The sequence below is a fragment of the Burkholderia sp. MSMB1498 genome, assembly GCF_001526245.1.
Classification (GTDB): domain Bacteria; phylum Pseudomonadota; class Gammaproteobacteria; order Burkholderiales; family Burkholderiaceae; genus Burkholderia; species Burkholderia savannae.
In genome coordinates this window covers 1-115,343 of the sequence record NZ_LOYJ01000033.1, presented here as the reverse complement: position 1 = coordinate 115,343, position 115,343 = coordinate 1, and the positions used below count along the sequence as shown (strand labels likewise).

Below are 115,343 nucleotides of genomic sequence, written 5' to 3'. Positions count from 1 at the left end.
TTATCGCGGACCTGCGCAGCCGACGCTCGACGTCCTTCGCGAGCTGCAACTGCTGCATCCGCAGTCGATTCCGTTCGAGAACCTCAATCCGTACACGGGCGCGCGCGTCGCGCTCGACCTCGAATCGGTCGTCGACAAGCTGATCGAGCGGCGTCGCGGCGGGTACTGCTTCGAGCAGAACAAGCTCTTCTACACGGTGCTCGTGCAGCTCGGCTTTCGCGTGACGCCGCTGATCGCGCGCGTGCGCTGGCAGCGTCCGCCCGACGTGTCGACGCCGCAGACGCACATGCTGCTGCGCGTCGATCTGGACGGCGCGACGTGGTTCGCCGATGTCGGCTTCGGCTCGACGACGCTGACGGCGCCGCTGCGCTTCGATCCGAACGTCGCGCAATCCACGCCGCACGGGACGTTTCGCGTCGTCGACGCGCCTGTCGCGGGCGAGCTCGAAATCGAGTGCGAGACGCCGGCCGGCTGGCAGCCGCTGTATCGCTTTTCGCTGAAGCCGGTCGAGTGGGTCGATTACGAGGTCGCGAACTGGTACACGTCGCGTCATCCCGATTCGTTCTTCACGCACGACCTCGTCGTGTGCCGAATCCTGCCCGATGCGCGCGCGCTGCTTTTCAACGATGCGGTGACGCTGCGGACGACGGACGGCGCGGCGCAAACGACCCGGCTGCCGGATGTCGACGCATGGGCGGCGTGCGTGCGCGAGCGCTTCGGCCTCGACCTGAGCGGATTCGATGTGGCGGCGCTCTACGCGCGGGCGGTCGCGCGCGCCGCCGACGAGCGCGAGAGCGACGAGACGACTTGAATCGGCGTTGCCGGCCGGACGCAGGTAAGTTGGGGCGCGATGCTATTTGCCGAAGGCGCGGACCGACTCAGTGAATGGGCTCGCGTGTGCTGCGAATGCCGATGAAGGCCGCTGCGCCGTTTGGCGTCACGAAGCGCATGAGGCCGCCGACGCAAAGCGACGCACGGCACTCGCGCGACGACGAACGTATCCATGTTCGCCCGCGCGCATCGGCGCAAGCGATCGAAGGTTAGAGGCAAAACAGAGACAATCGAGGAGAAATCCGATGCGCGAAGTGCGTTGGGCGTCGCTCGAGCACGACGGGATCGAGCATCTGGCGTTCGAGCGACACGCATTCGGCAGCATCGCGGAGAGCGTGGTCGTCGGGCGCGACGAAGGGCGTGCGTATGGTGTCGCCTATCGCGTCGTCTGCGACGAGGGCTGGCGGGCGAAACACGTGATCGTGACGGTGATGGGCGGCGGCGCGCTCGAGCTGCGCGGCGACGGGGAGGGCCGCTGGCGCAACGGGGCGGACGAGCCGCTCGCGATGCTTGACGGGAGCATCGACGTCGACATCGCCGCGACGCCGTATACGAACACGCTGCCGATCCGCCGTCTGAGGCTCGCGCGCGACGAGCGGCGGCCGATCGATGTCGTCTATATTTCGATCCCCGATCTGACGGTCGGCCGCATGCGACAGGCGTACCGATGCATCGAGCCGGATCGTGTCTATCGCTACGAAAGCGTCGCGAGCGGCTTCACCGCGCAACTGGAAATCGATCGCGACGGGCTCGTGCTCGACTACGAAGCGCTTTTCAGGCGCTTGCCGGCCGACGCGCGCTGATTCGCCCGCTGCTGGCCGCCGGATTTCGCGGCGGCGGCCGCATGCCGCTTCGGCTCGTGCGCGGTCGCGAACCGGCCGATTCGCGCGGCGATCAGCGCCGCGTCGCGAATCACCGTCCAGTGCGATGCGGCGATTTCGTCGCGGCGATGCGCGCCGAGCCAGCGATCGAGATGGCGGGTGAGGGCGGGCGTCACATACCGGTCGTAACGCGGCACGATGATCTGCACCGGCGCCTGCGCGTAGCGCTCGCGCGGCCGACGGGCGCGCTCGATGAAATTCGCGCGGTAGAGCTTGAGGCCGTTCAGGCCGTTGCGCAGTTGATCCGGATCGGCGTCGACGGCGATGCGCTCGGTCTTGCGCAGCCACAGCGGCCACAGCTTCGCGCCGCCCAGCCGCCACACGAGCTCGGGCACGAGCGGCAGATGAAAGAACGCGATGTACCACGACTTCAGCGTCTGCTTCAGATTGAGCGGCGCGCGAAACACGTGGTCGAGGCACGGCCCCGAGATCGACGTGTACGACGCGAGCCGGCCGTTGATCGCGGGATCGGTCGCCGCTTCCCAGCATTGAATCGATCCCCAGTCGTGGCCGACGAGGTGAAACGGGCGATCGCCGCACGTCACGTCGGCGACGGCGAGCAGATCCTGCGCGAGCAGGCTCAGCTTGTAGTCGGCGCGGCGCTTCGGCGCATCCGATGCGCCCGCGCCGCGCACGTCGTACGCGATCACGCGAAAGCGCTTGTCGAGATGCTCGCGCACGCGTTCCCACACGCGCGCCGAATCCGGATAACCGTGCACGAGAATCACGGGCGGAGCGTTGCGCGGCCCGCTCAGGTAGACGGCAAGGCGCACGTCGCCCGAGCGGACCGTCAGCGTGTCGCGAACGGACGCCATCGCTCGTTCGCTTACGCGTGCTGATGCGCGGGCGACGAGTGCAGCGGCACGCGGCGCGGCGCGACCTGGTCGGCGTAGCGCTCGTTCGCGGCGTCGATGTTCGCGAGCAGCGCGTCGAGGTCTTGCAGGTACACGCGATTGTCGTGGTCCCACGGATGGAAGCCCGGCCGGAAGTAGTCGAGCCATTCGAGCGCGATGCTCGCGAACACGCCGTTCTTCGGGCTGTACAGATACTTGACGAGCCGCCACATTCCCTTGAGCTTGCCGTGGCGCATCCGGTGCGCGAACATCAGGCGCACGTGGAAATCGAACACGACGGTCCAGAAGATCAGCGTCGTCAGCAGCATCGTGCCCGTGCGCAGCAGGTAGGTCTTCACGCCGGGCTTCATCACGGCCGTCCACACGTCGTACGAAACCGCCTTGTGCTCGGTTTCTTCCATCGCGTGCCACATCCACATCTGCTTGTAGCCTTCGACCGAGCCGTCGATCCGGTGTTCGTGGCCCGACAGCAGCTGGTTCGCGAGAATCGCCGTGTAGTGTTCGAGCGCGATCGTGATCGCGAGCTGCATCGAATGCGGCAGCACTTTCTTGCCCCAGCCGAGGAGCGCCCACAGGCGCTTGTCGAGCTTGTGCGCGGGCAGGCCGGCCGATTGCAGCAGATCGTTGTACTCGATGTGCTCGCGCGTGTGCATCGCTTCCTGGCCGATGAAGCCCGCGACCTGCTTCTTCAGCTCGGGGTCGTGGATCTGGTCGCGGTAGTTGCGCACCGAATCCATGAAGAAGCGCTCGCCCGCCGGAAACAGCAGCGACAGCGCGTTCATGAAGTGCGTGACGGGCGCGCCCTGGACGTGCCAGTCGTAGACGCGCTCGGGGGGCAGCGCGAAGCGGATGTCGCGCCGGACCGGCATCATATGCGGTGTCGTCATGATTGCTCTCCTCCCTGGTTGCCAGCGGTGTTGTAGGTTGCCTGCGCGGGCGCCGGCGTTGCACGGCCCGCACGGCGGCGCGCTCGCGCGCTCTGAAGCTTGGTCGCGAGCACGACGAGCGGCTGGTACGCGGCGGGCAGCGTGCGCGCGAGCCAGTCGGCGCCGCGCGCGTCGCGGCCGATCAGCACGCGGCGCTTGTTCTTGCGCACGCCCTGCAAGATCACGCGCGCCGCTTCGTCGGCCGTCGTGATGAAGAACTTCTCGAAATCCTCCTTGCCCTGCTGCTCGCTCTCGACCATGAAGCCGACCATGTTCTGCGCGAGCCGCGCCGATTGCGCGATGTTCGTGCGGATGCCGCCCGGATGCACGCAGGTGGCCGACACGCCGCTCTTCATCAAGTCGAGCTCCTGGCGCAGCGATTCGGTGAAGCCGCGTACAGCGTATTTCGTCGCGTTGTAGCCGCTCATGCCGGGCTGCGCGAAGATCCCGAAAATGCTCGACGTGTTGACGATGTGCCCGTCGCCCGACGCCTTCAGATACGGCAGGAACGCCTTCGTCCCATGCACGACGCCCCAGAAGTTGATGTTCACGATCCACTCGAGATCGCTGTATTCCATGCCGTCGATCGTGCTCGACAGCGCGACGCCCGCATTGTTGAAGACGAGGTTCACGCGGCCGTGCGCGGCGGCCGTCTCGTCGGCCCATGCGTGCATCGCGGCGCGGTCGCCGACATCGAGCACGCAGGTCGTCACGCGCACCGACGGCGCGAGCGCGCGGACGATCCGCTCGGTCTCGGCGAGGCCGGCCGCGTTCCTGTCCGCGAGCGCGACGTGGCATTGCTGTTGCGCGAGCTGCACCGCGAGCGAGCGGCCCATGCCGGAGCCCGCGCCCGTGATCGCAGCGACTTTGTTGGAGAAGGATTTCATGTCGTAGGCTCGTGTGGGTTCGGGGCTCAGGCGGTCGTCTCGGCGGCTGTCTGCGCGACAGCCGGGTTCGGCAGCGCGGGGGCCGGCTGCCCGTTCTGGCGCGGGTTCGCGTAGTACGCGTGATAGTCGGCCATCGAGAAGAACGCCGTTTCCTGCCGGAAGCGCCACGTGAAGGTCGGCCAGAGCGTCGTGTTCTTGCCGGTGCGGGGGTCGAGATACCAGCTGCTGCAGCCGCCCGTCGACCAGACCGTGCCCTTCAGCTTGTTCTGGATGCGGTTGTTGTATTCGAGCTCGACGAGCGGACGCACTTCGATCGCCTCGGCGCGCTCGGTGCGCATCGCCTTCAGCGCGCCGAGCACGTACTCGATCTGCGATTCGATCATGTACACCATCGAGTTGTGGCCGAGGCCGGTGTTCGGGCCCATCAGGATGAACCAGTTCGGATAGCCGGGGACCGTCGCGCCGAGATACGCGTGCAGGCCGTCGCGCCATGCGTCGACGACGTCGACGCCGCCGCGGCCGACGATCGTGCCGCGCGGGAACGGATTGTTGATCTGGAAGCCCGTGCCGTAGATCAGGCAGTCGACTTCATGGCGCTTGCCGTCCGTCGTGACGACCGCGTTTTCCTCGATGCGCTCGATGCCCGTCGTGATCACGTCGACGTTCTTGCGCGTGAGCGCCGGATAGTAGTCGTTCGACATCAGGATTCGCTTGCAGCCGATCGTGTAGTCGGGCGTCACCGCGGCGCGCAGTTCCGGCTCGGAGATTTGCCGGCTGATGTGGCGCAGCGCGAGCTTCTGCACGAGCTTCATCGTCGACGGATGCACGGCGAAGCCGAGCACGCGCGATTCGAGCATCCAATAGATGCCGCCGCGCATCAGCTTCTGCGTGAACGGCAGATTGCGGAAGAGCCACTGCTCGAAGCCGCTGACCGAGCGGTCCGGCTTCGGCATGATCCACGGCGGGGTGCGCTGGAAGAGCGCGAGATTCGCGACGCGCGGGGCGATCTGCGGGACGAACTGAATCGCGCTCGCGCCCGTGCCGATCACGGCGACGCGCTTGCCTTCGAGCGGATAGTCGTGCTTCCAGTGCTGCGAGTGGAACGCTTCGCCCTTGAACGTCTCGATGCCGGGGATGTTCGGGTACGCCGCGCGCGACAGCCCGCCCATGCCCGACACGAGCACGCGCGCGCATACGCGCTTGCCGTTCTCGAACGTCAGGCGCCAGCGATGCGCGGTTTCGTCGTAGGTCGCGTTGACGAGTTCATGATTGAAACGCAGGTGCGAGCCGACGTTGAAGCGCTGCACGCAGTCTTCCATGTACGCGCGGATTTCCGGCTGCGGCGCGAACATCCGCGTCCAGCGCGGATTCGGCGCGAACGAGAACGAATAGACATGCGATTGGACGTCGCACGCGCAGCCGGGGTAGTGGTTGTCGCGCCAGGTACCGCCGACCGAGCTGGCTTTTTCGAACACCGCGAAGTCCTGGTTGCCGGTCTGCCGGAGGCGAATCGCCATGCCGAGCCCGGAAAAGCCGGTGCCGATGATGGCGATATCGATGGTTTCTTCGTGATTTGTGCTGTCGAGTGGACCGAAGGACATATTGCGCGCGTTCATCCAAGCGTCTCCATTTGGGCTCATTTTTTACTGTTACATTGATGGATGTAACAATAGTTCGTGAAAACCGAAACCGCAAGCCGGGTAGACATAGCCCTCTAAGCGCGGGATTCAACGGATGCCGAAGCCCGCCGGATGGGCTTGTGCGAGAAAAAGCGCGGCGCCGCGCGGAATTCTGATGTTGCGTTGCAGAATTGCTCGCAGTCCCTAATAAATTAAGGATTGCGACGCGAATTCGATTAGTTCGTTTTGCGTCGCAACACGCCGAACGCAATGGTCAATTGCGCGACCGCATAAAAAACCAGATGAAATAATCGACGCCGCTGAACGCGCCGAGAAAACGATCGATGCCGATCAGCGCATCGGATGCGACGAACACCAGCGCGCCCGCCGCGATCTGCGGGCCGGGCGTGCGTGCGCTAAGCGCGAGGCTCGCCATCGCGCCGAGCACGGCGACGTAGACGGCCACGGGCGCCGCGAGCGCGGCGAGATGGGGAAGGAACGCGGCATAGAGCGCGGCGGCGGCGATCCACAGCGCGACGAGCGCGATCGCGCGCGGCCCGCGCGGCGTGGCGCGCCACGGCGCGAACAGCGCGCAGTAGGCGAGATGGGCGAGCAGGAATGCGCCGAGGCCGGCGATAAACGACGGCGGCCATTGGGGATGCGCGAGCAGCACGTCGCCGAGCACCGACGCGGCGAGCGCGGCGCCGAGCCACGCGCGCTCGCGCGCAGGCGAATGCCGCAACGCCGCGGCGAACAGCAGGACGCCGAGCGCTGCCTTGGCGGCGGGCTGGCCGGGATAGGGAGCATGGCCGAGCGACAGCCCGTACAGCAATGCGGCAAGCGCGGCGGCGAGCCAGAAGCCGCGCGTGCGCGCGGGCAGGTTGGACAACATGGTCGGACGGTCTCCTCGCACGCAGCGTGTCGTCGGGTGCGCGGTGCGGCGTCTCGGGCGACGCTCGACGTCCGCGCGGCCGTCCATTATCGGCAAGAAGGCGTTATCGGGGACGGACGAATCCTTCTAACCGGGCTGCGGGCGAGGCGTCGCGCCTACTTCGCCGCGAGCGCGGCGGCGGCGTCGCGCTCGGTCCAGACGTTGTCGCCGACGGTCAGCTTCTGCGGAATCAGCTTCGCGGCGTGAAACGCGTCGGCGACGCCCTGTTGCGACGCGACGATCTTCTCGTCGAGCGGCGTCGTGCCGTACGGCACGCGCTTCACCCAGGTTTCGACGAGCGCCCGATCGAGCCCGATCTTCGGCGCGATCAATGAGGCGGTCTCGGCGGGATGCGCGTTGACCCACCGGCCGGTTTCGCGCAGTTGCTGCAATACCGCGCCGACCACGTCCGGGTGACGGGTCGCGAATTCGCGCGTCGCCTCGTAGAAGTTATAAGCGGCGGGCAGGCCCGTGTAATCGGCGAGCGTGCGCGCCTTCAGCGCCTGCTGCGCGGCTGCGTAGTAAGGGTCCCAGACGACCCACGCGTCGACGGTGCCGCTTTCGAACGCGGCGCGCGCATCGGCGGGCGGCAGATAGATCGGGCGGATTTCGTCGTAGCGCACGCCGGCCTTCTGCAGCGCCTTGAGCAGCAGGTAGTTCGCGCTCGAGCCTTTCTGCAGCGCGATTTTCTTGCCCCTGAGGTCGGCCACGGTCTTCAGCGGCGAATCGGCCTTCACGACGATCGCCTCGTTGTGCGGCGACGGCGGCTCCGCGCCGACGTAGACGAAGCGCACGCCGCTCGCCTGCGCGAACACGGCGGGCGGCGCGCCCGTGTAGCCGATGTCGATGCTGTCCGCGTTCAGCGCCTCGAGCAACTGCGGGCCGGCCGGGAACTCGAACCATTTGACCGCATAGCCGAGCGGCTTCACGCGCGCCTCGAGCGAGCCCTGCGCCTTGACGACCGCGAGCAGCCCCGCCTTCTGGTAGCCGACGCGCAACACTTTGCCGCCCGCGTCGTCCTGCGCGAACGCGGCGACGGCGACGAGCGACGCGAGCGCGGCGGCTACGGTTCGGGGAATCCAGCGGGCAGGGCGAATCATCGGCAATCTCCACGACGTTGAAAAGAAGCGAGCGGCGCGCACGCCGCTCGGGTCGGGAAATCGTCGCACGGGCAGCCGCCCGCGCGAACCAAGCATTGCCGATATCAATATGACGCGTGCGCGCCTAACGTTTCTTGGGCGTGTCCTTCGCCGCCGCTCGCTCGAGCTTGGATTCGCGGTCGCGCGCGGCCTGCGAGCTCAGCTTCTTGTCGAGGATCGTCGCGACGCGGCCGCCCAGGTACGCGCTCGACGCCGCTTCGAGCGCCCGGTTCATCTCGCCCTCGACGAACACCGACGACAGCGGGCGCAGCCGCCAGATCGCGTCGACGAGCGCCGGCACGTCGGTCGGCGGCGGCAGCGAGCCTTCGTCGTAGCGGTCGAGGCGACGCACGACGAGCTCGACGAGCACGCGCGCGATCGCATCGAAATACGGCCGCGTGATGCTGATCGCGTCGAGCAGTTCGCGCGCGGGAATGCCTTCGCGCACCATCGCGGCCGCGGCTTCGAGAAGCGCCGGACTTTTCGAGACGAACGACATGCCGCGCCGCTCGAGCAGGCCGAGCTCGGCGACGCGCCCGAGCGACGCGGGCGTCTGCGGGCCGAACATCTGGATCAGCTGCGCGAGCGAGAAGGATTGCGGGCGCTCGTTGGACCAGCGGCCGCCGATCGCGTTTTCGAGCCCGAGGATCGAGCGAAGGTCGTGGCCGTCGTCGATCGCCTTGATGAGATCCTGGATGTTCGACAGCGTGTAGCCGCGCGCGAGCAGGTGATTGATGACCTTCAGGCGGGCGACGTGCGTATCGTCGTAGATGCCGACGCGGCCGCGCTTGCGCGGCGGCGCGAGCAGGCCGCGATCCTGATAGGCGCGCACGTTGCGCACCGTCGTGTCCGACACGCGCGCGAGCTCGTCGACCGTGTATTCGTTCAACGTCGACGCGTCCGGAGCGGCGTCGGCGGGGGTGGTTGAGTTCGATTTCGGCATGCGACGATTTTAGCGCGACCGCGCGCTTCAGTGCGAGGCGTCGTCGTCGGAGGGCGGCTTGCGCGCGCCGTCTCCGAGCACGCGTTGCATCAGTGCGGTGTCGATCCATCGGCCGTGCTTGAAGCCCACGCCGCGCAGCGTGCCGACGGGCTCGAAGCCAAGCGCGCGATGCAGCGACGTCGAGCCGCCGCGTCCGCCGTCCGCGATGACCGCGATCATCTGCCGCCAGGGGCCGGCTTCGCAGCGCTCGATCAGCGCGGCGAGCAGCACGCGGCCGATGCCGCAGCCGCGGCACGCGTCGTTCACGTAGATCGAATCCTCGATCGCATAGCGATACGCGCTGCGCGGCCGGTACGGCGTCGCGTACGCGTAGCCCGCGACCATGCCGTCGAGCTCCGCGACGAGATACGGCAGGCCGTGTCGCCGCACCGCTTCGCGCCGCGCGCGCAGATCGTCGACGGACGGCGGCGTCTCCTCGAACGACGCGACGCCCGTCAGCACGTGATGCGCGTAGATCGCCTGGATCGCTGCGAGGTCCTGCTCGGTGGCGTCGCGAACGATCGCGGCGGAAAGGGCGGGAGCGCCGGATGTCTTCATTGCAAAACGGGGCGGGAATGGCGGAATCGTTACTATGCTCGCATTCAAAAATGTCCGCAAAGCGAGCGCTTCGATCGCAGCGCGCCGGAATTGCGGACGATGCGTGCGATGTATGACGATGCGCATCGCGATGATCGCGGCCGCCGAGAAACGCATTCGATCGGCGATCCTCGACGGTTGCGTCCGAAGCCGCCGGCGATCTTATAATCCGCAGCCGTTCCGAGGCGCATAGCGTAGCGACGAAAGTGACGAAAGCGGACGCCGTCGCTCGATACGAGTGCGTAATGAAAAAATGCTCGCGACGATTTGGGCGAGCCGAATAATCAAGACACGATGAACAAGCGAAATACGAGGCCCGCCGATTTCCAGAAGAAGACCGACGCGCGCCGCACGTCCGGCGCGCGAGAAGCGAAGTCCGTTTCGCGATCGGTTGAATCGAAACATAGCGTGCGGCACGCGCATGAAGATGTCGCAACCGCAGAGGTTGCGACGAATGTGGTGCCGGAGCTGCGGGCGCAACCCGCGCGATCGTTGGAGTCGCAACCGAGGCCCGCGATTGCAACCGCTGCGCCCACGAAAACCACGGCACCCGCGGCAACCGAGGCGGCTGCGCCGGCTTCCGCGCCGATCGACTCGACCGATTCCACCCGCTCGACCGACATGCGTGGCTCGACGGAAGAGGCCGCTCCGGCCGCTCCGGCCGCATCGCCCGAGCTTTCGTCCACGCCCGGCCGACCGGCCGCACGGGCCGGCGTGCGGATGCCCCGCCTGTATCGCGCGATCACGTGGCTGCAAGGCACTTATCAGAAGCTCGACACGGGGCAAAGGCTCTACCTGAATTGCGCGCTCGCGGTGCTGCTGTACTTCGTGACGTTTCCGCTGCATCGCTGGTGGAACTTCGTCGGCTTGCTGATGCTCGCAATCGTCTTCTGGTTCGCGGGGATGGTCTACGACGCGCTGACGCTCTACAAGCGGATCTACGCGACGCACATCGGCAAGGGCCTGCTGCTGCTCGCGTTCACGGGCCTCACGAATCTGTCGATCGCGCTCGCGAATCTGCGGATCAACGGCATCGCCGGCGTCGATCCGTCGAAGTTTCCTCATACGGAAATCTTCGTCGCGATTCTGTCGATCCCGTTCATCGGGCTGTTGATCCTGATGACGCTGTATGCGGCGTCCGTGCTGTTTCTGCCGGTCTACGGCTTCTTTTTCTTCGCGATGGACGCGAAGGCCAAGGCGTTCTTTTCCGCCGGCCTGATTAAACAGGACGAAAGCGCGTATCCGGTGATCACCGGGATTCTCAGATTCGTCGGCTTTTTCGTCTTTGTCGGCGTCGTGATCTTTTTCGCGAAGCAGAAGCTCGTCGACTACGACCGCTTCATGACGCAGACCGCCGAGCAGTCGATCTATCAGCTCGAAATGTACGAGAAGGCGCCGTGCGACGTGCCGGCCGGCGCGCGGGTCGCGTTCCTCGACGACGACAACATCGTGTACGCGCTGCGCGTCGGCGCCGAGCTGAAATTCTTCCCGCAGCCGTGCAAGAAGGGCGCGAAGTGATCGATCGGGCCGACGCGCGCGCCGTCGGCTCGAATCACGCGCGCTTCCTGAACGGCACGTCCTCGACGAACCACGCGAGCGCGAACGCGATCGCGATCACCGCCGCCGCCCACAGATACACGGAATGCAGCGAGCTCGCGAACGCGTGCAGATACGCGCCGCGCACGGCGTCGGGCAACTGGCGGACCGCCGACGGCCCGAGCGACGGCGGCAGCTCCGTGTCGGGCGGCAGCGCGGCCGCGAGCCGCGCATGCAGCCCGTTCGAGAACAATGCGCCGAACGCGGCGACGCCGAGCGAGCCGCCGATCGAGCGAAACAGCGTCGCGCCGGACGTCGCGACGCCGAGGTGCCGGAACTCGACGGTGTTCTGCACCGCGAGCACGATGACGGGCATCACCATCCCGAGCCCGCCGCCGAGGAGCGCCATGTACAGATACATCGCGCGCAGCGGCGTGTCGAGCGACAGCGTCGCGAGAAGCAGCATCGCCGCGCCCGCGACGAAGGTGCCCGCGATCGGGAACAGGCGGTACTTGCCGAGCTTCGTGATGAGGCGCCCGCTCGCGATCGACGTCACGAGCATGCCGCCCATCAGCGGCAGCAGTTGCATGCCGGCTTCCGACGGCGTGGACCCTTTGACGACCTGCAGATAGAGCGGCAGGAACGTGACCGAGCCGAACAGCGAGAGGCCGACGACGAAGCCGATCAGGCTGCACAGCACGAAAGTCCGATGGCGGAACAGCTCGAGCGGCATGATCGGCTCGGCGGCGAGACGTTCCTCGTAGACGAAGCCCGCGGTCGCGACGATGCCGAACGCGAGCGTGAACCACAACTGCGGCGACGACCACGGCAGGATCGTGCCGCCCTGGCTCGTGAACAGCACGACGCAGGTGAGCGCGGTCGCGAGGAACGCGGCGCCCGCGTAATCGATCCGGTGCCGCACGTGCGCGGTGTGCGGCCTGAACGCCGCGCCGATCACCGCGAACGCGAGTGCGCCGAGCGGCAGGTTGATGTAGAAGATCCAGCGCCACGACAGGTGCTGGACGAGAAATCCGCCGAGCAACGGCCCGATCACCGTCGCGATGCCGTACACGCCGCCGAACATCCCCTGATAGCGGCCGCGTTCGTCGGGCGGAATCAGGTCGGCGATCGCGGCCATCGTGACGACCATCAGCCCGCCGCCGCCGAGCCCTTGCAGCGCGCGCAGCAGGATCAGCTGCGTCATGTCCTGCGCGAGTCCGCAAAGCGCCGAGCCGACGACGAACAGCACGATGGCCGCTTGCAGCACGATCTTGCGCCCGTACAGGTCGCCGAGCTTGCCGTAGAGCGGCAGCACGACGGTCGACGACAGCAGGTAAGCCGTGACGACCCACGACAGCTTCTCGAGGCCGCCGAGCTCGCCGACGATCGTCGGCAGCGCGGTCGACACGATCGTCTGATCGAGCGCCGACAGCAGCAGCACGAGCAGCAGCGCGGCGACCGTGAGCCGCACGGATGCGCGCTGGCCCCCGGCATCGGCGTGGTCGGGCGGCGCGGAGGAGTCGGTATGCATGGGGAGTCGCATTGTCGTTGGGAGCGAGTCGGAATGTAGAAATAATCGATTGACTAGTCAATATCTGCTTCGTCACAAAGATTTCCATCGGTTACGAGTCGTAACGGCTGCGTTCGGGCGGGGCGGCATGTCGCCGCACCCCGCGAGGCGTCTCAAGTTTTCGGAAGCCGGGCCGTAATACCGGCGACTGTCCCCCAAACCGGCGGCTACCATTTGCGACTCTCCCTGGTCATGAACGCTTTTTTCTCCCGTTTTTCGATTCGCACCCGGATCTTCTCGACGCTCGGGCTCGTCGCCGCGCTGCTCACGATCACGGGCGTGATCGGTTTCTTCAGCATGCAGAACTCGAACGCCGCGCTCGACGACGCTTATACGCGCCAGCTCGCGGCGAAGACGGCGCTCGCGTCGGCGAGCCTCAATCTCGCGATCGCGCGCACGACGCTCGACCGCGTGATCCTGCATCCGGAGGCGCCCGACGCCGCGAACACGATCGCGAAGGCGGAGCAATACCTGGCCGCGTCGGACCGCGGCTGGGGCGATTATGACGCGCTGCCCCGCAGCGACGACGAAAAGGCGCTCGCCGCGCAGGCGAACGCGGCGCGCCGCGCGCTCGTCGACGAGGCGATCAAGCCGATGATCGACGCGCTGAAGGCGGGCCGCCACGACGACGCCGATCGCCTGATGATGACGGCCGCGCCGCCGCTGTCGGTCGCGTGGACGAAGGCGACGACCGCGCTCGCCGACGCGCGCGCCGCGTACGGCAAGGCGGCGTACGACGACGCGGAGCAGATGTACGGCTGGCTGCGGCTGACGCTCGGCGGCCTGATCGTGTTCGGTCTCGTCGCGTGTCTCGGCTGCGCGATCGGCCTGCACTTCGCGATCACGCAGCCGCTCGTGCGGATTCTCGGGCACCTGCGCCGCCTGTCGGACGGCGATCTGACGAGCGAGCTGCACTGGACGTCGCACGACGAAATGGCCGAGCTCGTGAGCGGCTTGACGACGATGCAGCGCAGCCTGTCGGACACGGTGCGCAAGGTGACGGACGGCTCCGAATCGATCGCGACCGCGACGCGCCAGATCGCGGCCGGCAACACTGACCTGTCGCAGCGCACCGAGGAGCAGGCGGCCGCGCTGCAGCAGACGGCGGCGAGCATGGAGCAGCTGACCGTGACGGTGAAGCAGAACGCCGACAACGCGCGCGAGGCGCAGAACTGCGCGGACAGCGCGACCAACATCGCGACGAAGGGCGCGACCGTCGTCGGCGAAGTGGTCGGCACGATGGCCGAGATCGACCAGAGCTCGCAGAAGGTGGCCGACATCATCGGCACGATCGAAGGGATCGCGTTCCAGACCAACATCCTCGCGCTCAATGCGGCCGTCGAGGCGGCGCGCGCGGGCGAGCAGGGCCGCGGCTTCGCGGTCGTCGCGGGCGAAGTGCGCACGCTCGCGCAGCGCTCGGCGTCGGCGGCGAAGGAGATCAAGGCGCTGATCGGCGAATCGGTCGAGCGGGTCGCGACGGGCTCGCGTCTCGTCGGCTCGGCGGGCGACACGATGCAGGAGATCCAGCGCGCGATCGCGCGCGTGACGGGCATCATGACCGAGATCTCGGCCGCGTCGAACGAGCAGCGCGACGGCATCGAGCAGGTGAACCGCGCGGTGTCGCAGATGGATCAGGTGTCGCAGCAGAATGCGGCGCTCGTCGAGCAGGCGGCGGCGGCCGCCGCGTCGCTCGAAGAGCAGGCCGACGGGCTGCGCCGCACGGTCGGCGTGTTTCGCGTCGTCGTCTGACGTTTTAGTGTCGGCCCGCGTCGGCCCGCGTCGGCCGATCCGCGGGCCCATGCGGCCCGCATGGGCGGCCGATCCACGCGCGTCGCTCAGCCGAAGCGATTCGGCCGCGTCCGGCGCGAATGCGGCGTCGACGCCGTCAAGCGGACGGCGCGGACGGCGCGATCCGTTGCGCCGCGCGCTGCGCCGCGACGACGATCAGCTTCATCGTCGCGCGCGTCGCGCCGACGAACAGCTTGCGCGCCGCTCGCGCGTCGAACGCGTCGAAGTCGACTTCGGTCAGGATCACGCACGGCGCCGCCTGCCCCTTGAAGCGATAGATCGAATCGAGCAGCACGTCGCCTTCCCGATATTCCGGATTCCCGAACAGGTCGTACTTGCCGGTGAAGCTTTTCACGCGGTGCGGGCCGAGCTGGTCGAGCGCCGTGAACGCCGAGCCCTCCCGCCCCCTGAACGAGAGCACCGCGATGTCCTGCTTGCGAAAGCCTAGCGCGAGCGCCTGCGTGATCGCGCGCTTCGTCGCGTCGATGCACGCTTGCGCGGCCGATTCCGCGTCCGTCGCGTCGTACGCGGAGATCGCGATCTCCGATCCGCCGAACGGGCTGCCCGACGTGAGTTCGGCGGCGAGCGGCTCGACGCCGCCGACGACGTCGCGCACGTAATCGAGAATATCGCGCGGGCTGCGGTAGTTCGTCGTTTCCTTGAGCGTCACCCAGCCGGGCAGCGGCACGCTGTCGCGCATGTAGAGATTCTGCAGCGGGTCCTCGAGCCACCACCATGCGCCGCCCGGCGCGACGAGCCGCTCGAGCGCGTCCGCCCACGGCGGCTGGAAGTCCTGGCCTTCGTCGACGATCAGCGTATCGAACTGCCAGCGCTCGGCGATCGGCGTCTGCGCGAAGCGCGTCTCGAGTTGCCCGAATGCGTCGCGCGCGCCGAAATCGGGGACGTGGCCGCCGTCGCGCGCGACCCAGTCGCAGAGCTGGTGATAGTTCGCGATCTTCGCGCCCCCGGGTGCGATTCGTGCGACGTGATCCGCGAGCGGCCGGTTGAAGCACACGTACAGCACGCGCTTGCCCGCCGCGATCGCGTCGCGCATCGCCTGCACGGCGAGCTGCGTCTTGCCGGAGCCGGCGGTCGCGATCACGCGCAGCCGGAACGGCGCGAACTCGAGCCGGCGCGCCCAGGCCGCGAGGCCGCCCGACAGCCGCGTGACGAGCGTGTCCGCCTGGCCGACGAGCGCGCTCGTGTCCGGCGTCAGAGACAGCTCGTCGGCGAGGAAATGGTGGATTTTCGCCGCGCTCGGAAAGGGCGGCTCGTCGGCGGGCAGCGCGTCGACGATGCGCGCGGCGAGTTCGTGCTTGCGCGTCGCGTCGACGATTCGCGCGGGCGCGACGCCCGCGATCGCCGGATTCCTCACCGTGTAGTCCGGGCAATACAGCAGTTCCTCGACGCCGTACGCGCCCGCGCCGAGCGCGGCGGTGAGCCGCCGATGCAGGTTTTCGAGCGTGCGTGCGAGCTGGATCGACACGTTGCGTTCGGTCTGCAGATAGACCTTGACGAGCCCTTTCGGCGTCTCGCGCAGGAAGCCCGCCTTCTGCTCGATCACGAGCACGCGCCCGGCCGGGCTCACGATCACGAAGTCCGCTTCGCCGAATACCGAGAAATTCTGGTCGGCGCGCGTCCAGTGCACGCCGTGGTAGACGGTGTATGCGTCGGGCAGCGTCCGCTCCAGCGTCGCGAGCGTTTCGCGCTCGCGTTGCGCCGCGCCCGTGGCGGCGAGATTCTTCCAGTCTTCGGGAATGATGCGGGCCATGTCGGGTCCTGGCAGTGCGTGCGATGGGCAAGGATCGCCGGCTATTGTACGCAGGCGCGTGCGCAGCGGGCGCACGGCGGTTCGGTTCGCAGTATGCGCGGCGGGTCGGGCCCGCGACGGGCGGGCGAGCGCGTTCGACATGAATCGGCTTGCATGCGCGACGCGCGCATGTGCCGATGCGCGTTCGTCGGGCGCGCGTTCGCGGCGGCGCGCCCGGGTGCCGGCGATGAAGTCGGCGCGCAGGCGTCACGCACACGCTCGCGGCGGGGCGCGCAGCGGCACACGCGGCGGATCGAATTCGATGCGGCGACGGCCGCATGTCGACGGACGAATAATCGTGTCGATCGAAGCGGGTATGTCATGTGCGCGACATATCGTCGATGTGGGCGTTTCGACGCGCGGGCGCTGCCGGCGCGGCGCGGGGCGCGCGCGCCGATCGACGCGACCAGCCGCAAGCGGGACGGGAATCGAACGACGTGGAACGGCGACGCAAGCCGTGCGGGCGCGAATGCGAAGTGAGGTGCGATGAGTTGGCGACGAACGTCGCGATTTCACGGAAAGGGGCGCAATCTCAAAATTCGTCGCGGCGACGGCCGCCGCGGCATGCCCGACATCCGCGGGCCGGCGCGCATGCCGCGCGCTTTCGTCGTCACGCGCGCGACAGACGCTTCGCGAGATCGGCGCTCAGGATCGCCATGCGGGCGGGCTTCTCGTAGCAGACGACGTCGTAGACGCGGATCACTTCGCTGATTTCGGTCTCGCTCGCGCGGCCCGTCAGCAGATCGCCCGTCAGCACGAAGATCGGCGCGCCCGGATTGTCGGACGCGCGCACGGCCTGGATCGCGTCGGCGGCGCTGCGGCCGTCGAACATCCACTCGGTGACGACGGCGTCGAACGCCTGGCCCTGCAGCGCGTCGACGAACGTGCCGACACTGCCGAAGCGGGCCGTCACGAAGCCTTGCTCGTCGAGATAGCGGCAGACTTCGTCGGCGCTCACGCTGTCGGCGTCGATCACGGCGACGAGCAGCCTGTCGCTTTCCGCGCGGCGCGGATAGATTTCGATCTTGTGAACGTCGTACGCGTTCTGGTAGAGCACGCCCGTGTGGCGCAGCACGCGCCAGCGGCCTTGCTGCTCGTACGCGACGAACTCGGGGCGCGCGCCGGAGTCGAGCAGGCCGCCGATCCATGCAGTGCACGGAATCTCGGCGATGCCCGCATACAGCACCGCGTCGCGCGCGCATGCGCCGACCATGCCGGGGTCGAGCGCCTGCGCGCCGAACAGCTGCGCGGCGGGCTCGCCGTAGGCTTCGGCGACTTTCTTGATTTGCGCGAGCGTCCAGGGACTGCTGCCGCGCAGTTTGCGATGCCCTTGCGAGAAACTCAGGTCGAGAATGCGACAGAGCTCGGTCGTCTGCTGACGCTTGCCGATGCCGTGTCGGGTCATCAGCTCGCGCACGCGCTCGGCGACCGCAAGGGAATCCGTGGTGATTGCTTCGTTGGCCATACTGCGGGAACGGATCGGTTCGAATAATTCAGAACGGAGCGCCGGATGGCGCACGGTACGGCATCGTTCGATGCCGTCGGATGAGGCGAGCCGACCGGCCACGCGTAGAAAGATAACTTTACCGCAAAACAAAGTTCGTCCTGCGCACTAGTGTGCGTTTTTCTGTGAAAGGTGTTTCCTCAAGTTACTGTGACGGGTTTTCGCCGATGGCGCTTTCGTCAGAACTACCGACATGACCACGACCTATCCGCTTTACAACACGCTCGCTCGCGCCGACGAGCCGTTTCCGTCGCAAGCCGACGTCGCGATCGCGGGCGCCGGCATCATGGGCTGCGCGGCCGCCTATTATCTCGGTTTGCGCGGGATAAAGGCGGTCGTGTTCGACAAATCCCGCATTGCGGGACAGCAGTCGACGCGCGCGTGGGGCTTCGTGCGCCAGCAGGGCCGCGAAGCCGCCGAAGTGCCGCTGATGATGGCCGGCATGCGCCTATGGGAAGGCCTCGAGCGCGAACTCGACGCCGATCTCGAATGGCGGCAGGGCGGCTGTCTCTATATCGCCGGCAACGACGACGATTGGGCGTCGTTCCAGCAATGGACGGACATCGCGCGCACGCACGGGCTCGACACGCGCACGCTCGCGCGCGCCGAGATCGACTCGCGCGTGAGCGGCCTCGCCGCGCCCGCGCTCGGCGGCCTCTACACGGCGAGCGACGGCCAGGCGGAGCCGCGCCGCGTCGCCGCCGCGTTCGCCGCGCGGGCGGCCGAAGCCGGCGCGCGCTTCTTCGAAGGCTGCGGCGTGACCGCGATCGATACGTCGGGCGGCTCGGTGACGGGCGTCGTCACCGAGCGCGGCGTCGTGAAGGCGCGGCGCGTGATCTGCGCAGCGGGCGCGACGAGCTTTCACCTGCTGGACGGCGTCGGCATCCGGCTGCCGCAGCAGGCGGTGCGCGGCACCTGCATGCGTACGAACGCGCTGCCCGCCGTGTCCGTGTCGACGATCTGGGGGCACGGCCTCGGCATCCGGCAGCGCGCGAACGGCGCGATCAATCTCGCGGACGACATGCAGGTCGACGTCGACGTGACGCTCGGCCATCTGCGCGGGCTGAGCCTGTTCCTGCCCGAGCTGTGGGCGCAGCGCGAGAAATTCCGCTTCCATCTGAACGGCGCGGCGTGGCGCGATCTGACGACGCGCGTCGCGGGCCGCGCATCGGCGATCGAGCCGCGCGATCCGAATCCGCAGCCGAATCCGGCTCATGCGCCGCGCGCGCTCGCGAAGCTGAAGGCGATCTTTCCGGCGCTGCGCGACGCGCAGATCGTCGAGGCGTGGGCCGGCCTGATCGACGTGCTGCCCGACGGCATTCCGGTGATCGACGCGCCGCGCACGCCGGACGGGCTCGCGGTCGCGACCGGGTTCTGCGGGCACGGCTTCGCGATGGGGCCGATCGTCGGCCGCCTGCTCGCCGAGTGGGTCGACACCGGCGCGACGTCGCTCGATCTGTCCGCGTTTCGCGCGGCGCGCTTCGTCGACGGCACGATGCGGCGGCCGACGAGCATGCTGTAGCGTCGGCGAGAGGAGCGCGCGCGACGGCCATCATGATAACGGCGGCGTCGCCGTCGGCGCGGCGCACGTCAAAGATCGTCAAACCTTGGGCGTTCGCACGCGGCGCACGCCGCGCGACGACGGTTTGCGCCGCGCGCGGCGGCGTTTCGCGGCGTAAAATCGCGACGCCCCGTTCTGGAGAAGATACTTGCCGTCGCCATCCGATCATCGCAAGTCGCTGCGCTTTCGGCTGCGCCGCGCGCGCGCGCCGTGGACGGCGCCGCGTGCGCGCACGCTGTTCACGCGGCCCGCCGCGTCGCCGCTGCGCACGCTGACGTTTCGCCTCGCGCTCGTCGTCGGCCTGTGCACGCTCGCGTTCCTCGTGCTGTATCTCGATCGCGACGGCCTGCGCGACTCGACGAAGAGCGTGCCGATGAGCATCGCGGATCTCGTCTATTTCACGATGGTCACGGTCGCGACGGTCGGCTACGGCGACATCGTGCCCGTCACCGCGCGCGCGCGGCTCATCGACGCGTTCTTCATCGTGCCGATCCGCATCGGCATCTGGTTCATTTTTCTCGGCACGGCTTATCAATTCGTGATTCAACGGGTCATCGAGGAGTTCCGCATGAAGCGCCTGCAAAAAAATCTGCGCGATCACATCGTGATTTGCGGCTACGGGCTGAGCGGCTCGATCGCCGTGCGCGAGCTGCTCGAAAGCGGTGTCGATCCGGCGACGCTGATCGTCATCGATTCGCAGGAGCAGGCGCTCGAGGCGGCCGCCGCGCTCGGCGTGACGGGGCTTTGCGGCGACCCCGCGCACGAGGACCTGCTGCAGCAGGCGCAGGTGCGCAGCGCGAAGGCGGTCATCATCTCGGTCACCGACGATCCGACCGCGATCCTGCTCACGCTGTCCGTGCGCAGCATCGCGCCCGATACGAAGATCGTCGTGCGGATTCAGGAGAACCTGTATCAGCGGCAATTGCGGCAGGCGGGCGCCGACGTGATCGTGTCGTCGACGAAGATCGGCGCGCTGTTGCTCGCCGATGCGGTCGCGAGCCGCTACATCGTGCCGTTCGTCAACGACATGCTGTCGACACGCGGCCGCGCGACGCTCGTCGAGCGGCCGGCCGCCGCGCACGAGATCGGCTGCATGTCGAACGAGGTGACGGGCGCGCTCGTCGTCGGGCTCGACCGCGCGGGCAAGATCCTGTCGTTCTACGAAGATTCGCCGTGCCGGATCGAGGCGGGCGATACGCTCGTCGTGATCCAGTCGACGCGCGCGATGGAGCGCGCGGGCATCGCCCCGACGGACTGAGCCCGGCGCTGCGGCACGCCGCGCCGCGCGCCCGGCGAACCGCCGATCAGCTCGCCGGCGCGGGCGCGAGCGGGCCGGGCGCCGGGCCCGGCCGCACCGCGATCGATTCGCGCACGAGCGCGGCGAGCTTGTCCGCGTCGTGCTCGGGAATCCAGTGCGTCGCGTGCGGCAGCACCTCGAGCCGATACGGCCCGCTCACGAAATCGCGCGCGAGCTCGGCGCCGCGCCGCGACAGCGCCGCATCCCGCGCGCCCCAGATATGCATGACGGGCACGGGCACCTTGCGGGTCAGGTAGCCGGGCGGCGTCAGCGCCATTGCGCGATACCAGTTGAGCGACGTCGTCAGCGCGCCCGTATCGACGATGTCGGCATAGACGGTGTCCACTTCGTCGCGCGTCATCCCGGTGCTCGCCAGCATTTTTCCGAACAGCCCGCGACAGCGCGTGACGAACAGTTCCGGCAGCTTCGGCAACTGGAACAGGCCCATGTAGTACGAGCGGAACAACTGGTCGCTGCTGAGCATCGAGCGCATGAACGCGCCCGAGTGCGGCACCGACACGGTCGTGAGCGTGCGCACGGCGGCCGGATGCCGGCCCGCCAGCGCCCACGCGACGGCCGCGCCCCAGTCGTGCCCGACGACGTGAACCGGGCCGCCGCCGAGCCGCTCGATCAGCGCGACCACGTCGCCGACGAGATGCTGCATCCGGTATGCGCCGACCCGGCGCGGGCGGGCGCCCGGCGAATAGCCGCGCTGGTTCGGCGCGACGGTGCGGTAGCCGTCGGCGTTGAGCGCGGCGGCGACGCGCGCCCAGCATTTCGCCGTCTGCGGCCAGCCGTGCAGCAGCACGATGATCTCGCCGTCGATCGGGCCCGTATCGACGACGTCGAAAGTCAATTCGTCGTGACTGAACGAAGTCACGCGGCGTGCATCATCCAAGGTCGGATCTCCTGAATTTTGACTTCGGTATCTTGTCTTCCACACGCGAGCGGCGCTCGCGACGCGCTCGAAGCGTCGGCCGTCGGCCGTCGGCCGTCAGCCGCCAGCCGGCGTGCTCGCGTGCGGCTGCCGTCATCGTGCGCCCGGCGGTCGGCGCAGGTGTGCGTCGCCGACGCACGAGTTGCAGAAAGTCTAGACGGCGATTGCCGGTTTGCCTATTCGATATTCGTGATGTGATTCATTGACGATCCGGAATTCGCTTGCGGGGGGCGCGTGGCGGCGTGCGCAACGCACGCGAGCGACGACGTCGCCGCAATTGGGGAAAGACCTCGAGCGCGAAGGGCGGGCGACGGGATTGAAGCCGTGTAGCATCTGAGCCGAACCGGATTCCACTACGATCATCCCATTCAGGACAGGAGAGCGGCATGAGCGAAGCAGACCGCGAGCGGGGCAAGGCGCGCCGCACGCAGGTGATGGGCGACGCGTTCGTCGAGCGCGCGATGAGCGATCTGGACGGCTTTTCGCGGCCGTTGCAGGAATGGCTGAACGAGCACGCGTGGGGCAGCACGTGGCAGCGCGGCGGCATCGACCTGAAGACGCGCAGCCTTTGCACGTGCGCGATGCTCGCGGCGCTCGGCCGCGGGCACGAGCTCAAGGGGCATATTCGCGGTGCGTTGAACAATGGCGCGAGCCTCGTCGAGATTCGCGAGGTGCTGCTGCACAGCGCGCTGTACGCGGGCGCGCCGGCGGCCGTCGAGGCGTTTCGCAACGCGCGCGAGGTGATCGACGCGCTCGGGCTCGACGTGCCCGACGATGGCGTGTGATGGCGTCGGGCGGTGTGTTGGCCGCGTGCGAGCCGGGTCCGAGGCCGGGCGGTGCGGCGAGGCGGCGCCGGCCGGGCGCGATCGCTGCGGTCGAGGCCGAACGCGCGCCGATCGACGTTCGTCGTCAATGCTGATGTTTCGGGGTTGGGCGTTCGGCGATTTGTCGATTCGGAGATGCGTGATTCCGGGTTTGGAGTTTGGAGCTCGGAGATTCAGGGGCTAGGGGGGCGAGGCGCCGAGGCGAATCGCCGAATCATTGAACCGACGCCGACGCATCGACGAAGCCGGGAACGCCGACGTCGACGACACGAAACGCGAAGTCGGATAGCAGCACCGAAACGCACATGGGAACTCGAAGTGCGCGAAGCCCCGAAGCCCCGAAGCCCCGAAGCCCCGAAGCCCCGAAGCCCCGAAGCCCCGAAGAACCGAAGAACCGAAGAACCGAAGAACCGAAGAACCGAAGAACCGAAGAAGCAAAGCCTCCGACTCCGAAGCCCCTTCGAGAGGACAAACGATGACGACAGCGGTTTTCGACGCGGTGCAGACGGCGCGCCTCACGCCGTTCGCCGAGCTGGTCGACGCATTGCGCACCGCGGCGCTCGACGCGGCCGACGGCCGGATCGCGAGCCCCGCGCGGCTCGTCGTGCCGCTCAACGAAGGCGGCGCGATGCTGTCGATGCCCGCGTCGGCGAGCGATCTCGCGATCCACAAGCTCGTGACCGTGTGTCCGCGCAATCGCGGCGGCGATTTGCCGACGATCCAGGGGCAGGTGAGCGTCTTCGAGCCGACGACGGGCGAGCCGCTCTTCGCGCTCGACGGCCCGACCGTCACGGGCCGCCGCACGGCCGCGGTCACGCTGCTCGCGATCCGCACGTTCCTGCGCGCCGCGCCGCGCGACGTGCTGCTCATCGGCACCGGCACGCAGGCCGCGCACCACGTCGACGCGCTCGCCGCGCTGTTTCCCGGCTTGCGCGTGCGCGTGAAGGCGCGAACGGCCGCGCAGGCCGCGGCGTTCTGCGCGCGTCTGCGAGCGGTGTTGCCGACGCTCGAGCCGTTCGAGCCGTCCGAGCCGCTCGACGGCGATACGTTGCCCGACACGCTCGACGCAGTCATCACGTCGACGACGAGCGCCACGCCCGTCTACGACGAGGCGGCGCGAGCGGGGAGGCTCGTCGTCGGCGTCGGCGCGTTCACGCCCGACGCGGCCGAGGTCGGCGCGCGGACGATCGCGGGCAGCGCGCTCTACGTCGACGATCCGGCGGGCGCGCGCCACGAAGCGGGCGACCTGATCGTCGCGGGCGTCGACTGGACGCGTGTGCGCTCGCTTGCCGACGCGCTGCGCGCAAAGGAGCAAACGTACGCGACCGCGTCCGCGACCGCATCAGCTTCGAAATCGACACCGACACCGACACCGACACCGACACCGAGCGAGCCGTTGCAAGGCACCCCGGTCTTCTTCAAGAGCGTCGGCTGCGCGGCCTGGGATCTCGCCGCGTGCCGCGTCGCGCTCATTTCACGCACTCGAGCGTGTACTTGAGCGCAGGCGCGATCAGGCGGCGCCACACGTCCCACGTGTGCGCGCCGTCGACGATCCGCAGCGCGGCCGGATTCTGCGCGCGCCGCAGGCTCGTGTAGAGCACGCTCGACTCGGCCTGGATCGACAGATCGTCGTCGCCGGCGGCGATGAACATCCGCAGCCGCAGCGGCTGCGCGAAGTAGCTGCGCCACAGCGCCGGGTAGTTGAGCTCGTGCCAGACCTTCGGGTCGAACTGCTTGTCGCCGAACACGCCGACGTAACGCGCGGCCGAGCCCGTGGGCGGCTCGTTCGCGTAGACGGCCGGGCTCAGCAGCATCGCGCCGCAGAAGCGCTCCGGCTCGAGGAACGCGAAACGCAGCGCGCCGAAGCCGCCCATCGACACGCCGCCGATCGCGCGTCCCGCGCGCTGGTTCGACACCGCGTAATGCGCTTCGACGTCGGGCATCAGATCGTCGAGAAACGCGCTCTGCATCTTTTCCTTGCGGTCGACGTACCAGTCGGTGCCGCCTTGCGGCATCACGATCACGACGGGCGGAATGTCCCGGCGCTCGATCAGCGCGTCGGCGGTGAGTTGCAGGCGGCCCTGCGTGATCCAGTCGTTCGCGTTGCCGGCGTTGCCGTGCAGCAGATACAGCACCGGATAGCGCGCGCCTTCCGGGTTGTAGCCCGAGGGCAGGTAGACGGTGTAGGACCAGTCGCGGTGCAGCGCTTGCGAGCGGAACGTGCGGGTGACGATGCTGCTGGCGGGCGCCGCGTGCGCGGCGAGATGGAGCGCGGCGGCGAGCAGCGCGGCGAGAGGCAAGACGAATCGGCGCATGACGGCGTAATGGGAATGGGCGCCGATATGCTAGCAGCAGCGAATGACGGCCGTATGCGGATTTTCAGCGCCGCGGGCGGCGCAGCGGCAGCCGGGGCGGCCGCTGCGGGAGCCGCCATTGCCTGACGAACTCGGACGCCCGCGCGACGAGCGGCGCGTACAGCTTCGCGACGACGTACAGCAGGCCGACCGCGGCGGCGTCGGCGACGAGGCCGAGCGGCACGTTCAGATAACCGTCCGTCGCCGCGTACAGCAGCGAATCGACGAGCAGCGAGATGCCCGTGCCCGCGACGAAGCAGAGCAGGCCTTGGCGGCCGATCGTGCCGATCCACGGCATCGCCTGCGCGATCCGATGCATCCAGCCGAGGTGGACGAGCTTCGCGGCGAGCCACGCGATCGCGATGAAATTCGCGAGCCGCAGCACGCCGAGATTCTGCTTGATCGACGGATCGGCCGGGAACGGCTCGATGCGCAGCCGGTAGTACGCGCCGGCCGCGACCACCACGATCGCGGCTGCGGTCGCGAACCAGCCTACGGGCCGCCGCGCGAGCACCGGGTAGATCGGCTGGCAGCGCGCGACGATGCCGAGCAGGAACAGGAACTGCCATGCGAACGGATTGAAGTCCCAGGGCACGCCGTCGACGGTCGGCAGATAGCCGGCGATCTTGCGCGCCGCGAGCCACAGCGCGGCGCTGGCGGCGACGAGCAGCCACCACCAGCGGCTGCGCGCGACGGGCAGCGCGAGCGGCACGAGCAGCGCGAAGAACGCGTACATCGGCAACACCGACGCGAGATACGGCTGGCGCCGTAGCAGCAGGATGTCGCGCAGCGCGGCGAGCGGCGCGTGCATCAGCCCGTCGAGATCGTTGGTCGGCATGTTCGGCGCGTCGATCGCGAACGCGTTGAGCATCGCGGTGATGAAAAGCATCAGGCCGGCCGTGAACAGGAACGCGCGATAGATTTCGAACGCGCGCTTGATGAAACGCTGGCGCGCGGCGGACTCGGTGTGGCGCGCGGCGAGCGAGTTGTACGCGATCGCGGTCGCGAAGCCGCCGAGGAACACGAACACTTCGGCCGCGTCGCAGAGCGCGTAGGCGTGCAGCGTGACGCGCGACAGCATGCTGCCGCCGATATGGTCGACGACGATGATGAGCAGCACGAGACCGCGAAAAAAGTCGAGCTCGGCGTAACGTTGGGCTGGCGCGGCGTTCATGCGGCGTCGCGGGCGCGCGGCGACGCGCGGCGGACGCGGTGCGTGGCTCGAACGGCGAAAACGGGGGCGGACAAATGGCGCATGGTGGGGGGCGGCACGCTACATGATCGGATTCAGACAACGATGCTCGCGCATTGTGCCATCGATGGCGAGGGTTACGGGTTTACGCGAAGTTACGGACGAGTCTGACGAATTCCCGACACGGCAGTTGGCAATACGCAACGAAATGTAAAAAAGTGATGCACCAACATGGACGTTGCATTTTTTGCATGACAGTATTTCCCCCAGTGCAGCAATCCCGAGGCGTCGGCCGTACGAGGCGGGATGCGCCCGAGATGCCCCCCGAAATGAAACGCCCCGAAAGGGGGCGCCGAAACGTCACATGCGTCGTGGCGGCTTCGCATGTGCGAGGCCGCCGAACACAAGGTCTGGAGATATCGATAATGAAAAAGCAAGCCATTTCCGCCGCCGCACTGCTCGCGTTCGCCGCGCCGGCCTTCGCTCAAAGCAGTGTCACGCTGTACGGCGTGATCGACGAGGGCTTCAACTACACGAGCAACGTGAACGTCAACGGCATCGGCAAGAGCAACTACCAGCTCGCGAGCGGCTTCGCGCAAGGCAGCCGCTGGGGTCTGCGCGGCTCGGAAGACCTGGGCGGCGGCCTGAAGGCGATCTTCACGCTGGAAAACGGCTTCGACCTGAATAGCGGCAAGCTCGGCCAGGGCAGCCGGATGTTCGGCCGCCAGGCGTTCGTCGGCCTGTCGCACACGCAATTCGGCTCGCTGACGCTCGGCCGTCAGTACGATTCGGTCGTCGACTACCTCGCGCCGCTGACCGCGAACGGCAACTGGGGCGGCACGCTGTTCTCGCACCCGTTCGACAACGACAACACGGACAACTCCTTCCGTGTGAACAACACGATCAAGTACGCGAGCCCGGACTGGAACGGCCTGCAAGTCGGCGGCACGTACAGCTTCAGCAACGCGACCGGCTTCTCGAACAACCGTCAGTACAGCATCGGCGCCGCTTATACGCTGGGCGGCCTGCAACTCGCCGCCGCATATCTGCAGGCGAACAACCCGGGCAAGACGGCGGGCGGCGCGATCGCGGACAACGACGCGAACTTCACGGCCGATCGCCTGCGTATCTTCGGCGGCGGCGTCAACTACACGTTCGGCCCGGCGACGGTCGGCTTCGTGTACACGAAGGCGGACATCAAGAATCCGGTCTCGACGGTGTATCTGCCGTCGTCGACGTTCACGGGCCTCGGCCTGACCGCGACGAAGTTCCAGAACTTCGAAATCAACGGCAAGTACCAGCTGACGCCGGCGCTCTTCATCGGCGCGCAGTACGTGTATACGGACGGCAAGTTCGACGCGGCCGCGGGCACCGCGAAGCCGAAGTACCACACCGTCGGCCTGATGGCGGACTACAACCTGTCGAAGCGCACCGACGTCTATCTGCAGGGCGCATGGCAGAAGGTCGCGGGCGACAAGACGGGCACCATCGCGGACGGCGGCTATGTCGTCGGCACGGACGGCCCGTCGGCGTCGGCGAACCAGTTCGCGGTCCGCGCGGCGATCCGCCACAAGTTCTGATCGCACCGGCCGAGCGGGCGGCGCGCGATCGATCGACGTGCCGCCGCCGGCCGGTTCAAATTGGAGTTTTGCATTCAGCCGGCTCGTTCGGGCCGGCTGAACGGCTTTATCGATCAGGCGGGGACGGCTGCATCGCCTGATGCGTGGGTTTTGCTTTTGCGTGCGCGGCCGGCGCGAAACGGCCCGATGTGTGCCGTCGCGGGGGCGTTTCAATCGATGTTTCGCGACATCGCCGACGCTCGGGGCCGCCGAGCCTCACTTCGTTTTCCTCCATTTCCTCCTGATTGACGGCAGGCGCGTGCGCCATGCGGGACGCGCGTCGGCGGGCTGTCGCCTCGCCGTGTATCCGGCTGTTCGCTGACGCTCGAAGCGGCGTGCGACGACCGTAATACGACCCGCCCGTCGGGGCCTGCCTTGTCCATCTCGAGCGACTGCCGATCCAGTGCAGGCCGATTCGAGAATCGAGTGATTTGGCCGACGCGTCAGGTTTGCGTTTGCTGCGCGACGCAGATCAATCGCAGCGCGTATGCGCCGTTCATGTCCGCCTGCGAATTCGGATCGTGCGTATCGGAATTGAAATGCTCGCGTCGACTCGCTGCGCACAGCGGTCGATCTGTTGGTTCGACTCGAACGAGCGGCCGCCGACCGACGCACCGCGGCCGAACCGCCTATCCGCCTATCCACCTATCCACCTATCCGCCGCCGAGCTCAAGCCGCGCACGACTCGTTCTTGCCCGGATCATGCGCGAGAAATGCGATGAAGTCGCGCGTGTACTTGGGCAATTCGTCGAAGCTGCGCGCGCAGATCGTCAGCCGGCGGTGCGCCCACGGATCGGTGAGCTCGATCAGGCGGATCTGCATCGTCTGCTGCGCGCGCAGCGCCGCGTGGCGCGACACGATGCCGATCCCGACGCCGCGCGCGATCAGCCGGCAGATCGCGTCGAAGCTCTTCAACTGGACGCGGTAGTCGATCCGTTTGCCAAGCGCCTTCGCCTGCTCGGAGAGGTGGACCTGCAGCGCGCTGCCGTCCGTCATGCCGATGAAGTCCGCGTCGACGAGCTCGGCGAACGCGACCCGCTCGCGCGCGGCGAGCGGGTGGTCGACCGCCGCGACGGCGATCAGCCAGTCCTCGCGAAACGGCATCTGCTCGAGCCCGTCGAGCCCGACCGAATCGGCGACGATCCCGAAATCCGCGGTCTTGCCGCGGATCGCATGAACGATCTCCTGGCTCGACCGCTCCTCGACGCTCACCGACAGCTTCGGGTGACGCGGCAGGTATTCGGCGAGCGCGTCGGGCAGATATTCGCTGAGCGCGGCGGTGTTGCTGAGGAGGCGGATGTGGCCGCGCAGCCCGGCGCCGAACTGTTGCAGTTCGCCGCGCATATGGTCGATCTGTTGCAGGACGACGCGCGCATGGTGCTCGAGCGCGCGGCCGGCTTCGGTCGCGCGCGTACCGCGCTTCGCGCGCTGCAAAAGCGGCACGCCGAGCTCTTCCTCCATGCCGCGAATGCGCTCGCTCGCGGATTGCAGCGTCATGTGCGCGCGCTCGGCGCCGCCCGTGATGCTGCCGGCCTCGCAGACGTGCAGGAAAAGTCGCAGATCGGTCAAGTCGAATCGCATGGAGCTTGCTTGCGTTGTCGTTGTAATGGCCGATACGGTAACAGGATTGCGGGGCGCCGCGTTCAGGCGGTGCCTGAGGCCCGCTTCGCCGGTTCCGCATTTTCGTGCGACGAATTGCCGCGCATCATGTCCACTCGTTCGTCGGCCCGGAGGCGCGCATGGGTAGCAACCCGTCTTGGCTGTTGGCGTTCAAGATCGCATTGCACATCTTCTTTCTCTGTTGCGGCATCGCTTTCGCGTTTTCGACGCTGAGCGTGCAGTACCTGTGATGCGCGTGACCGAGGCTGGCGCGGCGCGCGAATTCATCATGCGGCGCGCCGGGCCGCGGTTGTGCGAGCCGTCGAGCGGCGTGCCTGAAAACGCGATCGATCGGCGGAAATGGGCTTGGATCGCCTGTTTTTGCGCGCTGAACATGTATTTTTCGCTCGGCGTCAAAAGAGGGTTCGTGTCGCCGCGCCGGCGAATTATTTCGTTCGCCGTGAGACTCGATCGATTCAATTCCAGCATCGGCAATGCTCGCTGCGATTTTGTCATCATTCTTGCATCCGGTTACACGCGCTTCCGGTGATTTTTGAGATGCTCGAAAAATTCCATGACCGGAGTTGTCTCGAGCATGAGCAAGAGCGAGATCGACCGCAGTGTCGCGTGGCTGTCCGGCGTGGCGGCAGCGCTCGTGGTCGCGGGCTGCGCGACCACGTCGCCCGTCGCGCCCACCGATACGCTCGCCGGCGCGGCCGCGTCGTCGGCGAGCGCCGCGCAGGCGGCGTCCGCGCCGCAGCCCGGCGATGCGGCGCAGCATCAGGACGCGGCCGCCGCGCCGGCGCCCGTCGTGACACGCTACGTCGTGAAGCGCGGCGATACGCTATCCGCGATCGCGCAAGCGAATGGGTGCACCGTGCGCGATCTGCAAACCTGGAATCGCCTGGGGCGCCGGACCCGGATCGCCATTGGACAAACGCTGCGGATCGCGCCGCCCGGCGCGGAAAACGCGGCCGCTTCGCAGGCGGCGAGCGGTGCCGATGCCGCGCGTGCGCCCGGCAATGCCGCCGACGCCGCTCGCGCAGCCGATGCGGCGAGCAGCGCGGGCGCGGCGCCCGCCGGCGGCGCGACCTCGGCCGGCGCGCCGCAGCCTGCTTCGGCGCCCGAAAGCGCCGCGGATCGCGCGGCGGACCGTCGCGTGGTCCAGGAAACGAAGCGCCACGCGAAGTCGATCGCGCTCGCGTGGCCGGCGAAGGGCGCGATCGTCGAAACCTTCCAGCCCGGCCGCAATCGCGGCATCCGGATTGCCGGACATGCGGGCGACCCCGTGCGCGCGGCGGCGTCCGGCCGCGTGATGTACGCGGGCACGGGCTTGAACGGCTACGGCACGCTGATCCTCGTCCAGCACAACGCGGATTTCCTGACCGCATATGCGCACAACCGCAAGGTGCTCGTGAAGACGGGCGACGTTGTTCAGCAGGGCGAACAGATCGCCGAAATGGGCACGGGCGACGGCGCGCGCGCGGGGATGCTGTTTGAAGTCCGGCGCGACGGCAAGCCGGTCAATCCGATGCAGTATCTGCCGGGCCGGCAGCAGGGATAGCGGCCGGGCACGCCGGGGGCAAGCGAACGGAAGTGGGGCGGCGAGCGGGCCGCGAGCGCGCGTCGCCGTACGCGTGGGCGAGCACGGGACGGCCACAATTTCACACGGATTCGTGCGACGAGAACTGATACGCTCGTGGGCCGCGAGATCGCGGGCGCGAGTGCCGTGCGGCCCGATCCGCTTCTGTTCAATCTTCTCGCTATCCGCTTATGAACCATTCTCCGTTGCGCCGTTCGCTGCTCGCCGCGGCCGTCTCCGTGCCGCTCGTCGGCGCATGCGCGCCGCTGCGCGGCGATTCGAACGGCGTTACCGCCGCCGAGCGGCAATTGCGCGAACTCGAGTCGACGTTCGACGGTCGCCTCGGCTTCGTCGCGCTCGATACCGCGACGGGTACGCGCATCGCGTATCGCGCCGACGAGCGCTTCCCGTTTTGCAGCACGTTCAAGACGATGCTGTCGGCCGCGATCCTCGCGCGCAGCGCGGGCGACGCCGAGTTGCTGCAGCGCCGGGTCCGTTATACGAAGCGCGACCTCGTCAACTATTCGCCGATCACCGAGAAGCATGTCGGCAAAGGCATGACCATCGCCGAGCTGTGCGCGGCGACGCTCCAGTACAGCGACAACACCGCGGCGAACCTGTTGATCGCGCTGCTCGGCGGTCCGCAGGCCGTCACCGCGTACGCGCGCTCGATCGGCGACACGACGTTCCGCCTCGATCGCCGCGAGACCGAGCTGAACACGGCGATTCCCGGCGACGAGCGCGACACGACGACGCCCGCCGCGATGGCCGCGAGCGTGCGTCGGCTGCTCGTCGGCGACGCGCTCGGCGCCGCGCAGCGCGCGCAGCTCGATGCGTGGATGCTCGGCAACAAGACGGGCGACGCGCGGATTCGCGCGGGCGTGCCGGCCGACTGGCGCGTCGCCGACAAGACCGGCACGGGCGACTACGGAACGGGCAACGACATCGGCGTCGCATATCCGCCGAACCGCGCGCCGATCGTGTTCGTCGTCTACACGACGATGCGCGAGAAGAACGCGCAGGCGCGCAGCGACGTGATCGCTTCGGCGGCGCGCATCGCCGCGCGGGCGTTTGCCTGACGGCGTCGCGGAGCAAGCCGTTTCGGCATGCTCGACGTGAACCGCCCGGCGGCCTGCGCGGCGCATGCGGCTGGGTGGTTGCGCCGGGCGGCGCGGGGCCGATGCGCCGGCGAATGTGCGGGGTGCGGGCGAATTCGGCGCTCGATGCATGGATCGGCGCGGCGTTGATGGCCGCGCGCCGTGGCGCTGCAGCGATGCAGTCCGCCGGACTGCGCGCGTCATGAGGCCGCCCGGTAGAGGCGTGGTAGATGCTGCGCGTGTGCTGCGGGCGGCGCGTGTCGGCATCGGCGCATGTCGAATGCGGGCGCGCCGCGCACCGGCCGCCGGTTCGCCGTCGACATCGAATCGACAATACGAAGCGCGAAGCGCGTTCGCCGCTTCGGGCGGACAGCGCGGCATGCTTGTCGCCCGTCTCGCGCTTCATGACGCTGACGCCGATAATCGTCTGTCATAACGGCGCGATGTCGACGCGATTTCCGCATGATTTCGACGTGAGTTCGGCGCGAACGATATGCGAGTCGGCGACGCGCGAATCGCTCCGATGAGGCTCGCCGCAATGGCCGCCTCGGCGGGCTCGGCGCGCACCGAGCCGTTTCGCCGGACGCGTCGCGCAACGGCATGCGGCGTCCATGCTCGCGCAACAGCCGCATTTCGCTTATCGTGACGGCTCGCCCGCAGGCATCGCTCGTCGAATCGCCCGCGCGTCTCCGAATCGCCGAGTTACTTCAGTCCAGCCGTCGACCGCCATGCGCCGCCTCCCGCCCTTGAATGCCCTGCAGATCTTCGCGACGGTCGCGCGCCATCGCAGCTTCACGCGTACAGCCGAAGCGCTGTGCGTGACGCAAGGGGCGATCAGCCGCCAGATCCAGTCGCTCGAAGCGCATTACGGCTTCCCGCTCTTCATGCGCCACGCGCGCGGCCTCACGTTGACGGCGGAGGGCGAGCAACTGCTGCCCGTCGTCGTCGAGAGCTTCGCGCGGATCGAGGACATTTCGTTGAGGCTCACGCGGCAGCGCACCGATCTCGCGCTGAAGGTGCCGACTTGCGTGATGCGCTGGGTGCTGCCGCGCATCATGCGCTTTCAGCGCGAGCATCCGGATTTGCACGTGCAGATGACGACGACATGGCGGCACGACGTCGATTTCAAGAGCGAGCCGTTCGACGCGGCGATCGTCTATGGGATGTCGCCCGGCCCGGACGTGACGGCCGTGCCGCTCTTCGACGAGCGGCTCACGCCCGTATGCTCGCCGGAGCTGCTGAAGGACAAGCCGCTCGCGGGCGTCGACGATCTCGCGGGCCACACGCTGCTGCATCCGACGCGCGATCATCGAGACTGGCGCCGCTGGCTGGACTATGCGGGCGTGACCGGCGTGGACCCGGACCGCGGGCCGAGCTTCGATTCGCTCGATCTCGCGACGAGCGCCGCGACGCAAGGCTTCGGCGTCGCGCTGGGCGACCTCACGCTGAGCGAAGAGGATCTCGCCGCGCGGCGGCTCGCGATGCCGCTCGACATCGTGCAGAAGACGGGCGCGCGCTACTACTTCGTCTATCCGGACAGCGTCGCGCAACAGCAGAAGATCCAGCGTTTCAGCGCGTGGCTTGACGCGAATCGCGACTGACGAGACAGGGTGTCGGGTTCGATGGCGGTCGTGTCGTTTGACCGATGGAGAACGTCGTGCGCCGAGTGCTGAACACCGAACACCGAACACCGAACACCGCATGCTGCCGCGTGCCGCAATCCGTGCAACGGCGAACACTCGTTTCGCGCGGGCCGCTACAGATACGACACGACGGCGACGATGCGCGACGTTTCGCCGGGCCGCCCCGCGGGCAGCGGAATCGCGCGCGACTGCTCGGTGAACTTCACCGTGCGCAGCGCGGCGCCGCTTTGAGGATCGACGAACGTGACGTCGCCTTTGGCCGGACGTGGGCAGGCGGGCTGCAGTTGTGCTTGCGCGCCGGCGCCGCTCGTGATCGAGAACGAGCACGGCGGCTCGACGATCATGCCGCTGAAGCGGATGATCCCGGTCTGCTGGGCGTGGGCTGCGGAGGAAAGCGCAAACATCGACACGGCCAACAGGCTGGACGCAATGAGCGATGAACGTTGCATAGAGTGCTCCACGCGAATGGGCGCTGCGCAACGTTCCGAACGGCGTGCTGCGGATACGCTGCGAAGCTAATTGCGTAAACGGCAGTGCATGCGAAAACTTGATGCGGACGGATTAGAAGGTTGCGTCGACAACGAACGGCTCGGCATCGCTCGAACGACGCCGACGCTTTCAAGATAGAAGCGTCGCGCCGCGAATGCAAGGCGGCGTGCGGGCGGGCGCGGGGGGCGTCGGTGCATCGGTGATGCGAGGGCCGCGATGGCGCGTCGGCGCGCTGCGTCGAACGGACGCATGCGGACGCGTCGTTAGCGGTGCGACGTATTGGGTGCGCGTTCGTGACGGAGACGGTTTCGCGCGATGCCGGTCGATCGGATCACGGATCACGGATCACGGATCACGGACCACGGACCACGGACCACGGACCACGGACCACGGCTGCCGCATCGGGCGTGACGGCGGCACGTTGCGCCGAGCGTCGTGTGCCGCGCCGCACGAGTCACGAACGCATCAAGCGAGCATCGTCAACGTGCCGAACAACGCGAGATCCTCGTGCCTGGCGGAGTGCGGGCGACGGCGAATCACCTGAAGCAGACAATCGGCGAAGCAATGCGCGGCGTGCCGCCCGCGCACGAGCGCCGCCGAGGGTCGGCGCAACCCGCTCGCCCGTCAACCCGCTCGCCGATAGCCTTGCGTCGCGCGCAGCAACGTTCGCGTGTACTCGGAACCGACGCGCGCCGCGCGCACGTCCTCGATTTCCAGTTGCTCGACGAGCGCGCCGTCGCGCATCACCGCGACGCGGCTGCACAGGAACCCGACGACCGCGAGATTGTGGCTGACGAGCATCATCGTCAGCCCGCGTTCGCGATGCAGCCGCTTCAGCAGATTCAGGATCTCCGCCTGCACCGATACGTCGAGCGCCGACGTCGGCTCGTCGAGCAGCAGCACGCGCGGCTCGACGATCAGCGCGCGCGCGATCGCGACGCGCTGCCGCTGGCCGCCCGACAATTGATGCGGATAGCGAAAGCGGAACGCGGGGCCGAGCCCGACCTCGGCGAGCGCGCGCGCGATCCGCTCGTCCGCATCCGGCATCCGGTGGATCGCGAGCGGTTCGCGCAGCGTTTCGTCGACGGTGAAGCGCGGATGCAGCGATGCGTAGGGGTCCTGAAACACCATCTGCACGTCGCGGCGGAATGCGCGGTCGAGCTTGCCCTCGATCGGGCGCGCGTCGATCGACAGCGCGCCGCCCGCGAGCGGCACGAGGCCCGTCAGCGCGCGCAGCAGCGTCGATTTGCCGGAGCCGGATTCGCCGACGAGCCCGAACGCCTCGCCCGCGGCGACGGCGAGATTCGCGCCGCGCACCGCGTCCACGTGGCCGGTGCGGGTTGGAAAGCGGATCGACGCGTCGCGGATGTCGATCATCGGTGCGCCGCTCATCGTGCCGCCTCCGCAAGCCACGCGGGATCGCGCTCGAGCACCGGCAACTCGTCGGGCGGATTCGCGAGCGGCGGCGTCGCGGCGAGCAGGCCGCGCGTATATGGATGCGACGCGCGGGCGAGATCGCGCGCCGCGCACGTCTCGACGACGCGCCCCGCGTACATCACCGCGACGCGATCGCAGAACGACGTGACGAGCTGCAGGTCGTGGCTGATGAACACGAGGCCCGTGCGATGGCGCGCGATCATGTCGTCGAGCACCGCGAGCACCTGCATCGACACCGCGACGTCGAGCGCGGACGTCGGCTCGTCGGCGACGAGCAGGCGCGGGCCCGTCGACACCATCATCGCGATCATCACGCGCTGGCCCATCCCGCCCGACAGCTCGTGCGGATACGCGTCGGCGACGCGCGCCGGATCGCGAATCTCGACCGACGCGAGCGCGCCGACGATCCGCTCGCGCAGCGCGCGGCCGCGCAGGCCGGGCTCGCGCAGCCGGAACGCCTCGGCCATTTGCTTGCCGACCGTCATCACGGGGTTCAGCGAATATTTAGGATCTTGAAGGATCATGCCCATCGCGCCGCCGCACAGCCTGCGCCGCTCGCGGGCGTTGAGCGCGAGCAGGTCGCGGCCGTCGAAGCGCAGCGCCTTCGCGCGCCATTGCGCGGCGGCGGGCAGCAGGCCGAGCAGCGCGCGGCCCGTCAGCGACTTGCCGGAGCCGGATTCGCCGACGACGCCGAGCCGCTCGCCCGGCGCGAGCGAAAGCGACAGGTCGCGCACGGCTTCGACGAGCGTGCCGTCGTGCGTGCGAAAGCCGATCTGCAGACCTTCGATTTCGCAGAGCGGCGGTGTGTTCGGAGAACCGGGGCGAGCGGACATGTCAGGCTCCATGGCGCGGATCGAAGACGTCGCGCAGACCGTCGCCGAGCAGGTTGAACGCGATGCTGACGATGAGGATCGCCGCACCCGGCAGTGTCGCGACCCACCAGGCGTCGAGCAGCACGTTGCGGCCCGACGCGACCATGAAGCCCCATTCCGGGCTCGGCGGCTGCGCGCCCAGCCCGAGAAAGCCCAAGCCCGCGACGGTCAGGATGATGCCGGCCATGTCGAGCGTTGCGCGCACGATCACCGACGACAGGCAAAGGGGCGCCACGTAGCGCAGCACGATGCGCAGATCGGATGCGCCTTGCAGGCGCGCCGCGTGGATGAAGTCCGCGTTCGCGATGCGCAGCGTCTCCGCGCGCGCGAGCCGCGCGTACGCGGGCCACGCGGTGATCGAGATCGCGACGACCGCGTTGACGACGCTCGGCCCGAGCGCGGCCGCGAACGCGAGCGCGAGCACGATCTTCGGGAACGCGAGCGCGATGTCGGTGATCCGCATCAGCGCGCTGTCGACGAAGCCGCCGCAGTAGCCGGCGGTCGTGCCGATCGCGAGCCCGATCGGCACGACGATCGCGACGACGAGGATCGCGATGCCGAGCGTGACGCGCGAGCCGGCGACGAGGCGCGAGAGGATGTCGCGGCCGAGCTGATCGGTGCCGAGCCAGTGCGACGGCGAGCCGGGCGGCAGCAGCCGGTCGGCGAGCACCTGGCGTAGCGGATCGTGCGGCGCGACGAGCGGCGCGACGATCGCGATCGCGACGAGCGCGGCGAGGATCGCGAGCCCGAAGAGGTTCAGCGGATTGCCGGCAAAGCGGCGCCAACGGCGGTAGGCGAGGCCGAGCGTCGCCTGCCGGCGCGACGCCGGCGCGTCGGACAGGAGCCACGCGCGCAGCGTCGGCGCGGCGGGATTCGGCGTGGAGCGGTGGGGTGAAGCGTTCATGTGTGCGTGTTCGTGGCGGAAACGGTCGGATGCGCGCGGCGGGTCAGCGGGCGCGCGGGTCGAACACGCGGTAGAGCGCGTCCGTCAGCAGATTGATCGTGATGAACATGATCCCGATCACGAGCGTGCAGCCGAGCACCGCGTTCATGTCGGCGTTCAGCAGCGCGCCCGTCAGAGACGAGCCGATGCCGGGCCACGCGAACACGATCTCGGTGAGCACGGAGCCTTCGAGCAGGTTGCTGTACGTGAGCGCGATCACGGTCAGAAGCGGCACCGCGATGTTGCCGAACGCGTGCCGCCAGATCACGCGGCGCTCGGCGAGCCCCTTCGCGCGCGCGGTGACGATGTATTCCTGGCTCAGTTGATCGAGCATGAACGAGCGCGTCATCCGGCTCAGGTAGGCGACCGAGTAGTAGCCGAGGATCGCCGCGGGCAGCGCGATGTGCGACAGCGCGTTGCCGAACACGTCCCATTCGCCGGCGAGCGCCGAATCGATCAGCAGGCTGCCCGTGCGCGTGTCGACCATGCCGTCGTAGACGGGATCGAGCCGTCCCGGCCCCGCGACCCAGTGCAGCCGCGCGTAGAACAGCAGCAGCCCCATCAGCCCGAGCCAGAACACCGGCACCGAGCTGCCGATCAGCCCGACGAAGCGCGCGACATGATCGATCGGCCGGTTGTGCCTGACGGCCGCCGCGACGCCGAGCGGCACGCCGAGCGCGACGCCGATCAGCGTCGCGAGCGTCGCGAGCTCGAGCGTCGCGGGAAACACGCGCTTGATGTCGTCGAGCACCGGGTTCGAGGTCAGCAGCGACATGCCGAGATTGCCGTGCAGCACCTCGCGCACGTAGATCATGAACTGCGCGGCAAGCGGCTTGTCGAGCCCGAGCGCGATGCGCTCGGCCGCGTAGGCTTGCGCCGACGCGCGGTCGCCGAGCACGGCGAGCACCGGATCGATCGGCACCTTGCGGCCGATCACGAACGTGAGCGCGAGGAGCCCGGCGAACGTCACGGCGAGCGTGAGCGCCCAGCGCAGGACGCGCAGCGCCCAGCGCACGCCGGGCCGCCGCGCGGGCAGCGTGCGGAGCGCTTCGAGGGAGGAGGCGGGTGTCGACATGTCGTGGTTCCGGTGCGGCGTCACTGCTTCTTCAGATTACGATACGACACGAGGTCGCTGATCGGGCCGACTTCGAGGCCGCTCACGCCGGGCCGCGTCGCGACCTGCGCGACTTTCTCGAACAGGATCACGAACGGCGATTTCGCGAGCACCTCCTTCTGCATCGCCTGATACGACTGCGCGCGCTTCGCTGCGGACGGTTCCGCGAGCGCCGCGTCGGTTTGCGCGGTGAGCCGCGGGATGTTCCAGCCGTTGCGCCACGCGAGCATCTTGTAGCTGGACTGATCGGAATCGTCCGGGTTCCATGCGAAGCCTTGCGCGTTGCTGTGCGGATCGATGTAATCCGCAGACCAATCGCCGATGTAGATATCGTGCTGGCGCGCGCGGTACTTCGCGAGCGTCTGCTTGTTGTCGCCCGGAATCAACTGCACCTTGACGCCCGCCTGCGCGAAGTTCGCCTGAACGGCCTGCGCGATTTCGGTGTACGGATAGTCGTTGCGCACGTCCATCGTCACAGTGAAGCCGTTCGGCACGCCTGCCTTCGCGAGCAGCGCCTTCGCCTGCGCGACGTCGAGCCGGTACGGATTCGCGTTCAGCGTGCCGAGAAAGCCCTCCGGCATGAACGTCTGATGGACTTTGTACGTCGTCTTCACGACGTGGCTCTGGATTGCGCTGTAGTCGACGAGCCATTTCAGCGCTTCCTGCACGTCGGGTTTCGCGAGCGTCGGGTTCTTCGTGTTCAGGCCGAGGTACAGCAGCGTCGCTTGCGGCGACGGCGTCACCTTCGCCTTGCCGCTCTTCGCGACGGCCGCGAGATCGTCCGGGCTCAGGTCGCGTGCCGCGTCGACGTCGCCGCTTTCGAGCAGGAGCCGCTGGCTCGCCGCCTCCGGCACGTGCCGCAGCACGATCCGCTTCATCGCGAGCGGCAGCCGGTAGCCGTCGTAGCGCTGCAGCACGATGCTGTCGCCCGCCGTCCACTTGACGAGCCGGTACGCGCCCGAGCCGGCCTCGCGGGTCTTCAGCCAGCCGTTGCCGAAGTCGCTGCCCTGCTGGTGCGCGAGCAGCAGCTTCTTGTCGACGATCGACGCGGGCCACGAGCCGAGCACGTTCAGCACGAAGGTCGGCGCGTACTTGCGGTCGGTCGTCACGGACACCGTCACGTCGTCGAGCTTCTGCACGTTCGCGAGCGCGTTCGCCTTCGTGAGGCCGATGCCCGCGAGCACCGCGGCCGGCCCCTTGTCGAGCAGCACCGCGCGCCGGATCGACCAGGCGACGTCGTCGGCCGTCACCGGATTGCCCGAGTGGAACTTGAGGCCGGCGCGCAGCTTGAACGTGAACGTGAGGCCGTCCGGGCTCACGGTCCACGACTGGGCGGCGTCGCCGTTGAACTTCGACGGATCGGCGAGATCGACCCGCACGAGCCGGTCGTATGTGTTCGCGACGTATTCCTGCGGCACCAGCTCGTAGATTTCGCCCGGGTCGAGCGAGATGAATTCGTCGAGCAGCGTGGCCATCACGAACATGTCCTTCGGGGGCGCAGCGCGCGCGTCGAGCGCCGGGACGGCGGCGAACGCGCAGGCAGCGGCGAGCGCCACGGCGAGCTTGGGCATCGAGAGTTTCATACGCGCTCCATGGGGCAGGGATTCGAGGTGAGGGCGGCGGCTCCGGCGCGGGGGCGGGCCGCGTCGCGCGCCGCATGCGCTTCGCATGTATCGCATGTATCGCATGTATCGCGGGCGGGCGTCACATCAACCGCCACGGCGCGCTCGCGTCGTCATGGATCAGCGGCAGCGCGCGCGAGCCCGGCAGCTCGTCATGCCACCACTCGCTCGCGATGTGCGTGAAGCCCGCCGCGTGCATCACGCCGAGCAGCAGCAGCCGGTTGCGTTGCACGGGCTCGGGCAGGCCGTCGTGAAAGTGGTTCGACGCGGCGACCATCTCGTCGAAGCCCGTGCCCATGTCGAGCGCGGCGCCGTTCGCGTCGACGAGCGTCAGGTCGAGCGCGGCGCCGCGGCTGTGGTTCGAGCCGCGGCCGCGATCGGCGACGAAGTTCGGATCGGGCAGGAAGTCCCACAGCACCTGCTGCGCGCGCGGCGGCCGGTACGCGTCGAAGATTCGCAGCCGCAGGCCGATCTGCGCGGCGACCGCGACCGCGCGGCGCAGCGCGGCTTCGGCCGGCTCGAGCAGCAGGCAGTGCGAGCGCCGGTAGATCGGCTTGCCGGTGAGGTTGCGGCAGGTCGCGTAGACGAGATCGATGTCGACGCCGTGCGTGTCCGGCGTGATCTCGACGAGGCGATGGGCGGAGGTCTTCACGGGCGGCGTCTCCGGCGGCTTCAAGATTCGAATTGATCGAGCGCGCGCTGCAGTTCGCGGTTGCGCGCGACGCGCGCGTCGATTGCATCGCCGAGCCGGTCGACGACCGCGCTGATCAGCAGGTTGAACAGGCACGTGAGCGGCGCGAGCGAATCCCAGAACTGGCCGACGTCGGTTTTCACCTGAAGCAGATCGCACGGCAGCTCGCGCGCCCACGGGCAGTAGACGTCGGTGACGAGCGCGAAGCGCACGCCGCGCGCGGCGGCGGCCTCGCAATAGCGCCGCGCGATCCGCGAATACGCGCGCGTGTCGGTGACGATGCAGTACCGATCGGCGAATTCGGAGTTCAGCGAATCGACGTACGAGCCCGACATGCCGTCCGAATAGAACACGCGCGGGCGCAGGTATTCGAGATAGCTGTGGAAGGCGTTGCTGATCCCGCGCGTCGACTGGATGCCGAGGATGAACACCGCGTCGGCCCGCGCGACGCGATCGGCGACCTGCGCGAACGCCGGCGTGCGCGCGAGCCGGTACGCATGGCGGATCGCGTCGAGCTCGCGCGCGAGCGCGTCGTCGAGCGGGGCGTGCGCGCCGTCCGGCGCCGCGCGCGCGCTTGCCGGCGCGAACGCGCCCGTCACGCGGCGGTATTCGTCGAGGCGGTCGGTGATCATCCACGAGCGCTCGGCCGTGCCGCGCAGCTCGCGCTTCAGGTCGTCGAGGTTGCGGTAGCCGACGCTGCGCAGGAAGCGTCCGACCGAGATGCCGCTCGTGCCGGCCTGGCGGGCGATCTGGTCCGCGGTTTCGAGGCCGAGCCGCTCGAGGTTCGCGAGCATGTAGCTCGCGATGCGTTTCGCCGTGGGCGTGAGCTCGGCAAAACGTGCTTCGACGGTCTGGACGAAGGCGGGGGGCATGGATGCGCTGTTAATTAGCTGTCGAAATTGATAGACATGACATTTATCTAACAAAAACAAAATAACGCGCGCCACATCAAAAAATCTATCGAATCCGTATATTCATAGTGCTCTATTATCGGCGACCCGAATCCGACGCGATGAATCGCCATGCGAAGTATTGCGCAGATGATTTTGTTCGTGTCTCATTTCTATTGCATTACTGAACATTACATTGAAATTAAAATCATCGCCCGTTTAATCGTTTTTCCGTGAAGGAATAAGCGGAGCGGCGATGCCGGTTCGGCGCGGTGAACAATTGGCCATGGGCGCGCGCCGCGCCGGATTGGGCCGCTGCGGCGACAAGGCCGGTCGTCGCATGGCCCGGCATGCGTGCGAAGAGAGCGAGGCGGCGCAATTGCGCCGCCAATAAATAAAAAGGAGAAAACCGATGATCCATATTGGCAGGAAGAATAAATTGAAAATCGAGGAGAAACCGAATGGCCCGGCGTAAAAATTCGAAAACGATGAAGCGCGCCGGGTCGAAGCTGCTGGTCCCGGTGGTCGTCGCGGCCGCCGCGGCCGTTGCCCGCCCAGGTTGGGCGCAGGCCGAGCCATACGAGGACCCGGGCCGGCGCGGCGATCCGGCGAGCTGGCGCACGCCGGAATTCACGAAGGAATGGGGGCTCGGCGCGATGCACGCAGAGTACGCGTACGCGGCCGGCTACACCGGCGCGAACGTCTCGATCGGCGTGCTGGACTCCGGCTATTACGCGCAGCATCCGGAGCTGCCCGGCAGCCGGTTCGTTCCCGTGACGGCGGCGGGCGTCTCCGGCGTGCTGAACCCGAGCAACAACAGCCACGGCACGCTCGTGAGCGGCGTCGTCGGCGGGGCGCGCGACGGCGTCGGCATGCAAGGCGTCGCGCCGGACGCGACGGTGTACGTCGGCAACACGAACGCGACGGACGGCTTCCGGTTCGGCGTGTCCGATCCGAAGTTCCCCGCGTCGGACGCGAAGTACTTCGCCGACGTCTACGACGCGCTCGCCGCGAAGGGCGTGCGCATCATCAGCAACAGCTGGGGCTCGCAGCCGGTCGACGAGAATTACGGCACGCTCGCGAACGTCACCGACGCATACAAGCTGCACGAGGCGGTGCGCACCGCCACCGGCCAGGGAACGTGGCTCGACGCGGCGGCGAAGGTGTCGCGCGACGGCGTGATCAACAACTTCAGCTCGGGCAACACCGGCTACGGGAACGCGAGCCTGCGCGGCGCGTATGCGTACTTCCATCCGGAGCTCGAAGGGCGCTGGATGACGACGACGGGCTACGACGAGTTGAGCGGCCAGGTCTACAACCAGTGCGGGATAGCGAAATGGTGGTGCGTGATGGCGCCGACGGGCGTGCCGTCGACGACGTACACGGGCGGCGCGGCGGCGCCGACGGGCGCGACCTATGCGAACTTCAACGGCACGTCGGCGGCCGCGCCGCACGCGTCGGCGGCGCTCGCGCTGATCATGGAGCGGTTTCCGTACATGACGGGCGAGCAGGCGCTGTCCGTGCTGTTTACGACCGCGCAGAACATGGAGCCGGACCCGAGCCGGCCGGACTACACGAACAACGGGCTGTTCTCGACCGTGCATCCGGCGAAGCCGGGCGCGTCGAACGTGCCGAACGGGTTCGGCGGCTGGGGGCTGGTCGACTTGAAGAAGGCGATGAACGGGCCGGGCCAGTTGCTCGGCACGTTCAATGCGGCGCTGCCGTCGGGCGTCGCGGACGTGTGGTCGAACGACATCTCCGACGTCGCGCTCGCCGCGCGCAAGCTGGAGGACGACGCCGAACATCGGGCATGGCTCGACACGCTGAAGACGAAGGGGTGGGAGCGCGGGCTGCCCGCCGGCGCGAGCGATGGCGAGAGGATCGACTACGCGCTCGGGGTCGCGCGCGAGGCGGCGTATCGGGCGCGTGAGTATCAGGGCAGCCTCGTGAAGTCGGGCGGCGGCACGCTGACGCTCGCGGGCGCGAACACCTATCGCGGGCTCACGACCGTCGACGGCGGCGAATTGAGGATCGACGGATCGATCGCGGCGGGCGCCGTCGTCAATCCGGCGGGCCGGCTCACGGTGAACGGCCGCGCGGCCGACATCGCGGTCAACGGCGGCGTCGCGACGATCGCGGGGACGAGCGCGAACCTGTCGGTGGATCGGCAGGGGCAGGCGGCCGTGACGGGCACGACGGCGGACGTGCGCGTCGCGAGCGGCTTTGCGTCGCTCGGCGGCACGAGCGGCAATGTCTCGGTGGGCGCGCTCGGCGTCGCGGCGATCACGGGCCGCACCGCCGACGTGTCGGTCGACGGCGGCCGGGCGTCGCTCGACGGCGCGAGCGGCGACGTGTCGGTCGGCAACGGCGGGATCGTGAACGGCAACGGCACGGTGCGCACGCTCACGGCCGCGGCCAACGGCACTGTCGCGCCCGGCCATTCGGTCGGTGTGCTGACGGTGTCGGGCGACGCGCGCTTCGCGCCGGGCTCGACCTATGCGGTCGAGGTGGCGCCGGGCGGCGCGAGCGACCGGATCGTCGCGGGCGGCCGCGCGCGGATCGACGGCGGCGCGGTGACGCTCGCGCTCGAGAACGCGCCGCCCGCGCTCACGCCGGAGCAGTCGCGCTCGGTGCTCGGGCGTCGCTTCGAGATCCTGAACGCGGCGGGCGGCGTCGAAGGCCGGTTCGACGCGCCGGGCCGCTATCTGTTCGTCGATCCGGTGCTGGCTTATGGGCCGACGAGCGTAAGCCTCACGATCGATCGCAATGCGACGCCGTTCGCGAGCGTCGCGCGCACCGCCAACGAGCGCAGCGTCGCCGCCGCGCTCGAGACGGTGAATCCGGGCAGCGCCGTCTACAACAGCGTGCTGCTCGCGGCGTCGGCGCAAGCGCCGCAGGCGACGTTCGCGCAACTGACGGGCGAGATCTACCCGGCCGCCTATGCGGCGCTCATCAACGAGAGCCGACAGGTGCGCGACGCGGCGCTCGACCGGCTGTGGACGGTGCGGGGCGCGCCGGCTCGCCCGGGTGCGTGGGCGCGCCTGCTCGGCTCGTGGGGCAGCGCGAGCGGCAGCGGCGACGTCAACGGCTATACGAGCTCGACGGGCGGCTTCCTCGCCGGCGCGGACGCGGCGCTGCGCGACGGCGTGCGCGCGGGCGGCTTCGCCGGCTACGGTCACACCGGCGTGAACCTGAGGAATCAGCCGTCGTCCGCGTCGTTCGACAGCTTCCACGTCGGCGCGTATGCGGGCTGGCAGCCGGGCGCATTCGGCGTGCGCGTCGGCGCGGCGCACGCGTGGCACCGCGGCGGCGTCGACCGCGCCGTGCAATACGGCGCGGCGGCCGAGAGCGAGACGACGACGCTCAACGCCGAGTCGACGCAAGTGTTCGGCGAAGCCGGCTACCGATTCGCGCTCGGCGCCGCCGCGACGATCGAGCCTTTCTTCGGCCTCGCGTACGTGCATCTGAAGAATCAGGGGACGACCGAAACCGGCGGCGCGGCGGCGCTGCGCGTTCTGGAAGGCAATCACGACGTGACGTTCTCGACGCTCGGCGTGCGCGGCGAGACGCGCGTCGGCCTGACGCCGCGGCTGCAACTGACGCTGCAAGGCAGTGCCGGATGGCAGCACGCGCTGACGGGCGGCCAGCCGGTCGGCTCGCTCGCGTTTGCGACGGGAAGCAGCGCGTTCTCCGTGTCGAGCGTGCCGGTCGCGAAGGATGCGGCGGTGCTGAACCTCGGCGCGGGGCTCGAGCTCGGCAAGAACGGGCTGCTGCGCATCGGTTACGCCGGGTCGCTCGCGAGCCGTCAATCGGAGCATGCGGTGCAAGGCAGCCTGCACTGGAAGTTCTGACGCGCGCGGCGCGGGGGACGGCCGGCCCGTGTTCCGCGCGTCGTGCATCAGGCATCAGGCATCAGGCATCAGGCATCAGGTGGCGCGTGCGCGGCAGCTTCGGCGGCGCGCGCGTCGCATCGAGCCGTCATCGACATTCACGGAGACACGATGGACATTTCAACTCCGCCGCGCGCGCCGCACGCGTGGCAGGACATCACGATCGTCGACGATCTGCTGCCGCCGCGCGAGCACGCGGAGATCTACCGGTTTCTGTCGACGGGCGAGTGGCGTCACGGCTGGCGCTCGCACGGCGGCGCGGATGCGCAGCCTTTCTGGAACAGGCATTTCGCGGGTGCGACGGACCCCGCGCAGCCGCATGTCGGGCCGGGTGCCGCCGACGACCTGGCGCGCGCCGCGCCGCCGCTGCACGCGTGCTGGCGGCGGCTCGCGCAGACGCACCTGAAGCAGCACGCGCTGCAGAGCTGCTACGCGAACGGTCTGCCGTACGGCGCCGACGGTTCGGTGCATGCGGATTCGCTCGCCGCAGGCGCGTGCACGGCGGTCTATTATCCGCACGAGCATTGGAACCCCGATTGGGGCGGCGAGACGGTCCTCTTCAACAAGGACCGCAGCGACATCCTGAGCGCCGTGTATCCGAAGCCGAACCGGCTGCTGATCTTTCCGGGCTTCGTCTATCACGTCGCGCGGGGCGTGTCGCGCGCATGTCCGACGATGCGCATCACGCTGATGTTCAAGACGCAGTGGCTGCCGCCGCGCACGTGACGCGCGCGCGCGGGTTTCGCGGCGCGGCGGCGAACGCATGCGCCGCCGCGAGCGGGCCGCGGTTTCCCGGCAGGACTGACACGCGGGGCGATGCGATGCCGGATGTCGAGACCGGCGACGATCGCGACGTCGTGACGTCGTGACGGAGCGCGGCAACGCGGGCATACGGGCATACGGCCGCACGGGCATGCGCGCGCGCCGACGTCGCTACTTCTTCAGCGTCTGATACGACACGAGATCGTTGATCGGCCCGATCTCCGGCCCGGTGACGCCCGGCCGCGTCGCGACCTGCACGACCTTCTCGAACATGATCACGAACGGCGAATTCGCGAGCACCGCCTTCTGCAGCGCCTGATATTCCTGCGCGCGCTTCGCGGTCGACGGCTCGGCGAGCGCGGCGTCGGTCTTCGCGGTCAGCTCCGGCACGTCCCAGCCGTTGCGCCATGCGAGCAGCTTGTGCGTTGCGTTGTCCGAATTGTCGGGATTCCAGGCGAAGCCGCGCGCGTTGCTGTTCGGGTCCATGTAATCCGGCGACCATTCGCCGATGAAGATGTCGTGCTGGCGCGCGCGGTACTTGCCGATCGCCTGCTTCGCGTCGCCCGGGATCAGCTTCACCTTGATTCCGCCCTGCGCGAAATTCGCCTGCAGCGCCTGCGCGATCTCGACGTACGGGTAATCGTTCGGCATGTCCATCGACACCGCGAAGCCGTTCGGCAGCCCGGCCTTCGCGAGCAGCGCCTTCGCCTTCGCGACGTTCTGCCTGTACGGATTCGCGTTCAGCGCGCCGAGGAAGCCGTCCGGCAGGAAGGTCTGATGCACCTTGTACGTCGTCCTGACGATGCCGCGCTGGATGCCGTCGTAATCGACGAGCCACTTCATCGCCTCCTGCACCTCGGGCTTCGCGAGATTCGGATTCCTCGTGTTCAGGCTCAGATACAGCAGCGCGGACACGGGCCATGACGCAACCTTGATCTTGCCCGCCTTCGACAGCGCGTCGAGGCTGTCGGGGCTCAGGTTGCGCGCGGCGTCGACGTCGCCGTTCTCGAGCAGCAGGCGCTGCGCGGACGCTTCGGGCACGTGCCGCAGCACGATGCGCTTCATCGGATAAGGCGTGCGATAGCCGTCGAAGCGTTGCAGCACGAGGCTCTCGTTCGGCGTCCACTTGACGAGCCGGTACGGGCCCGAGCCCGCGTCCGCGTTCTTCAGCCACGCATTGCCGAAGTCGCCGTTCTTCTCGTGCGCGAGCAGCAGCTTCTTGTCGACGATCGACGCCGGATCGGCGCTCAGCACGTTCAGCACGAAGCTCGGCGCGTACTTGCGCTCGGTCTGGATCGATACGGTCATGTCGTCGATCTTCTTCACCTTCTGCGCGACGTTGTCCTTCGTGAGGCCGAGGTCCGCGAGCACGCCGGCCGGGCCCTTGTCGAGCAGCACCGTGCGCTGCAGCGACCACGCGACGTCGTCGGCCGTCACCGGATTGCCCGAGTGGAACTTCAGGCCGGCGCGCAGCTTGAACGTGTAGGTGGTGCCGTCGGCGCCGACGCTCCACGACTGCGCGATCTTGCCTTCGAACTTCGACGGATCGCGCAGATCGACGCGCACGAGCCGTTCATATGCATTCGCGACGTATTCGGACGGCACGAGCTCGTAGATCTCGCTCGGATCGAGCGTCGTGAACTCGCCGAGCTGCGTCGCGATCACGAAGATGCCGGGCGGGGTGGCGGCGTGCGCGCAGAACGCGGGGGCCAGCGCGACGAGCGCGGCGCTCGCCGCGAGCTTGGACAGCAAGTGCTTCATCGAGACTCCGTCGGTAAGGGTGTCGAGCCCGATTCTCTCATTGTCGGGCGTGTTTCAGAAACCTCGGCGGCCGGGATGCCGCGGAGCGGCAACCGCCGCCGCGCGGCCGTCCGAATATTACAAACTTAAAGGGAATCAGATTAATTCATCGGTTCAGGTTAACAAGTCATTTAATTTTTTTTATTATTTGTATTTAACTTGCATGGCGGGATGTCGATTTAAATAAAGTCGAATCGATATTCCGTGGCATTCATTTTTTTGTTAAGACGATCGAAGAGGTGAACATGACGAACCTGTCCCGACGCAAGATGCTCGCCAATACGGCCGGCGCGCTCGCCGCAGCCGGCATCGCGGTTTCCGCGAAGGCCGCTTCGTTCGGCAATCCGGACAGCCCGCCCGAGGGCGCGGTGAATGCGCGCAATTCGCAGAGCCTGACCGATCCCGGGCCGAAAAATCCGGCGCTGATGAAGGAATTTCCGTCTATTCAGAATCCGCCGGCCACCGATATCAACGGAATGCCGATTTTCTGGGCGTCATTCAATAATTCGCACAAGCGAATTCAGAACGGCGGCTGGGCGCGCGAAGTCACGCAGGACGATTTCGCGATTTCCGAAACGATCTCCGGCGTCAACATGCGGCTCACGCGCGGCGGCATTCGCGAGATGCACTGGCACCAGCAGGCCGAATGGGCGTTCATGCTCGACGGCCGCTGCCGGATCACCGTGCTCGACGAGGAAGGGCGACCGTCCGTGCAGGACGTGAAGGCGGGCGACCTCTGGTATTTCCCGCCCGGGCTGCCGCACTCGCTGCAGGGGCTCGGCGTAGACGGCGCCGAATTCCTGCTCGCGTTCGACAACGGGCGCGCGTCCGAATTCAACACGCTGCTGGTGACGGACTGGATCGCCCACACGCCGCCCGACGTGCTCGCGCTGAACTTCGGCGTGCCCGCCGGTGCGTTCTCGAACATTCCGCTCGACGACCTGTGGATCTTCCAGGGCGACGATCCGGGGCCGCTTGCCGACGCGCAGCGGGCGTCGGCTTCGTCGCGCGGCGCGCCGAGGCATCCGTTCATCTTCTCGATGGGCGACATGAAGCCGAACGTGCAGACGCGCGGCGGCGAGGTGCGGATCGTCGACAGCGCGAACTTCGACGTGTCGAGGACGATCGCCGCCGCGCTCGTCACGGTGAAGCCGGGCGGCATGCGCGAGTTGCACTGGCATCCGAACGCGGACGAGTGGCAGTACTACATCCGGGGCGAGGCGCGGATGACGGTGTTCGACACGGGCCCGAAGGCGCAGACGGCCGATTTCCGCGCGGGCGACGTCGGCTATGTGAAGAAGAGCCTCGGCCACTACGTGCAGAACACGGGCGCGACCGATCTCGTGTTCCTCGAGATCTTCAAGGCCGACCGCTACGCGGAAGTGTCGTTGTCCGACTGGCTCGCGCACACGCCGCCGAAGCTCGTCGAGGCGCATCTGAACGTCGCGCCCGACGTGATCGCGCGCTTTCCGCGCAACCGGCCGGACGTGGTGCCGGCGTAAGCGCGGCGCCGGCCGCGCCGCGCGGTCGTGGGGCGGGCGGGTCTCGTGGCCCGCCGCGCCGCGCATTCCGAACGCTTCCAAGCGCTTCGGAATGCTTCAGAACGCTTCAGAACGCTTCAGAACTCGAACGGACAAACACCATGCTTTTCTCCACCACGATGAGCAAATCCGCAGGCGAATTCGCGCTGGCCGGCGAGGCGAGCTCGCGCACCGTCCGCGCGGCGCGCGACGCGCTCGAAGGGCGCCGCAAGGGCGTCGCGGCCGCGCTGCCGTTCGTCGGCCCGGCCGTGATCGCGTCGATTGGCTATATGGACCCCGGCAACTTCGCGACGAACATCCAGGCGGGCGCCGCATACGGCTACGAACTGCTGTGGGTCGTGCTGGCCGCGAACGTGATCGCGATGCTGTTCCAGGCGATGTCGGCGAAGCTCGGCATCGTGACGGGCCGCAACCTCGCCGAGCTGTGCCGCGAGCAGTTTCCGCAGCCCGTCGTCTGGGGCATGTGGGCGGCGTCGGAAATCGCCGCGATGGCGACCGACCTCGCCGAATTCCTCGGCGGCGCGCTCGCGTTCGGCCTGCTGTTCCATCTGCCGCTCGTCGTCGGCATGGGCGCGACGGCTGTTCTGACCTGCGCGATCCTCACGCTCGAGAAGCGCGGCTTCAGGCCGCTCGAGGCCGCGATCGCGGCGCTGGTCGGCGTGATCGGCGCGAGCTATCTCGGCGAGCTGCTGATCGCGCCGCAGGACTGGCACGCGGCCGCCTACCATCTCGTCACGCCGCAATTGCGGGACGGCGCGGCGCTCACGCTCGCGGTCGGCATCATCGGCGCGACGATCATGCCGCACACGCTCTATCTGCACTCGAGCCTCACGCAGCGGCGCACGACGCCGCGCGACGATCGCGAGCGCCGGCTGCTGCTGCGTTTCTCGAACCGCGAGGTGGCGCTCGCGCTCGGCGCGGCCGGCTTCGTGAACATCGCGATGGTGATGATGGCGTCGTCGGCGTTCCACGAGACGATGCCGGGCATGGCCGATATCGGCGACGCGTATCACACGCTGATTCCGCTGCTCGGGCCGGCGGCGGGCGCGCTCTTTCTCGTCGCGCTCTTCGCGTCCGGCGTGTCGAGCTCGGTCGTCGGCACGCTCGCGGGGCAGGTCGTGATGCAGGGCTTCCTGCGACGCCAGGTGCCGATCTGGGTGCGGCGCGTCGTGACGATCGCGCCCGCGTTCGCGATCGTCGCGCTCGGTTGCGACGTCACGCGCGCGATGGTGATGAGCCAGGTCGTGCTGAGCCTCGTGCTGCCGCTGCCGATGGTTGCGCTGCTGCTGCTGTCGAGCCGGCGCGCGGTGCTCGGCGACTACGCGCTGCGCATGCCGATGCGGGTCGCGGCGAGCGTGGCGGCCGCGACGATCGTCGCGCTGAACGTGTATCTGATCTGGGCGGCGTGCCATTGACGCGGCATCGCGTGTCGATCGGGGCAATCGGCGCGGGCGCGATGTCCGATGTCGGCTCCCGATTGCTTCTCGCAGTAGTCCCAATGATCAAAGCATCGTTATCGATGAATTCTTGTTTATCGACTAATCATGGATAAAACGCGTCGTATGCGCGATCGGCTCTGATTCTATGGCATCATCGATCGCCGATGTCCGATCGACGCCGAATCGATGAAATCGGCCGAAAAGCGGCCGAAACTGCGGCTTCGGCAATGCATCGATTTCACTCTATTTATTTATAAGATGGCCCAATGACAAAATTCAAAAAGCGGATTCTGCTATGCGCATTATTCGGCGTGCTGAGTTCCGTGGTCGCACAGGCGGCGACGATCGGCGGTGAAGCGGACGAATACTCGCCCGCGACCGTATGGACGCCCCCGAAGGGAGACGATTTCTCGGGCTGGCGAACCTGCAACGGCAATCAGGCCTGCCTGATCGGCTATCTGAAGAAATCGGGCGCGAGCCGGCAGGCGATCGCATTTCTCGAGGCCGACAACGACGGCGGATATCTGAGTTCGTTCAAGGAAATGGGGCGTGTCGATTTGGGCGTGGTCACCTATCCGGGGCGGGCGAACACGAACGAAGCGTACGTGCTGCTGAACGGCGTGCCGCCGCTCGTCACGACCGAGTTGATCGACTCGGTCGATATCAGTCGTGCGCGGAGCTACAGCGCACTCAAGAAGAAGTATCGCGCGCTCGAGATGTGGGGCGCCGGCGCGCGCTTCGTCTCGGCGGCCGATACGCGCGGGCACGGGCAGCGTTTCGTGTTCGCCTACGAGCTCGTGGACGGCTGTCACGCGTGCGGCACCCAGCATGTCGCCCATGTCGCGTTCGATTTCGATCGGGCAGGCCGGTTCAAGGGCACGAAGCTGATCAAGCTGACTCGCGACGCTCGTTGAGCAACGCGCGAGCGTCGCCGTGATCGGCAGGCGCCGATTCGATCGGCACCGCGTCCGGGCGGCGCATCGCCGCCGTCACGTCAGCCGGTGGCTCTCCCCGGCGCGCATTTCGTCCGGCAGCGGCAGGCCGGCCAATTCGAGCAGCGAGCGCTCGATCTGCCGCGTCAGCGCATCGAGCGCGAGATGGTTCGGCCCGTCGCCGAACGGATCGGCGATCTCGCCTGCGATCGCGTCGAGCGCGATCAGCGTGTACGACACGAATACCGAGACGAACGGCGTCGCGATGCCGATCGAATCGACGAGCCCGAACGGCAGCATCACGCAGTACGCGTAGACGGTCCGGTGCAGCAGCACGTGATACGGAAACGGGATCGGCGTGGACGCGATTCGCTCGCAGCCCGCGAGTTTCGCGCCGAGCTCGTTGAGTTGCGCGTCAAGCATCCACAGCTGCGTGTCGGTCAGCGCGCCGCGACGATGCCGGTCGGCGAGCCGGCCGCGCAGCGCGTGCAGGATCGCGTTCGGGCGGAACTGCGCGGCGAGCGTCGGCGCGATCCAGTCGGCGGGCAGGCGGCGGCGCAGGTCGTCCGCCGGATCGGTGCCGCGCAACTGATGCTTGAGCGCGTATACGAAGCCCACGGCGGCGCGCGCGAACGCGGCGCCGTCGGCCGTCGCGTCGTAGCCGATCGCCTGCGACGTCAGCGCGCGCGCCGCCGTCAGCACGCCGCCCCACAGCTTGCGCGCCTCCCAGTAGCGGTCGTAGCTCGCGTTGTTGCGGAACGCGGCGAAGATCGCGAGCGCGAGGCCGGCGAGCGTGAACGGCGTCGGATTGAGCGGCACCTTCTCGCCGAGAATGCGCCCGTCCGTCAGCAGCGCGACGACGCTCACGGCGCTCATCAGCGCGAGCTGCGGCAGTATCGATGGGAGCACCGAACCGTTCCAGACGAACAGCATCCGGAACCAGTGCTCGCGCGGCCTGACGATCATGCGGAGCCCGCGTTACGCCGCCCGCGGCGCGTCGGCCGTGCACCGGTGCATCAGCACCGGAATCGACTTCGACGTCGGCGTGTTGCAGACGTCCCCGACGCTGTCGAGCGGCACGAGCGGATTCGTCTCCGGGTAGTACGCGCCGAGACAGCCGCGCGGAATGTCGTACGCGACGAGCAGGAAGCCTTCGACGCGCCGCTCGATGCCGTCGTCCCACACCGTCTCGAGATCGACGCGCTCGCCCGCCTCGAAGCCGAGCATCGCGAGATCGTCGGGGTTCGCGAACACCACGCGCCGCTGCCCGAACACGCCGCGATAGCGGTCGTCGAGCGCGTAGATCGTCGTGTTGTACTGATCGTGCGAGCGCGTCGTCATCAGCGTCATCAGCCGCTTGCCGTGGCGCGCGCGGGCGCGCTGGATCGGCGTGTCGGCGGGCAGCGCGTGGGCGATGAAGTTCGCGCGGCCGCTCGGCGTGAGCCATTCGCGCTCGCGCGACGCGATCCGCAGATGGAAGCCGCCCGGCCGCGCGATCCGCGCGTTGTAGCCGTCGAAGCCTTCGATGCTCGCCTCGATCGCGTCGCGGATCTTCGCGTAGTCGTTCATGTAGCCGAGCCAGTCGATCTTGTCGCCGCCGAAGAGCGCGTGCCCGAGCCGCGCGACGATCGCGATCTCCGACAGCAGGTTCGGCGACGCCGGTTGATTCATCCCGTACGACACGTGGACCATGGACATCGAATCCTCGACGCTCACGCCCTGCGCGACGCCGTTCTGCCGATCGATCTCGGTGCGGCCGAGCGTCGGCAGGATCAGCGCTTCGCGGCCGTGCACGAGGTGACTGCGGTTGAGTTTCGTCGTGACGTGGACGGTCAGGCCGCAATTGCGCAGGCCTTGCCAGGTGCGCGGCGTGTCGGGCGTGGCCATCGCGAAATTGCCGCCGAGGCCGATGAACACGTTGACGCGGCCGTCGAGCATCGCCTCGATCGTCTCGACGACGTCGTAGCCGTGGCCGCGCGGCGGCGCGAAATCGAACGTGCGGCCGAGCCGGTCGAGAAACGCGTCGGACGGCTTCTCCTCGATGCCGACCGTGCGGTTGCCCTGCACGTTCGAGTGCCCGCGCACGGGGCAAAGGCCCGCGCCCGGACGGCCGATGTTGCCGCGCATCAGCATCAGGTTCGACAGCATGTGCACGGTCGCGACCGAGTGCTTGTGCTGCGTGATGCCCATGCCCCACGTCGCGATCACGCGCTCGCCGCGCACGTAGATTTGCGCGAGCGCGTCGATCTGCTCGCGCGGCACGCCGCTTTGCGCGACGAGCGCGGCCCAGTTTTCCGCGCGCAGATCGGCCGCGAACGCGTCGAAGCCCGCCGTGTGCGCGGCGATGAACGCGACGTCGAGCACGCGCGCGTCGCCGTGCTCGCGGGCCGCGTCGTCGAGCTCGAGCACGCGCTTGGCGACGCCCTTGAGCAGCGCGAAGTCGCCGCCGACCTGCGGCTGCACGAACGTCGACGCGATCGGCGTGCTCGACAGCGTCAGCATCTCGGCCGGATGCTGCGGGCTCGCGAAGCGCTCGAGCCCGCGCTCCTTCAGCGGGTTGACCGATACGATCGTCGCGCCGCGCTTCGCGCACGCGCGCAGCTCGCCCATCATCCGAGGGTGGTTCGTCGCCGGATTCTGGCCGAAGATCAGCAGCGTGTCGGCCAGCTCGAAATCGTCGAGCGTGACGGTGCCCTTGCCGACGCCGACCGTGGCCGGCAGCCCGCGGCTCGTCGCCTCGTGGCACATGTTCGAGCAGTCGGGGAAGTTGTTCGTGCCGTAGTAGCGCACGAGCAGCTGGTACAGGAACGCGGCCTCGTTGCTCGCGCGTCCCGACGTGTAGAACGCCGCGCGGTTCGGATCGTCGAGCGCGCGCAGGCGTTTCGCGATCAGCTCGAACGCGGCGTCCCATGCGATCGGCACGTAGCGGTCGCTGGCGGCGTCGTAGACCATCGGATCGGTGAGGCGGCCGTGCTGCTCGAGTTCGTAATCGGATTGATCGAGGAGCGACGTGACCGTGTGCTCGGCGAAGAACGCGGGCGTCACGCGCTTCGCGGTCGCCTCCGCGGCCACCGCCTTCACGCCGTTCTCGCAGAACTCGAACGTCGACGCATGCTCGCGGTCGGGCCATGCGCAGCCGGGGCAGTCGAAGCCGTCCGGCTGGTTCTGACGCAGCAGCGCGCGGTAGTTGCCGCCCGGCACCTTTTCCTTGAACAGGTTGATCGCGACGTACTTGAGCGCGCCCCAGCCGCCCGCCGGGTGGGCGTACGGCGCGATGCGCGCGTCTGGTTCCTTGATTTTCATGTCTTCGAGAGTCCGAGCGCCGGTTGGGGACGGCGACGGAACGAAGCGTACGCGCACGGCGGCGCGGCCCGGGAGCACACCTCCCCGGAAAGAAAAAGAATACAGTTCGCAATTCTGGTGCGTTGCGTCAATAAACTGTACTCTTTCATATCGACAAATGAATGAACGGGGCGAGCGGTGAAGCGCTACGAACAACTGGCGGACGACATCGACGCGATGATCCGGCGCGGCGTCTACCGGCCGGGCGAGCGGATTGCGTCGGTGCGGCAGGCGAGCCGCCAGCACCGGCTGAGCGTCACGACCGTCGTGCGCGCGTATCTGGTGCTCGAGAGCCGCGGCGCGATCGAAAGCCGGCCGCAGTCCGGCTACTTCGTGCGTGCGCGGCAGGAGGCGCCGGAGCTGGAGCTGCATGCGTCGGCGCCCGTCGCGGTGCCGTCGGCCGTCGACGTGAGCCGGCTCGTGCTGTCGACGTTGCGCTCGATCGCGCGCGACGACGCGGTGCCGCTCGGCTCGCCGTACCCGGACGCGACGCCGTTTCCCGCGCAGCGCATCGCGCGGCACGCGCACGCGATCGCGCGGCGGCGTACGCGCTGGGGCGTGATCGACGATTTGCCGCCCGGCAATCCGGAGCTGATCCGGCAGATCGCGCGCCGCTACCTGGAAGGCGGCGTCGCGGTCGATCCGGACGAGATCGTCGTGACGATCGGCGCGACCGAGGCGATCAATCTGTGCCTGCAGGCGGTCGCGAAGCCGGGCGACACGATCGCGGTCGAATCGCCGACGTTCTACGCGATGCTGCACGCGATCGAGCGGCTCGGGATGCGCGCGATCGAGGTCGCGACGCATCCGGGCGAGGGCATCGACCTCGACGCGCTCGCGCGGATTCTCGCGCGCGAGCGCGTCGCCGCGTGCATGGTGATGCCGAATTTCCAGAATCCGCTCGGCTTCCTGATGCCGGACGAGCGCAAGCGCGCGCTCGTCGAGCTGCTCGCGCGGCACGACGTGCCGGCGATCGAGAACGATGTCTATCACGAGCTGTATTACGGCGCCGCGCGGCCGAGCACGCTGAAGGCGTTCGATTCGCGCGGGCTCGTGCTGCATTGCGCGTCGTTCTCGAAGAGCCTGTCGCCTGCGTACCGGATCGGCTGGGCGATGCCGGGGCGCTACCGCGATCGCGTCGAGAAGCTCAAGTTCCTGAACACGCTCGCGACGCCCGCGATCGACCAGCTCGCGATCGCCGAATATCTGAAGCACGATGGCTACGATCATCATCTGCGGCGGATTCGCAAGCTCTATGCGCAGCAGGCGAGCATGATGGCGGCGATGGTGCGGCGCTTCTTTCCGGACGGCACGCGGCTGTCGCAGCCGCGCGGCGGCTACGTGCTGTGGGTCGAGCTGCCGCACGACGTCGATGCGATGGAGCTGTACCGGCTCGCGCTCGCGCAGAAGATCACGCTCGGGCCGGGGCACATGTTCTCGACGACGCTCGCGTACCGGCATTGCATCCGGTTGAACTACAGCTATCCGTGGTCGCCGCAGATCGAGGCGGCCGTGAAGACGCTCGGCAGGCTGGCCGCGGTGTGTGCGAAGCGATGACGGCCGAGGCGGCGATGACGGATGCGATGGGCGACGAACGCGACGTGCGCGACGAACGCGGTGAACTCGTTGAATGCGTTGAATGCGTTGAATGCGGTGAATACGGCGAGAGCGGTAAGCGGGGCGAACGTCCGGCAGGCGATGAACGCTCGACGTCGCCGAACGGCGACGACGGCCTTGATCCGGCGATCGTCGCGGTGCTGCTGCAATTGCGCGAAGCGGCCGACGACGCGCGCGGCGCGCCGTGGTCGCTCGCGAAGCTCGGCAAGCGCGCACGCGTGCCGATGAGCGTGCTGCGACGCACGTTGACGCAGCTCGATGCGTCAGGCCTCACCGAGACGACAATGCGCGACGACGGCACGGGGCGCGCGGCGCTGACCGCGCAGGGGCGCGAGTTGTGCGATGCGCTTTTCGGCGGCGGCACGGCGGCGCGCGGCGACGGCTGACGCGGCCGTGGGTGGCTCGCATGAGCGCAGGAGGGCGCGCGGCCGTCACGAAGCGCCGACGCACGCGCGATGCGGTTCGCGCGATGAAACGAGACCGGCGAAGCGGGGCCGGCGATATAAGGCCAGTGATACAAGGCCGGCGATACAAGGCCAGTGATACAAGGCCAGTGATACAAGCCCGGCGATACAAAAGAGAGCGGGGCGGCCGACAGCCCGCCCCGCCGTCACGCTGCCGCGGCTACGCGGCTCACCACCGCACGGTGATCCCCGCCATCAACGAATGATCGTAGATCTGATCGTTGAGCCCGCGCCGATAGCCGACGTCGAGATCGAGCCAGTCGCGCGGCGTGTAGATCGCGCCCGCGATCACGTACGCCGGATTCGCGCTGGCGCCGCGTTCGGAATTGCGCGAGATGCCGATGTCGATGCCGAGCCGCAGCTTGTCCGTCGCGCGATAGATGATCGCGCCGGACGCCTGCCAGATCGACGTGAGGTTGTCCTGCCGATTCGACTGGTACATGAGGCCCGCGTTGGCGAGCAACTGCACGCGCGCGATGTCGTACTGCGCGAGCAGCGTCGCGCCGGCGTTGACGCGGCCGTTGCCGAGTCCGCGCGCGTCGTGGCCGGCCGGCATCGTGAAGCGAGGTTTCACCGCGATGCTGAACGGCCCATGTTCGAGCACGCGCCACTTCGCGCCGATCTCGACGTCGCCGAAGCCGGAGCCCTGCTCGTCGGAGCGCGTCTGCACGTGCGTGTACGGCGCCTGCACGTACAGGTCGACGCGCTCGCCGAAGCCGCGCGTGAGCGTCGTGTTCCATAGCTGCTGGCGGCCGATGTCGGGCTGCTTCGACGTGCGCTCGACGTTCAGTTCGTACTGCCAGTTGCCGTCGCCCTGCGTGTTCGTGTCGTCGGACGTGAACGGGTGGTCGGCGTGCGCGCCGGCGGGCGTGAAGAGGGCGCCCGCGGCCGCGAGCGGAAGCATTCTTTTCATATCGTCACCTTCGATGAAACGAGCGGCCGGCGCGCGCGGCGCGCGGCCGGATGCAGCGTGGAGGCGTCGCGTCAGAACCACTGCTTGTAGCGACGGACGTAGAGCGTCTTCACGATCTGCGCGAGCGCGATGTAACCGGCCATCGTCGCGACGAGCCACAGCCAGTAGTCGCCGGGCAGGCGGATGAAGCCAAGCGCTTGCCCGAACGACGAGAACGGCAGCCAGCAGCCGATCGCGATCGCGGTCGTCGTCGACAGCAGCACGGGCAGCGATGCGGTGCTCTGCAGGAAAGGAATCTTCTGCGTGCGCAGCAGATGGACGACGAGCGTTTGCGACACGAGGCTCTCGACGAACCAGCCAGAGTTCATCACGAGCTGGCCGGCGGCGCCGCCTTGCGCGTGGTAGAGCGCGCCCGCGCCGAACACGGTCCACATCAGCACGTACGTCGTGATGTCGAACACGGAGGACGTCGGTCCGACCCACAGCATGAAGCGGCCGATGTTCTTCGCTTCCCACTTGCGCGGCTTCTTCAGGAACTCGGGGTCCATCTTGTCCCACGGCAGCAGCATCTGCGACGTGTCGTAGATGAGGTTCAGCACGAGCATCTGCACGGCGAGCATCGGCTCCCACGGCAGAAACGCGCTCGCGACGAGCACCGAGAACACGTTGCCGAAGTTCGAGCTCGCGGTCATGTTCAGGTACTTGAGGATGTTGCCGAACGTCTCGCGGCCCTTGATCACGCCTTCCTCGAGCACCATCAGGCTCTTCTCGAGCAGGATGATGTCGGCGGTTTCCTTCGCGATGTCCGCGCCGCTGTCGACCGAGATGCCGACGTCGGCGTCGCGCAGCGCGGGCGCGTCGTTGATCCCGTCGCCGAGGAAGCCGACCGTGTGGCCGTTCGCCTGCAGCGCCTTCACGATGCGCGCCTTCTGCAGCGGCGTGAGCTTCGCGAACACTGTCGTGCGCTCGACCGCCTTTTCGAGCGCCGCGTCGTCGAGCGCCTCGATTTCGGCGCCGACGAGCGGCTTGCCGGGCTCGAGGCCGACTTGCCGGCACACGTTCAGCGTGACGGTCGGGTTGTCGCCCGTCAGCACCTTCACGGCGACGCCGTTCTCGCGCAGCGCGGCGAGCGCAGGCGCCGCCGATTCCTTCGGCGGATCGAGGAAGGTCAGGAAGCCGCGCACGACGAGGTCGCGCTCGTCGGCCGTCCGGTATTGCTCGCGTTCGTCGCCGCGCGCAATCGCGCGGGTCGCGACGATCAGCACGCGGAACCCGTCTTCGTTGTACGCGCTCGCCTGCGCGAGCAGCCGCTTGCGTTCGACGAAATCGAGCGGGCGCACGCCTTGGTCGTCCTGAACATGCGTCGACACCGCGAGCATTTCCTCGACCGCGCCCTTGCAGACGAGCAGGTGCGTGCCGCGCGGATCTTCGACGACGACGGACAGGCGCCGCCGCACGAAATCGAACGGCAGCTCGTCGATCTTGCGATAGCCCTGCGGCTTGATCCAGTCGCCGAGCTGGTTCGCGCGATTGACGATCGCGATGTCGATCAGGTTCTTCTGGCCGCTCTGATGGAAGCTGTTCAGCCAGCCGAGACGCAGCACGTCCTCGTTCTTGCGGCCGGATGCGTCGAGGTGATGCTCGAGGATGATCTTGTCCTGCGTGAGCGTGCCCGTCTTGTCCGTGCAGAGCACGTCCATCGCGCCGAAGTTCTGGACGGAGTTCAGCCGCTTGACGACGACCTTGCGCCGCGCCATCGCGACCGCGCCGCGCGCGAGGTTCGCGCTCACGATCATCGGCAGCATCTCGGGCGTCAAGCCCACCGCGACGGCGAGCGCGAACGTGAGCGCGCTCAGCCAGTCGCCTTTCGTGAAGCCGTTGATCATGAAGACGACAGGCACCATCACGAGCATGAAGCGGATCAGCAGCCAGCTGACGCTGGATACGCCGCGATCGAAGCTCGTCTCGATCCGCTTGTGGCTGACGACGTTCTTCGCGAGCGCGCCGAAATACGTATCGGCGCCCGTCGCGACGACGACCGCGGTCGCGGTGCCGCTCACGACGTTGGTGCCCATGAAGCACACGTTCGCGAGATCGAGCAGCGAGCCGTCGTGTGCGGCGTGCTCGGCGCGGGACGCGCCGCCGCCGGGGCCGCTCGCCGGTTCGGCGGATTTCTGCGCGACGGCGCCGAGGGTGTCGTATTTCTCGACGGGCAGCGATTCGCCCGTCAGCACGGCCTGGCTGATGAAGAGGTCGCGAGACGAGATGAGCCGCACGTCGGCGGGGATCATGTCGCCGGCGGAAAGATGCACGATGTCGCCGACGACGACGTCGCGCATCGGCACGTCGTGCTTGATCGGCCCATTCGCATCGTCGGTGCGGCGCTGCACGGTCGCGGTGGTGCGGACCATCGCCTTCAGTTTTTCGGCCGCGCGCAGCGAGCGGAATTCCTGCACGAAGCGCAGCAGCACGCTGATCGTGATCATCGACAGCAGGATCGTGATCTTGACGTAGTCGCGATCGTCCGGCTCGGCGAAGTAGACGTCGGTGAGGAAGCTGATCGCGGCGAGCACGAGCAGCACGTAGACGAACGGATTGTTGAACGAGCTCAACAGCTGCCGGGTCCAGTGCGGCGGCTTGTCGTGCGCGATTTCGTTCGGGCCGTCGCACAGCAGGCGGTCCTTGGCATCGGCGGTCGTGAGGCCGCGCTCGCTCGTGCGCAGATTGGCGAGCGTGTCGGCGAGCGGTCGAGCGGATTCGTATTCGATGCGCATTGGGCGGCGATCGTCGCCGTCGCCCCGCGCGCCGTAATGGAGGAATCCGCGTTGCTTGTTTTTTGAAGGAGTGCGTCGTGTCATCGGTCGCTCCGTGTGCCGCGCGCGGCGGGCGGGGAGCGCCGGCGTCATCGAGGGCCGAGCGTCTCCCGCCGCCTCGCGTCGCGCGCGTTCGGCTGAGTGAGTGGGAAATCGGGATCGCTCGCCGGCGCAGCCGACGCGACGCGCGCGTCGCGCGGCATGACGCCGGCGAGCGGTAATCGGCTACTGTCGTCTGCTTCCATCTGGACTCCTGTCGATCGTGGGCCGGACGCGAGGCGGCGTCCGGGAGGAGGACTGCGCACGGCGGGCGCATGCGAAATCGGCGCGCACACGCACGCGGCGGCGGCGCGCGAGCGCATGCGCCCGCGTGCACGGCGCAGGCCGTACATCGTGCGAACGAGCGTGCACGACGCGCGCATGGCGGCGCATGCGTCGTTCGTTCGGAAAATTCGTGGCGGGAAGATCGGGCCGAGACGGCCGGAAAGACGCCGCATCCTGCTGGCCGGGATGCGGCAGAAGCGTTGGGGGCTCTGCGCGAATGCCTCAGTCAGCAGTCAAGCCGGTGCAGGACCGACTACAACTCGCATCGGTGTTCACGGAACACTCCAAGTATCAAGACGGGGGCGATGGTAAAGGGTCGGCGTACGAAGCGTCAAGCTTTTTACAGCGCGCTTACGCGACTTGCGCGCATATTCGCGGGCGGTGCGATGTGCGATTCGTGCCGGGCGACGGCGGCCATGCGTGGCCGCAAGCGCGAGCGGCCGCCCGTTCGGGCGGCCGCCGCATGCGCGCGTGAGTGCGGCGCTCGCCTATTTCGTTGCGGACGCAACTACTACGCCCGCATCGGCGATGCCCGCGCCCGGCGCGCGCGCGAGGCAGGATGTCGTCGATGGCGACGGCCGTGCGGTGCCTGCGAGCTTCTGGGCGATCTGGGCGGGCGTCAGGTTCGGATTCGCCGACAGCATCAGCGATGCGATGCCTGCGATCTGCGGCGCGGCGAGGCTCGTGCCGCTGTGCGTGCCGTACGCGTCGGTGGTCGGCACCGTCGTGCCCGCATTGGTCGTCGACAGGATGTTCGAGCCCGGCGCGCTCAGCGTGATGTCCGTGCCGAAGTTGCTGTACCACGCGCGCTGGCCCGTGCTGTCGGTCGCGCCGACCGCGATCACGCCCTGGCAGTTCGCCGGGCGATCGAGCGTCGTCGCTTGGCCGTCGTTGCCGGCCGAGACGACGACGCTCACGCCTTTCGCGATCACGTCGTTGATCGCTTGCTGGAACGTGTCGCCGCACGTGCCGGTGCCGCCGAGGCTCAGGTTGATCACCTTCGCGGGCGTCAGGTTCGTCGGCGCGCCGGCGACGGGCAGGCCCGCCGCCCAGCGCATCGCGTCGGCGATGTCGCTCGTCGCGCCGCCGCACTTGCCGAGCACGCGCACGGGCAGGATCTTGCCGTACCAGTTGACGCCCGCGATGCCGATGCCGTTGTTCGCGGCGGCGCCGATGATGCCGGCGACCTGCGTGCCGTGCCAACTGCTGTTCGACGGCCCGCTCGCGCATTGATAGAACGGGCTCGACGGATCGGTCAGCTCCTGCTGCGTGACCCAGTCGCCCGGATCGGTCGCGTCCGGGCCGCGGCCGTGGCCGTTGTTGCCGGTGTTGATGTCGGTGATGAAGTCATAGCCGGGCAGCAGGTTCGCGATGAGGTCCGGATGCGGGCGATAGCCGGTGTCGAGCACCGCGGTGACGATGCCCGGCGAGCCGGTCGTCACGTTCCATGCGTTCGGCAGATCGATGCCGGCCGTCGGATCGAAGTAGTTCCATTGCTGCGCGTAGTCCGGATCGTTCGCCACCGTGCGGGCGAACACACGCCGGTCGGGTTCCGCGTACGCAACGTCGGGGTCGGCCGCGAACGTTTGCGCGAGTGCGCTGGCCGTATCCGCGTTCATCTTTTGTCCGAGTGCGAGCAGCGTGGCGCCGCCCGACATCGTCCGCTCGACCTGCACGGCGCTCGTCGGCGCGACGTTTTGCGCATAGGCGCGAGCGGCGCCGCTCTTCGTGTTCCATTGCGACATCACGCGCTGGATCACCGCATCCAGTCGCGTCGCGCCGTTCGTCGCGGCCATGATGCGCGCGCCCGATCCCGCCGTCGCCGCCGCGTCCTGCAGCTTGACGATCAGGTGGTCGACGGGCGCGTCCTGCGAAACGGCGCTGGAGGCGAGCTGCGCGCTTGCGGCTGTCGATGCGGCTTGCGTGACGGGGCAAGCGGCTGTCGATGTCGACGAAGTCGCGGATTGCGACGAACCCGATGAGGGGGCAGGTGTCGGCGCCGGAGCCGGCGTCGGCTGTGCGGCTGCCGAAGGGGTGCTGCTTCCGCCCCCGCCGCCTCCGCCGCCGCAACCGGCGAGCGGAACGAGGAAGGACATGGAGAGAATGCCGGCCACTGCGCGGGCCTGGCCAAACCGCGTCTTGTCAGGATTGCTACGTTTGTTGTACATGGTGCCTCTCCACCCGTGGGTTCGAAACCGCATGCGCGGTCAACGCGGTCAAGGCCATGGCGCGGGAGGTCGCTGAGCATCCTCGTCCTCGTTGCATCCCGTACGTCGCCAGGTCTTGTTCTGAATCCGTCGGGCTCGTGCGCGCCCGATCGGAGTTACTGGTGTGAGTAACGGCTGCGTTTAACAATTCTTGATAGTCTTTCGGAAAATATAGTCGCTTGCCGCACAAAATCACGAGCATTTTTGGTGTACGAAGCGGCCTGGTTCGAGATTATTTTTTGAGATAAGCGGGGGAAACGGAGAACGACCGTATAAAACGGCCAATCGGATGCGCGCTCGGCGCATATTCGGCATGCGGGCGCGTCATCGAGCGGAAAGGCGAGGCCGCCGCGCGTCGGGGCTCGAAGTTTTTGATCGCATTACGATCGCATTTCTTCCGGCTTTTCCCCGCGAAAAGCATGTGCGTTCGTTTCAAACGGATTGCCGCCGCATGCGCGTGCCGGTTCGGCCGCGGGCGCATTCGGTGGATGCGCGCGAACTTGCTGGAGCGCTCGGGAATATCGACGGGGCGGGCGTTGCGCGACTCGGCGCTCGCGAAGCGCCGATGCCGTTTCTGATTCCGACGAACCGTGGAGGGGCGCCGGCTATTCGCGCGACGTCGCGACGAAGATAGCAGGCGAATTCGAGCGGCCGATGAAACGCACCGGGCTCGTCGTCAACGCAATTTCGTTCTCGTCGCGGAACCGCATTTCGCTCGTGCGGAACCACACGAGCGACCGTTGGAGCCGCAGCAATGACGAATACGCATGAGCGGCAGAAGCGGGCGGCGCGGCCGAGCGAAATGTTTCCTCCCGGCGGGCATTCGCTTTCGCACGCGCAGGGATTCGGGCATCGAGGATTTCAGCGATCTCGCGGCAAGACCTTCGCGACGGCGGCGGGCACGTGCGGCGCGCGTGCGTTGCGCAAGTCGAGCGAAGGCAAACGTATGAGTATGACGATCGTCGGCGTGGAGGGCCGCGCCGAACCGTCCAGGAGCGGGGCGATCGAGCGCGAGCGTTCGCGATGGCCGGGCGCCGTCGTGCGGCGCGTTCGTGAATGAAAAGCGCTTCTTCGGCGTATGGGTGGCCGCACGTGCGCCGCGTATCCACGATAACGATGCGGGCACGATATGTCGGAACGTTTCCGCGTGCAAAACGTTCCTCGATTCGGCAATCACGCGGCGGCGGGCATAGGGGGAGCGGAAAAGCGCCGTGGCAAACACCTCATTCAGACGATTCCGCCAAGCTGGCCGAATTCGTGAACTGAACCATTCGTTGTCGGCGCTGAAATGCGCGCGCTCTTCAGGAGTCCGGGCAATCGTACGAATGACTGGCATCGGCGCGCGCGGAGGCGGTCGGTGCGATGCGCCGGCGCGTCGAACCGACCGCGCGGCCGATCGAGCGTCAACGGAACAGCCGCGCCGCGCCGCGGCGCGGCTTCCGCCATCGATTCCGGCAGCCTCCGAACGCCGTTTGCGCCGCGCCGTTCGTTCAAGTCATCGGCGCGCGCCTCCGTGATCGCGCCACGCCTTATTGCTGCGTACTCCAGATAGTCCGCACGCCGCAACGCCGCATTGAGAAACAATTTTTTGCGAAAACTGAAAAAGCCGCCGGAACCCGCATTGCAAGGGAGTGCAAAACGATTCGATGAACTATAAAGGGATTGTTCAATTGGCGGCGAACGCGTACATTTCGGAGCCGCGCCGTAGTTTGAGAAATATCAACACTCGTTTTCCCGAGCCCGACGCTTGAGAGAAGGAACGATGAATAACGACACCAATCCCCACGCGCGTCGCCCGAGCGACGCGGTCGAGCCCATGGGTGGGGGGCTCACCCGACGCCAATGGCTGCAGCGCTCGCTCGCGCTGAGCGCCTTGGGCCTTGCGGGATCGCTCACGCTGCGCGCGCTCGCCGATGCGCCGAGCGCCGCGCCGCTCGACGCGTTCATGACGCTGTCCGAGGCGCTGACCGGCAAGACCGGCCTGAACCGCGCAGTCGGCGAACGGCTGCTGCACGCGTTGCAGAAGGGCTCGTTCGAACTCGGCGACGGGCTGCCGAAGCTCGCCGGCGCGCTCGCCGCGAATACGCTCACGCCCGATCAGGAAGCCCTCGCGCTGCGCATTCTCGAAGCGTGGTATCTCGGCATCGTCGACAACGTCGTGATCACCTATGAAGAAGCGCTGATGTTCGGCGTCGTGTCGGACACGCTCGTGATCCGCTCGTACTGCCCCAACAAACCCGGCTTCTGGGCCGACAAACCGATCGAGAGGCAAGCCTGATGTCCGATACACAACAAGCCGACGTCGTCGTCGTGGGCTCGGGCGTCGCGGGTGCGATCGTCGCGCATCAGCTTGCGAAGGCGGGCAAGTCGGTGATCCTGCTCGAGGCCGGCCCGCGCATGCCGCGCTGGGAAATCGTCGAGCGCTTTCGCAACCAGCCGGACAAGATGGACTTCATGGCGCCGTATCCGTCGAGCCCGTGGGCGCCGCATCCGGAATACGGCCCGCCGAACGACTACCTGGTGTTGAAGGGCGAGCACAAGTTCAACTCGCAGTACATCCGCGCGGTGGGCGGCACGACGTGGCACTGGGCCGCGTCCGCGTGGCGCTTCATTCCGAACGACTTCAAGATGAAGACCGTCTACGGCGTCGGCCGCGACTGGCCGATCCAGTACGACGATCTCGAGCACTACTACCAGCGCGCCGAGGAAGAGCTGGGCGTCTGGGGCCCCGGCCCCGAGGAAGACCTGTTCTCGCCGCGCAAAGAGGCGTACCCGATGCCGCCGCTGCCGTTGTCCTACAACGAGCTCACGATCAAGACCGCGCTCAACAACCACGACCCGAAATTCCACGTGGTGACCGAGCCGGTCGCGCGCAACAGCCGCCCGTACGACGGCCGTCCGACCTGCTGCGGCAACAACAACTGCATGCCGATCTGTCCGATCGGCGCGATGTACAACGGCATCGTTCACGTCGAGAAGGCCGAGCAGGCGGGCGCGAAGCTCGTCGAGAACGCGGTCGTCCACAAGCTCGAGGTCGGCCCGCAGAAGAAGATCGTCGCCGCGCTCTACAAGGACCCGAAGGGCGTCGAGCACCGCGTCGAGGGCAAGTACTTCGTGCTCGCCGCGAACGGCATCGAGACGCCGAAGCTGATGCTGATGTCGACGAGCCACGATTTCCCGAACGGCGTGGGCAACAGCTCCGACATGGTCGGCCGCAACCTGATGGACCATCCGGGCACCGGCGTGTCTTTCTACGCGAGCGAGAAGCTGTGGCCGGGGCGCGGCCCGCAGGAGATGACGTCGCTGATCGGTTTCCGCGACGGCCCGTTCCGCGCGACCGAGGCGGCGAAGAAGATCCACCTGTCGAACCTGTCGCGCATCGATCAGGAAACGCAGAAGATCTTCAAGGCCGGCAAGCTGCTGAAGCCCGCCGAGCTCGACGCGCAGATCCGCGACCGCTCCGCGCGCTACGTGCAGTTCGACTGCTTCCACGAAATCCTGCCGCAACCGGAGAACCGCATCGTGCCGAGCAAGACGGCGACCGATGCGATCGGCATCCCGCGCCCGGAAATCACCTATGCGATCGACGACTACGTGAAGCGCGGCGCGGTGCACACGCGCGAGGTCTACGCGACCGCGGCGAAAGTGCTGGGCGGCACCGACGTCGTGTTCAACGACGAATTCGCGCCGAACAACCACATCACGGGCGCGACGATCATGGGCGCCGATCCGCGCGATTCGGTCGTCGACAAGGACTGCCGCACGTTCGACCATCCGAACTTGTTCGTGTCGAGCAGCGCGACGATGCCGACGGTCGGCACGGTGAACGTGACGCTGACGATCGCGGCGCTCGCGCTGCGGATCTCGGACCAGTTGAAGAAGGAAATCTGATGCTGAAACGAACGCTTTCCTTCATGCTGGCCGGCTGCCTCGCGTTGCCCGGCTTGTCGAGCGCGGCGGACGCCGGCGCTGCCGCCGCGCCGGCCGCTGCGGCTTCGTCCGCGCCGGCCGCGGCCGCCGCATCTGCGACGTCGGCGACATCCGCGCCTTCCGCCGACGCCGCGCTCGTCGAGCGCGGCCGCTATCTGGCCGTCGCGGGCGACTGCATGGCGTGCCACACCGCGAAGGGCGGCAAGCCGTTCGCGGGCGGCTTGCCGATGCGCGCGCCCGTCCTCGGCACGATCTACACGACCAACATCACGCCCGACAAGGAAACGGGCATCGGCGACTGGACGTTCGCGGATTTCGAGCGCGCGGTGCGTCACGGCGTCGCGAAGAGCGGCGACAACCTGTATCCGGCGATGCCTTACGTGTCGTACGCGAAGGTCAGCGACGACGACGTGAAGGCGCTCTACGCGTACTTCATGCACGGCGTCGAGCCGATCAGGCAGCCTGCGCGCAAGAACGAGATCCCGTGGTATCTGAGCATGCGCTGGCCGCTCAAGATCTGGAACCTGCTGTTCCTGAAGGACGGCGCGTACCAGCCGAAGCCGGAGCGCGGCGTCGAATGGAACCGCGGCGCGTATCTCGTGCAGGGCCTCGCGCACTGCGGCACGTGCCACACGCCGCGCGGCGTCGCGCTGCAGGAGAAATCGCTCGACGAGACGGGCGGCAGCTTCCTCGCGGGCTCGGTGCTCTCGGGCTGGGACGGCTACAACATCACGTCGGACGCGAACGCGGGGATCGGCGGCTGGACGCAGCAGCAGCTCGTGCAGTACCTGCGCACGGGCAGCGTGCCGGGTCTCGCGCAGGCGGCGGGGCCGATGGCCGAGGCGGTCGAGCACAGCTTCTCGCAGATGACCGACGCGGACATCGGCGCGATCGCGACGTACGTCCGCACGGTGCCCGCCGTCGCCGACGGCAGCGCGAAGGCGCGCGCCGCATGGGGCAAGCCGGCCGAGGACGGAATCCGGCTGCGCGGGGTCGCGCTCGCGTCGACGGGCGTCGATCCCGCGCGTCTGTATCTCGGCAACTGCGCGAGCTGCCACCAGATGCAGGGCAAGGGCACGCCGGACGGCTACTATCCGCCGCTCTTCCACAATTCGACGGTCGGCGCGCCGAACCCGACGAATCTCGTGCAGGTGATCCTGAACGGCGTCGCGCGCAAGGCGGGCAAGGAAGACGTCGGCATGCCGGCGTTCCGCCACGAGCTGTCGGACGCGCAGATCGCCGCGCTCACGAACTATCTGACCGGGCAGTTCGGCAATCCGGCGGCGAAGGTGAGCGAACAGGACGTTGCGAAGCTGCGCGCCGCGCAGTAACGTACGGGTCGGGTTATCCGGCGATCGAGGAGGACGGCATCGCACCGGGCGGCCGTCCGGTGGCAGGTCGCAGTCGACAGGGAGGCGGCGCGCGGCGCGCGCCGTGGGCCGCCTCGGTTCGCAACCGGCTCGTGCGCGACGCGTCGTCGCAGCGCGCGCGACGCCCGCTTCCCGCTCCGCACGACGATGAGACAAACTTTCCTTGCGCGTCAAAAAGACGCTCTGCTGCTGCTTTCCCGCATTCTGATCGTCATCCTGTTCGTGATTTTCGGCTGGGAGAAACTGCTGAATTTCTCGGGCACGGCCCAGTTCATGGCTTCCGAGGGCACGCCGCTGCCCTCGATCGCGGCGGTCGTCGCGATCGTGATGGAGTTCTTCGTCGGCATCGCGATCCTGATCGGCTTCTACACGCGGCCGCTCGCGCTGCTGCTCGGCCTCTACACGATCGGCACCGCGATCATCGGCCATCACTATTGGTCGATGGCCGCCGCCGAGCAGATGAACATGATGATCCATTTCTACAAGAACATCGCGATCACGGGCGGCTTGTTCGCTCTGTGCGCGGCTGGCCCCGGACGCTATTCGCTCGATCGCGGTTGAGCGGCGTGCCGGACGTGTGTTGAACCTGAGAGAAGACAACAGGCGGAGAACAATGGTTTTTCATTCGAAGAAAATGATGGCCGCGCTCGTCGCGGCCGGGCCCGCGCTCGCTTGCGCGCAGACGAGCGTCACGCTGTACGGCCGTGTCGACGGCGGCGTCGAATACCTGAATCACATCGCGAATCCCTCGGGCGGCAGCTCGTCGCGCTGGAGCGCCGAGAGCGGCGACTGGGGCACGAGCATGTTCGGCCTGAAGGGCGTCGAGGATCTGGGCGGCGGCACGTCGGCGATCTTCAACCTGGAGACCGCGTTCCAGGTGATGAACGGCACGACGGGCGGCGGCCGGATGTGGTCGCGGCGCGCGTACGTCGGCTTGACGAACGACACGTGGGGCAAGCTGCAGGCGGGCCGCAATCTCTTCATCGACAGCGACGGCGTGTGGGAATTCGATCCGTTCGTCCAGCAGGCGTTCTCGTCGGCGTCGCTCGTGCGCGGGCGCAACTGGCAGCAGACGAGCAACAACGTCGAGTATCACAGCCCGGTGTTCGGCGGCTTCGACGTGCAGGCGCAGTACGCGTTCGGCAACCAGTCGCGCGGCTTCAATTACGGCGCGCAGGGCGACTTCGGCCGCTCGGACGGCGTGATGATCTCGTATCACTCGCCGATGCTCGACGTGCGCGGCATGTACGACGAACTGCGCGACAGCAACGGCCGCATGAGCAATATCTTCTCGAGCTCGCGCGAGTATTTCATCGGCGCGAACGTGAAGGTGCAGAAGTTCAAGATCCAGGGCGCCTATACGCATTATTCGGCGCCCGACACGCCGGCGGGCCTTGCGGATCGCGCCGATCACTTCTGGCTCGGCGCGACCTATCAGGCCACGGCGCAGTGGGCGGTGACGGGCGGCGGCTACTACGTGCGCGTGCGCGGCGGCGACGGCAGCGACGCGGCGCACGATCCGTCCGGCCACGCGATCCTGTACGCGCTCGGGACGACTTACAACCTGTCGAAGCGGACCTTTCTGTACGGCACGGTCGCTTACATGCGCAACGGCGGGAATTCGAACTTCTCGCTGCTCGCGACGCCGCGCGACGCGACGCCGAACACGAGCCCGCTCGCGGGTGAATCGCAGACGGGCGCGTACGTCGGGATGATGCATACTTTCTGACCCACGTCGCGCGTTGCGGGAAACGAGGCTTCGGCTCATCGGTCGAAGCCCGTTGTTCCGCGCTTTCCGCCAATGATGGCGGCGCGCCCGCCGATTGTCGACGATTCGGCTTCCCGCATCCGTCGGTCGTCCGGAGCCGGCCGAAAGCGGCGGGCCGTTGTCTTGCGCTGCCGCCGAACATCGCCGACCCCTCTCGAGGGGCTTTGCCGCGAATCCCGGTGAACAGGCGATGAACCCATTACATCAGACATGAGACGGCCGCGCGCAGGTGCGTACGAACGAACCGACTCGTCCATCCCGTGACGAATTTCATTCGCGCTCCCGACGATCGCGCGCTGCGGCCCGCGCATCGCGCTTGAGCATGATGCGGCCGGCCGGACATTAGAGAAAAACACTGATTGCCGGCCGAATTCGGTCGAAGCAAAGTTGTACATACAACTTCGGCGGCATGAAATCGCCGCGCCGAAGCGATTCGTAATCCCCCTGAAACCCGACGGACAGCTTGCGCGCGCGCTTCACGGCGACGGCGCGCTGCGCCCGCGCACATCGAGGAAATCGCAGATGCTCTTTCAAGGCTTCGGCCCGCTGCTGTGGGCCGGCACGCTCGAGACGATCAAGCTCGCCGTGTTTTCGCTCGCCGCGTCGCTCGCGCTCGGGCTCGCCGGCGCGGCGGCCAAGCTGTCGCGCAATCGCATGCTGGCGGGCATCGGCACGTTCTATACGACGTTGATCCGCGCGGTGCCCGATCTCGTGCTGATGCTGCTGCTGTTCTACGGCATCCAGATCCTGCTGAACGACGCGACCGACATGCTCGGCGTCGACCAGATCGACATCGATCCGTTCGTCGCCGGCATCGTCACGCTCGGCTTCATCTACGGCGCGTACTTCACCGAGACGTTTCGCGGCGCGTTTCTCGCGGTGCCGCGCGGCCAGCTCGAAGCGGGCTTCGCATACGGAATGAGTTCGTGGCGCGTGTTCGCACGAATCATGTTCCCGCAGATGATGCGCTTCGCGTTGCCCGGCATCGGCAACAACTGGCAGGTGCTCGTGAAGGCCACTGCGCTCGTGTCGATCATCGGCCTGGCCGACGTCGTGAAAGCCGCGCAGGACGCGGGCAAGAGCACGCTGAACTTCTTTTTCTTCACGCTCGCGGCGGGCGCGATCTATCTCGCGATCACGACGCTGTCGAACCTCGTGTTGATGTACCTCGAAAAACGCTATTCGGCGGGTGTGCGGAGGCTGGCGCTGTGATTCAGATCATCGGTCAATATTGGCAGAACTACCTGTTCAGCGACGGCTACCGCATGAGCGGCCTCGCGATCACGCTGTGGCTGCTCGTCGTGTCGATCGGGCTCGGCTTCGGTCTCGCGGTGCCGCTCGCGATCGCGCGCGCGTCGAGCAACCGCGCGCTGTCGGGCGCGGTCTGGCTCTATACGTACGTGTTTCGCGGCACGCCGCTCTACGTGCAACTGCTGCTCTGCTACACGGGCATCTACAGCCTGAGCGTCGTGCACGATCATGCGTGGCTCGACAGCTTCTTCAGAAGCGCGATGAACTGCACGCTGCTCGCGTTCACGCTGAACGAATGCGCGTACGCGACCGAGATCTTCGCGGGCGCGATCAAATCGACGTCGCCTGGCGAGATCGAGGCGGGGCTTGCATACGGGATGTCGCCGTTCAAGCTGTATACGCGGGTGATCCTGCCCTCGGCGCTGCGCCGCGCGCTGCCGAGCTACAGCAACGAAGTGATCCTGATGCTGCATGCGACGACGCTCGCGTTCACGGCGACGGTGCCCGACATCCTCAAGGTCACGCGCGACGTCAATTCGGCCACCTACGCATCGTTTCAGGCGTACGGCATCGCGGCCGCGCTGTACGCGATCGTCGTGTTCGCGCTCATCTGGCTGTTCCGCCGGATGGAGGCGCGCTGGCTCGCGTTCCTGAAGCCCCAAGGGCATTGATGCGCGACGCGGCGCGCAGCGGCATCGAGCAACGAAATTCCACGACGATCAAGGACGACGGCGAATGTACAAGCTCACGGTAGACGACCTGCACAAGAAGTTCGGCGACAACGAGGTGCTGAAGGGAATCTCGCTGCAGGCGAAGGCGGGCGACGTGATCAGCATCATCGGCTCGAGCGGCTCGGGAAAGAGCACGTTCCTGCGCTGCATCAACTTTCTCGAGCAGCCGTGCGCGGGCACGATCACGCTCGGCGACGAATCGATTCGCGTGACGCGCGACAGGCGCGGCGCGCCGAAGATCGGCGATCCGAAGCAATTGCAGCGGATGCGCGTGAAGCTTTCGATGGTGTTCCAGCACTTCAATCTGTGGGCGCACATGACCGTGCTCGAGAACGTGATCGAGGCGCCCGTCAGCGTGCTCGGCCTGCCGCGCGCCGAGGCCGAGGCGCGGGCGCGCGAGTATTTGCGGAAGGTGGGGCTCGCGCCGAGCGTCGAGGCGAAATATCCGTCGCATCTGTCGGGCGGGCAGCAGCAGCGCGTCGCGATCGCGCGCGCGCTCGCGATGGAGCCCGAAGTGATGCTGTTCGACGAGCCGACGTCGGCGCTCGATCCGGAACTCGTCGGCGAAGTGCTGAAGGTGATGCAGGCGCTCGCGGAAGAAGGGCGCACGATGATCGTCGTCACGCACGAGATGGGCTTCGCGCGCAACGTGTCGAATCATGTGATCTTCCTGCACCAGGGGCGGATCGAGGAAGAGGGGCATCCGCAGGACGTGCTCGTCAATCCGAAGAGCGAGCGGCTGGCGCAGTTCCTGTCCGGCCGGCTCAAGTAGGCGGCCGGCAAGCCGCGCGGGCGCGTCGCGATTGCGCGAGCGCCCGCGCGGCGCATCGATTTACTCGCCGCTCGTCCACTCGACGTTCGCGCCGACCGAGCGAAGATTCTCGACGAAGTGCGGATGCGCGCGGCGGATCGGCTGCGCGTTCAGGATCTCCGAGCGCCCGTCGATGCTAGCCGCGACCATCAGCAGCGCGATCGCGACGCGGATGATGTACGGGCTCTCGACGCGCGCCGGGCTGAGCGGCAGCCCGCCGAACGTGATCAGCCGATGCGGATCGGACAGGAACACGTGCGCGCCGAACTTCGACAACTCGCCCGTCCAGCCCATCGCGCCGTCGTAGACCTTGTTCCAGAACATCACGCTGCCTTGCGCCTGCACGCCGAGCGCGATGAAGATCGGCAGCAGGTCGACGGGCAGGTAAGGCCACGGCGCGGCCTCGACCTTCGTCAGGATGTTGCGCGTGAACGGCTGCTTCACCTTCAGCGGACCGTCGCGCAGCGCGTGCGACCAGCCGTTTTCGTGCGTGACCTGCACGCCGAACTTCGCGAAGGTCCGGTCGATCAGCGGGAACTGCTCGGGCGAGCCGTTGCGCACGGCGATGTCGCCACCCGTGATCGCGCCGAGCGCGAGGAACGTCGCGATCTCGTGGAAGTCTTCGTTGAAGCGGTACTCGCCGCCCGCGAGCGCGCGGCCGCCCTGAACGCTCAGATGCGACGTGCCGATGCCTTCGATCGGCACGCCGAGCATCGCGAGGAACCGGCAGAACTCCTGCACGTGCGGCTCCGACGCTGCGTTGACGAGCGTCGACGTGCCGTTCGCCGACGCCGCGCACAGCACGAAGTTCTCGGTCGTCGTGACGGACGCGTAGTCGAACCAGTGATGATTCGGCGTGAGCGGGCCGTCGGCGCGCACGATCAGCGAATCGGACGTGCGCTCGATCCGTGCGCCGAAGCGCTCGAACACCTCGACGTGCGGGTCGATCTCGCGCACGCCGAGCGTGCAGCCCTTCACGTCGTTCTCGAGCCGCGCGACGCCGAAGCGCGCGAGCAGCGGCGGCACCAGCATGATCGACGAGCGCATTTCCTCCGGCAGCCGGTGGACGGCCGGATCGAACGCCGTTGCGCGGTGATGCAGGTCGAGCACGCCCGTGGCGTAGTCGATCGACACGTCGCTGCCGAGCGTGCGGAAGATGTCGAGGATTTTGCGGACGTCGGTGATGTCCGGCACGCCGACGAGCCGCAGCGGCCGATCGGTGAGGAGCGTCGCGCACAGGATGGGCAAGACGGCGTTCTTGTTGGCGGACGGCGTGATTTCTCCGCGAAGCGGGGCGCCGCCGTGAACGATCAGGTTCGACATGTTCGGATGCAGGTGGGTGTAATGACGCGCAAGGTCGTTATCATGCCACCGTTCGCGGGGATTTCGCAGATTCGTTGCGCGGCGCAGCGCGGCGCAGCGCGGCGCGGCGGCGCGACGGGCGCGCGACGTCGGACGCGGGCGGGTTCGGCCGGGCGAAGCAAGAGAAGGCGCTTCACACGAATCGCGCGAAGGGCGATCATCGGATGGCGCGACGCACAGGCGATCGTGCCCCTTTCAAGCGAGGCGACGCATGCCAACCGACGAACCCCCGATTTACGAAGGCGGCTGCACGTGCGGCGCGGTGCGCTACCGGATGACGTCCCGGCCGCTCATCGTGCATTGCTGCCATTGCCGCTGGTGTCAGCGGGAAACCGGCACCGCGTTCGCGCTGAACGCGCTGATCGAATCGGACCGCTTGCTGCTGCTGCGCGGCGAAGTCGACATCGTCGATACGCCGTCGAACAGCGGCAAGGGCCAGAAGATCGCGCGCTGTCCGCATTGCCGCATCGCGGTGTGGAGTCATTACGCGGGCGGCGGCGGCGCGGTGAGCTTCGTTCGCGTCGGCACGCTCGACGATCCCGACCGCCTGCCGCCCGACATTCATATCTTCACGTCGTCGAAAGAGCCGTGGGTGGTCTTGCCGCCCGACGCGCGCGCCGTGCCCGAATACTATGCGTCCGACGAAGTGTGGTCGGCCGAGAGCCTCGAGCGGCGCGCCGTGCTGCGCGCGAGGCGGGATCGCGGCGCGCAGTAGCGGCGGCCACGGCGCTCGCCGCCCGCGTGTTCGGCGCGGCATGCTCGGCGCGCGGCGCGCAATGCTCGAGACATGCGTGGATTGGCGCGCCGATGCGTCGACGTGCCGCTGCGCGATCGACATGCGCGAACACGAGGCGTTGCGTCTACGCAGATTCCCGAAACAGGAGAAGGGTTGCTCATGCAGAAAATCATTCGCTTCGCCGCCGCGCTGAAACTGCTGTCCTCGCTCGTCGCGGCGCCCGCATTCGCACAATACGATCCGGGCGCGACGGCGGATCTCGGGCGGGGCATGATCGTGAACGACGACCTCGGCGGCAATCTCGGGGGCGGCTCGCAGGTGCCCGGGCGCGATGCGCGCGGCGGCGCCGATCGCGCGCGTTCCGCTTCGCCGCATGCGGCGCCCGCGGCGTTGACGTTCGCCGAGACGGCCGCCGTCCACCGGCAGGTGCAGGCCGATATCGTGAACTTCCTCGCGCACGGCGACGCGTCCAGGCGCGACGAGGCGAAGCGCGTGGTCGAGCAGGGCGAATTGCTCGAGGCGTTCGAGCGCGTGGCGTCGCGCCGCGCGTTCGATCGCCGCAATCTGGGCGACGTGTTCGCCGCGTATGTCGTGATGTCGTGGGAGGTCGTCAACGGAGAGGACGCGCGCGGACGGCAAGCGGGCGTCGATGCGCTGCGCGCGAAGTCGAGCGCGACGCTGGTTCGTGACGACCGCATTCGCGCGATGTCGGACGCCGACAAGCAGCGGCTCGCCGAGACGCTTGCCTATTTGGCGATGATCGCCGTCACGGCGCAGAACGACTTGCGCCGCAGCGGCAACGCGCCCGCGCTCGAACAGTTGCGTGACGGCGTGCGGCAGTCGACGCGCAAGATGATCGGCATCGACGTGAAAGGGCTGCGGCTGACGGAAAACGGGCTGACTCGATGAAGGCGTCGCGCATGCGGATCGGTCGGCGCGCGAGGGGGCGGGGCGGTGCGAGGGAGCGGTAAACGCGCAACACGCCGGCGCGACTTCCGCCGCGCCGGCGTGTTCGGCGCATGCCGGCGTCGCCGGCAGGTCAGGCGTTACAGGCAGCTATTGATGTCGCTCGCGGCAGCGCCGCCCGCGGCGCCGCTGCCCGCGCGAAAGCCGACCCAGGTCTTCGCGTTGCCCGAGGGCGCGGGGCGCACGACCGCGGCTGCGCCGTTCGGCGGCTGCTGGCCCGGCACGTAGACGTCAGCGGCGAGACCGTTCGCGAGCACTTCCTGCGTGACGACCTGCTGCTGCGCCTTGTCGGCCCAGGTCTTCGCGATGCAGGTTGCGACGTCCTGCGCAGGCTTCTGGCTCTGTCCCACGTTTTGGACATCGGTGCCTGCGGCGCTGGCCGAAGTTGCCACCGAAGCTGCCATGATCAATGCGATGAACGGTGAGTATTTCACGTTATCTCCCTCTGGTCGTGATTCGTGAATCGGGTTTCAACGGGTACTACGATCCAGTCTGAGTGCGCATCGTCGGCGATGTTCCGACGATTCGGAAACAAGATGTTAAGGAGCTTGCCAATCGCAACCGGGTGCGTTGCGCACGTCGCGAGAGTGTCGCAGCGAGATTGCTGCGGCGCACACACACGCGCGACGACCCGGCGTCGCCGAGGCCGCGCGCATGCTTGCGGACGAATGGGATGAATGGATTGGCGCTGCGAAGGAGTGAAGCGGGGAATTCGGTGCGACCCGTCGCGCCGGATGCGGCGCGCTTTTGAAACCGTCAGCCTGCGCCGCGCGGCTCTGCGGCCGCTTGGCGCAGGGTGCATGCTAACGGTGGCCCCGTCGCGTTCGTATTCGTTGAGTTCATGATGGCAAAGGATGCGCTCGATGACTGTTAAGCACGTTCAAATCGACAGCAAAAGATTGTCATAGATTGTTTGGCGCGCGCCGCTCGTTTGACGAGGCAAGCGGCCCTCATTGAACAGACGACGCTTTCAACTCACGGGACCGACGCTTTGGACAGCGAAAGTCGATCTCCGAGCAGTCTTCCTGTCTGACAGGCGGAACGTCCGCCGGCGCTCCCGTTTCATCTTGCCGCCGTTTCGCCTTCGGGCGAACGGTGCGCATCGCGATCATTTCGCTTGCGCATCTCGTGTCGGTGCGTGTCGATGCAGGTGTGTTCGCGGGCATCCGCCGTCTCGTGCAGCGCCGCGCCGCGCCGCGTCACGTGCGATGCGGTACGGCGCGCTTCGTCCGCACCGCGCGTGTCGGTCGATCGAATCGACGTGGCCGAATCAACAGAGCCGCATCGACTAAGCGGTATCAATAAAGCCGCGTGCGATTACGCTCCTCGAGTTCTCGCTCATATTGCTCGGCGTCGAATCCGGCGGGAGCGAGCTTCTTCAGGATCGCGCCCGGCGACGGCAGTTCCGCGCGCGGCACGTGTCGCGACGCATCCCACAGCTGCGAGCGCAGGAATGCCTTCGAGCAATGGAAATAGACGGCCTCGATGTCGACGACGATCGCCGCCTTCGCCGGCTTGCCGTCGACCGCGAACGACGCGAGCAGCTCGGGGGCGATCGACACCTTCGCGCGGCCGTTCACGCGCAGCGTCTCGCCTATGCCCGGCACGACGAACAGCACGCCGATGCGTCCGTTCGCGACGATGTTGCGCAGCGTGTCGACGCGGTTGTTGCCGGGGCGATCGGGGATCGCGAGCGTGTGCGGGTCGAGCACGCGGACGAAGCCGGGGCGATCGCCGCGCGGCGAGCAGTCGAGGCCGTCCGGGCCCGACGACGCAAGCACGATGAACGGCGATTTCGCGACGAACGCGCGGTAGTCGTCGCTCAAATGCGGGATCTCCTTCCAAAGAGAGCGGTCGCTCGGCTTGCCGTAGTGCGCTTCGAGTTGTTCGAGGGTCGTGAGAAGCATCGTTGATCCTGTGTGATCCGGCCGATGGGTTCGTCATTATGCGGGCCGCGCGGGATTCCTGTCTTCGGTGTCGAGGTGCTCGGCCGGCCGGCATTCGGTGCGATCGGGCGCGCATCGGCGGGCGCGGGCTCGACGCGAGCCCGTCGATCGGCCGGCGCGGCTCGCCCGAACGCCGCCGCGCGCCTGGCGCGATCGCCGCGCGGCGACTGCGCCGATCGCGCCGATCGCGCCGATTGCGCACCGCCGCGTTCTCGCGCATATCGGGTCAGTTCGAATCGAACGTGTATGCGCCGTCCTTGCCGCGCGATTCGTTCGCGTGCCGGACGCAGCGCGCGACCACGTTAATCGCGCGGCCGAGCGGCATGCCGACGAGGATGCCCCAGACCGCGAACGACGCGATGACGAAGGCGTTCGTCACGGCCCACGGCTTCGCGGCCGTGACCGCGTAATGCATGTAGGTTTCGGCGGCGAAGGTGAGCATCAGCGTCGCGGCGCTCTTCACTCGAGGCGCCGACGCGCGGCGTCGCCCGGCGGCGAGGCGAAAGCGAATCGATAAACGGAATGCGCCAGATTCGCCGTCCGCGCGCGGCCGATCAGAGCCGCTTGCGTCGCAGGCGGGGAGGATGCGCCGGCATGACCGCCTCGGCCTCGGCGCGCAGCTCGTCGGCCTCGTTCGCGGTTCGAACCTTGCGCTGCGCGCAACGCAGGCATGCGTCCGCCCGGGCTTGCAGCGCCTGAATGAGCGGAGGCGTCAAATCGACTCCGCCGAGCCGATTTTTCCAATCGTCGACTTCGCGCGCCCGGGCGCGAAGCCAGATCGACCGTTCATCCGGGGTTTTGCTCGACACCCCGGTTTTGACGATGCGCTTGCGTAGTGTCTCGATCTGATTCTCAAGTTCGTCTTTCATCGCGCGCCAGCCGGATTCGCAGCGGGGAATTATCCGCCGATGCGATCGCCGGCGCCATGCGCCATGCGCGAGCGCGCCGCTCAGCCCGTCTTGCGCGCCGGCGCGAAGCGCCGCCTCACGAACGCGGCCGGATGCGCGCGGCGGAAGCGTTCGCGCTTGTGCTCGTCGTCGAAGTGGCGCAGCGCCGGCTTCACGAGATCGCTGCGCGACACGATGCCGACGAGCCGCATCGTGTCGGGATCGGTGACCACGGGCAGGCGCTCGAGCCGATGCACGGCGAGCCGCGTCGCGACGAGGCGGCACGTTTCGTCGGCGAGCGAGAAAGGCGGGGCGCGGCGCGGCAGCAGGTCGGCCACCGGCAGGTCGGGTACTCGTGCGTCGGCCACCCGCGCGTCGGCCACCCGCATGTCGGTCACCCGCATGTCGGCCACCCGCATGTCGGCCATCGGCTCTCGCTTCGCTCGCCCGTCACTCGCCCGCATTTCGCCGCCGCTTGCATCGCCCGCGTGCGCGTCGCCGCCGCGATCGAGCGTCGCGCGATCGAGCAGGCCGATCAGCACGCCGTCGCGCACGACCGGATAGGCGCGGTGCGCCTGCGTCGCGCCGAAATACCGCGCGCGCACGACGCCGACACTCAGGTCCGCGTCGATCGTGACGACGTCGCGCGTCATCACTTCGTCGACGTAATGACGCTCGAGCGGATCGACGCCGTATTCGCGATAAATGTGATAGCCGCGCCGCGCGATCTTCTCGGTCATGATCGAGCGCTTCATCACGACGGTCGCGAAGCCGTGCGCGACGAGCGTCGCCGCGAGGAGCGGCAGCAGCGCGTTCGCATCGTGCGTGAGGCCGAGCGCGAAGACGATCGCGGTGAGCGGCGCGCCGAGCGTGGCGCCGAGCGTCGCGGCCATGCACACGAGCGGCCATAGCGCCGGCTCGCCGCCCGGCAGCACGGGCCCGAGCAGCGTGCCGAGCCCCGCGCCCAGCATCAGCAGCGGCGCGAGCACGCCGCCCGAGGTCCCCGAGCCGAGCGCGATCACCCAGATCGCGGCCTTGACGACGAGGATCGCGAGCGCGAACTGCAGCGCGATGTTGCCGTGAAGCAGATCGCCGATCACGTCGTAGCCGACGCCGAGCGCACGCGGCTCGATCAGCCCGCCGATCCCGACCGCGAGGCCGCCGATCGCGGGCCACCACATCCAGTGGACGGGCAGCTTGCCGAACCAGTCCTCGGTTTTGTAGAGCGCGACGGACAGAGCGCATGCGAGCGCGCCCGACAGCAGCCCGGCCGCCGCGCACGAGCCGAGCGCTGCGGCCGACGGCGGCGCGGTCACGAGCGGAAACAGCGGCCCGACGCCGAAGAACGCGGCCCGCGCGAAGCCCGCGACCGCGCAGGCGAGCGCGACGGGCAGGAAGCTGCGCGGCCGCCATTCGAACAGCAGCAGCTCGACGGCGAGCAGCACGGCGGCCACGGGCGTGCCAAACACGGCGGTCATCCCGGCCGTCGCGCCCGCGACGAGCAGCGTCTTGCGCTCGGCCGCCGTCACCTTCACGAACTGCGCGATCAGCGAGCCGATCGCGCCGCCCGTCATGATGATCGGGCCTTCGGCGCCGAACGGCCCGCCGCTGCCGATCACGATGCCGGACGCGAGCGGCTTGAGCACCGCGACCTTCGGCGACATTCGGCTCTTGCCGAACAGGATCGCCTCGATCGCTTCGGGAATGCCGTGGCCGCGGATCTTCTCCGAGCCGAATCGCGCGATCAGCCCGACGACGACGCCGCCCGCGACCGGCACCGCGGCCGCCCACGGCCCGAGCGTGTTCAGCGCGGGCGAGCGGTCGGCGAACGAGAGCCGCTGGAAGAAGAACAGGTTCGTGAACAGATGGATGAGGCTCAGCAGCGCGAACGCGGCGAACGTGCTGAGCACGCCGATCGCGAGCGCGAGGAGCGCGATGCGCGGCAGTCTTGCGTTCGTCGCGAAATCGCGTTTGTGTGGATCGGCGATGCTCATGATGTCGGCGGAGATTGCGTTGATTGTCGGATCAGTAATCGATTTGCGGCACCTGGAACGCGCCGCGCAGCGATTTCAGCTCGGCTCGGTGCAGCTCCGCGAGCCGGGCCAGCACGCGCTCGCCCGCCGGCTCCAGATGCACTTCCACTTGCCGCCGGTCGGTTTCGCTCGTCTTGCGCCGCACGAGGCCGAGCGCCTCGCAGCGCGTGACGAGCGCGACGACGCCGTGATGCTGCGCCTGCAGCCGCTCGGCGAGCTCGCCGACCGTCGCCCAGTCGCGCTCCGGATAGCCCTTGATGTGCAGCAGCAGCAGGTATTGCAGCGGCGTGATGCCCTCGCTTTGCGCGGCCCGCTCGGAGAAGCGCTCGAAGCGCCGCATCTGGTAGCGGAATTCGGAAAGCTGGGCAAAATCCGCCTTGCGCAGCTCGCGTGCCGGTTTCGTCATCGACGCTCCAACGTGATCGGAAAGCGCGAAAATATATCATGTTGTGACGTATTTGGGCGGTGTCCGGCGCGTTCGTGCTCATGGTGTCGAGTCCCGTCTCGGTTTTCTTCGCTTCGGCTCTCTGCGCTTACGCGGCGAGCCGCTCCTGAGATTGCCGGTAGAGCCCGGCGATCAGGTCCGCCTGCGTGACGATGCCGGCGAGCTTCTGCTCGGCGTCGACGACCGGAATGTGGTGGTGGCCGTGATCGGCGAAGAGCGGCACGAGCTCGGCGATCGGCGTGGTCGTGCGCGCCGTGCGCACGCGCGCGCTCATCACCGCGCGCGCGACGAATGCCGGGCCGACGAGCGAGCGCGGCAGCCGCGCGGACAGGTGGCGCAACAGGCCCGGCGTCGCGTGCGGCGCGGCCTTCGACAAGTCCGCGCGCGTGACGATGCCGACGACGCGCGCATCCGCGTCGACCACGGGCAGCGCCTTGATCCGGTGCCGCTCGAGCAGCGTCAGCGCGGCGGGCAGCGGCGTGTCGGGCGCGATGCTGATCGGGTGGCGCGACATGATGTCGGCGCACGACAGTTCGTCGAACGTGCGCGCATACGCGCGCAGCTCGGTTTCGCGCAACAGCGATTCGAGGTCTTCCGGCGCGACATCGAGCCATTCGCCGCGGCTTTTCAGCGCCGCTTCGAGATCGGCGCGCACGAAGCGCGCGTGCAGCGGCGTCGCGGCGGCGTGCGCGTTCGTCTCGGGCTGCTTGCGCGCGCCGCCGTGCGGATAGCGGTGGCCGGTGAGCGCGTGATAGACGAGCGCCGCGCCGAGCAGCGCCGTCGATTGCAGCGCGATCGGCTCGACGACGAAGCGAAAGCCGAGCGCATGCACGGCCGGGCCGCCGACGACCGCCGTCAGCGCGACCGCGCCCGACGGCGGATGCACGCAGCGCAGCGCGAACATCGCGCCGATCGCGCACGCGATCGCGAGCGACGCGGCGAGCACGGGATCGGCGATCCACCGCGCGCACGCGACGCCGACCATTGCCGCGACGAGGTTGCCGCCGATCAGCGACCACGGCTGCGCGAGCGGGCTCGCCGGCACCGCGAACAGCAGCACGGCGGAGGCGCCCATCGGCGCGACGAGGAGCGGCATGTCGCCCGGGATGCCCGGCAGCGCGCGCATCGTCACGCCGACGCAGCCGATCCCGGCGAGCGCGCCCGCGCACGAACGCAGGCGCTCGCGCCAGCCGAGCGTCACGGGAATCGGGACGAAGCGCAGGAGCCACTGAAAGAGGCGATGACGAAACGCGTGGGACGAAGACAAGGTCGGAGTGCCGTAACGTAAATGGAGGGTGCGCCGATCGGTCGCGCGACGAACGCGAAATTATATGTCATTGTGATATAAATTGCCGACCCCGACGATGGCGGGGCCGGCCGTCGGTGTTTCAGGATGCGGAAAATGGGCGCGAGCGAGCGCGCCGGCGCGCATCGGCGTACAATTCGCCCGAACTGATCTCGACGAATCACGACATTTGCCGCCCGCGATGCCCGCACCTAGCCTGTCTCATGGCCCGCGCATCCGGTCGATCAGCCGTCCCCGGCCGCGCTCGGCGGCGCCAGCCGCGTCTCGCCGGCCATCGTTTCCCATTCATTCCCGAAGCCAATCCCCATGGACATGCTCGATAACATGCGCCTGTTCGTGCGCGTCGTCGAAGCCGGAAGTTTCACCGCGGTCGCGAAGGAAATCGACGCGACCACCGCCCAGGTGTCGCGCGCCGTCTCGAACCTCGAAGCGCACGTGCAGACGCGCCTGCTGCACCGGACGACCCGCCATCTCGGGTTGACGGAAAGCGGTCAGCGCTACTTCGAACGAGCGAAATCGATTCTCGCCGAGATCGACTACGCGAACGCCGAGGCGCGCAACGCGCTGCTGCGGCCGAGCGGCAAGCTGCGGATTCACGCGATGACCGGGCTCGGGCAGAGCCACGTGGTGTCGTCCATCGTGCGTTATCAGGAAGACAACCCGGACGTGTCGGTCGAGCTCACGCTCGCACAGCGGATGCCGAACCTCGTCGAGGAGGGCTACGACGTGTCGATCGTGTCGGCGTCGCACTTGCCCGATTCGGGCTACGTCGCGCAGACCTGCGGGACGAGCTGCAGCGTGCTCGTCGCGTCGCGCGAGTATCTCGCGCGGCACGGCACGCCGACGACGCCCGAGGATCTCGCGAAGCACGTGTGCCTGCGGCTCGATACGCCGGCGTCGCCGGGCGGCGAATGGCGGCTCGAGCGCGACGACGGCGACGAGACCGTGTACGCGTTGCCGCCCGCGCCGTTCCAGGCGAACGTGCCGGATGCGCTGTCGGTGGCCGTGCGCGCGGGGCGCGGGATCGGCTCGATCGCGCTGTACACGGCGCTCGACGACATCCGCGCAGGGCGGCTCGTGCGCGTGCTGCCGAACTATCGGCTCGACACGCTGAGCGTGTACGCGGTCTATGCGACGCGCCGCTATCTCGATGCGAAGATCCGCACGTTCCTCGATCACCTGCGCACGACGCTCGCGCCCGCGCTCGAGAACGATTTGAAGGAACTCAATCGGCTGAACGGCGCGGCGGCGGGGAAGAAGCTGCGCGAAGTCGCGTAGCCGTTGCCGCGGCGGTGAGCGTATCGCGCATCATGCGCCGCGCGCCGGATGACGCGCGGCGCGATCAATCCGATCGAGACGACTAGGCGATCGAGCCGGGCGGCGACGTGCAGGGACGTGCGGCTCGTTGGCCGTCGCGCACGGAAGGCCGGCACGGTGCTTCGAGCCGCTCGTGGCAGCGAGCGGCTCGAAGCACGCTCGAAGCACGCTCGAAGCACGCTCGAAGCACGCTCGAAGCACGCTCGAAGCACGCTCGAAGCACGCTCGAAGCACGCTCGAAGCACGCTCGAAGCACGCTCGAAGCACGCTCGAAGCACGCTCGAAGCACGCTCGAAGCACGCTCGAAGCACGCTCGAAGCACGCTCGAAGCACGCAGGCGCGATGGCCGCTCTATCCGCCGCCGATTCTTTCCGGCAACACGAACCGCGGCGCGTAAGGGCGCGCGACACGCGATGTAAATCCAAGCTTGCCCGCCGCCATCCGGGATCGGCGCGAAGCTTCCCGCGGAACGCCCGAGCCGGCGATGCGTGTCAGTGCGTGACCGACAGGAACAGATAGGCGGCGAACAGCGACAGGTGCACGACGCCGTGCAGGACGGTCGTGCGCCCCATGCTCAGCGTCAGCGTGCTGACGAGCAGCGTGAGCGACAGCAGCACCGTCTCCATGCCGCCGATGCCGAGCGTGAGCGGGTCGCCCGTCCAGATGAACACGGCGGCGACGGTCGGAATCGTCAGGCCGATGCTCGCGAGCGCGGAGCCGAGCGCGAGGTTCATGCTCGTCTGCAGCCGGTTCGCGCGCGCCGCGCCGACCGCGGCGAGCCCTTCCGGCAGCAGCACCAGCGCGGCGATCACGATGCCGACCGCCGCTTCGGGCGCGCCGAGCCTGAACACGGTGCGCTCGACCGCGGGTGACAGGAGCTTCGCGAGCAGCACGACCGAGACGAGGCTCACGAACAGGAACACGATGCTCATGAGCGCGGTGCGGCCGCTCGGCGGCACCGCATGGATGGATTCGTCGGCACTGCCGTCGATCAGGAAGTAGTCGCGGTGGCGCACCGTCTGCACGAACACGAACATGCCGTACAGCACCAGCGACGACACGCCGGCGAACGCGAGCTGCGACGTCGACAGCCGCGGGCCGGGCGCGGCGCTCAGGTAGTTCGGCATCACGAGCGAGAGCACTGACAGCGACGCGAGCACCGCGAGCGCCTTGGTCGCGCCGCGGCCCTGGAAATCCTGCTCGCCGTGCTTCCAGCCGCCGACGAGCAGGCACAGCCCGACGATCCCGTTGCAGACGATCATCACCGCGGCGAACACCGTGTCGCGCGCGAGGCCCGATTTCTCGGGGCCGCTCGACAACATCACGGACACGATCAGCGCGACCTCGATCACGGTGACGGCGATCGCGAGCACGAGCGTGCCGAACGGCTCGCCGACGCGGTGCGCGACGACTTCGGCGTGGTGAACGGCGGAGAACACGGCGCCCGCGAGCGCGGCGGCGACGAATGCGATCGCGAAGCCTTCGGCCGGCACGACGCGCGACAGCGCGAGCACCAGCCAGGCGGCGAGCGGGGCGATGAGCGTCCAGCGCGGGAGGGCGGGCGAAGAGATCGGCATGGCGGGTCCTTGGTCGTGGCGGGGCGCGAGCAGGGATTCTAACAGGCGGTCCGGCACCGAAATCCGGCGTGCGGGCCGTGCGGCGCTTCGGCGAGCGGCCGGCGGACAGGCAAAAGAAGCGCCGCCGTCATGCCGCCGATGCTTGCGCGGACGGTAAAAGTGCCTTGCGGAACGGCCCGCGAATACTTCTTTATTGTCGACCGACTGGTCGGTTTATAATTCGCGCTCGACAACGCAGAACGACATCACTCCATCGGAGGAGCGACCCCAATGACTCGACCGTCCCACCCGGCCGGCGCACTCGAGCCGATCGAGACCGCGAGCCGCGACGAGCTGCAGGCGCTGCAGCTGTCGCGGCTCAAGTGGTCGTTGCGCCACGCGTACGACAACGTCGGGCACTATCGCCGCAGCTTCGACGCGGCGGGCGTGCATCCGGACGACCTGACGACGCTCGCCGATCTCGCGAAATTTCCATTCTCGACGAAGGCAGACTTGCGCGACAACTATCCGTTCGGCCTGTTCGCCGTGCCGCGCGAGCAGGTGGTGCGCGTGCACGCGTCGAGCGGCACGACGGGCAAGCCGACGGTTGTCGGCTACACCGCGCGCGACATCGACATGTGGGCGAACGTGACCGCGCGCTCGATCCGCGCGGCGGGCGGCCGGCCCGGCGACACGCTGCACAATGCGTTCGGCTACGGGCTCTTCACGGGCGGGCTCGGCATTCATTACGGCGCGGAGCGGCTCGGCTGCATGGTCGTGCCGATGTCGGGCGGGCAGACGGAGAAGCAGGTGCAGCTCATTCGCGATTTCGAGCCGCGAATCATCCTCGTCACGCCGTCGTACATGCTGAACCTGCTCGACGAAATGGCGCGGCAGGGGATGGACCCCGCCAAGTCGTCGCTGGCGATCGGCGTGTTCGGCGCGGAGCCGTGGACGCAGGCGCTGCGCGACGAGGTCGAGGCGCGCGCGGGCATCGACGCGCTCGACATCTACGGGCTGTCCGAGGTGATCGGGCCGGGCGTCGCGTGCGAGTGCATCGACACGAAGGACGGGCCGACCGTCTGGGAAGACCACTTCTATCCGGAGATCGTCGATCCGGCGACGGGCGAGGTGTTGCCCGACGGCAGCGAGGGCGAGCTCGTGTTCACGTCGCTCACGAAGGAAGCGCTGCCCGTGATCCGCTACCGGACGCGCGACCTGACCGCGCTCCTGCCGCCGACCGCGCGCGCGATGCGCCGGCTCGCGCGGATCACGGGCCGCTCGGACGACATGCTGATCATCCGCGGCGTCAACGTGTTTCCGAGCCAGATCGAGGAGCTCGTCGTCGCGCTGCCGCAACTGTCCGGCCGCTACCAGCTGACCGTCTCGCGCGACGGGCACATGGACCGGCTCGACGTCGCGGTTGAGCTGCGCGCCGACGCGCTGGCGGGCGCGTCGGAGGGCGCGCGCGGCGACGCCCGGGCGGCGCTCGCGCACGAGCTGCGGCACCGGATCAAGACGATGGTCGGCGTGTCGGCGGGCGTCGCGGTGCTGCCGGCGGGCGGGATTTCGACGACCGCGACGGGCAAGGCGAGGCGCGTGATCGACACGCGCGGGAAGGCGGCGTGAGCGGCGCGTGACGGCAACGGGTGACGTCGGCACGCAAAGTCGACGCATAAAGTCGACGCGTAAAGTCGACTCATAAAGGCGGCGTGCAAGGGTGATGCACGAAGCCGACACGCAAAGGGGATGCGTAAAGGCGACGTGCAAAGGGTAAAGTCGACACGCAAAGGCAACACGCAACACGCAACGGCGGCGGGAATGCCGAGGCCGTCCGGGCGGCTCGGCCGCCGTGCGTGCCGTCGGCCGCGGCGCGGCGAGCATGCTCTACAATGGCGCGGCCGCGCGAGCGGCGCCCCATAACCCTTCTTCGTTCTTCCCGCTTCCCGATGATCGTCGACCGCCTGATCTCCGAAATCCTGTTCGGCTTCACCGGCCTCATGGGCATCATCAATCCGTTCGGCATCGCGTTCCTGTTTCTCGAGCGCACCGAGTCGCTGACCGAGGCGCAGCGCGCGGCGCTCGCGCGCAAGGTGGCGATCAACGCGTTCATGGTGCTGCTCGCCGCGTTCTTCGTCGGCACGCCGATCCTGCATTTCTTCGGAATCTCGCTCGAGGCGCTGCGCATCGGCGGCGGCCTTGCCGTGGCGGTGGCCGGCTGGCAGATGCTCAACGAGCCCGACGTGCCGAGCGGAGGCGATTCTGCGGCGAAGCCCGTCGAGCCGCGCAACGCGATGGCGCGCGCGTTCTTCCCGCTGACGATTCCGCTGACTACGGGCCCCGGCTCGATCGCGACCGCGATCGCGCTGAACGCGAACCGCACGCACAAGCTGTCGGAGTTCCTGCTGTCGAGCATCGTGTCGGTGGCGGTGTCGGCGCTCGCGGCGCTCGTGATCTGGCTCACGTACAGCCGCGCCGCGTTCCTCGCGCGCTACCTCGGCACCGAAGGGACGAAGGTCGCGATGCGCGTGTCGGCGTTCCTGCTGCTGTGCGTCGGCGTGCAGATCATGCTGACGGGATTTTCGGAATTCTTGCAGCCGATCGCCGACCAGATGAAGTGACGGCATGGATCGATGCGGCGCGCGGCCGGCGCGGGCGCGCGGGAAACGGCGTGACGGCCGGTCGGCGCGCGTACGAAAGGCCGTGACGGGCAGCCAGACTCGGCCTCGCATCAAGGCGCGTTGCGCGGCCGGTGCGAGCGCGCGTGCGACTCACGCAACGCGCGGCCGGTTCGGCCCGCTTGGGACGGCGCTTAGCGCGCGGCCGCGAGCATCGGATACGTGAACAGGCCGAAATGCGCGAGATTGAGCCCGACGTGCGCGAGCACCGCGGCTTGCAGTCCGCCCAAGCGATACGCGATTCCGTAGCCGATGCCCGCGACGGTCGCGAGCGCGACCCACTGCCAGCCGCCCGCGGCGTGCGCGGCGCCGAACAGCAGCGCGGCCGCGACGAGCGCGACCGCGCCCGACGCCGGTACGCGATTCGCGAGAAGGCGGCTCAGCCCGCCTTGCAGATAGCCGCGGAACAGCGCCTCTTCGGCGAAGCAGACGAGCAGCAGATTGTTCGCGAACCAGAGCCATGCCGATTCGGGCCACTTCGGCGCCCAGCCGACGAGGCCGACGCCGAGCGCGAACACGAGGCAGACCGCCGACGTCGCGATCGCCGCGACGATGCCGGTGCGCCATGCGCGCGCGCGATCGTCGATCGGCTGCAGCCACGGCAGCGCCCACAGCAGCCAGAAGCCGACGAGCGGCTTGTCGAGATTCAGGTACATCGAGAACGGCACGGCGTCGGGCGTGTAGCGCACGGGGCCGATCACGCGCGGGTTGTGAAAGCCCGGCAGCCAGTGAAGCATCAGCGCGATCGCGAGCACGACGAAGACGGCGTGTCCCGCGACGCGAACGGCCGCGTGGCGCCGCGGCGCGGCCGCGTATGCGGCGGCTGCGAGGAGCGCGATCGGAGCGAGCGCGACGGGCGCCATCAGGCCGGTCGCGAACGCGCCCGCATAGCCGAGCGCGCCGAAACCGAGGCTTGCCGCGCGCAGCTTAGGAAACCAGACGGCCGCGAGCGCGGCGACAAAGAGTGCGGCCCACGGAGCCGCGAGCCAGAAGGTGTTGCCAGACATGAATAGAACCACGAATGATCTGATGAAAGGCCGCACATCATAACGCGATTGGAATCGCGGGCCGCCCGCGCGGCTTCGTTCGACGCGCCGTTTGTCCGAGCAACTGCCGTCGACGCCGCGCGCGGGCGACCGGCGACGGCGCCGCGACGCTGATTTGAGGCGCATCGGGATCATGGCCGCCGAGGCCACCGTATCGCCGCGCGGCGCGGCGCGAGCGCGACGGCGGACGCCGAGTGTGTGCGGGCCGTCTCCGTTGCCTCTGCCGTTGCCGCCGCTGGCGTCGGCGAGAGCCTCGCGACACGGCGTATTGCGATTGCGTGGTGGCTCGCGGCGGCGGCGATATTCTGGATGCGATGCGATGCGATGCGATGCAGCGCGGTGTGGCGCGGTTCGCGCGCGGGCCGCGCCGCGCCGCGCCGCGTATCGAGGAGGGAGCGATGAACGAGATTGTGCGGGAATCCGTGCTGACCTGCCCGCACTGCGGCTTCGCGCGGCGCGAGACGATGCCCGAGGACGTCTGCCTGTTCTATTACGCATGCGGCGCGTGCGGCGCGCTGCTGCGTCCGAAGCCGGGCGACTGCTGCGTGTTCTGCTCGTACGGCTCGGTGCGTTGCCCGTCGATGCAAAGACGATCGCAAGCCGAGGGGCCGGATCGGGCGTGACGTCGGGCGGCGCGGACACTGACGTCAGCGCCGCCGCCGCGGTCCGGCTCGACCCTGCGCGCGACGTTGCCCGAATGCCGGCGCGGACGACGCGCTGCACGACACGGCGCACGCGAAGGCGCGCGCCGCGCGTGCGGGCAGCGTCTGCGTGCGTGCGCGCCGCGCGAGCGCGGAATCGCTCACGCCGCGGGCTTTTCCCCGACGACGAACTCGAACGACGCGACGCCGTCGACGCCGCCCGTCACGCGGTCGCCCGGCTGCAGCGCGGCGACGCCCGCCGGCGTGCCGGTGAAGATCAGGTCGCCCGCGCGCAGCTCGACCGCGCGCGACGCGTACGCGATGACGTCCGGAATCGGCCAGATCATGTCGGCGAGATCGCCCTGCTGGCGCGTTTCGCCGTTGACCGCGAGCCAGATCCGTCCGCGCAGCGGATGGCCGATCGACGCGACCGGAAGGAGCGCCGTCAACGGGCCCGATGCGTCGAAGCCCTTCGCCCAGTCCCACGGGCGGCCGGCTTTCTTCGCCTGCGCCTGCAGATCGCGCCGCGTCAGGTCGACGCCGACGCCGTAGCCCCACACGTGATCGAGCGCCGCGTCGGCGGCGATCGCGCGGCCGCCGCGGCCGATCGCGATCACGAGCTCGATCTCGTGGTGCAGGTCGGACGTGAGCGTCGGATACGGCACCGTGCCGCTCGCGGGCACGATCGCATCGGCCGGCTTCGTGAAGAAGAACGGCGGCTCGCGGTTCGGATCGGCGCCCATCTCGCGCGCATGGTCCGCATAGTTGCGGCCGACGCAGAACACGCGGCGCACCGGAAAGCGCGCGGCGGAGCCGGCGACTTCGACGGACGGAGCGGCGGGCGGCGCGAAAACGTAATCAGTCATCTTCTGGTCTCGGAAAAGGGTTCGGAAAGCGAAAGCGCAAGCGGCGGCCTTCGCGGGCGGGACGTCCGCTCGTGCGTCGCGGCGGGCGTCGTCGACCCGTCGACGATACCAATGCGGCGCGCACGCCGATGCGACGGATGTGTCGCGTTCATGGACAAAACTACGACGCGCGCGGTTTCGCGGCCCTCCGGGCCACGCTTTTCGCCGCGCCGGCCGCGCCAGCCGCGCTGTTCGCCTCGCGGTACTCCTTCGGCGACACCCCGACGCACGCGCGAAACCGCCGCGAGAAATAGCCTTCGTCGCGAAACCCGACCGCGTGCGCGATGTCGGCGATCCGCCGCGTCGTGTGCGCGAGCAGCGACTGCGCGAGCGCGATCCGCCGCTCGGTGACGAGATCGGTGAACGTGCTGCCCGTTTCCTTGCGGATCAGGTGCGCGAGGTAGTTCGGCGACAGGAACGCCGCGCGGGCGGTGCCCGCGAGCGTCAGCTCGTCGTTCGTCAGGTTCGCGCGCACGTGGCGCAGCACGCGCGCGAACGCGTCCCGGCGGCCCGCGCGGTGCGCGCCGCTTAGCGCGAGTTTCGTGAGCGGGCCCGCGTACTGCGTGCAGACGAGCCCGATCAGTTGCAGCAGATAGCCGCGCAGCAGCGGCACCGAGCCGAACGTGCGCGCGCGGTCGGCCTCGAGCATGCGCTGCGCGAGGCGGCGCGCGTCGTCGAACGCCGCGCCCGTCAGGATGAAGTCGAGGTGCTCCTGGAAGCGGAACGGCGCGAGCTCGGGCGCGCGCTGCGCGGATACGTCTTCGAGATCGAGCGGGTCGACGTCGAGATCGGCGCGCAGGAACGTCTGCGAAAAATTGATCACGACGAAGTGCGCGCCCGGCGGATGCGCAATCAGGTGCTCGCGGTACGGCAGCACGAACGCGAGCGCACCGCGCGGGAACGCCCGCGTGAGCCCGCCGATCTGCTGCTCGGTGTCGCCGCCGAGGTTGAACTGGATCTGGAAGTACGCATGCCGGTGCGGCTCGGTGATCGCCTGGCGCGTGGCCTCGTCGCGGATGTAGAAGTCGAGGCGGTCGCTGCGCTCGGGCATCGCGTACGTGCGCGGCTTGGCTGGGGTGGGCGGCATGGGCGGTCGGGGCTGTCGTGATGCGGATGGTGCGGTCGGCCGCGCGCGGCGGCGCGGCGGGCAATCGTCGAATTGTCGCAAAAAAGGGCCGCGGGGGGAGCGGCATGGGCCGGCCGCGTGTTTGGGCGCGCGGCGGCGGGCGCGCTCGCAGCTTGCTTGCATCGGCGTCGCGTCGGCGCGGGATGACGCGCAGGAACGCCCGCCATCCGATCCCGAAACGGTTCCACCGCGTTTTCCAGCACGTGCAACGCCCGCGAAGCCGCGTATCGTTGTGAGTGGTTGTGAGTGCGTCCCGCAAACAACGGAATAAAACAAGCGCGGTGATCGTTCTCGTACACATGGGGCGCCGTCCGCCGCGGCGTGCGCGCGACGCCCGGACCCGACTGGCGCGCCGCCCGGAGGCGGAAATGAAATCGACGCGGATACTTTCGGTCGTATGCGCGCTGCTCGCGCTGATGCTGTCCGCGGGCTGCGCGTCGTCGGACGACATGTCGCCGTCCGGCCATGCGGCGCCGGCGAGCGGCTACGGCCGAGGCAGTGGCGGCGGCGGCTATTGAACGACGGCGCCGCGCGTGAGCTTCGAAACGGACGTCGTCGGCTGGCTGCCGCAACTGCGGCGCTATGCGCGCGCGCTGACGGGCGACCCCGCATGGGCCGACGACCTGGTGCAGGACACCGCCGAGCGAGCGCTCGCGCGGATGCGCGCGTTTCGCCCCGACAGCAACCTGCGCGCGTGGCTGCTGACGATCCTGCGCCATTTGTACATCGACCAGTTGCGCGCGCGCCGCGAATTCGCCGTCGACGACGACGAGGGCCCGTGGCGCACGCTCGAGGCGCCGGCGGGCCAGGTGGACGCGCTCGTGCTGCGCGACGTGCAGCGGATGCTGTACCGGCTGCCGCTCGAGCAGCGCGAGGTGCTGCTGCTCGTCTGCGTCGAGGAGCTGAGCTACCAGGAGGCGTCGGCGGTGCTCGGCGTGCCGGTCGGCACGGTGATGTCGCGGCTCTCGCGCGCACGCGAGCGCATGCGCGCGCTGCTGACCGACGCGCCGCTTCGACGGCCGGTGTCTTTCACAACGATGGGACATCATCGATGAGCGACGATTTCGATTCCACCGTCGCGCCGGATTCCGACGAGCCGGGGCTCTTCTCGCTGTCGGCGTTCGTCGACGGCGAGCTGCACGAGGCGGAGCGCCGCGCGGTTGCCGAACGGCTCGCGGGCGATTCGCGCGCGGCCGGCGTCGTGTCGCACTATCGCGCGCAGCGTGCGGCGCTGCGCGCGCTGTTCGCCGATCCCGTCGCGCAGACGAGCGGCCCGTGCATCGTGCTGCGCGTGCGCACGCCGTGGTGGCGGCGCGCCGCGCTCGCGGGCGGCGCGCTGGCGGCGGGCGTCGCGCTCGGCTGGCTGGGCGGCGCGTTCGCGCCCGAGCTCGCGCCGCGGTTCGCATTACCGTTCGCCGCGCCCGCGGCCGCGCAGACTGCGTTCGCGCGCCAGGCGAATCTCGCCTACGCGGTCTACGCGCCCGAAGCGCGGCACCCGGTCGAAATCGCGGCCGGCCGCGACGGCGCGCTCGGCGCATGGCTGTCGGCGCGCGTGGGCCGGCGGATCGCCGCGCCGTCGCTCGACGAATACGGCTTCGCGCTGCTCGGCGGCCGGCTGCTGCCCGGCACGGCCGGCCCCGCCGCGCAGTTCATGTACGAAAGCCCCGCGGGCGGGCGGCTCGCGCTCTACGTCAGCGCGTCCGCGCAGCGCGAGACGGCGGTCCGGCTGCTGCGCGACGGCGAGCGGCGCACGTTCTACTGGGTCAGCGACCGCACCGCGTATGCGCTCTCGGGCCAGATCGCCGAGGACCGGCTGCGCGCGATCGCGGTCGACGTCTGCGGCGAGCTCGGCGGCCATCCGGAGCAATGGCGGTAGGCGCGAACCGGGGCCGGCGTCGATGCCGGGAAGAGTCGATCATGGGTGCCGCCGGTTCATGCGCGAAAGTCGTCGCGATGCTCGTGTGCACGGTGATCACGGCGCTCACGGCGAGTGCGGCGCTCACGGCGAGTGCGGCGCTCACGGCGAGTGCGGCGAGTGCGGCGAGTGCGGCGGGCACGCCCGCGAACGCGGTTGCGACCGCGACCGTGGCCTCGGCCGATTCGGCAGCCGCCGAGCCGGCCGGCGCGCTCGACGCGTCGCGGCGCGCGGTGCCGCGCTACCGGCTCGAACCGCAACGCTCCGGGCTCACGTTTCGCGTCGACAACTTCTGGCACGCGCACCTGACGATGCGTTTCACGCGAATGCGCGCGGAACTGATCGGCGGCGACGACGATCTCGTCGCGAGCCGCGTCGACGTGACGGTCGATGCGGCGAGCCTCGGCGCGAACGTGCCGTTCGTCGCCGCGCTCGTGAAGGGCTCGGCGATGCTCGACGTCGCCCGCTATCCGGAGATCCGCTTCGTCGGCACGCGTTTCGAGCGCACGGGCGCGACGACGGGCCTTTTGTCCGGCGAGCTGACGATCCGCGCGACGACGCGGCCGATCACGCTCGCCGTCCGGTTCGCGGCCGAACCGCGGAGCGGAGATTGGCGCGGCGGCGAGCGCGGCGACGTGCGGCACGCGGGGCGGCGCGAAGCCGCTTCGCCGGGCACGAACAGGCGCGACGCCGGCGCGCGCGAAGCCGATTCGCCCGACGCGAACGTGCGCGACGCCGATTCCCGCAGCGCCGTTCATGGCGGCGCGAATCCGTACGGCGGCGAGCGGCCCGACCCGGTTGCGCGCGGCGCCGGCGCCGATCCGCGCGACAGGTTTTCGCGCGACGCGCCGGGCGCTGCGCGCACGCTCGCGTTCGTCGCCGACGGCCACTTCAGCCGGTCCGCATTCGGGCTGTCGCGCTGGCTGCCCGCCGTCGGCGACGACGTGCGGATGCGGATCGACGCCGAATTCGTCAGCGAGCGCGCGAATCCGTAGCCGGCGCGCCCGTTTTTTTCGTTGGAGGAGAGTCATCATGATGAAGATTTTGCTGATCGCGATCGCATGCGCGGTGCCCGCCTTGGCGCTCGCGGAGCCGCCGAAGGCGGCGAACGGGATGGTCGTCGACGACGACGGCATGACGCTCTACACGTTCGACCGGGACACGATGCCCGGCAAGAGCGCGTGCACGGGCGGCTGCGCGGCGAACTGGCCGGCCGCGCTCGCCGACGCGTACGACAAGCCGGGCGGCGACCTAGGCCTCATCGCCGCGGCGGGCGGCAAGCTCCAGTGGACATACAAGGGGCATCCGCTGTATCGCTTCTCGGGCGACAGGAAGCCGGGGCAGCACAACGGCGACGGCTTCGGCGGCATGTGGCACGCCGCGAGGCCGTGACGGGCGAGGGCGGGTGAGGGCGGGTGAGGGCGGGCCGCGACGGATGAGCGCCGATCGGGTGCGTCGGCGTCGGCCGTTCGCGCATGCGTGCGGCCGACGCGTTCGAAATCGCCGCCAACCCCGCCAACCCACCGGGAATGGCCGATCGTGTCGGTTGCGGCGGCCGGGAACGATCGTGAAGGCGGTATCGGCCAGGCCCCGGCCATGATGCGCGCGATGCGCGCCGGTGTTGCTTCGCGTGTGCGGCCGACGCGCTCGCTCGATCGCGCGACGCGAACCGGTGGCGCGCACAGGGCGGCCTCGCTTGCGTCACGAGCGCGATGCCCGCAAGTGTGCCCACGGGAGGCGTGTTCGGCCGACGATCGGGTTGCCGCGTCGAAGCGATTCTTGCGCGAGCGGTCGGACCCGAAAACGATCTAGACCGAGGGCGGCGCGCGTTCTGTGCGGATGGCCATCGGCGCCGCGAGCGCCTGCAGCCGGACACGGCGCACGGCAAGCGGCCGGGAGGGAGCGATGAGCGACGCAGGTTGGATGTCCGTTCATGGAGCTCGATTCGCCGCTCGCATAATCTCCTATATTCCCGTGTTACCCGTTTATCGACTAGCTGCTTAATGAATCAATTTCCGTGAGACGGCGCGCGAAATCGGATTGATAAAGTAGTTGAAAACCATGATGCCGATTCTCTTGCAATTCAGTTTTTGCTGCTTATTCTTCGTAGGCATGAGCTGTTTTTCAGACGAGAAGAAACGATCGGCTCGCCTTATCCGTGCGGCGCTTACCGGGGGATTTCGCACGCTGAATAATGACTGACGCAACGCGTGTCAATTCACGAAATTTGATGAGGGCAAGCCGCGTATGTCGATGCGCCGGGGAACGCCTGGTCCGGCCAATTTAGAGGTGTAGCCGGTTCGGCGCCATGGGCGGGAATCCAATTTTTCCATTCGTACAGACTCCGCCGAATTCGATATGGGCGCGTCCGCGGCGCGATTCGCATCGCGAGTCGAAGCGCCGGTTCGCCGGCGCTTTGCGGCTTGCTTGACGCCGGCGAACCGGACAGCGCCGAGCGGTTTCTCATCGCTCGCGCTCCAGACGTTCGGCCGTCCGTTTCCGCCGCGTGTATTTCAAACGGAACCGGGCTGAATGGTTTTTTCGTGCGATAGCTTCATTGCGCCGCCGCGGATTCGAGATGGGCAGCACTACTCGTTAAAAGGCTATTCCGGCGGACATCTCTGTCTGCTTCGGTGACGGGGATTTCCATCGCAAGGATTCAGTTTGATCGATTTACTCGCACTCAATGATTCGGTTTTCCCGTCATGTCGATCGGCTGATCGCCTATCGGGCCGGGCGTCAGTCCTCCTGAAAAAAATCGGCCCCGCAACTCCAGCGGCAATTCATTTGCGGAGGTGAGCGATGAGTACTCCATGGCTTCCACCCTATTTGGGCTCGTGGGACGATCTGGTCAAGGCGCTGCTTCATAATCCGTCCCTCGGCGGCGGGCATCCGCACCATTTGCGCGCGCACCTCGCCGCGCGAGCGTCGGAGCCGCCGCCGACCCCGTGGTTTGCCGCCGACCCCGAACCGAATCCCTGGTCGCCCGCAACGTCCTTTCTCATCTCGGCGATCGGTCTGAACCAGGTCGCGCGCCAAATGCCGGAAGGGCAGCCTCGCCGCGATCTGTCCAGAAGCGTCGACGTCGCCATCGCCGATTTCATCGACGATTGGTGCGGCACGCGGCCTCCCGGCCACCCCTGGCCGTGGCCGGGACCGAACCCGCTGACGGCGACCCTGGTGTCGGAGCTTGGCGTCGCCGCGCAATCGTTCGACGGCGCGATGCGGGAGGAGGTGCTTCAAGTCGCCGGGCGGATCGTTCAGAAGTCGTTTGCGCCCGAAGCAGCCGGCCAGTGACGATGCGACAAAGCGGCCTTCGCGGTTGCTTTGTCGATCGCAAGTGTTTCGGCGCGCGCTCCGAAGGGCAAATGGCGCGGGCGTCGTCGCGCTCGCGTCTCGACCGCCGTTCATCGATCTCGGATCGTCGGATCGTCGGAGCGACGGGCTTGTCCTGCGCGATCGCATCGCCGTGCCCGACGATCATCCGCGCGAGCGTCATTGCGTCGACGAATCCGCAAGCCGGGCCGTGGCCGCGCTCGGCGCGAGCCGCTCGCGCGCGGCGAAATGAAAACGGATTCCGGCGTTGCGACGATGCGTTCGCCGAGTGAGGGGCTGCCGGCCGCCTGAAGCCGGCGATCGCACGGGTCGAACCAGAACCACGGCGGCTGCTCGAGACGCGCCGGGCGCTCGCCCGCACGCCGACGATCGCCATGACGCGCTCGCTCGTCACGTGTTCACGCTTCAACCGGAATGCGGCCTGCGTCGATCCGCGGCGGATGGGGGCGCGGCTGATCGCGCATCGGCGCGCCGAGCGGGCGCGGCGGCCGTCGCGAACGTCGATGCGAGGCTGCGTCGGGCATTCGATCGCATGGCTCATCGGGGGGCCGTCGGCGGGGGCACGCGCTCGCGCGTGCGGCGCCCGTCGCTCGTACGCGTTGGCGTCGGCCCCGTAAATCGCCAGCCTGATGCGACGAGCGAGGCGACCGTATCGGCGCGACGCGCATCGGGATCGGCCGGCCATCGCGACGAATCAAGCGACGAATCAAGCGACGAATCAAGGATCACGAATGCCCGCCGCCGCCGCCGGAAAGTGGCGGCGGCCCCACAGATCGCGCGGCCATGCTAACTGTCCGATTACAAGCTTGTATATAATAATCATTCTCATTTACAAAACCGCATCCCGGCGCGACGGTCCGGGGGGATCACGTCCATGCCGGCCAACACTCTGCCTTTGCAGCGAGAGATCGCTGCGCTCTACACGGGCCATCGCGGCTGGCTGCACGGCTGGCTGACGAAGAAGCTCGGCTGCGGCGATCGCGCGGCCGATCTCGTTCACGACACGTTCATCCGCCTCCTCGCGCGCGACGAGCCAATCGACGCGGCCGAGCCGCGCGCGTTCCTGACGACGGTCGCGCAGCGCGTGCTGTACAACCACTGGCGGCGCGAGCGGCTCGAGCGCGCGTATCTCGATGCGCTCGCGCAGTTGCCGCAGGAGGTCGCGCCGTCGCCGGAGACGCGCGCGATCCTGTTCGAGACGCTCGTCGAGATCGAGCGGATGCTCGACGGGCTGCCCGCCGCGGTCAGGCGCGCGTTCCTGCTCGCGCAGCTCGACGGGATGACGCATGCGCAGATCGCGGCCGAGCTGCGCGTGTCGCTCGCGACCGTCAAGCGCTACCTCGTGAAGGCGGGCGCGCAGTGCTATTTCGCGATCGCCGCATGAGCGGGGCGCAGCGCTCGTGCGGCTCGCCCGCGGTGCCCGCGCCCGTCGCGCGCCGCGCGGTGCAATGGTGGGTCGAGCTCGGCTCCGGGCATGCGACCGACGCAACGCGCGCGCGCCTGGCGCGCTGGCGCGCGGAAGATCCGGCGCACGACGCCGCGTGGCGCCACATCGAATCCGTCAACGGACGGCTCGGCCGCGTCGCAGACGCGCTGAGCGCGCAGGCCGCCCGGGCCGCGCTGTTGCCGCCGCGCTCGCGCGAGCGGCGCGCGGCGGTCAAGGCGCTCGCGGTGCTGCTGTTCGCGGGCGGCGCCGCATGGATGGCCGATGTCGACGCGCCGTGGCGCGCGTGGGGCGCCGACGTGCGCACGGCGATCGGCGAGCGGCGCACGATCACGCTCGCGGACGGCACGACAGTCGTCCTGAACACCGCCAGCGCGATCGACGTCCGCTTCGACGACGCAACCCGCCGCGTGCGCCTGTTGCGTGGCGAGATCATGGTGACGAGCGGCGACGACGCGGCGCGCGCCGTCGCCCGTCCGCTCGTGATCGCGACCGCGCACGGCGACGTGCGGCCGGTCGGCACGCGCTTTTCGGTGCGCGAGCGCGGCGACGCGACGCGCGTCGACGTGTTCGAGGGCGCGGTGCGGATCGCGCCGCTGCGCGCGGCGGGCGACGCGCCATGGGTCACGGCCGGGCACGGCGCGGATTTCACGCGCGACGCGCTCGCCGGGCCGCCGCGCGCGATCGGCGGCGGCGCGGGCGCGTGGGCCGACGGGATTCTCGTCGCGTCGAACCTGCGCCTCGCCGATCTGCTCGCCGAGATCGACCGCTACCGCGCGGGCCGCGTGCGCTGCGACGCGGCGGTCGCGAACCTGCGCGTGTCGGGCACGTATCCGCTCGACGATACCGACCGCATCCTCGACACGTTGCGCGAGACTCTGCCCGTCGACGTCGAATACGTGACCCGCTACTGGGTGACGGTCGTCGCGGCGCGCGAATGAGCGCTTGCGAGCGCTTCGGACAAAAAAATTTCGCCGGGTCTGAGCCGTTTTCGATGTTCGCGTGACATGGGAAGTGAAGGCTGCATTCCACCCATCGTCAACGAGTCATCGATCATGGATTCATTCTGCAATCGCCAATATCGCCAATATCGCCAATATCGCCAGGCGCGCGGCGGCGCGTTCGCCGCCCCGGCGCTCGTGCCGGCCGAACCGGCTGAACCCGCTGAACCCGCTGAACCGGCGGCGCACGCCGCGCGTCCGTCTCGTGCGCATGGCCGCGCGCATGCGGCGCAGCGAAGCGAGCAGCGGCGGAGCGAGGCGCCCGCGCCGCAGTTCGCGCCCCGTCGCATCGTCAAGAGCGTCGCCGCCGCCGCGCTGTTCGCGGCGTTCGCCGCGCCCGCCGCATCGAAGGCCGCCGAGCCGGCCGCCGCGATGCGCGCGTACGACATCCCGGCCGGCCCGCTCGACGCCGCGCTGACCCGCTTCGGCCGCGAGGCGGGCATTCTGTTGTCGTTCCCCGGCGAGCTGGCGGCCGGCTTGCAAAGCCCCGGCCTGCACGGCCGCGCCGACACGGCGGCGGCGCTCGACCGGCTGCTGACGGGCACGGGCCTTGTGGCCGTGACGCAGCCGAGCGGCGGCTATACGCTCGTCAAGCTGTCCGCCGCGCCGGCCGCGCCGGGCGCGGGCGCCGCGCTCGCGGCCGACACGACGCTGCCCACCGTCTCGGTGCGCGCGAGCGGCCTGCACGCGGACAGCTACCGGCCGCCGCGCGAGGCCGCGGGCCTGCGCAGCGACGCGCCGCTCGCCGAGGTGCCGCAGGCCGTCAACATCGTGCCGCAGCAGGTGCTGCGCGACCAGCGCCCGCGCAACCTCGACGACGCGCTCGCGAACGTGAGCGGCATCACGCAGGGCAACACGCTCGGCAGCACGCAGGACACGGTCATGAAGCGCGGCTTCGGCGACAACCGCGACGGCTCGGTGATGCGCAACGGAATGCCGATCGTGCAGGGGCGCTCGCTGAACGCGACGACGGACAGCGTCGAAGTGCTGAAGGGGCCGGCGTCGCTGCTGTACGGGATCATGGACCCGGGCGGCGTGATCAACGTCGTCACGAAGCAGCCGCAGCTCGCGCGCTACAACGCGATCTCGGTGCTCGGCTCGACCTACGGGCACGGCAGGAACGGCGGCGAAGTCACGTTCGACTCGACGGGCGCGATCGGCGATTCGCGGCTCGCGTACCGCCTGATCGTCGATCAGACGAACGAACAGTACTGGCGCAACTACGGCGAGCATCGCGAGACGCTCGTCGCGCCGTCGCTCGCGTGGTACGGCCGCGATACGCAGGTGGTGCTGTCGTACGAGTACCGGCGCTTCCTGATGCCGTTCGACCGGGGCACCGCGCTCGATCCGCGCACCGGCGAGCCGCTCGCGATTCCCGCGCGGCGGCGCCTCGACGAGCCGTTCAACGACATGCGCGGCGAATCGAATCTTGCGCAACTAACGGTCGACCATCGGCTCGCGCCCGACTGGAAGGTGCACCTCGGCTACAGCTACAACCGCGAGACCTACGATGCGAACCAGATTCGCATCACGGCGATCGATCCGCTCAAGGGCACGCTCACGCGCAGCAACGACGCGACGCACGGCTCGCGCAGCACCGACAGCTACGGGATCGCGTACGTCGACGGCCGCGTCACGCTCGCCGGGATGCGGCACGACGTGCAGTTCGGCGTCGACAGCGAATACCGGCGGGTCTATCGCGCGGACATGCTGCGCAAGTCGATCAAGACGCCGTTCAGCTATCTGAATCCGACGTACGGGCTGATTCCGCCGTCGACGACCGTCTCGGCGTCCGACAGCGATCAGAGCGACACGCTGCACACCGCGTCGCTGTTCTTTCAGGACAGCGTTCACCTGACCGACAAGTGGATTCTCGTCGGCGGCGCGCGCTTCGTGCGCTACAGCCAGATCGCGGGACGCGGCCGGCCGTTCCGGGTCAACACGAACCTGAGCGGCACGAAGTGGCTGCCGCGCGCGGGCATCGTCTACAAATGGAACGACGCGCTGTCGCTGTACGGCAGCTACACGCAGTCGCTCAAGCCGACCTCGAAGATCGCGCCGATGACGGGCGGCTACGTGATCGACGGCTCGACCGCGCCCGAGGAGGGCGCGTCGTGGGAGCTCGGCGCGAAGCTCGACATGCCGAGCGGCCTGACGGGCACGCTCGCGTTCTTCAACATCGACAAGAAGAACGTGCTCGTGTCGCAGTACAACGACGCGACGAGCCAGACCGACTGGCGCACGTCCGGCCGCGCGCGCTCGCGCGGGATCGAGCTCGACGTGTCGGGGCGGATCGGCGAGCGCTGGAACGTGATCGCGAGCTATGCGTACATCGACGCGAAGACGACCGAAGACCCGCTCTACGCGGGCAACCGGCTGTGGAACGTCGCGCGGCACACGGCCTCGCTCGCGGCCGTCTACGACGTGGGCACGGTGTTCGGCGGCGACGATCTGCGGATCGGCGCGGCGGGGCGCTACGTCGGCGCGCGGCCGGGCGATTCGGCGAACAGCTTCACGCTGCCCGCGTACGCGACCGCCGATGCGTTCGCGACCTACGACACGCGGATCGGCAAGCAGAAGCTGCAGTTCCAGCTCAACGTGAAGAATCTGTTCAACCGGACTTACTACCCGTCGAGCGTGAACCGCTACTTCGTGTCGATCGGCGACGCGCGGCAGGTGTCGCTGCTGACGACGCTGCAGTTCTGAGCGGCGGCGTTTTCCATCGCGGATTTTTTGAATCGATGAAGCGCGCTTCGTGCCGTGCGGCGCACGGCGCGGGCGCGCGGGAGAAACCGATGAAGCAACGATTCGATCGTGTGGCGCAGGCGCGCCGCCGCGTGCTGCGCGGCCTCGGCGGCGCAGTGCTCGCATATGGCCTTGCGGGCGCGGCGACGCCTGTCGTCGCGCAGCCGGCCATGCAACCGGCCATGCAGCCGGCCACGCAGTTGACCGCGCAATCGGCCACGCAGTTGGTCACGCAGTCAGCCGCGGCCGCGGCGACGCCCGCGTCCGCCGGGCAGCCGCAGCGCGCGCCCGGCGGCTCGCCGAAGCCCGCTGCCGGCAAGCGCGTCGCGATGCTCGTCCAGCTCGGCGGGCCCAATCTGAAGACGGACGAGCGGGCGAAGGCGCATCTGGAATCGCGCGGCTACGCGGTGCGCTTCGTCGACGAAGCGCAGCCCGTCGACGCCGCGGCCGACGCCGATCTCGTGATCGTGTCGTCGAGCGTGTCGAGCAAGCGCGTCGCGCGCGGCTGGCGCACGCTCGCGAAGCCGCTGCTGACGTGGGAGAACGATCTGCTCGACGATTTCGCGATGACGGGCAAGCGCCACGACGTCGATTTCGGCGAGACGGGCAAGGCGCGCTATCTGTGGCTCGTGAATGCGCCGCATCCGATCGCGGCGGGGCTGCCCGCGGGCACGACGAACGTCTACGGCCGGCAGGCGTCGATGAGCTGGGGCAAGCCCGGGCTCGGCGCGAGCATCGTCGCAACCGTCTACGGCGAGCCGGACAAGGCGGCGATCTTCGCCTACGAGAAAGGCGCGACGATGGATTACGAATCGCTCGCGCCCGCGCGGCGCGTGATGTTCTTCCTGAACAACGACACGTTCGGCAATCTGTCGCCGGAGGGCGTCGCGCTGTTCGACGCGGCGATCGACTGGGCGGCGGGCTTGCGCTGAGCGGCGGCTCTGGAGGCGGAGCGCGGCAGCCGACGACTCGGCGTCCGGCAACTCGCCATCCGACGACTCAGCATCCGGCAATTCGGCAACTCGCCGTTCCGCAACTCGCCATCCGGCAACTCGCCATCAGCGGACGTCGCGCCCGCCGCTTCACGCGTGGCCCGCCTCGCGCGCGAGGCGTCCGCGCCCGAATGCAGACCCGAGCACGAGCACCGCGAACACGAGCGCGCCGCTCGCCACCTGCTGCCAGTAGAAATTCCACCCGATCAGGAGCAGCCCGTTCGCGACGAAGCTGACGAGCAGCACGCCGACCAGCGTGCCGACGACGTTCGGCCGGCGCGTCGCGGATAGCGTCGCGCCGATGAACGTCGCGCCGATCGCGTTCAGCAGATACGCGTTGCCCGCTTGCGGCGCGTACGACTTGACCGTCGACGACAACACGAGCCCGGCGGTGCCGTAGATCAGCGCGCTCGCGACGAACGCGCCCGCCGCGAGCGCGCCGACGCGCAGCCCCGAGTAGCGCGCGACGCCCGGTTGCGCGCCGAGCGCGCGTGCCTGCCGGCCGAGCGTCGAATGCTCGAGTGCGAGATGCAGCGCGATCGCGAGCGCGGCGACGATCCACAGCGGCAGCGCGACGCCGAACCAGGCGCCGTGCGCGAGCGCGTCGAACGCGGGCGGCGGAGCGGCGCTCAGCAGGTAGATCGGCTGTCCGCCGCCCGTCGCGAGCTGCTGGATCGTCTGGCCGATGAAGAGCGTGCCGAGCGTCGCGAGAAACGGCGCGATCCCGAGCCGCGTGACGAGCAGCGCATTGCCCGCGCCCACCGCGAGCGCCGCGCCGAGGCCCGCGAGCGCGGCGGGTGCGAAGCCCGCGCGATGCGCGAGCGCCGCGACGAACGCGAGGCTCGCGACGTCGATCGCGGTGCCGAGCGACAGATCGATCGCGCCGATCGACAGCGCGAGCGTCATCCCGAGCGCGGCGATCGCGAGGAGGGCGAAGTTGTTGACGAGCACGCGCTCGACGTTCGCGAGCGTCGCGAAGCCGGGCGCCGCGACCGCGAAGAACGCGAGAACGGCGACCAGCGCGCCGACGGCGGCGAAGCGTTGCAGGCGATCGAATGCGTCATGCATCGAAGGGACCCTCCGACTGGTGCCGGCGCAGCAGCGCGACGGCCGCGACGACGAAGAGAATCAGCGCGCCCTCGACGCCGCTCACCCAATAGCTCGACACGTTGTTCAACTGAAAGCCGTTCGCGAGCACGCCGACGAACAGGACGGCGACGAGCGTGCCGGGGATCGTCGGCACGAGCCGCCGCGAGAACACCACGCCGAGCAGCACCGCGGCGACGACGGGCAGCAGGTAGTCGCCCGCGCCGGGCGCGCTGCCGCTCAGGAGCGCCGACGACGCGAGCGCGGCGAGCGCGGCGGACAGGCCGCTTGCGAGATAGCTCGACGCGACGTGGCGGCGCGCGTCGACGCCCGCGGCGAGCGCCGCCGCGCGATGCGCGCCGACCGCGTGCAGCCGCAGCCCGTAGCGGGTTCGGTGAACGAGCACGCCGAGCGTGGCCGCGACGCCGACGAGCGCGTAAGCCAGCCACGCCGCGCCGAACGGGCCCGCGCCGACGAGCGCGCCGAGCAGCGGGCTCGCCGACGGCACCGGCGTGTTCTCGGTCAGCACGAGCTCGAGGCCCGCGCAGACGTTCATCGTCGTCAGCGTCGCGAGGAGCGGCAGGATTCGCAGCCACGCGACCGCCCACGCGTTCACCGCGCCGACCGTGACGCCCGTCGCGCAGGTCGCGGCGATCGCGAACGCGTCGCCGTGCCCGTCGCGCGTGAGGACCGCGAACACCGCCGCGCACAGGCCGAGATTGGCCGCGATCGACAGGTCGAGCCCGCCTTTGACCGCGTCCGCGCCGCCGCCGATCATCACGATCGTCAGGCCGAACGCGAGCAGGCCGGTGACGGCGCTTTGCTGCAGCACGTTGCCGAGGTTCGCGAATGTCAGGAAGAGCGGCGAGCCGATCGAAAAGCCCGCGAATACGAGAGCGAGCGCAAGCCATGCGCCGCCGCGAAGGAGGGCGCGGCGGTCGAGCGCATGGCCGAGGGCGCGGCCGCGCGCGTGCGGGCGTTGCGCGGCCGCCGCGTCATTCGCGCGCCGCGTCGCCGTGGCCGGGCGGCCGAGATCGAATGCGCCGCGGCTCATGCCGCCGCCTCCGCGGCGGGCGGCGCCGGCTTCTCGTCGCGCGACGCGTCGGCGGCGGCCGCCGCATCGTGCGCGCCGGCATCGCCTTGCCGCGGCTCGCGCGCGAGCGTCGCCCACGCGAGCACGTCCTGCGTCGTCGTTTGCGCGGACGCGCGCGCCGCGACGATCTCGCCGCGCGCCATCACGTACACGCGATCGGTCACGTCGAGCAGCTCGGTCAGGTCGCTCGAAAACAGCAGCACGGCGGCGCCCGAGCGCGCGAGCTCGTCGATCAGCCGGTAGATCTGGGCCTTTGCGCCGACGTCGACGCCGACCGTCGGCTCGTCGAGCAGATAGACCGACGACGCGCGCCCGAGCCACTTCGCGAGCGCGACCTTCTGCTGGTTGCCGCCCGACAGGAAGCGCACCGGCCAGTCGGCGCGCGCGGGGCGGATGTCGAGCCGGCGGATCAGCGCGTCGGCGGCGTCGGCTTCGCGGCGGCCGCGCATGAAGCCGAAGCGCGACACGCGCGGCAGGCTCGCGAGCACGACGTTCTCGCGCACCGACAACGCGAGCGCGACGCCGTGCGCGACGCGGTTCTCCGGCACGAGCGCGATGCCGTGCGCGACCGCGTCGCGCGGCCGGCGCACGCGCACGGGACGGCCGTCGAGCGCGACGCCGCCGCGCACGCCGCGCGCGAGGCCGAAGAGCGCGCGGATCACGTCCTTGCCGCCCGAGCCGAGCACGCCCGTCAGGCCGACGACCTCGCCGCGCCGCACCGCAAACGACAGCGGGCCGAAGCGGCCGGGCAGCGCGAGGTCGCGCACGTCGAGCGCGACCTCGCCCGGCGTGCGCGGCGCGGCCCGCTCGCGGCGCGGCGTCGCGCCGCGAGCGGTAGCATCGGTAGCATCGGTAGCATCGGTAGCATCGGCGGCATCGCCGTCGGCGTTTTGCGGCGCGCCGATCATCGCGGCGACGAGCGCATCGCGCGACGCGTCGCGCGCGTCGAGATGCGCGACGTCGACGCCGTCGCGCAGCACGGTCACCCGATCGCACACGCGCGCGATCTCGTTCAGGTAATGCGATACGTAGAGGATCGTGTGGCCGCCGGCGCGCAGCCGCTCGATCGTCTGCAGCAGCCGGTCGACCTCGCTCGACACGAGCGCGGCGGTCGGCTCGTCGAACACGAGGATCTCGTGGCGTCCGATCAGCGCGCTCGTGATCTGCACGATCTGCTGCTCCGCGACGGAGAGCTCGCCGATCAGGCGATCGGGCGGCAGATCGACGCCGAACTGCTCGTGCAGCACCGCGCGGCAGTCGCGCCGCATCCGGCCGACGTCGAGCGGCAGCAGGCGGGCGAGCCGCGACGCGCCGCCGAGCGTCGGCGGGCGCGGGAAGAACAGCGCCTCGGCGACCGTAAACGTCGCGGGCAGCAGGCGTTCCTGATGGATGAAGCCGATGCGGGCGGGCCGCTCGCGAGCGGAGCCGGCCGCCGCGGCGGAGAGCGTCGCCAGCGGCGCGCCGCCGACCGCGATCTCGCCTTCGTCCGGCGCGTGGAGGCCCGCGAGCATCTTGATGAGCGTCGATTTGCCCGCGCCGTTCTGGCCGATCAGCCCGTGCACGGTGCCGCGCGTCACCGCGAGCGACGCGCCGCGCAGCGCGGCGACGCCGTTGAAGCGCTTGACGACGCGCCGCACGTCGAGCGCGAGCGGCGCGCCGGCGTCACTCTTCGCGCGTGCGGCGCCCGCGTCGGCCGTGGCTGTCGACGCGGCGGATACAGCGGATACGGCGGATACGGCGGGAAGCGCCGCCGTCATCGCCGCGCGACCTCGGCGTCGGCGGACGCCTGCCCGAGCGTGCGCGGCGCGCCGCCCGCGTTGTCCTTGGTGACGAGCACCGACGGCACGAACGTATACGCCGGCAGCGACCGGTCGCCCGCCAGATAGCGCGCGACGTTGCGCACGGCGGTTCGCCCGATCAACGCCGGCTGCTGCGCGACGACGGCCGCCGCGCTCGATTTCGGATTCTTCACGAGCGCGACCGCCTCGGGGCTGCCGTCCACGGCGTACGTGCGGATCTCGCCGCGGCCGGCCGCGTCGACGGCCTGCGTCGCGCCGACCTGCGGGATGTCCCACGCGGCCCAGATCGCCGCGATCGAGCCCTTCGGATACTTCTGCAGCAACTGGCTGATCTGCGCATACGCGTTCTGCGCGGTGTTCGGGATCACGTCGCGCAGTTCGGGCTCGATGATCTTCACCTTCGGATACCACTTCAGCACGGCCTTCAGCTGGTCGTAACGGATCGCGCAGACGGGCACGCCGTAGAAGCCGTTGAAGACGAGGATGTTGCCTTCGCCGCGAATGTCGTTGACGAGCTTGAGCGCGAGCTGCGAACCGATCACGAAGTTATCCGATGTGACGACGTTCAGGCTCGATGGCGACGCGGTGTCGATCGTGAAGAGCGGTATGCCCGCCTGCCGGATCTTCTTGAGCCACGGTTCGAGCACGGACGCGGTGCCGAGCTGCTCGATGATCGCGTCGGGCTTCTGCGCGATCAGCGTCTGGATCTGCGCGATCTGGCGGCTGTCGTTGCGGCCGGCGTCGAGCGCGATCGGTGTGCCGCCGAGGCGCTTCACTTCGTTGACGGCGCCCTGGTAGGCCTGCAAGTCCCAGTAATGATCGGTGCCGGCTACCGTGATGCCGATCCGCTTGCCGGCGAGCGGCGGCGCGCGATCGGGCTGCTCGGGCGCAGCGGCGCGAACGGAAGCGGCGGCTAGACCGAGCGCGAGCGCGGCGGCGAACAGCGTGGACAGCAGGCGGGCGAGCGGCGGGAGCGGGCGTGACATGGTGCGTGAGCGTTCGGTGCGGGCGTTGAGACGAATGAACGATTCTGTGCAACGGCGGCGGCGAAGGGAACGATGGATTCGTGCTTTGGTTATGGGATTGCGGCAAATGCGCGGGCCGCACAAGCAAAGATGCGGAGCGGGAATCGACGCGGACGGCGAACCCGCGACAAAGCGGACGCTTTCGGCGCTAGGCTCTCGGCGTTAACCCTCGACCGTCATCCGGATTTTGTCAGGGTAATGAAAACCGATGCCGGAGCAATGCTGAATGAATTGTCCGGCGATCCGATAAATCAAAATGGAATGAATGAAAGCGAATGGGAAAATGGCGTCGCGCGAATAAGATCCGATGAAAGGAAGCCGCCGAAGCCTTGGCCGGAGCGGCGCGGAACAGGCGCGGAACAGGCGCGCTCGCTTCTGGAAAACCCGAATGAGCGGCGTGAGCGTGGCGCCTTTTGGCAAGAGAATCATGCGCTCGGATTCTTCGGTTCATTCGCAAACGATTGTATTTGATCGAATCGGGAAAACCATCGATTTATTATCGAAGGACTTAACCTAATTTTTAGATTCGGCATGCCGGCGTGCGCGAGCCGCGTGATAAGCTCGATCGACAGAAAACAATGAGGCGACGAAACGGGGGGCTCGCGATGGAACACGATATCCGGCCACTGAGGGCCACCAAGCGGCACGGCGCGGCGGCCGTGCTTGCGGCGGCTGCGCGCCCGGGCGCCGCGCACGGCGCCGAGGGTTTCGCCGGCATCCTGATCGAAGTGTTCGCGCGCGTCGCCGCGGCGCTCGCGCTAGGAATTTTCGCGTATGCGGCGTACATGCAGTGGCGGCTCGATCCGTCGCGGATCACGCTGATCCTGCTCGCGGTCTCGACGACGCTGACGGTCGGCTTGTCGCTGTTCGCCGAGCCGCCGAAACAGCGGGACTGGAGCCCGGTCGCGCTGTTCTTTTCGCTCGGCGGCACGTTCTACTATCTCGTCTTCCAGTTGAGCGCGAGCCACCAGTTGATCCCGGAGACGATCGGCGCGGCGATCCAGCTGTTCGGCCTGTTCTGGCAACTGTTCGCGAAGGCGTCGCTGAGAAAATCGTTCGGCATCCTGCCCGCGAACCGCGGCGTCGTGTCGCGCGGCGCATACCGGTTCGTTCGGCACCCGATGTATCTCGGGTACCTGATCATCGATACGGGCTTCCTGTTGACGAACTTCAGCGTGCGCAACCTGATCGCGGTCGCGCTGCAGATCGGCTTGCAGGTCGGCCGAATTCATCGCGAGGAGCGGGTCCTGTCGGAGGACGCCGCGTATCGCGCTTACCGGCGTTCGGTCCGCTATCGGGTGATCCCGGGCATCTTCTGATGCGCGCAGGCGCGCATCGGCCGGCCCGATCGCGCCGATCGCGCCGATCGACATCGCGCGGTTTCATCTTTTCGCCGGCCGCGCGCCGGGCCGGCGCTCGCTATCCGAATCGAAACGCCGCGCCCGCGCGTTGCCGGTTCGCGCGCGACGCGTTCGGACACCTACCAGAAATGCTAGGTTCGCGCCGCGGGCGATGTGACCTAGTATTCGTACTGGCTTCACGGACTGGCGGGGCGCGCTCCGGCGGGCCGGCGCCGCCAGCCGCCATGACCTGGCCCGCCTCGGGAGATGCGACATGGCTTACAAGAATCTCGTCAATCAAAGTGGATTGCCGCTCAGCATCGAACTGGTGACCCGTCAGGGCTCCGATCCCAGCCAATCCGGCGCGACGATCACCGTATCGCTGGCTGCCAACGGAAAGCAGACGGTCGAATACGGCAACAGTCAGAATCCGTACCTGAACGGGCTCGTCATCACGTCGGCGGCGAACGGCGCGTTCTCGAACGGCGCGCAGATCGTGACGGCGCGCGGCAGCACCTGGGACAACGTGCTGAACACCAACAACACGCTGACGTTCAGCGGGTCGGGTGGGCTGAACGTCGTCGGCTCCAATACGTGACGGCGCGGCGCTAGCGATCGGCCCGCCTGGCGCCGCACGGGCGCCGGGCGGGCATGCGCGGCGCGCACGCCGCAGCGCCTGCGCGCGTCACGCCGCCTTTTCCTTTTCTTCTTCTCGCTTGCCGGCCCCCGCGCCGATCTGCCATACGTACGGCGGCTCGGTTCCGTTGACGGCACGGTCTCCGACGATCCGCGCCTTGTAGACGAGCGGATTGTGCGACGCGACCGTGCGCGCGTTGCGCCAATGACGATCGAGCGCCTTCGCCGAGCTGATCGCCGACGCGCCGAGCGCGTCGAACAGATGCGTCGCCGCGCGCAGCACCAGCTCCGACACGACCAGTTGCCCTTGCGCCGATTCGATCTCGGCCGCTACGTTCGCATCGTGCTCGGCGGCGGCGTCGCCGCCGAAGCGGGCCTCGTATGCGCGTTGCGACGGCTGCGCGGCGCGCAGCGCGACCGCCTCGGCCGCATACGCCCACGCCGAGATCTCGCCGACGACCTGCAGGATCTGCGCATCGTCGCTCACGCGCGGCGCGTTGCCGTGGCTGTAGATCCGCTTGCGTTCGCGCACGAGCGCGCTCGCGTCGCGCTCGACCGCGCGGCCGATGCCCGCGAGCGTCGCGAGATGGAACAGCTGATAGAACGCGGTCTGATACTTGAAGCGCCGCGCGAAGTCGGTCACGTGCGCTTCGTCGACGTGCGCGTCGACGAAGCGCGTCGTGCCGCTGCCCGTCGTCGCCTGGCCGAAGCCGTCCCAGTCGTCGTCGCGGATCACGCCGGCCTGATGCGTGGCGACCGCGGCGATCACCGGGCTGCCGTCGTCGGCGCGCTGCGCGTAGACGTCGATCCAGTCGGCGAAGATCGCCCCGGTGCTGTAGTACTTCGCGCCGTTGACGATCCAGCGGCCGTCGCGTTTCGACACCCGCGTCTTCACTTCGCCGAGCGCGACGTCGCCGACCTCGGTCCACGCGTTGCCGACGAGCTGGCCGCTCGCGAAGCGGTCGAACCATGCCTGCGGCGCGGGGCCGGGCGGCGCATTCAGCGCGTCCTCGACGAACGCGAAGTGGCCGCGCAGCGCCTGCGGCAGATTCGAGTCGGCGGCGGCGAGCTCGATCAGCAAGCGAAAGAGCTGCGGAATCGACGCGCCGGCGCCGCCCGCCTGCACGGGCACGCGCACCGCGCCGAATCCGGCTTCCTTCAGCCAGCGAATCGGCTCGTGCGGCAGCGTGCGCGTGCGGTCGCGCTCGATCGCGCCTGCGGCGATGCGCGCGAAGATCGGGCGGAAGCGGGCCGCGAGCGTTTCGTAGTCGGTGCCGGTCGAGAGCGGATGATCGGGAAGTGTCTGGGGCATGGCTGGGTCCTCGGGTGAATGATCGAAAAGGAGATTCGACGGATGTGGGGCGGCTTGCGTGTTGTACGTCGCCCGGGCGAGAAATCGGGCGCGGCGGGGCGGCATCGGGCGGTTCGGCGATCCGGCTTTCGCGCATCCGGGCGTTGCCGTCGTTGAGGGCGCAGACGCGCGGACGATCGACGGCGAATGCACATGCATCGTTCGCCGTAGGGCGCTTGCCATGTGCGGCGCATCGCGATGTGTGGCGATGCGCCGCACGAATCGCGTATCGCGTATCGCAGATGACGCCGCCGAAATGCCGGATGCGGCGGTAAGCGACGCTCGACCCATGCGGATCGCGCGATGTCATGGCGGCATCGCGAAGAAGTCGGGACCGCCACGGCAGCCGCCCCGGATGTCGCGAACACATCGCGGTGCCGTCGCGCCGAACGTCGAACGTCGAACGTCGAACGCCGAACGTCGACCACCGACCACCGACCACCGACCACCGAACACCGACCACCGAACACCGACCACCGAACACCGAACACCGCGCGGCGACATCGCCTACGCCGCTTCGCGCGCGATCTCGCGATCGCCTTCGACATCGATATCGACGTCGCGCGCGGTCGGTTCGAAGCGAATCGCGGCCAGAAACACGATCGGCACGAACGCCGCGATCGACACGATCCAGAACATCCCGGTGCCGAGGCGCGCGTTGAGAATCGGCAGCACGAAGAGCGCGAACGCGCTGCCGATACCGGTCAGCGAGCGCCCGAAGCCGAGCCCCGTGCCGCGAATCGACGTCGGATACGACAACGCCGGATAGATCATCATCTGCGCGCCGGGGCCGAAGCCTTCGGCGAAGAGCCACAGCCCGAGCATCAGCACCGCGACGCCGATCCCGAGCGCGGTCTGCGGATGGCCGAGCAGCGCGAGCGCGACGAGCGCGACGACTTGCAGCGCGAAGCCGGCGATCGCGACGCGCCGCGACGGCTGTCGGTACGCGAGCCGCATCCCGAGCAGCCCGCCTGTCAGCGCGAACAGCACGTTGAGCGCGAGCGTCGCGGCGATCGTCTCGAACACGCCCGCGCCGAGGAACTGCGACAGGATCGTCGGCAGGAAGAACGCGATCGCCGTGTATTCGAACGGAATGCACAGATTCATCGCGCTCGCGACGAGCGTGCGCGGCAGATACGGCTGCCTGAACAGCTCGCGGAAGCTGACGCGCGGCTGCGTCGGCGCGGGGCGCGCGTCGTCGTCGGCCGCATGCGCGCGGATTCCGTACGATTCGCGCAGGATGCGCGCGGCGTCGCTCAGCTTGCCCTGATTCGCGGCCCACAGCGGCGATTCGTTCATGTAGCGGCTGCGCACCATGATGATGACGAGCGCCGGCACCGCGCCGAAGATCAGCGACGCGCGCCACAGCCAGCCCGCGTGCTCGGCGGGCAGCAGGAAATACAGCCCGAACACGATCAGGAAGCATACGGACGACGCCGCGTACCACATCGGGCACCACGCGGCGAGCCGCGACGCCTTGTTGCCGCGCCCGCTGAACTTCGAGAACTCGGAGAGGAACGCCATCGCGACCGGCAGATCGATGCCGACGCCGAGCCCCATCACGAAGCGCGCGGCGATCAGCACCCACACGTTCGGCGCGAGCCCGGCGGCGATCGCCGCGACGACGAAGAACAGCATGTCGGCCATGAACACCTGATAGCGGCCGATCTTGTCGGTGAACCAGCCGCCGATCAGGCTGCCGAGAATCGTGCCGATCATGATCGATGAGCTGACGAGCCCGCTCAGCGCGGGCGTCAGCGCGAATTCGCGAGTCACGTCCTGGATGCCGTACGACAGCGTCGTCAGATCGTACGCGTCGAGGAACACGCCGCCGAGCGCGAGCAGGACGATCACGCGCGCATGGCCGGAGCGCGAGCCCGACGAGTTGATGAGGCGCGAGACGTCGCTCGCGGAACGGATCGGCGTCGAGATCGGCGCGTCGAGATCGAGTGTGCTCAAGGGATGCTCTTCGGTCGGGGCGGTTCGGACGGGAAGTCGCAGTTATACGAAGCAGGCCCGCAAAACACAAAGAAGCAGTTTGCGATTCGTTATGAAGCGCAAGGCGATAAGCAATCGACGCGGCCGGGCGGCAAGCGAGGGGGAGCGGGAAAGCGGCCGTGGTTCGAGGCCGGAGATCGGGGAGAAGCCGCGCGCGGGCGGTTCGCGCGGCGCGACGTCGGATGGGCGCGCGGCGCGGCGGTCGGCCAGCGCATCGCTTCGTGCATCGGCTCGCGACGGCGTGCGGCGACGCGCCGTGCGGTGCGGTACGCCGCACGCGCCAGGCGGTTCAGCGCTGCAACCGCGGAAAGATGCACGGATGCATCTTCACGTACAGGGTTTGATTGACGCACGGGCGTCCGGCGTAGTCGACGACCTCGTTCGCCGGGCGTCGCGATTCGCGTTTCACGCCGCCGTCGTCGCCGGGCTTCGACGATGCGACGGATGGCCCCGCTTCGCCGGACCGGAGATCCTGGCGAAGCGGGGCGCAGGCTGCCAGCGCGATGCCGAACGCGACTGCGATGATCGGCGCTTTCATGATGTTCCTCTTGTCGTATGTCGTTCGATTCGAATTCGGCGCTCGCTGCGAGGCGATCGCGTCGGCGCCGGTTCGGGCCGCCGGGTGCGCGAATCGCCGGATGCGGAGCGCGTCGTTCGATGTGCTCACATGTTGCGCGGGCGACGCTGCGCGGACGTGATCCGAACATGACAAAGTTGTCGGCGAAGCGAGGCGAGACGCGTTCGACGTGAGCGATGCGGATGCATCGGAGAACCAAGCAAAGTGCTTTCGGCGAAGGCCCGGCGAACGCGACGCCGGGCCTTCGCCGAAGACGCAAGCGCAAACGCGAACGCAAGTGAACATGAAAGCGAAAGCGCCGCCGATCGCTTCGCGTCGCCGCCGATCGACACGCGCGGCGCGCATCCGCAAGCCGCGCCCTTGCCACGTGTGCGCGCAAAAAAAAGGTTCATCGCAGGAAACCGTGGAGGGTTTTCGAGCGATTGCATAATCTGACACCTGATTTTAAGGATGTCGGAGGAAGCAATTGCTCGATCGAAAGGCACTTCAGGCACTGGGCTGCTGGACAGGTTATCGGCTGGAACGTGTGGAA

The 115,343-nt window shown here is 68.4% G+C and carries 97 protein-coding genes and 3 pseudogenes (1 of these 100 running past the window's edge); 47 read left to right on the top strand and 53 right to left on the bottom strand.

Annotated elements, in window-relative coordinates; genetic code table 11:
• Both WS91_RS06670 and WS91_RS06665 read left to right on the top strand, forming a co-directional pair.
• On the top strand, positions 1-811 hold the 3' portion of the coding sequence (locus WS91_RS06670; protein WP_059646713.1) for an arylamine N-acetyltransferase family protein. Its footprint begins 44 nt before the window's first position; only the last 811 of its 855 coding nucleotides appear in the window; its start codon lies off the left edge, out of view; its stop codon occupies positions 809-811.
• Between the two features lie 265 nt (positions 812-1,076).
• Positions 1,077-1,634, top strand: a complete 558-nt coding sequence (locus WS91_RS06665; RefSeq protein ID WP_038744125.1) for a putative glycolipid-binding domain-containing protein — start codon at positions 1,077-1,079, stop codon at positions 1,632-1,634.
• Here WS91_RS06665 and WS91_RS06660 read toward each other — a convergent pair.
• The 9 genes and pseudogenes from WS91_RS06660 to WS91_RS37225 all read right to left on the bottom strand — a co-directional run bounded on the left by WS91_RS06660 (position 1,592) and on the right by WS91_RS37225 (position 10,270).
• Entirely contained in the window at positions 1,592-2,527 is a 936-nt protein-coding gene (locus WS91_RS06660; RefSeq protein ID WP_038744127.1) for an alpha/beta fold hydrolase, read from the bottom strand. The two genes, WS91_RS06665 and WS91_RS06660, sit on opposite strands and share 43 nt — an antisense overlap.
• Before the next feature lie 11 nt (positions 2,528-2,538).
• Entirely contained in the window at positions 2,539-3,453 is a 915-nt protein-coding gene (locus WS91_RS06655; protein ID WP_059646711.1) for a metal-dependent hydrolase, read from the bottom strand.
• Positions 3,450-4,379 (bottom strand): SDR family NAD(P)-dependent oxidoreductase, encoded by a 930-nt coding sequence (locus WS91_RS06650; RefSeq protein ID WP_038744131.1) that lies wholly within the window; start codon positions 4,377-4,379, stop codon positions 3,450-3,452. Before WS91_RS06650 ends, WS91_RS06655 begins: the two co-directional genes overlap by 4 nt.
• A gap of 26 nt (positions 4,380-4,405) precedes the next feature.
• Positions 4,406-5,995: a flavin-containing monooxygenase gene (locus WS91_RS06645; RefSeq protein WP_038744133.1), complete on the bottom strand. Its 1,590-nt coding sequence runs from the start codon at positions 5,993-5,995 to the stop codon at positions 4,406-4,408.
• A gap of 239 nt (positions 5,996-6,234) precedes the next feature.
• Positions 6,235-6,890: pseudogene (locus tag WS91_RS06640) on the bottom strand (lysoplasmalogenase).
• Positions 6,891-7,045: 155 nt separating this feature from the next.
• Entirely contained in the window at positions 7,046-8,029 is a 984-nt protein-coding gene (locus tag WS91_RS06635) for a sulfonate ABC transporter substrate-binding protein (protein ID WP_059582495.1), read from the bottom strand.
• Between the two features lie 124 nt (positions 8,030-8,153).
• Positions 8,154-9,011, bottom strand: a complete 858-nt coding sequence (locus WS91_RS06630; RefSeq protein ID WP_038744137.1) for a MerR family transcriptional regulator — start codon at positions 9,009-9,011, stop codon at positions 8,154-8,156.
• Between the two features lie 27 nt (positions 9,012-9,038).
• Positions 9,039-9,608 (bottom strand): GNAT family N-acetyltransferase, encoded by a 570-nt coding sequence (locus WS91_RS06625; RefSeq protein WP_059669978.1) that lies wholly within the window; start codon positions 9,606-9,608, stop codon positions 9,039-9,041.
• Positions 9,609-9,931: 323 nt separating this feature from the next.
• Positions 9,932-10,270 carry a hypothetical protein gene (locus tag WS91_RS37225; protein WP_231751992.1) on the bottom strand — a complete coding sequence of 113 codons (339 nt, stop codon included), beginning with the start codon at positions 10,268-10,270 and terminating at the stop codon, positions 9,932-9,934.
• Here WS91_RS37225 and WS91_RS06620 point away from each other — a divergent pair.
• Positions 10,164-11,165, top strand: coding sequence for a hypothetical protein (locus tag WS91_RS06620; RefSeq protein WP_231751991.1), 1,002 nt, complete (start codon positions 10,164-10,166; stop codon positions 11,163-11,165). The two genes, WS91_RS37225 and WS91_RS06620, sit on opposite strands and share 107 nt — an antisense overlap.
• Positions 11,166-11,199: 34 nt before the next feature.
• Here the strand turns inward: WS91_RS06620 and WS91_RS06615 are convergent, their stop codons facing one another.
• Positions 11,200-12,714: an MDR family MFS transporter gene (locus tag WS91_RS06615; RefSeq protein WP_038744140.1), complete on the bottom strand. Its 1,515-nt coding sequence runs from the start codon at positions 12,712-12,714 to the stop codon at positions 11,200-11,202.
• Between the two features lie 231 nt (positions 12,715-12,945).
• On the opposite strand from WS91_RS06615, the gene WS91_RS06610 reads away from it, so the two are divergent.
• On the top strand, positions 12,946-14,502 hold the full coding sequence (locus tag WS91_RS06610; RefSeq protein WP_082758106.1) for a methyl-accepting chemotaxis protein: 1,557 nt from the start codon (positions 12,946-12,948) through the stop codon (positions 14,500-14,502).
• Positions 14,503-14,638: 136 nt separating this feature from the next.
• Here WS91_RS06610 and WS91_RS06605 read toward each other — a convergent pair whose 3' ends face one another.
• Together WS91_RS06605 and WS91_RS06595 are read right to left on the bottom strand one after the other, a co-directional pair.
• Entirely contained in the window at positions 14,639-16,312 is a 1,674-nt protein-coding gene (locus tag WS91_RS06605) for an ATP-binding domain-containing protein (protein ID WP_038744142.1), read from the bottom strand.
• A 649-nt stretch (positions 16,313-16,961) separates the two neighbouring features.
• Positions 16,962-17,816 carry a helix-turn-helix domain-containing protein gene (locus WS91_RS06595; RefSeq protein ID WP_038744145.1) on the bottom strand — a complete coding sequence of 285 codons (855 nt, stop codon included), beginning with the start codon at positions 17,814-17,816 and terminating at the stop codon, positions 16,962-16,964.
• A 232-nt stretch (positions 17,817-18,048) separates the two neighbouring features.
• Here WS91_RS06595 and WS91_RS06590 point away from each other — a divergent pair, with 232 nt between their 5' ends.
• Together WS91_RS06590 and WS91_RS06585 are read left to right on the top strand one after the other, a co-directional pair.
• Positions 18,049-19,377: an NAD(P)/FAD-dependent oxidoreductase gene (locus WS91_RS06590; RefSeq protein WP_059669968.1), complete on the top strand. Its 1,329-nt coding sequence runs from the start codon at positions 18,049-18,051 to the stop codon at positions 19,375-19,377.
• 187 nt (positions 19,378-19,564) lie between these two features.
• Complete coding sequence (locus WS91_RS06585) at positions 19,565-20,674, top strand: potassium channel family protein (RefSeq protein ID WP_038744149.1); 1,110 nt, start codon at positions 19,565-19,567, stop codon at positions 20,672-20,674.
• Between the two features lie 46 nt (positions 20,675-20,720).
• Here the strand turns inward: WS91_RS06585 and WS91_RS06580 are convergent, their stop codons facing one another.
• On the bottom strand, positions 20,721-21,611 hold the full coding sequence (locus WS91_RS06580; protein ID WP_059669967.1) for an alpha/beta fold hydrolase: 891 nt from the start codon (positions 21,609-21,611) through the stop codon (positions 20,721-20,723).
• 425 nt (positions 21,612-22,036) lie between these two features.
• Between WS91_RS06580 and WS91_RS06575 the strand changes: the two genes are divergently transcribed.
• On the top strand, positions 22,037-22,435 hold the full coding sequence (locus WS91_RS06575) for a carboxymuconolactone decarboxylase family protein (protein ID WP_038744153.1): 399 nt from the start codon (positions 22,037-22,039) through the stop codon (positions 22,433-22,435).
• Positions 22,436-22,949: 514 nt separating this feature from the next.
• Complete coding sequence (locus WS91_RS06570) at positions 22,950-23,972, top strand: delta(1)-pyrroline-2-carboxylate reductase family protein (RefSeq protein WP_059669966.1); 1,023 nt, start codon at positions 22,950-22,952, stop codon at positions 23,970-23,972.
• Here the strand turns inward: WS91_RS06570 and WS91_RS06565 are convergent.
• Positions 23,944-24,789 carry an alpha/beta hydrolase gene (locus tag WS91_RS06565; protein ID WP_059669965.1) on the bottom strand — a complete coding sequence of 282 codons (846 nt, stop codon included), beginning with the start codon at positions 24,787-24,789 and terminating at the stop codon, positions 23,944-23,946. The genes WS91_RS06570 and WS91_RS06565 overlap by 29 nt on opposite strands.
• Positions 24,790-24,853: 64 nt before the next feature.
• Positions 24,854-26,002, bottom strand: a complete 1,149-nt coding sequence (locus tag WS91_RS06560) for an OpgC domain-containing protein (protein ID WP_038746955.1) — start codon at positions 26,000-26,002, stop codon at positions 24,854-24,856.
• A 443-nt stretch (positions 26,003-26,445) separates the two neighbouring features.
• Here WS91_RS06560 and WS91_RS06555 point away from each other — a divergent pair, with 443 nt between their 5' ends.
• Positions 26,446-27,600: a porin gene (locus WS91_RS06555; protein ID WP_059669964.1), complete on the top strand. Its 1,155-nt coding sequence runs from the start codon at positions 26,446-26,448 to the stop codon at positions 27,598-27,600.
• A 708-nt stretch (positions 27,601-28,308) separates the two neighbouring features.
• Here the strand turns inward: WS91_RS06555 and WS91_RS06550 are convergent.
• Positions 28,309-29,220, bottom strand: coding sequence for a LysR family transcriptional regulator (locus WS91_RS06550; protein ID WP_059669963.1), 912 nt, complete (start codon positions 29,218-29,220; stop codon positions 28,309-28,311).
• Positions 29,221-29,488: 268 nt separating this feature from the next.
• Between WS91_RS06550 and WS91_RS06545 the strand changes: the two genes are divergently transcribed.
• The 4 genes from WS91_RS06545 to WS91_RS06525 all read left to right on the top strand — a co-directional run bounded on the left by WS91_RS06545 (position 29,489) and on the right by WS91_RS06525 (position 33,518).
• Positions 29,489-29,788, top strand: a complete 300-nt coding sequence (locus WS91_RS06545) for a hypothetical protein (RefSeq protein WP_059646700.1) — start codon at positions 29,489-29,491, stop codon at positions 29,786-29,788.
• A gap of 24 nt (positions 29,789-29,812) precedes the next feature.
• Entirely contained in the window at positions 29,813-30,802 is a 990-nt protein-coding gene (locus WS91_RS06540; protein ID WP_442854968.1) for a peptidoglycan DD-metalloendopeptidase family protein, read from the top strand.
• Between the two features lie 209 nt (positions 30,803-31,011).
• Positions 31,012-31,899, top strand: coding sequence for a PEN family class A beta-lactamase, Bpc-type (gene blaPEN-bpc / locus WS91_RS06535; protein ID WP_038746943.1), 888 nt, complete (start codon positions 31,012-31,014; stop codon positions 31,897-31,899).
• A gap of 746 nt (positions 31,900-32,645) precedes the next feature.
• Positions 32,646-33,518, top strand: coding sequence for a LysR substrate-binding domain-containing protein (locus WS91_RS06525; protein WP_059582464.1), 873 nt, complete (start codon positions 32,646-32,648; stop codon positions 33,516-33,518).
• Between the two features lie 155 nt (positions 33,519-33,673).
• Here WS91_RS06525 and WS91_RS06520 read toward each other — a convergent pair whose 3' ends face one another.
• The 9 genes from WS91_RS06520 to WS91_RS37215 all read right to left on the bottom strand — a co-directional run bounded on the left by WS91_RS06520 (position 33,674) and on the right by WS91_RS37215 (position 42,252).
• Positions 33,674-34,009: a type 1 fimbrial protein gene (locus tag WS91_RS06520; RefSeq protein ID WP_038746934.1), complete on the bottom strand. Its 336-nt coding sequence runs from the start codon at positions 34,007-34,009 to the stop codon at positions 33,674-33,676.
• A gap of 664 nt (positions 34,010-34,673) precedes the next feature.
• Positions 34,674-35,441 carry an ABC transporter ATP-binding protein gene (locus WS91_RS06510; protein WP_197422219.1) on the bottom strand — a complete coding sequence of 256 codons (768 nt, stop codon included), beginning with the start codon at positions 35,439-35,441 and terminating at the stop codon, positions 34,674-34,676.
• Positions 35,438-36,319 carry an ABC transporter ATP-binding protein gene (locus tag WS91_RS06505; RefSeq protein ID WP_059669961.1) on the bottom strand — a complete coding sequence of 294 codons (882 nt, stop codon included), beginning with the start codon at positions 36,317-36,319 and terminating at the stop codon, positions 35,438-35,440. The genes WS91_RS06510 and WS91_RS06505 overlap by 4 nt, the downstream gene beginning before the upstream one ends.
• A gap of 1 nt (position 36,320) precedes the next feature.
• Positions 36,321-37,262: a nickel transporter permease gene (gene nikC / locus WS91_RS06500; RefSeq protein WP_038746928.1), complete on the bottom strand. Its 942-nt coding sequence runs from the start codon at positions 37,260-37,262 to the stop codon at positions 36,321-36,323.
• Between the two features lie 43 nt (positions 37,263-37,305).
• Positions 37,306-38,376 (bottom strand): ABC transporter permease, encoded by a 1,071-nt coding sequence (locus WS91_RS06495; RefSeq protein ID WP_059582567.1) that lies wholly within the window; start codon positions 38,374-38,376, stop codon positions 37,306-37,308.
• Between the two features lie 20 nt (positions 38,377-38,396).
• Positions 38,397-39,998 (bottom strand): ABC transporter substrate-binding protein, encoded by a 1,602-nt coding sequence (locus tag WS91_RS06490; protein ID WP_059669960.1) that lies wholly within the window; start codon positions 39,996-39,998, stop codon positions 38,397-38,399.
• Positions 39,999-40,119: 121 nt separating this feature from the next.
• A complete protein-coding gene (gene ddpX, locus WS91_RS06485) occupies positions 40,120-40,689 on the bottom strand; it encodes a D-alanyl-D-alanine dipeptidase (RefSeq protein WP_059582564.1) in 570 nt (189 codons plus the stop codon).
• Positions 40,690-40,709: 20 nt separating this feature from the next.
• Positions 40,710-41,600, bottom strand: a complete 891-nt coding sequence (gene sapR / locus WS91_RS06480) for a sap1 transcriptional regulator SapR (protein ID WP_059582455.1) — start codon at positions 41,598-41,600, stop codon at positions 40,710-40,712.
• Positions 41,601-41,826: 226 nt separating this feature from the next.
• Positions 41,827-42,252 (bottom strand): hypothetical protein, encoded by a 426-nt coding sequence (locus tag WS91_RS37215; RefSeq protein ID WP_226377339.1) that lies wholly within the window; start codon positions 42,250-42,252, stop codon positions 41,827-41,829.
• Here WS91_RS37215 and WS91_RS06475 point away from each other — a divergent pair.
• Together WS91_RS06475 and WS91_RS06470 are read left to right on the top strand one after the other, a co-directional pair.
• Positions 42,140-45,469: an autotransporter domain-containing protein gene (locus tag WS91_RS06475; protein ID WP_231751990.1), complete on the top strand. Its 3,330-nt coding sequence runs from the start codon at positions 42,140-42,142 to the stop codon at positions 45,467-45,469. The two genes, WS91_RS37215 and WS91_RS06475, sit on opposite strands and share 113 nt — an antisense overlap.
• Positions 45,470-45,619: 150 nt before the next feature.
• Positions 45,620-46,234 carry a 2OG-Fe(II) oxygenase gene (locus WS91_RS06470; RefSeq protein ID WP_059669958.1) on the top strand — a complete coding sequence of 205 codons (615 nt, stop codon included), beginning with the start codon at positions 45,620-45,622 and terminating at the stop codon, positions 46,232-46,234.
• 207 nt (positions 46,235-46,441) lie between these two features.
• Here WS91_RS06470 and WS91_RS06465 read toward each other — a convergent pair whose 3' ends face one another.
• Positions 46,442-48,031 (bottom strand): ABC transporter substrate-binding protein, encoded by a 1,590-nt coding sequence (locus tag WS91_RS06465; RefSeq protein WP_038746912.1) that lies wholly within the window; start codon positions 48,029-48,031, stop codon positions 46,442-46,444.
• A gap of 284 nt (positions 48,032-48,315) precedes the next feature.
• Here WS91_RS06465 and WS91_RS06460 point away from each other — a divergent pair, with 284 nt between their 5' ends.
• The 3 genes from WS91_RS06460 to WS91_RS06450 all read left to right on the top strand — a co-directional run bounded on the left by WS91_RS06460 (position 48,316) and on the right by WS91_RS06450 (position 51,964).
• Positions 48,316-49,572: an oxalate decarboxylase family bicupin gene (locus WS91_RS06460; RefSeq protein WP_038746910.1), complete on the top strand. Its 1,257-nt coding sequence runs from the start codon at positions 48,316-48,318 to the stop codon at positions 49,570-49,572.
• A gap of 140 nt (positions 49,573-49,712) precedes the next feature.
• Positions 49,713-51,026 carry an Nramp family divalent metal transporter gene (locus WS91_RS06455; RefSeq protein WP_197422216.1) on the top strand — a complete coding sequence of 438 codons (1,314 nt, stop codon included), beginning with the start codon at positions 49,713-49,715 and terminating at the stop codon, positions 51,024-51,026.
• Between the two features lie 290 nt (positions 51,027-51,316).
• Positions 51,317-51,964 (top strand): hypothetical protein, encoded by a 648-nt coding sequence (locus WS91_RS06450; RefSeq protein WP_059669957.1) that lies wholly within the window; start codon positions 51,317-51,319, stop codon positions 51,962-51,964.
• 75 nt (positions 51,965-52,039) lie between these two features.
• On the opposite strand, the gene WS91_RS06445 is transcribed toward WS91_RS06450, so the two are convergent.
• Positions 52,040-52,948: a bestrophin family protein gene (locus tag WS91_RS06445; RefSeq protein WP_059669956.1), complete on the bottom strand. Its 909-nt coding sequence runs from the start codon at positions 52,946-52,948 to the stop codon at positions 52,040-52,042.
• A gap of 12 nt (positions 52,949-52,960) precedes the next feature.
• Positions 52,961-55,285: an FdhF/YdeP family oxidoreductase gene (locus tag WS91_RS06440; protein WP_059582429.1), complete on the bottom strand. Its 2,325-nt coding sequence runs from the start codon at positions 55,283-55,285 to the stop codon at positions 52,961-52,963.
• A 177-nt stretch (positions 55,286-55,462) separates the two neighbouring features.
• Between WS91_RS06440 and WS91_RS06435 the strand changes: the two genes are divergently transcribed.
• Positions 55,463-56,881 (top strand): aminotransferase-like domain-containing protein, encoded by a 1,419-nt coding sequence (locus WS91_RS06435; RefSeq protein WP_038746896.1) that lies wholly within the window; start codon positions 55,463-55,465, stop codon positions 56,879-56,881.
• Positions 56,882-56,895: 14 nt separating this feature from the next.
• Complete coding sequence (locus WS91_RS32355; RefSeq protein WP_231751989.1) at positions 56,896-57,327, top strand: DNA-binding protein; 432 nt, start codon at positions 56,896-56,898, stop codon at positions 57,325-57,327.
• Between the two features lie 247 nt (positions 57,328-57,574).
• On the opposite strand, the gene WS91_RS06425 is transcribed toward WS91_RS32355, so the two are convergent.
• The 4 genes from WS91_RS06425 to WS91_RS06405 form a co-directional block, all read right to left on the bottom strand.
• Positions 57,575-58,318 carry a transporter gene (locus WS91_RS06425; RefSeq protein ID WP_038746891.1) on the bottom strand — a complete coding sequence of 248 codons (744 nt, stop codon included), beginning with the start codon at positions 58,316-58,318 and terminating at the stop codon, positions 57,575-57,577.
• A gap of 71 nt (positions 58,319-58,389) precedes the next feature.
• A complete protein-coding gene (gene mgtA, locus WS91_RS06420; RefSeq protein ID WP_059582421.1) occupies positions 58,390-61,176 on the bottom strand; it encodes a magnesium-translocating P-type ATPase in 2,787 nt (928 codons plus the stop codon).
• Between the two features lie 767 nt (positions 61,177-61,943).
• Complete coding sequence (locus WS91_RS06415; protein ID WP_081989496.1) at positions 61,944-63,551, bottom strand: S8 family peptidase; 1,608 nt, start codon at positions 63,549-63,551, stop codon at positions 61,944-61,946.
• A 1,338-nt stretch (positions 63,552-64,889) separates the two neighbouring features.
• Positions 64,890-65,246, bottom strand: a complete 357-nt coding sequence (locus WS91_RS06405) for a hypothetical protein (protein WP_059669955.1) — start codon at positions 65,244-65,246, stop codon at positions 64,890-64,892.
• Positions 65,247-65,424: 178 nt separating this feature from the next.
• On the opposite strand from WS91_RS06405, the gene WS91_RS06400 reads away from it, so the two are divergent.
• The 8 genes from WS91_RS06400 (at position 65,425) to WS91_RS06365 (ending at position 73,484) form a co-directional block, all read left to right on the top strand.
• Positions 65,425-65,940, top strand: a complete 516-nt coding sequence (locus WS91_RS06400; protein WP_038746880.1) for a sugar dehydrogenase complex small subunit — start codon at positions 65,425-65,427, stop codon at positions 65,938-65,940.
• A complete protein-coding gene (locus tag WS91_RS06395) occupies positions 65,940-67,553 on the top strand; it encodes a GMC family oxidoreductase (protein WP_059669954.1) in 1,614 nt (537 codons plus the stop codon). Before WS91_RS06400 ends, WS91_RS06395 begins: the two co-directional genes overlap by 1 nt.
• Positions 67,553-68,923 carry a cytochrome c gene (locus WS91_RS06390; protein ID WP_059669953.1) on the top strand — a complete coding sequence of 457 codons (1,371 nt, stop codon included), beginning with the start codon at positions 67,553-67,555 and terminating at the stop codon, positions 68,921-68,923. Before WS91_RS06395 ends, WS91_RS06390 begins: the two co-directional genes overlap by 1 nt.
• A gap of 186 nt (positions 68,924-69,109) precedes the next feature.
• Positions 69,110-69,523, top strand: a complete 414-nt coding sequence (locus WS91_RS06385; RefSeq protein WP_059646656.1) for a DoxX family protein — start codon at positions 69,110-69,112, stop codon at positions 69,521-69,523.
• A 52-nt stretch (positions 69,524-69,575) separates the two neighbouring features.
• On the top strand, positions 69,576-70,691 hold the full coding sequence (locus WS91_RS06380) for a porin (protein ID WP_038746869.1): 1,116 nt from the start codon (positions 69,576-69,578) through the stop codon (positions 70,689-70,691).
• Positions 70,692-71,252: 561 nt separating this feature from the next.
• Positions 71,253-71,942, top strand: coding sequence for an ABC transporter permease (locus WS91_RS06375; RefSeq protein ID WP_038746867.1), 690 nt, complete (start codon positions 71,253-71,255; stop codon positions 71,940-71,942).
• Positions 71,939-72,652 (top strand): ABC transporter permease, encoded by a 714-nt coding sequence (locus tag WS91_RS06370; RefSeq protein ID WP_038746864.1) that lies wholly within the window; start codon positions 71,939-71,941, stop codon positions 72,650-72,652. The genes WS91_RS06375 and WS91_RS06370 overlap by 4 nt, the downstream gene beginning before the upstream one ends.
• A 64-nt stretch (positions 72,653-72,716) precedes the next feature.
• On the top strand, positions 72,717-73,484 hold the full coding sequence (locus tag WS91_RS06365) for an ABC transporter ATP-binding protein (RefSeq protein WP_038746863.1): 768 nt from the start codon (positions 72,717-72,719) through the stop codon (positions 73,482-73,484).
• 60 nt (positions 73,485-73,544) lie between these two features.
• Here WS91_RS06365 and WS91_RS06360 read toward each other — a convergent pair whose 3' ends face one another.
• Positions 73,545-74,846 carry a UDP-N-acetylglucosamine 1-carboxyvinyltransferase gene (locus WS91_RS06360; protein WP_038746860.1) on the bottom strand — a complete coding sequence of 434 codons (1,302 nt, stop codon included), beginning with the start codon at positions 74,844-74,846 and terminating at the stop codon, positions 73,545-73,547.
• Between the two features lie 250 nt (positions 74,847-75,096).
• Between WS91_RS06360 and WS91_RS06355 the strand changes: the two genes are divergently transcribed.
• Entirely contained in the window at positions 75,097-75,600 is a 504-nt protein-coding gene (locus WS91_RS06355; protein ID WP_059582398.1) for a GFA family protein, read from the top strand.
• 180 nt (positions 75,601-75,780) lie between these two features.
• The gene (locus tag WS91_RS06350; RefSeq protein ID WP_059582394.1) at positions 75,781-76,530 is read left to right on the top strand and encodes a DUF6683 family protein; all 750 of its coding nucleotides are present in this window, start codon (positions 75,781-75,783) and stop codon (positions 76,528-76,530) included.
• A gap of 137 nt (positions 76,531-76,667) precedes the next feature.
• Here the strand turns inward: WS91_RS06350 and WS91_RS06345 are convergent, their stop codons facing one another.
• The 8 genes and pseudogenes from WS91_RS06345 to WS91_RS37210 all read right to left on the bottom strand — a co-directional run bounded on the left by WS91_RS06345 (position 76,668) and on the right by WS91_RS37210 (position 83,489).
• Entirely contained in the window at positions 76,668-76,937 is a 270-nt protein-coding gene (locus tag WS91_RS06345; RefSeq protein ID WP_317135480.1) for a hypothetical protein, read from the bottom strand.
• Between the two features lie 948 nt (positions 76,938-77,885).
• Positions 77,886-78,494 (bottom strand): pyridoxamine 5'-phosphate oxidase family protein, encoded by a 609-nt coding sequence (locus tag WS91_RS06340; RefSeq protein WP_059582384.1) that lies wholly within the window; start codon positions 78,492-78,494, stop codon positions 77,886-77,888.
• 265 nt (positions 78,495-78,759) lie between these two features.
• Positions 78,760-78,987: pseudogene (locus WS91_RS06335) on the bottom strand (hypothetical protein); the annotation flags it as partial.
• A gap of 100 nt (positions 78,988-79,087) precedes the next feature.
• A complete protein-coding gene (locus tag WS91_RS06330) occupies positions 79,088-79,402 on the bottom strand; it encodes a hypothetical protein (RefSeq protein WP_059646643.1) in 315 nt (104 codons plus the stop codon).
• Positions 79,403-79,482: 80 nt separating this feature from the next.
• Complete coding sequence (locus WS91_RS06325; RefSeq protein WP_059669952.1) at positions 79,483-81,414, bottom strand: chloride channel protein; 1,932 nt, start codon at positions 81,412-81,414, stop codon at positions 79,483-79,485.
• 31 nt (positions 81,415-81,445) lie between these two features.
• A complete protein-coding gene (locus WS91_RS06320; RefSeq protein ID WP_038746834.1) occupies positions 81,446-81,859 on the bottom strand; it encodes a MarR family winged helix-turn-helix transcriptional regulator in 414 nt (137 codons plus the stop codon).
• 127 nt (positions 81,860-81,986) lie between these two features.
• Positions 81,987-83,165 (bottom strand): HPP family protein, encoded by a 1,179-nt coding sequence (locus WS91_RS06315; RefSeq protein ID WP_059669951.1) that lies wholly within the window; start codon positions 83,163-83,165, stop codon positions 81,987-81,989.
• Between the two features lie 60 nt (positions 83,166-83,225).
• Positions 83,226-83,489: pseudogene (locus WS91_RS37210) on the bottom strand (hypothetical protein).
• A gap of 21 nt (positions 83,490-83,510) precedes the next feature.
• On the opposite strand from WS91_RS37210, the gene WS91_RS06310 reads away from it, so the two are divergent.
• Positions 83,511-84,482: a LysR family transcriptional regulator gene (locus WS91_RS06310; RefSeq protein WP_038746831.1), complete on the top strand. Its 972-nt coding sequence runs from the start codon at positions 83,511-83,513 to the stop codon at positions 84,480-84,482.
• Between the two features lie 530 nt (positions 84,483-85,012).
• Here the strand turns inward: WS91_RS06310 and WS91_RS06300 are convergent.
• Positions 85,013-86,098, bottom strand: a complete 1,086-nt coding sequence (locus tag WS91_RS06300) for a calcium:proton antiporter (RefSeq protein WP_038746828.1) — start codon at positions 86,096-86,098, stop codon at positions 85,013-85,015.
• Between the two features lie 270 nt (positions 86,099-86,368).
• Between WS91_RS06300 and paaK the strand changes: the two genes are divergently transcribed.
• A complete protein-coding gene (gene paaK / locus WS91_RS06295) occupies positions 86,369-87,706 on the top strand; it encodes a phenylacetate--CoA ligase PaaK (RefSeq protein WP_038746825.1) in 1,338 nt (445 codons plus the stop codon).
• Between the two features lie 320 nt (positions 87,707-88,026).
• Entirely contained in the window at positions 88,027-88,698 is a 672-nt protein-coding gene (locus tag WS91_RS06290) for a MarC family protein (RefSeq protein WP_038746822.1), read from the top strand.
• 191 nt (positions 88,699-88,889) lie between these two features.
• Here the strand turns inward: WS91_RS06290 and WS91_RS06285 are convergent, their stop codons facing one another.
• On the bottom strand, positions 88,890-89,798 hold the full coding sequence (locus WS91_RS06285; RefSeq protein ID WP_331458235.1) for a CPBP family glutamic-type intramembrane protease: 909 nt from the start codon (positions 89,796-89,798) through the stop codon (positions 88,890-88,892).
• A 401-nt stretch (positions 89,799-90,199) separates the two neighbouring features.
• On the opposite strand from WS91_RS06285, the gene WS91_RS06280 reads away from it, so the two are divergent.
• Positions 90,200-90,424 carry a GDCCVxC domain-containing (seleno)protein gene (locus tag WS91_RS06280; protein ID WP_038746973.1) on the top strand — a complete coding sequence of 75 codons (225 nt, stop codon included), beginning with the start codon at positions 90,200-90,202 and terminating at the stop codon, positions 90,422-90,424.
• Between the two features lie 179 nt (positions 90,425-90,603).
• On the opposite strand, the gene WS91_RS06275 is transcribed toward WS91_RS06280, so the two are convergent.
• Positions 90,604-91,308 carry a fumarylacetoacetate hydrolase family protein gene (locus tag WS91_RS06275; protein WP_038746816.1) on the bottom strand — a complete coding sequence of 235 codons (705 nt, stop codon included), beginning with the start codon at positions 91,306-91,308 and terminating at the stop codon, positions 90,604-90,606.
• A gap of 160 nt (positions 91,309-91,468) precedes the next feature.
• Positions 91,469-92,398: a helix-turn-helix transcriptional regulator gene (locus WS91_RS06270; RefSeq protein ID WP_059669948.1), complete on the bottom strand. Its 930-nt coding sequence runs from the start codon at positions 92,396-92,398 to the stop codon at positions 91,469-91,471.
• Between the two features lie 443 nt (positions 92,399-92,841).
• Between WS91_RS06270 and WS91_RS32325 the strand changes: the two genes are divergently transcribed.
• From WS91_RS32325 to WS91_RS06210, 10 genes are all read left to right on the top strand, one after another.
• A complete protein-coding gene (locus tag WS91_RS32325) occupies positions 92,842-92,991 on the top strand; it encodes a hypothetical protein (protein ID WP_156432304.1) in 150 nt (49 codons plus the stop codon).
• A 15-nt stretch (positions 92,992-93,006) separates the two neighbouring features.
• Positions 93,007-93,528 carry a sigma-70 family RNA polymerase sigma factor gene (locus tag WS91_RS06260; protein WP_038746811.1) on the top strand — a complete coding sequence of 174 codons (522 nt, stop codon included), beginning with the start codon at positions 93,007-93,009 and terminating at the stop codon, positions 93,526-93,528.
• Complete coding sequence (locus WS91_RS06255; RefSeq protein ID WP_059669946.1) at positions 93,525-94,349, top strand: anti-sigma factor family protein; 825 nt, start codon at positions 93,525-93,527, stop codon at positions 94,347-94,349. The genes WS91_RS06260 and WS91_RS06255 overlap by 4 nt, the downstream gene beginning before the upstream one ends.
• 41 nt (positions 94,350-94,390) lie before the next feature.
• Positions 94,391-95,383, top strand: coding sequence for a YceI family protein (locus WS91_RS06250; protein ID WP_059669945.1), 993 nt, complete (start codon positions 94,391-94,393; stop codon positions 95,381-95,383).
• Positions 95,384-95,420: 37 nt separating this feature from the next.
• The gene (locus tag WS91_RS06245) at positions 95,421-95,780 is read left to right on the top strand and encodes a COG4315 family predicted lipoprotein (RefSeq protein WP_059582346.1); all 360 of its coding nucleotides are present in this window, start codon (positions 95,421-95,423) and stop codon (positions 95,778-95,780) included.
• A gap of 1,410 nt (positions 95,781-97,190) precedes the next feature.
• Positions 97,191-97,685, top strand: coding sequence for a hypothetical protein (locus WS91_RS06240; RefSeq protein ID WP_156432303.1), 495 nt, complete (start codon positions 97,191-97,193; stop codon positions 97,683-97,685).
• A gap of 913 nt (positions 97,686-98,598) precedes the next feature.
• The gene (locus tag WS91_RS06225) at positions 98,599-99,108 is read left to right on the top strand and encodes a sigma-70 family RNA polymerase sigma factor (protein WP_038746793.1); all 510 of its coding nucleotides are present in this window, start codon (positions 98,599-98,601) and stop codon (positions 99,106-99,108) included.
• On the top strand, positions 99,105-100,109 hold the full coding sequence (locus WS91_RS06220) for a FecR domain-containing protein (RefSeq protein ID WP_038746790.1): 1,005 nt from the start codon (positions 99,105-99,107) through the stop codon (positions 100,107-100,109). The genes WS91_RS06225 and WS91_RS06220 overlap by 4 nt, the downstream gene beginning before the upstream one ends.
• A gap of 66 nt (positions 100,110-100,175) precedes the next feature.
• The gene (locus tag WS91_RS06215) at positions 100,176-102,875 is read left to right on the top strand and encodes a TonB-dependent siderophore receptor (protein ID WP_156432302.1); all 2,700 of its coding nucleotides are present in this window, start codon (positions 100,176-100,178) and stop codon (positions 102,873-102,875) included.
• A gap of 89 nt (positions 102,876-102,964) precedes the next feature.
• Positions 102,965-103,846, top strand: coding sequence for a hypothetical protein (locus tag WS91_RS06210; protein WP_059669974.1), 882 nt, complete (start codon positions 102,965-102,967; stop codon positions 103,844-103,846).
• 150 nt (positions 103,847-103,996) lie between these two features.
• On the opposite strand, the gene WS91_RS06205 is transcribed toward WS91_RS06210, so the two are convergent.
• From WS91_RS06205 to WS91_RS06190, 4 genes are read right to left on the bottom strand one after another with little or no spacing between them, the layout of a single operon-like run.
• On the bottom strand, positions 103,997-104,974 hold the full coding sequence (locus WS91_RS06205) for an ABC transporter permease (RefSeq protein WP_038746785.1): 978 nt from the start codon (positions 104,972-104,974) through the stop codon (positions 103,997-103,999).
• The gene (locus tag WS91_RS06200; RefSeq protein ID WP_059669942.1) at positions 104,967-106,046 is read right to left on the bottom strand and encodes an ABC transporter permease; all 1,080 of its coding nucleotides are present in this window, start codon (positions 106,044-106,046) and stop codon (positions 104,967-104,969) included. Before WS91_RS06200 ends, WS91_RS06205 begins: the two co-directional genes overlap by 8 nt.
• Complete coding sequence (locus tag WS91_RS06195; protein WP_059669941.1) at positions 106,043-107,842, bottom strand: sugar ABC transporter ATP-binding protein; 1,800 nt, start codon at positions 107,840-107,842, stop codon at positions 106,043-106,045. Before WS91_RS06195 ends, WS91_RS06200 begins: the two co-directional genes overlap by 4 nt.
• Positions 107,839-108,870, bottom strand: coding sequence for a sugar ABC transporter substrate-binding protein (locus tag WS91_RS06190; RefSeq protein WP_059669940.1), 1,032 nt, complete (start codon positions 108,868-108,870; stop codon positions 107,839-107,841). Before WS91_RS06190 ends, WS91_RS06195 begins: the two co-directional genes overlap by 4 nt.
• Positions 108,871-109,107: 237 nt before the next feature.
• Between WS91_RS06190 and WS91_RS36710 the strand changes: the two genes are divergently transcribed.
• The 3 genes from WS91_RS36710 (at position 109,108) to WS91_RS06175 (ending at position 110,847) form a co-directional block, all read left to right on the top strand.
• The gene (locus tag WS91_RS36710; protein WP_197422215.1) at positions 109,108-109,380 is read left to right on the top strand and encodes a hypothetical protein; all 273 of its coding nucleotides are present in this window, start codon (positions 109,108-109,110) and stop codon (positions 109,378-109,380) included.
• Positions 109,381-109,514: 134 nt separating this feature from the next.
• Positions 109,515-110,228: a methyltransferase family protein gene (locus tag WS91_RS06180; protein WP_059582322.1), complete on the top strand. Its 714-nt coding sequence runs from the start codon at positions 109,515-109,517 to the stop codon at positions 110,226-110,228.
• Positions 110,229-110,523: 295 nt separating this feature from the next.
• Positions 110,524-110,847 carry a hypothetical protein gene (locus tag WS91_RS06175; RefSeq protein WP_059582318.1) on the top strand — a complete coding sequence of 108 codons (324 nt, stop codon included), beginning with the start codon at positions 110,524-110,526 and terminating at the stop codon, positions 110,845-110,847.
• Between the two features lie 87 nt (positions 110,848-110,934).
• Here the strand turns inward: WS91_RS06175 and WS91_RS06170 are convergent, their stop codons facing one another.
• The 4 genes from WS91_RS06170 to WS91_RS37205 all read right to left on the bottom strand — a co-directional run.
• Complete coding sequence (locus WS91_RS06170; protein WP_059582313.1) at positions 110,935-112,197, bottom strand: acyl-CoA dehydrogenase family protein; 1,263 nt, start codon at positions 112,195-112,197, stop codon at positions 110,935-110,937.
• Positions 112,198-112,743: 546 nt separating this feature from the next.
• Entirely contained in the window at positions 112,744-114,195 is a 1,452-nt protein-coding gene (locus WS91_RS06165) for an MFS transporter (protein ID WP_059582309.1), read from the bottom strand.
• Between the two features lie 328 nt (positions 114,196-114,523).
• Positions 114,524-114,772, bottom strand: coding sequence for a hypothetical protein (locus WS91_RS36705; protein ID WP_059582556.1), 249 nt, complete (start codon positions 114,770-114,772; stop codon positions 114,524-114,526).
• A 125-nt stretch (positions 114,773-114,897) separates the two neighbouring features.
• On the bottom strand, positions 114,898-115,343 hold a 446-nt coding region (locus WS91_RS37205; protein ID WP_231751988.1), incomplete at its 5' end, for a hypothetical protein.

Bases quoted from the DNA above. Each gene is read 5' to 3' on its own strand.
- WS91_RS32355 (WP_231751989.1), top strand. From the start codon at position 56,896: ATGACGGATGCGATGGGCGACGAACGCGACGTGCGCGACGAACGCGGT.
- WS91_RS36705 (WP_059582556.1), bottom strand. From the start codon at position 114,772: ATGAAAGCGCCGATCATCGCAGTCGCGTTCGGCATCGCGCTGGCAGCC.
- WS91_RS06385 (WP_059646656.1), top strand. From the start codon at position 69,110: ATGAGACAAACTTTCCTTGCGCGTCAAAAAGACGCTCTGCTGCTGCTT.
- WS91_RS06300 (WP_038746828.1), bottom strand. From the start codon at position 86,098: ATGCCGATCTCTTCGCCCGCCCTCCCGCGCTGGACGCTCATCGCCCCG.
- WS91_RS06220 (WP_038746790.1), top strand. From the start codon at position 99,105: ATGAGCGGGGCGCAGCGCTCGTGCGGCTCGCCCGCGGTGCCCGCGCCC.
- WS91_RS06350 (WP_059582394.1), top strand. From the start codon at position 75,781: ATGCAGAAAATCATTCGCTTCGCCGCCGCGCTGAAACTGCTGTCCTCG.
- WS91_RS06270 (WP_059669948.1), bottom strand. From the start codon at position 92,398: ATGCCCGAGCGCAGCGACCGCCTCGACTTCTACATCCGCGACGAGGCC.
- WS91_RS06320 (WP_038746834.1), bottom strand. From the start codon at position 81,859: ATGACGAAACCGGCACGCGAGCTGCGCAAGGCGGATTTTGCCCAGCTT.
- WS91_RS06540 (WP_442854968.1), top strand. From the start codon at position 29,813: ATGACCGGAGTTGTCTCGAGCATGAGCAAGAGCGAGATCGACCGCAGT.
- WS91_RS06330 (WP_059646643.1), bottom strand. From the start codon at position 79,402: ATGAAAGACGAACTTGAGAATCAGATCGAGACACTACGCAAGCGCATC.
- WS91_RS06245 (WP_059582346.1), top strand. From the start codon at position 95,421: ATGATGAAGATTTTGCTGATCGCGATCGCATGCGCGGTGCCCGCCTTG.
- WS91_RS06550 (WP_059669963.1), bottom strand. From the start codon at position 29,220: ATGCGATTCGACTTGACCGATCTGCGACTTTTCCTGCACGTCTGCGAG.
- WS91_RS06380 (WP_038746869.1), top strand. From the start codon at position 69,576: ATGGTTTTTCATTCGAAGAAAATGATGGCCGCGCTCGTCGCGGCCGGG.
- WS91_RS06275 (WP_038746816.1), bottom strand. From the start codon at position 91,308: ATGACTGATTACGTTTTCGCGCCGCCCGCCGCTCCGTCCGTCGAAGTC.
- WS91_RS06570 (WP_059669966.1), top strand. From the start codon at position 22,950: ATGACGACAGCGGTTTTCGACGCGGTGCAGACGGCGCGCCTCACGCCG.
- WS91_RS06525 (WP_059582464.1), top strand. From the start codon at position 32,646: ATGCGCCGCCTCCCGCCCTTGAATGCCCTGCAGATCTTCGCGACGGTC.
- WS91_RS06180 (WP_059582322.1), top strand. From the start codon at position 109,515: ATGGAACACGATATCCGGCCACTGAGGGCCACCAAGCGGCACGGCGCG.
- WS91_RS06255 (WP_059669946.1), top strand. From the start codon at position 93,525: ATGAGCGACGATTTCGATTCCACCGTCGCGCCGGATTCCGACGAGCCG.
- WS91_RS06455 (WP_197422216.1), top strand. From the start codon at position 49,713: ATGCTTTTCTCCACCACGATGAGCAAATCCGCAGGCGAATTCGCGCTG.
- WS91_RS06615 (WP_038744140.1), bottom strand. From the start codon at position 12,714: ATGCATACCGACTCCTCCGCGCCGCCCGACCACGCCGATGCCGGGGGC.
- WS91_RS06630 (WP_038744137.1), bottom strand. From the start codon at position 9,011: ATGCCGAAATCGAACTCAACCACCCCCGCCGACGCCGCTCCGGACGCG.
- WS91_RS06365 (WP_038746863.1), top strand. From the start codon at position 72,717: ATGTACAAGCTCACGGTAGACGACCTGCACAAGAAGTTCGGCGACAAC.
- WS91_RS06425 (WP_038746891.1), bottom strand. From the start codon at position 58,318: ATGAAAAGAATGCTTCCGCTCGCGGCCGCGGGCGCCCTCTTCACGCCC.
- WS91_RS36710 (WP_197422215.1), top strand. From the start codon at position 109,108: ATGAAAACCGATGCCGGAGCAATGCTGAATGAATTGTCCGGCGATCCG.
- mgtA (WP_059582421.1), bottom strand. From the start codon at position 61,176: ATGACACGACGCACTCCTTCAAAAAACAAGCAACGCGGATTCCTCCAT.
- WS91_RS06200 (WP_059669942.1), bottom strand. From the start codon at position 106,046: ATGAGCCGCGGCGCATTCGATCTCGGCCGCCCGGCCACGGCGACGCGG.
- WS91_RS06505 (WP_059669961.1), bottom strand. From the start codon at position 36,319: ATGTCCGCTCGCCCCGGTTCTCCGAACACACCGCCGCTCTGCGAAATC.
- WS91_RS06205 (WP_038746785.1), bottom strand. From the start codon at position 104,974: ATGCATGACGCATTCGATCGCCTGCAACGCTTCGCCGCCGTCGGCGCG.
- WS91_RS06250 (WP_059669945.1), top strand. From the start codon at position 94,391: ATGGGTGCCGCCGGTTCATGCGCGAAAGTCGTCGCGATGCTCGTGTGC.
- WS91_RS06645 (WP_038744133.1), bottom strand. From the start codon at position 5,995: ATGAACGCGCGCAATATGTCCTTCGGTCCACTCGACAGCACAAATCAC.
- WS91_RS06655 (WP_059646711.1), bottom strand. From the start codon at position 3,453: ATGACGACACCGCATATGATGCCGGTCCGGCGCGACATCCGCTTCGCG.
- WS91_RS06395 (WP_059669954.1), top strand. From the start codon at position 65,940: ATGTCCGATACACAACAAGCCGACGTCGTCGTCGTGGGCTCGGGCGTC.
- WS91_RS06665 (WP_038744125.1), top strand. From the start codon at position 1,077: ATGCGCGAAGTGCGTTGGGCGTCGCTCGAGCACGACGGGATCGAGCAT.
- WS91_RS06215 (WP_156432302.1), top strand. From the start codon at position 100,176: ATGGGAAGTGAAGGCTGCATTCCACCCATCGTCAACGAGTCATCGATC.
- WS91_RS06360 (WP_038746860.1), bottom strand. From the start codon at position 74,846: ATGTCGAACCTGATCGTTCACGGCGGCGCCCCGCTTCGCGGAGAAATC.
- WS91_RS06650 (WP_038744131.1), bottom strand. From the start codon at position 4,379: ATGAAATCCTTCTCCAACAAAGTCGCTGCGATCACGGGCGCGGGCTCC.
- WS91_RS06555 (WP_059669964.1), top strand. From the start codon at position 26,446: ATGAAAAAGCAAGCCATTTCCGCCGCCGCACTGCTCGCGTTCGCCGCG.
- WS91_RS06195 (WP_059669941.1), bottom strand. From the start codon at position 107,842: ATGACGGCGGCGCTTCCCGCCGTATCCGCCGTATCCGCTGTATCCGCC.
- nikC (WP_038746928.1), bottom strand. From the start codon at position 37,262: ATGAACGCTTCACCCCACCGCTCCACGCCGAATCCCGCCGCGCCGACG.
- WS91_RS06510 (WP_197422219.1), bottom strand. From the start codon at position 35,441: ATGAGCGGCGCACCGATGATCGACATCCGCGACGCGTCGATCCGCTTT.
- WS91_RS06190 (WP_059669940.1), bottom strand. From the start codon at position 108,870: ATGTCACGCCCGCTCCCGCCGCTCGCCCGCCTGCTGTCCACGCTGTTC.
- WS91_RS06340 (WP_059582384.1), bottom strand. From the start codon at position 78,494: ATGCTTCTCACGACCCTCGAACAACTCGAAGCGCACTACGGCAAGCCG.
- WS91_RS32325 (WP_156432304.1), top strand. From the start codon at position 92,842: ATGAAATCGACGCGGATACTTTCGGTCGTATGCGCGCTGCTCGCGCTG.
- WS91_RS06520 (WP_038746934.1), bottom strand. From the start codon at position 34,009: ATGCAACGTTCATCGCTCATTGCGTCCAGCCTGTTGGCCGTGTCGATG.
- WS91_RS06470 (WP_059669958.1), top strand. From the start codon at position 45,620: ATGGACATTTCAACTCCGCCGCGCGCGCCGCACGCGTGGCAGGACATC.
- WS91_RS06310 (WP_038746831.1), top strand. From the start codon at position 83,511: ATGGACATGCTCGATAACATGCGCCTGTTCGTGCGCGTCGTCGAAGCC.
- WS91_RS06280 (WP_038746973.1), top strand. From the start codon at position 90,200: ATGAACGAGATTGTGCGGGAATCCGTGCTGACCTGCCCGCACTGCGGC.
- WS91_RS06390 (WP_059669953.1), top strand. From the start codon at position 67,553: ATGCTGAAACGAACGCTTTCCTTCATGCTGGCCGGCTGCCTCGCGTTG.
- WS91_RS06545 (WP_059646700.1), top strand. From the start codon at position 29,489: ATGCGCGTGACCGAGGCTGGCGCGGCGCGCGAATTCATCATGCGGCGC.
- WS91_RS06605 (WP_038744142.1), bottom strand. From the start codon at position 16,312: ATGGCCCGCATCATTCCCGAAGACTGGAAGAATCTCGCCGCCACGGGC.
- WS91_RS06445 (WP_059669956.1), bottom strand. From the start codon at position 52,948: ATGATCGTCAGGCCGCGCGAGCACTGGTTCCGGATGCTGTTCGTCTGG.
- WS91_RS06625 (WP_059669978.1), bottom strand. From the start codon at position 9,608: ATGAAGACATCCGGCGCTCCCGCCCTTTCCGCCGCGATCGTTCGCGAC.
- WS91_RS06415 (WP_081989496.1), bottom strand. From the start codon at position 63,551: ATGTCCTTCCTCGTTCCGCTCGCCGGTTGCGGCGGCGGAGGCGGCGGG.
- WS91_RS06210 (WP_059669974.1), top strand. From the start codon at position 102,965: ATGAAGCAACGATTCGATCGTGTGGCGCAGGCGCGCCGCCGCGTGCTG.
- WS91_RS06170 (WP_059582313.1), bottom strand. From the start codon at position 112,197: ATGCCCCAGACACTTCCCGATCATCCGCTCTCGACCGGCACCGACTAC.
- WS91_RS06595 (WP_038744145.1), bottom strand. From the start codon at position 17,816: ATGGCCAACGAAGCAATCACCACGGATTCCCTTGCGGTCGCCGAGCGC.
- WS91_RS06590 (WP_059669968.1), top strand. From the start codon at position 18,049: ATGACCACGACCTATCCGCTTTACAACACGCTCGCTCGCGCCGACGAG.
- WS91_RS06175 (WP_059582318.1), top strand. From the start codon at position 110,524: ATGGCTTACAAGAATCTCGTCAATCAAAGTGGATTGCCGCTCAGCATC.
- WS91_RS06610 (WP_082758106.1), top strand. From the start codon at position 12,946: ATGAACGCTTTTTTCTCCCGTTTTTCGATTCGCACCCGGATCTTCTCG.
- WS91_RS06450 (WP_059669957.1), top strand. From the start codon at position 51,317: ATGACAAAATTCAAAAAGCGGATTCTGCTATGCGCATTATTCGGCGTG.
- WS91_RS06460 (WP_038746910.1), top strand. From the start codon at position 48,316: ATGACGAACCTGTCCCGACGCAAGATGCTCGCCAATACGGCCGGCGCG.
- blaPEN-bpc (WP_038746943.1), top strand. From the start codon at position 31,012: ATGAACCATTCTCCGTTGCGCCGTTCGCTGCTCGCCGCGGCCGTCTCC.
- paaK (WP_038746825.1), top strand. From the start codon at position 86,369: ATGACTCGACCGTCCCACCCGGCCGGCGCACTCGAGCCGATCGAGACC.
- WS91_RS06400 (WP_038746880.1), top strand. From the start codon at position 65,425: ATGAATAACGACACCAATCCCCACGCGCGTCGCCCGAGCGACGCGGTC.
- WS91_RS06355 (WP_059582398.1), top strand. From the start codon at position 75,097: ATGCCAACCGACGAACCCCCGATTTACGAAGGCGGCTGCACGTGCGGC.
- WS91_RS06635 (WP_059582495.1), bottom strand. From the start codon at position 8,029: ATGATTCGCCCTGCCCGCTGGATTCCCCGAACCGTAGCCGCCGCGCTC.
- WS91_RS06240 (WP_156432303.1), top strand. From the start codon at position 97,191: ATGAGTACTCCATGGCTTCCACCCTATTTGGGCTCGTGGGACGATCTG.
- WS91_RS37225 (WP_231751992.1), bottom strand. From the start codon at position 10,270: ATGTCGGTCGAGCGGGTGGAATCGGTCGAGTCGATCGGCGCGGAAGCC.
- WS91_RS06290 (WP_038746822.1), top strand. From the start codon at position 88,027: ATGATCGTCGACCGCCTGATCTCCGAAATCCTGTTCGGCTTCACCGGC.
- WS91_RS06440 (WP_059582429.1), bottom strand. From the start codon at position 55,285: ATGAAAATCAAGGAACCAGACGCGCGCATCGCGCCGTACGCCCACCCG.
- WS91_RS06575 (WP_038744153.1), top strand. From the start codon at position 22,037: ATGAGCGAAGCAGACCGCGAGCGGGGCAAGGCGCGCCGCACGCAGGTG.
- WS91_RS06465 (WP_038746912.1), bottom strand. From the start codon at position 48,031: ATGAAGCACTTGCTGTCCAAGCTCGCGGCGAGCGCCGCGCTCGTCGCG.
- WS91_RS06660 (WP_038744127.1), bottom strand. From the start codon at position 2,527: ATGGCGTCCGTTCGCGACACGCTGACGGTCCGCTCGGGCGACGTGCGC.
- sapR (WP_059582455.1), bottom strand. From the start codon at position 41,600: ATGCCCCCCGCCTTCGTCCAGACCGTCGAAGCACGTTTTGCCGAGCTC.
- WS91_RS06495 (WP_059582567.1), bottom strand. From the start codon at position 38,376: ATGTCGACACCCGCCTCCTCCCTCGAAGCGCTCCGCACGCTGCCCGCG.
- WS91_RS06490 (WP_059669960.1), bottom strand. From the start codon at position 39,998: ATGAAACTCTCGATGCCCAAGCTCGCCGTGGCGCTCGCCGCTGCCTGC.
- WS91_RS06375 (WP_038746867.1), top strand. From the start codon at position 71,253: ATGCTCTTTCAAGGCTTCGGCCCGCTGCTGTGGGCCGGCACGCTCGAG.
- WS91_RS06565 (WP_059669965.1), bottom strand. From the start codon at position 24,789: ATGCGCCGATTCGTCTTGCCTCTCGCCGCGCTGCTCGCCGCCGCGCTC.
- WS91_RS06325 (WP_059669952.1), bottom strand. From the start codon at position 81,414: ATGAGCATCGCCGATCCACACAAACGCGATTTCGCGACGAACGCAAGA.
- WS91_RS06560 (WP_038746955.1), bottom strand. From the start codon at position 26,002: ATGAACGCCGCGCCAGCCCAACGTTACGCCGAGCTCGACTTTTTTCGC.
- WS91_RS06225 (WP_038746793.1), top strand. From the start codon at position 98,599: ATGCCGGCCAACACTCTGCCTTTGCAGCGAGAGATCGCTGCGCTCTAC.